General features: G+C 61.3%; 79 protein-coding genes and 3 pseudogenes. 28 read left to right on the top strand and 54 right to left on the bottom strand.

From position 1 onward, the window contains the following. Positions 1-155: 155 nt before the first annotated feature. On the top strand, positions 156-1,436 hold the full coding sequence (locus PMI26_RS12080) for an MFS transporter (protein ID WP_007975617.1): 1,281 nt from the start codon (positions 156-158) through the stop codon (positions 1,434-1,436). Here the strand turns inward: PMI26_RS12080 and gspM are convergent. The 23 genes from gspM to PMI26_RS12195 all read right to left on the bottom strand — a co-directional run bounded on the left by gspM (position 1,429) and on the right by PMI26_RS12195 (position 28,426). Further along, on the bottom strand, positions 1,429-1,860 hold the full coding sequence (gene gspM, locus PMI26_RS12085) for a type II secretion system protein GspM (protein ID WP_007975616.1): 432 nt from the start codon (positions 1,858-1,860) through the stop codon (positions 1,429-1,431). The genes PMI26_RS12080 and gspM overlap by 8 nt on opposite strands. Further along, positions 1,857-2,963, bottom strand: a complete 1,107-nt coding sequence (gene gspL, locus PMI26_RS12090; protein WP_007975615.1) for a type II secretion system protein GspL — start codon at positions 2,961-2,963, stop codon at positions 1,857-1,859. The genes gspM and gspL overlap by 4 nt, the downstream gene beginning before the upstream one ends. Further along, the gene (locus PMI26_RS12095) at positions 2,960-3,811 is read right to left on the bottom strand and encodes a type II secretion system protein GspK (protein WP_007975614.1); all 852 of its coding nucleotides are present in this window, start codon (positions 3,809-3,811) and stop codon (positions 2,960-2,962) included. The genes gspL and PMI26_RS12095 overlap by 4 nt, the downstream gene beginning before the upstream one ends. Further along, entirely contained in the window at positions 3,808-4,350 is a 543-nt protein-coding gene (locus tag PMI26_RS12100) for a type II secretion system protein GspJ (RefSeq protein ID WP_007975612.1), read from the bottom strand. The genes PMI26_RS12095 and PMI26_RS12100 overlap by 4 nt, the downstream gene beginning before the upstream one ends. Continuing rightward, positions 4,343-4,726: a type II secretion system minor pseudopilin GspI gene (gene gspI / locus PMI26_RS12105; protein ID WP_007975611.1), complete on the bottom strand. Its 384-nt coding sequence runs from the start codon at positions 4,724-4,726 to the stop codon at positions 4,343-4,345. Before gspI ends, PMI26_RS12100 begins: the two co-directional genes overlap by 8 nt. Beyond that, positions 4,719-5,147: a GspH/FimT family pseudopilin gene (locus PMI26_RS12110; protein ID WP_238540825.1), complete on the bottom strand. Its 429-nt coding sequence runs from the start codon at positions 5,145-5,147 to the stop codon at positions 4,719-4,721. Before PMI26_RS12110 ends, gspI begins: the two co-directional genes overlap by 8 nt. A gap of 42 nt (positions 5,148-5,189) precedes the next feature. Continuing rightward, positions 5,190-5,645, bottom strand: coding sequence for a type II secretion system major pseudopilin GspG (gene gspG / locus PMI26_RS12115; protein ID WP_007975609.1), 456 nt, complete (start codon positions 5,643-5,645; stop codon positions 5,190-5,192). A 3-nt stretch (positions 5,646-5,648) separates the two neighbouring features. Continuing rightward, on the bottom strand, positions 5,649-6,857 hold the full coding sequence (gene gspF, locus PMI26_RS12120; protein ID WP_007975608.1) for a type II secretion system inner membrane protein GspF: 1,209 nt from the start codon (positions 6,855-6,857) through the stop codon (positions 5,649-5,651). 3 nt (positions 6,858-6,860) lie between these two features. Next, positions 6,861-8,333 carry a type II secretion system ATPase GspE gene (gene gspE / locus PMI26_RS12125; RefSeq protein ID WP_007975607.1) on the bottom strand — a complete coding sequence of 491 codons (1,473 nt, stop codon included), beginning with the start codon at positions 8,331-8,333 and terminating at the stop codon, positions 6,861-6,863. Positions 8,334-8,336: 3 nt separating this feature from the next. Further along, a complete protein-coding gene (gene gspD, locus PMI26_RS12130; protein ID WP_033047973.1) occupies positions 8,337-10,256 on the bottom strand; it encodes a type II secretion system secretin GspD in 1,920 nt (639 codons plus the stop codon). A gap of 8 nt (positions 10,257-10,264) precedes the next feature. Further along, positions 10,265-10,798 (bottom strand): type II secretion system protein N, encoded by a 534-nt coding sequence (locus PMI26_RS12135; RefSeq protein WP_007975605.1) that lies wholly within the window; start codon positions 10,796-10,798, stop codon positions 10,265-10,267. A gap of 77 nt (positions 10,799-10,875) precedes the next feature. Then, entirely contained in the window at positions 10,876-12,342 is a 1,467-nt protein-coding gene (gene gbpA, locus PMI26_RS12140; protein ID WP_007975604.1) for an N-acetylglucosamine-binding protein GbpA, read from the bottom strand. 291 nt (positions 12,343-12,633) lie between these two features. Continuing rightward, positions 12,634-13,701, bottom strand: a complete 1,068-nt coding sequence (gene hemE, locus PMI26_RS12145) for a uroporphyrinogen decarboxylase (protein ID WP_007975603.1) — start codon at positions 13,699-13,701, stop codon at positions 12,634-12,636. Between the two features lie 255 nt (positions 13,702-13,956). Further along, positions 13,957-15,375: an FAD-dependent oxidoreductase gene (locus PMI26_RS12150; RefSeq protein WP_007975602.1), complete on the bottom strand. Its 1,419-nt coding sequence runs from the start codon at positions 15,373-15,375 to the stop codon at positions 13,957-13,959. Between the two features lie 30 nt (positions 15,376-15,405). Then, complete coding sequence (gene gltB, locus PMI26_RS12155; RefSeq protein ID WP_007975601.1) at positions 15,406-19,851, bottom strand: glutamate synthase large subunit; 4,446 nt, start codon at positions 19,849-19,851, stop codon at positions 15,406-15,408. Between the two features lie 349 nt (positions 19,852-20,200). Next, a complete protein-coding gene (locus tag PMI26_RS12160; protein WP_007975599.1) occupies positions 20,201-21,790 on the bottom strand; it encodes an AAA family ATPase in 1,590 nt (529 codons plus the stop codon). 10 nt (positions 21,791-21,800) lie between these two features. Then, positions 21,801-22,901, bottom strand: coding sequence for a 3-dehydroquinate synthase (aroB, locus tag PMI26_RS12165; protein ID WP_007975598.1), 1,101 nt, complete (start codon positions 22,899-22,901; stop codon positions 21,801-21,803). Positions 22,902-23,051: 150 nt separating this feature from the next. Continuing rightward, positions 23,052-23,570, bottom strand: coding sequence for a shikimate kinase AroK (gene aroK / locus PMI26_RS12170; protein WP_015093141.1), 519 nt, complete (start codon positions 23,568-23,570; stop codon positions 23,052-23,054). A gap of 4 nt (positions 23,571-23,574) precedes the next feature. Continuing rightward, positions 23,575-25,638 (bottom strand): type IV pilus secretin PilQ, encoded by a 2,064-nt coding sequence (pilQ, locus tag PMI26_RS12175; protein WP_007975595.1) that lies wholly within the window; start codon positions 25,636-25,638, stop codon positions 23,575-23,577. 13 nt (positions 25,639-25,651) lie between these two features. Beyond that, a complete protein-coding gene (locus tag PMI26_RS12180) occupies positions 25,652-26,179 on the bottom strand; it encodes a pilus assembly protein PilP (protein WP_007975594.1) in 528 nt (175 codons plus the stop codon). After that, positions 26,176-26,799 (bottom strand): type 4a pilus biogenesis protein PilO, encoded by a 624-nt coding sequence (locus PMI26_RS12185; protein WP_007975593.1) that lies wholly within the window; start codon positions 26,797-26,799, stop codon positions 26,176-26,178. The genes PMI26_RS12180 and PMI26_RS12185 overlap by 4 nt, the downstream gene beginning before the upstream one ends. Continuing rightward, on the bottom strand, positions 26,796-27,362 hold the full coding sequence (locus PMI26_RS12190; protein ID WP_007975592.1) for a PilN domain-containing protein: 567 nt from the start codon (positions 27,360-27,362) through the stop codon (positions 26,796-26,798). Before PMI26_RS12190 ends, PMI26_RS12185 begins: the two co-directional genes overlap by 4 nt. Then, the gene (locus PMI26_RS12195; RefSeq protein ID WP_007975591.1) at positions 27,362-28,426 is read right to left on the bottom strand and encodes a pilus assembly protein PilM; all 1,065 of its coding nucleotides are present in this window, start codon (positions 28,424-28,426) and stop codon (positions 27,362-27,364) included. The genes PMI26_RS12190 and PMI26_RS12195 overlap by 1 nt, the downstream gene beginning before the upstream one ends. Before the next feature lie 216 nt (positions 28,427-28,642). On the opposite strand from PMI26_RS12195, the gene PMI26_RS12200 reads away from it, so the two are divergent. Beyond that, entirely contained in the window at positions 28,643-31,084 is a 2,442-nt protein-coding gene (locus tag PMI26_RS12200) for a penicillin-binding protein 1A (protein WP_443200849.1), read from the top strand. A gap of 267 nt (positions 31,085-31,351) precedes the next feature. Here PMI26_RS12200 and PMI26_RS12205 read toward each other — a convergent pair whose 3' ends face one another. From PMI26_RS12205 to rpmE, 3 genes are all read right to left on the bottom strand, one after another. Further along, the gene (locus PMI26_RS12205; RefSeq protein WP_007975588.1) at positions 31,352-32,620 is read right to left on the bottom strand and encodes a malic enzyme-like NAD(P)-binding protein; all 1,269 of its coding nucleotides are present in this window, start codon (positions 32,618-32,620) and stop codon (positions 31,352-31,354) included. A 183-nt stretch (positions 32,621-32,803) separates the two neighbouring features. Further along, complete coding sequence (locus PMI26_RS12210) at positions 32,804-33,592, bottom strand: thermonuclease family protein (protein WP_007975587.1); 789 nt, start codon at positions 33,590-33,592, stop codon at positions 32,804-32,806. Between the two features lie 35 nt (positions 33,593-33,627). Further along, positions 33,628-33,846 (bottom strand): 50S ribosomal protein L31, encoded by a 219-nt coding sequence (rpmE, locus tag PMI26_RS12215; protein ID WP_007975586.1) that lies wholly within the window; start codon positions 33,844-33,846, stop codon positions 33,628-33,630. Positions 33,847-34,136: 290 nt separating this feature from the next. Here rpmE and PMI26_RS12220 point away from each other — a divergent pair, with 290 nt between their 5' ends. The 10 genes from PMI26_RS12220 (at position 34,137) to PMI26_RS12265 (ending at position 47,144) form a co-directional block, all read left to right on the top strand. Further along, a complete protein-coding gene (locus PMI26_RS12220; protein WP_033047971.1) occupies positions 34,137-36,356 on the top strand; it encodes a primosomal protein N' in 2,220 nt (739 codons plus the stop codon). A 236-nt stretch (positions 36,357-36,592) separates the two neighbouring features. Continuing rightward, positions 36,593-38,329 (top strand): arginine--tRNA ligase, encoded by a 1,737-nt coding sequence (gene argS, locus PMI26_RS12225; protein WP_007975584.1) that lies wholly within the window; start codon positions 36,593-36,595, stop codon positions 38,327-38,329. A 1-nt stretch (position 38,330) separates the two neighbouring features. Then, positions 38,331-39,044, top strand: coding sequence for an SPOR domain-containing protein (locus PMI26_RS12230; RefSeq protein ID WP_007975583.1), 714 nt, complete (start codon positions 38,331-38,333; stop codon positions 39,042-39,044). A 219-nt stretch (positions 39,045-39,263) separates the two neighbouring features. Continuing rightward, entirely contained in the window at positions 39,264-39,794 is a 531-nt protein-coding gene (gene hslV, locus PMI26_RS12235; RefSeq protein WP_007975582.1) for an ATP-dependent protease subunit HslV, read from the top strand. A gap of 54 nt (positions 39,795-39,848) precedes the next feature. After that, positions 39,849-41,186, top strand: a complete 1,338-nt coding sequence (gene hslU / locus PMI26_RS12240; RefSeq protein WP_007975581.1) for an HslU--HslV peptidase ATPase subunit — start codon at positions 39,849-39,851, stop codon at positions 41,184-41,186. A gap of 154 nt (positions 41,187-41,340) precedes the next feature. Beyond that, on the top strand, positions 41,341-41,718 hold the full coding sequence (locus PMI26_RS12245) for a gamma-butyrobetaine hydroxylase-like domain-containing protein (RefSeq protein ID WP_007975580.1): 378 nt from the start codon (positions 41,341-41,343) through the stop codon (positions 41,716-41,718). A gap of 258 nt (positions 41,719-41,976) precedes the next feature. Then, positions 41,977-43,656, top strand: coding sequence for a class II poly(R)-hydroxyalkanoic acid synthase (gene phaC, locus PMI26_RS12250; protein WP_007975578.1), 1,680 nt, complete (start codon positions 41,977-41,979; stop codon positions 43,654-43,656). A gap of 155 nt (positions 43,657-43,811) precedes the next feature. Next, positions 43,812-44,666, top strand: a complete 855-nt coding sequence (phaZ, locus tag PMI26_RS12255; protein WP_007975576.1) for a poly(3-hydroxyalkanoate) depolymerase — start codon at positions 43,812-43,814, stop codon at positions 44,664-44,666. A 115-nt stretch (positions 44,667-44,781) separates the two neighbouring features. Next, a complete protein-coding gene (phaC, locus tag PMI26_RS12260) occupies positions 44,782-46,464 on the top strand; it encodes a class II poly(R)-hydroxyalkanoic acid synthase (RefSeq protein ID WP_007975575.1) in 1,683 nt (560 codons plus the stop codon). A gap of 59 nt (positions 46,465-46,523) precedes the next feature. Then, complete coding sequence (locus tag PMI26_RS12265) at positions 46,524-47,144, top strand: TetR/AcrR family transcriptional regulator (RefSeq protein WP_007975574.1); 621 nt, start codon at positions 46,524-46,526, stop codon at positions 47,142-47,144. Between the two features lie 192 nt (positions 47,145-47,336). On the opposite strand, the gene PMI26_RS12270 is transcribed toward PMI26_RS12265, so the two are convergent. Both PMI26_RS12270 and PMI26_RS12275 read right to left on the bottom strand, forming a co-directional pair. Beyond that, positions 47,337-48,224 (bottom strand): phasin family protein, encoded by an 888-nt coding sequence (locus PMI26_RS12270; protein WP_007975573.1) that lies wholly within the window; start codon positions 48,222-48,224, stop codon positions 47,337-47,339. 10 nt (positions 48,225-48,234) lie between these two features. Further along, positions 48,235-48,657: a phasin family protein gene (locus PMI26_RS12275; RefSeq protein WP_007975571.1), complete on the bottom strand. Its 423-nt coding sequence runs from the start codon at positions 48,655-48,657 to the stop codon at positions 48,235-48,237. Positions 48,658-48,802: 145 nt separating this feature from the next. Between PMI26_RS12275 and PMI26_RS31435 the strand changes: the two are divergent. Then, a pseudogene (locus PMI26_RS31435) lies at positions 48,803-48,942 on the top strand (IS630 family transposase); the annotation flags it as partial. Between the two features lie 127 nt (positions 48,943-49,069). On the opposite strand, the gene PMI26_RS12280 reads toward PMI26_RS31435, so the two are convergent. Next, positions 49,070-49,354, bottom strand: a complete 285-nt coding sequence (locus PMI26_RS12280; protein ID WP_007975570.1) for a polyhydroxyalkanoic acid system family protein — start codon at positions 49,352-49,354, stop codon at positions 49,070-49,072. A gap of 222 nt (positions 49,355-49,576) precedes the next feature. Then, the gene (locus PMI26_RS12285) at positions 49,577-49,852 is read right to left on the bottom strand and encodes a polyhydroxyalkanoic acid system family protein (RefSeq protein WP_007975569.1); all 276 of its coding nucleotides are present in this window, start codon (positions 49,850-49,852) and stop codon (positions 49,577-49,579) included. Positions 49,853-50,007: 155 nt separating this feature from the next. Here PMI26_RS12285 and ubiE point away from each other — a divergent pair, with 155 nt between their 5' ends. The 11 genes and pseudogenes from ubiE to PMI26_RS32380 all read left to right on the top strand — a co-directional run bounded on the left by ubiE (position 50,008) and on the right by PMI26_RS32380 (position 58,175). Beyond that, positions 50,008-50,778 (top strand): bifunctional demethylmenaquinone methyltransferase/2-methoxy-6-polyprenyl-1,4-benzoquinol methylase UbiE, encoded by a 771-nt coding sequence (gene ubiE / locus PMI26_RS12290; RefSeq protein ID WP_007975568.1) that lies wholly within the window; start codon positions 50,008-50,010, stop codon positions 50,776-50,778. Beyond that, positions 50,778-51,401 carry a ubiquinone biosynthesis accessory factor UbiJ gene (locus PMI26_RS12295; RefSeq protein WP_007975567.1) on the top strand — a complete coding sequence of 208 codons (624 nt, stop codon included), beginning with the start codon at positions 50,778-50,780 and terminating at the stop codon, positions 51,399-51,401. Before ubiE ends, PMI26_RS12295 begins: the two co-directional genes overlap by 1 nt. After that, positions 51,398-53,002, top strand: coding sequence for a ubiquinone biosynthesis regulatory protein kinase UbiB (ubiB, locus tag PMI26_RS12300; protein ID WP_007975566.1), 1,605 nt, complete (start codon positions 51,398-51,400; stop codon positions 53,000-53,002). The genes PMI26_RS12295 and ubiB overlap by 4 nt, the downstream gene beginning before the upstream one ends. Positions 53,003-53,083: 81 nt before the next feature. Continuing rightward, positions 53,084-53,485, top strand: coding sequence for a phosphoribosyl-AMP cyclohydrolase (gene hisI, locus PMI26_RS12305; RefSeq protein ID WP_007975565.1), 402 nt, complete (start codon positions 53,084-53,086; stop codon positions 53,483-53,485). Beyond that, positions 53,478-53,810, top strand: a complete 333-nt coding sequence (locus PMI26_RS12310; protein WP_007975564.1) for a phosphoribosyl-ATP diphosphatase — start codon at positions 53,478-53,480, stop codon at positions 53,808-53,810. Before hisI ends, PMI26_RS12310 begins: the two co-directional genes overlap by 8 nt. A 25-nt stretch (positions 53,811-53,835) precedes the next feature. After that, positions 53,836-54,108: a twin-arginine translocase TatA/TatE family subunit gene (locus PMI26_RS12315; protein ID WP_007975562.1), complete on the top strand. Its 273-nt coding sequence runs from the start codon at positions 53,836-53,838 to the stop codon at positions 54,106-54,108. Positions 54,109-54,118: 10 nt separating this feature from the next. Beyond that, the gene (gene tatB, locus PMI26_RS30710) at positions 54,119-54,559 is read left to right on the top strand and encodes a Sec-independent protein translocase protein TatB (RefSeq protein WP_007975561.1); all 441 of its coding nucleotides are present in this window, start codon (positions 54,119-54,121) and stop codon (positions 54,557-54,559) included. Then, complete coding sequence (gene tatC / locus PMI26_RS12320) at positions 54,556-55,350, top strand: twin-arginine translocase subunit TatC (RefSeq protein WP_007975560.1); 795 nt, start codon at positions 54,556-54,558, stop codon at positions 55,348-55,350. Before tatB ends, tatC begins: the two co-directional genes overlap by 4 nt. After that, positions 55,347-56,054 (top strand): 16S rRNA (uracil(1498)-N(3))-methyltransferase, encoded by a 708-nt coding sequence (locus PMI26_RS12325; RefSeq protein WP_007975559.1) that lies wholly within the window; start codon positions 55,347-55,349, stop codon positions 56,052-56,054. Before tatC ends, PMI26_RS12325 begins: the two co-directional genes overlap by 4 nt. Positions 56,055-56,258: 204 nt before the next feature. Next, positions 56,259-57,320, top strand: a pseudogene (locus tag PMI26_RS32385) (methyl-accepting chemotaxis protein); the annotation flags it as partial. Next, a complete protein-coding gene (locus PMI26_RS32380; protein WP_443200848.1) occupies positions 57,303-58,175 on the top strand; it encodes a methyl-accepting chemotaxis protein in 873 nt (290 codons plus the stop codon). The pseudogene PMI26_RS32385 and the gene PMI26_RS32380, both read left to right, overlap by 18 nt. A gap of 200 nt (positions 58,176-58,375) precedes the next feature. Here PMI26_RS32380 and mdoH read toward each other — a convergent pair whose 3' ends face one another. The 16 genes from mdoH to hutU all read right to left on the bottom strand — a co-directional run bounded on the left by mdoH (position 58,376) and on the right by hutU (position 79,828). After that, positions 58,376-60,946 carry a glucans biosynthesis glucosyltransferase MdoH gene (gene mdoH / locus PMI26_RS12335; RefSeq protein WP_033047965.1) on the bottom strand — a complete coding sequence of 857 codons (2,571 nt, stop codon included), beginning with the start codon at positions 60,944-60,946 and terminating at the stop codon, positions 58,376-58,378. Continuing rightward, entirely contained in the window at positions 60,939-62,753 is a 1,815-nt protein-coding gene (locus PMI26_RS12340; RefSeq protein WP_007975556.1) for a glucan biosynthesis protein G, read from the bottom strand. Before PMI26_RS12340 ends, mdoH begins: the two co-directional genes overlap by 8 nt. A 321-nt stretch (positions 62,754-63,074) precedes the next feature. Next, positions 63,075-63,512 (bottom strand): D-aminoacyl-tRNA deacylase, encoded by a 438-nt coding sequence (gene dtd / locus PMI26_RS12345; RefSeq protein WP_007975554.1) that lies wholly within the window; start codon positions 63,510-63,512, stop codon positions 63,075-63,077. Then, complete coding sequence (gene pip, locus PMI26_RS12350) at positions 63,509-64,480, bottom strand: prolyl aminopeptidase (protein WP_007975553.1); 972 nt, start codon at positions 64,478-64,480, stop codon at positions 63,509-63,511. Before pip ends, dtd begins: the two co-directional genes overlap by 4 nt. Positions 64,481-64,584: 104 nt before the next feature. Continuing rightward, entirely contained in the window at positions 64,585-65,490 is a 906-nt protein-coding gene (locus PMI26_RS12355; RefSeq protein ID WP_007975552.1) for an alpha/beta hydrolase, read from the bottom strand. A 154-nt stretch (positions 65,491-65,644) separates the two neighbouring features. Then, positions 65,645-66,592 carry a choline ABC transporter substrate-binding protein gene (locus tag PMI26_RS12360; protein ID WP_007975551.1) on the bottom strand — a complete coding sequence of 316 codons (948 nt, stop codon included), beginning with the start codon at positions 66,590-66,592 and terminating at the stop codon, positions 65,645-65,647. Positions 66,593-66,857: 265 nt separating this feature from the next. Continuing rightward, entirely contained in the window at positions 66,858-67,661 is an 804-nt protein-coding gene (gene hutG, locus PMI26_RS12365; RefSeq protein WP_007975550.1) for an N-formylglutamate deformylase, read from the bottom strand. Positions 67,662-67,671: 10 nt separating this feature from the next. After that, on the bottom strand, positions 67,672-68,877 hold the full coding sequence (gene hutI, locus PMI26_RS12370; RefSeq protein ID WP_007975549.1) for an imidazolonepropionase: 1,206 nt from the start codon (positions 68,875-68,877) through the stop codon (positions 67,672-67,674). A gap of 17 nt (positions 68,878-68,894) precedes the next feature. Next, a complete protein-coding gene (locus PMI26_RS12375) occupies positions 68,895-70,304 on the bottom strand; it encodes an amino acid permease (RefSeq protein ID WP_007975548.1) in 1,410 nt (469 codons plus the stop codon). Between the two features lie 108 nt (positions 70,305-70,412). Next, positions 70,413-71,945 (bottom strand): histidine ammonia-lyase, encoded by a 1,533-nt coding sequence (gene hutH, locus PMI26_RS12380; RefSeq protein ID WP_007975546.1) that lies wholly within the window; start codon positions 71,943-71,945, stop codon positions 70,413-70,415. Between the two features lie 119 nt (positions 71,946-72,064). Continuing rightward, on the bottom strand, positions 72,065-73,588 hold the full coding sequence (gene hutH / locus PMI26_RS12385) for a histidine ammonia-lyase (protein ID WP_007975545.1): 1,524 nt from the start codon (positions 73,586-73,588) through the stop codon (positions 72,065-72,067). 152 nt (positions 73,589-73,740) lie between these two features. Beyond that, positions 73,741-74,571, bottom strand: a complete 831-nt coding sequence (locus tag PMI26_RS12390; RefSeq protein ID WP_007975542.1) for a quaternary amine ABC transporter ATP-binding protein — start codon at positions 74,569-74,571, stop codon at positions 73,741-73,743. Beyond that, the gene (locus PMI26_RS12395) at positions 74,568-75,419 is read right to left on the bottom strand and encodes an ABC transporter permease (protein WP_007975541.1); all 852 of its coding nucleotides are present in this window, start codon (positions 75,417-75,419) and stop codon (positions 74,568-74,570) included. Before PMI26_RS12395 ends, PMI26_RS12390 begins: the two co-directional genes overlap by 4 nt. Before the next feature lie 70 nt (positions 75,420-75,489). Continuing rightward, entirely contained in the window at positions 75,490-76,458 is a 969-nt protein-coding gene (locus PMI26_RS12400; protein ID WP_007975540.1) for an ABC transporter substrate-binding protein, read from the bottom strand. Between the two features lie 69 nt (positions 76,459-76,527). Further along, entirely contained in the window at positions 76,528-77,997 is a 1,470-nt protein-coding gene (locus tag PMI26_RS12405) for a purine-cytosine permease family protein (protein ID WP_007975539.1), read from the bottom strand. Positions 77,998-78,160: 163 nt separating this feature from the next. Then, a complete protein-coding gene (hutU, locus tag PMI26_RS12410) occupies positions 78,161-79,828 on the bottom strand; it encodes a urocanate hydratase (RefSeq protein WP_007975538.1) in 1,668 nt (555 codons plus the stop codon). A gap of 451 nt (positions 79,829-80,279) precedes the next feature. Between hutU and PMI26_RS12415 the strand changes: the two genes are divergently transcribed. Then, on the top strand, positions 80,280-81,917 hold the full coding sequence (locus tag PMI26_RS12415; protein WP_007975537.1) for a methyl-accepting chemotaxis protein: 1,638 nt from the start codon (positions 80,280-80,282) through the stop codon (positions 81,915-81,917). A gap of 6 nt (positions 81,918-81,923) precedes the next feature. Here the strand turns inward: PMI26_RS12415 and PMI26_RS12420 are convergent, their stop codons facing one another. Together PMI26_RS12420 and hutC are read right to left on the bottom strand one after the other, a co-directional pair. After that, entirely contained in the window at positions 81,924-82,496 is a 573-nt protein-coding gene (locus tag PMI26_RS12420) for a HutD/Ves family protein (protein WP_007975535.1), read from the bottom strand. Between the two features lie 10 nt (positions 82,497-82,506). Next, positions 82,507-83,217 carry a histidine utilization repressor gene (gene hutC / locus PMI26_RS12425; protein ID WP_161793960.1) on the bottom strand — a complete coding sequence of 237 codons (711 nt, stop codon included), beginning with the start codon at positions 83,215-83,217 and terminating at the stop codon, positions 82,507-82,509. Between the two features lie 146 nt (positions 83,218-83,363). Here hutC and PMI26_RS12430 point away from each other — a divergent pair, with 146 nt between their 5' ends. Beyond that, on the top strand, positions 83,364-84,728 hold the full coding sequence (locus PMI26_RS12430; RefSeq protein ID WP_007975533.1) for a formimidoylglutamate deiminase: 1,365 nt from the start codon (positions 83,364-83,366) through the stop codon (positions 84,726-84,728). A gap of 113 nt (positions 84,729-84,841) precedes the next feature. On the opposite strand, the gene PMI26_RS12435 is transcribed toward PMI26_RS12430, so the two are convergent. After that, the gene (locus tag PMI26_RS12435; RefSeq protein ID WP_007975532.1) at positions 84,842-85,411 is read right to left on the bottom strand and encodes a lipocalin family protein; all 570 of its coding nucleotides are present in this window, start codon (positions 85,409-85,411) and stop codon (positions 84,842-84,844) included. Positions 85,412-85,441: 30 nt separating this feature from the next. Next, the gene (locus tag PMI26_RS12440) at positions 85,442-85,696 is read right to left on the bottom strand and encodes a hypothetical protein (protein ID WP_007975531.1); all 255 of its coding nucleotides are present in this window, start codon (positions 85,694-85,696) and stop codon (positions 85,442-85,444) included. A gap of 284 nt (positions 85,697-85,980) precedes the next feature. On the opposite strand from PMI26_RS12440, the pseudogene PMI26_RS32375 reads away from it, so the two are divergent. Together PMI26_RS32375 and PMI26_RS32370 are read left to right on the top strand one after the other, a co-directional pair. Then, a pseudogene (locus PMI26_RS32375) lies at positions 85,981-87,015 on the top strand (HAMP domain-containing protein); the annotation flags it as partial. 93 nt (positions 87,016-87,108) lie between these two features. After that, a complete protein-coding gene (locus tag PMI26_RS32370; RefSeq protein WP_443200847.1) occupies positions 87,109-87,873 on the top strand; it encodes a methyl-accepting chemotaxis protein in 765 nt (254 codons plus the stop codon). A 116-nt stretch (positions 87,874-87,989) separates the two neighbouring features. On the opposite strand, the gene PMI26_RS12450 is transcribed toward PMI26_RS32370, so the two are convergent. The 4 genes from PMI26_RS12450 to PMI26_RS12465 all read right to left on the bottom strand — a co-directional run. Further along, complete coding sequence (locus tag PMI26_RS12450) at positions 87,990-88,592, bottom strand: DUF924 family protein (RefSeq protein ID WP_007975528.1); 603 nt, start codon at positions 88,590-88,592, stop codon at positions 87,990-87,992. Positions 88,593-88,595: 3 nt separating this feature from the next. After that, complete coding sequence (locus PMI26_RS12455; protein ID WP_007975526.1) at positions 88,596-89,606, bottom strand: class 1 fructose-bisphosphatase; 1,011 nt, start codon at positions 89,604-89,606, stop codon at positions 88,596-88,598. Positions 89,607-89,877: 271 nt separating this feature from the next. After that, positions 89,878-91,251 (bottom strand): DUF3999 domain-containing protein, encoded by a 1,374-nt coding sequence (locus PMI26_RS12460; protein WP_007975525.1) that lies wholly within the window; start codon positions 91,249-91,251, stop codon positions 89,878-89,880. Next, positions 91,248-93,236: DUF2339 domain-containing protein (locus PMI26_RS12465; protein WP_007975524.1), on the bottom strand; the 1,989-nt coding region annotated here is incomplete at its 5' end. The genes PMI26_RS12465 and PMI26_RS12460, both read right to left, overlap by 4 nt.

The raw sequence follows: 93,236 nt of genomic DNA, 5'->3' as shown, positions 1-93,236 counted from the left end.
CGACGGCGATGAAGTAGCGCAGATGACGCAATTCCATGAAAACCCCATTAGGTCGTAAAAGCTATCAAACAGGTCGAACAATATATTGGATTGAATCATTAGCCAGCTATATGCTTTTTTCATTGCCTGACCGGCTGCGTCCTCCGAGGTCCTCCGTGAAAACTGCTGTCGCCCCACTCGCCCATGAAGTGCCTCCCTTAGCGACGGACGCTATCGCCGTTGAGCGGGCAGAGATCTACATCGAAAAAGGCACGCCAGCGTTCATGCGCACGGTGCTGGCGCTGTTCTGCGGCGGCTTTGCGACCTTCGCCCTGCTGTACTGCGTGCAACCGATGATGCCGCTGCTGTCCCACGAATATTCCATCAACGCGGCGCAAAGCAGCCTGATCCTCTCTGTCGCCACCGGCATGCTCGCTTTCGGCTTGCTGATCACGGGGCCGATCTCCGACCGCGTCGGGCGCAAACCGGTGATGGTCGCCGCGCTGTTCGCCGCCGCCCTGTGCACCCTTGCCAGCGCGATGCTGCCGAGCTGGCACGCGGTGCTGGCGATGCGGGCGCTGGTGGGCCTGTCATTGAGCGGGCTGGCGGCGGTCGCCATGACCTACCTGAGCGAAGAGATCCATCCGCAGCACATCGGCCTGGCGATGGGGCTGTACATCGGCGGCAACGCGATTGGCGGGATGAGCGGGCGCTTGATCACCGGGGTACTGATCGACTTCGTCAGTTGGCACACGGCAATGCTGGTGATCGGCGGCCTGGCCCTGATTGCGGCGGCGGTGTTCTGGAAAATCCTCCCCGAATCGCGCAACTTCCGTTCCCGCTCGCTGCACCCGCGCAGCCTGCTCGACGGCTTCACCATGCACTTTCGCGATGCCGGCTTGCCGCTGCTGTTCCTCGAGGCCTTTGTGCTGATGGGGGCGTTCGTCACGCTGTTCAACTACATCGGCTATCGCCTGCTGGCCGAGCCGTATCACATGGAACAGGCGTTCGTCGGGATGCTCTCGGTGGTGTACCTGTCGGGTATCTACAGCTCGGCGAAAATCGGTGCCCTGGCCGACAAGCTCGGTCGACGCAAGATGCTCTGGAGCACCATTGCACTGATGATCGCCGGCCTGGCCCTGACGATGTTCACACCGCTGTCGCTGGTGATCATCGGCATGCTGGTGTTCACCTTCGGCTTCTTCGGTGCCCATTCGGTGGCCAGCAGCTGGATCGGCCGCCGCGCCACCAAGGCCAAGGGCCAGGCGTCGTCGCTCTACCTGTTCAGCTACTACGCCGGGTCGAGCATTGCCGGCACGGCGGGTGGCGTGTTCTGGCACCTGGGTGGCTGGAACGGGATCGGGCTGTTCATCGGCACGCTGCTGGTGATTGCGCTGCTGATCGCGTTGAAGCTGGCGAAGTTGCCGCTGTTGCCACAACACACCTCGGCTACCTGAGCACCAGCCGCGCCTCCAAAGCATCGTCACGTTTTTCCAGGGTCAGCGACTGCAACGCGACACCGTTGCGCTCCATAGCATCGAGCCACTGAATCAACGGCTGCGCGTTGCCATTGAGGGTCAGGCGCAGCAGGTCGCTGTCGCTCTCCATCTGACGGATTTCCAGCCCCACTGCCGCTGCGCTTTCACTGATGCGCAGCGATAGCGGTTGACCGGTGTCGGCGGGGACATGGTTGCGCGGTGACGCCCGTTGCAGTTGCGCGGCCAGACTCGCCTGCTGTTGATAGTGGCGCTCGACAGTTTCCAGGCGCTGCCGGTTCGGTTGCCAGATCAGGCTGAAAGCCACAACCGCCAACAGAAAAGCGCCCAACACCTGCAACAGCCGTTGTTCGCGCACAGAAAGGCGCCGCCATGCCTGGATCATGCCTCGTCCTCCACGGTGAGGGTGGCGTGCACCCGGTCTGCGGCTTTGTTCGCACTATCGAGCCGGATGGGCATGCCTTGTTGGCGTCCGCGCTCACGCAATTGCTCCAGCTCGGCAAAGCCGCTGGCGGTCAGCTGGATTTTCCAGCCTTCCCCGGCCCTGAATTCGATGCGCCGGACCTCGACCGGGCTGGCGCCGATCACCTGCTCAATCAATCGGACCAGCCCCGCAATGCGGGTGTTTTGCGATTCGACAGGCTGGCTTTGCAGGGCCTTGAGTTGCGCTGCCATGTCGACGATGCGGCCTTGGTCCGGGTAAAGCGCCTTGAATCGCAGTTCATTTTGGCTGGCGAGGCGGCGGGCTTCGCTGTCGATGAAGCGAATCCGCGTCTCGCTGGCCCCCCAGATCAACAGCGCCAGCATCACCATCACCCACCCGCCGGCACGCCAGGGCAGACGCTTGCCGCGTGGGGCGAATGCGCCTTGCAACAGGTTGATGGCCCGGATCGGGCGGTGGGTCAGGCATTGGTCGATGACAGCGGGGTCCTCACGTTCGTCCAGCCATTGCATGTCCTTGGGCAATAGCGGGGTGAGCAGCGCCAGGTGGTCTTGCGACAACGCCATGCGTGCCGAAAGGCTTCCACCCAACAGCCAACGACCGAACCACCATGCGCCGCACGGCTGATCACCTGACAACACATCGGCATCAACGAACACCCCGCGCACCTCGATACCCGTCTCGCGCAGCAAGGCGAGCACGGTGGCCAACCGTTCCCGGCCGATGACCATGACCGGGTAGCAGCCGTCGCGATCACGAGCGCCGACACCCAGATGCACAACGTCCAGCGCCTCGCTCAGTTGATCTTCCACGGCGAAGGCTATGGCCTGGGCCTCGGGTTTACGCCGTGCCGGCCATGGCTCGCTGCGTACCCAACTGCACATTTCCATGGGCAGCAGCACATCGACCGACTTTCCCTGCAATGCCGAGGCCGCCTGACTCAGTGGCATCGGCTGGCGTTGACCGGTGGGGGACCACAACACGCAAGGCCAGAGTGCGGATGGCGCATCCCGGCCCTCGGCGGTCAGGTAAAGCCAAGTGTTCATCGCGGTTTCTCGTGGCTACTGGTAGGAAGAAAACGTCGTTGCAGCACCGTCAGCCGCTGAGTCTTGGGGTCGTACCCGACATCCGTGGCCAGATGCAATCGGCGCCCGTCCCGGATCACCTGCACGCCGATCCGATACCACCGGCTATGGGTGCCAAGGCCGTGACTGCTCAAGCCCTGCCCGGAGAGCAAGGGGTCCTGGGTAAACGCCTGGACACTCGCCCAGGGCGCGGTTGCGGCCTGAAGCGCCAGCGCATCGGCCGTCGCGGCGTCCACCTCGCCGAGGGTTCTCAACACCAGCGCCGGTGCGGTGTTGATGTTCAAGGTGACGTCGGTGGGCAGCAGTGCCACCCAGGGTTCCAGTCGTTGCAGCAGGCGGGCGTCTATGCCGGGAAGCAAGCGCAGTTGGCTCAGTTCTAGCAGCGGCCCGACCTGGCTCAGTTGCACAGGAGGAAGCTCGAGCAGCTCGAGCAGGCGCGCCCAACGGTTGAGGGTGACCTGATCCACCTGGCCCTGGCGTAACAAAGCGTTGAGATTGAAACGCCCGGCGAGGTCATCGATATCGATGCGGATCTGCGCATCCTCAACCTCGAAACCCGGCGCCATGGCCCTCCAGCCCTGAATCCGCTCGACGGGTTTTTCCGTGTCCTGTAGCGCGTCGCGCAACAGCAGCAACGCCCAGCTTTCCCCACCCGATGCGAGTTGGCGCAGGTGTATCTGCTGCAACTGTTGCCCGCTGCTCTGCAGCGACAAGTGATGGCTGCGCAACAAGCCAGCGGTGATCAGCAGTGCCAGGCTCAGGACCAGCAAAACACTGATCAACGCCATGCCGCGTTGCTGCCCGTTCATGGCAATGCACCCGGCATCGGCAACACCCGACGAATCGATTCGAAGCGACCGACCGAGACCTGCACCTCCAGCGCCAGGGGCGCCTTCGTGTCCTGCCCGGGCGACCATTGAGCGACCCAACCGGACTGGCTGTCGAACAGGCGCCAGTTCAACCCGCGAACGTCCTCCAGCAGTTTTTGCCGCTGCACGAGCTCTGTGCCTTCGCCCTGGCTTTCGCGCCACAGCACGCCGTCGTCGAGTCGATAGGTCAGCACCTGAAGCTCACTGCGCGGCTGGTCCAGAGGATTGCGCCAGTGACTGCGCTGGAACTGCAAAAGCGGCGGTGCGAGCACCATCGGCTGCGCAGTGACATGCAGCAGATCCCGCTCGATCACCGCCACCGCGCGTTGCAGGCTCCTGAGTTCTCGCTCGTGGGCCGTCGTGCCCCGTTGCACCCGCACCACGCTATCGAACAAGCCCCAACTGGCCAGCCCCAGCACGGTGAAGATCGCCAGGGCGATGACCAGCTCCAGCAAGGTGAACCCGCGCTGCTTATTCATCAACCGCGAGTATCCAACCGCTGGCACGATGCAAGGCGTGTGTACTGTTTGCGGGGCTGACTTGAATGTCGACCTGGAGCAAACGTGGATCACCGGTGGCGCTGATGTGTTGCTGCAACACCCAGTCGCGCTGATCCATGGACACCCCCTGTTGTTGCTGCCCAACCGCCAACCCGGGTTGCAGGCGCAATTCGTTCAACCGGTTGTCCGCCAGCCACGCCGCGAACAGTCGCGCCTCAACGGCGCCACGCTGTTTGACCACGTATTGACTGGCCGACAGCACGGCAGCCGCCAGTGTCGCGAAGACCGCCAGGGCCACCATGATTTCCAGCAGTGTGAAACCGCCCATGGCGGGTCGGGATCGCGAGCTAGCCATCGATCTCCACCTCGCCAAGGCCATCGCCGGACAACCTCAGCCAGGTCCGGTTGCTGGACTCGAATGTCAGGGTGAAGACGCTGGTCTCATCGTTGCTGAATATCAACAACTGCGGCGGTCCTTCATCAGCGTCCAGGTCTACCGCATAGCTGTCATGCCGAAAATGCACCCGCATGCTCAGGGGCCAGTCAGTAAGCTCCGCCACCGATTCCCATCCGTGAACACCCTGGCGCATCGGCCGGTGGCCATCGGTACTCAGCCGCAAGCCATAGTCCTGCCCCTCGAATACCGCTCGCTCGCGCAACTGATGGATCACCTGCACCATCGCCTCAGCCTCCTGCCTGACCTGGCGCGCGGGACTGCCCCCACCGGCAAAGCTCACCATGCCCAGCAAAAAGCCGACCATGACAATCACGATCATCAACTCCAACAACGTAAATCCCCGGCAACGGTAGCCCACGGTTCAATGACCCCAATTGCCGATTTCCGCTGCAAACCCTTCACCGCCAGCTACGCCATCGGCACCCAGGGAATACAGGTCGTACGTGCCATCCGTCGATCTCACACCCGGATTGAGGTACTGATAAGGCGTGTTCCACGGATCGACCGGCATGCTCTTGAGGTAGCCCTGAGGGTTCCAGCCGCGCGGCGCGGGCAATCCCGAGGGACGTTTGACCAAGGCTTCCAGGCCTTGCTGGGTCGAGGGGTAATGGGCGTTGTCGAGGCGATACATTTCCAGGGCGGTGGCGATGGCCTGGATATCGATTCTGGCGGCGGTGACCTTGGCCTGATCGGGGCGGCTCATGAACTGCGGCACCACAATGGCCCCCAGCACGCCGATGATGACCACCACCACCATGATTTCGATCAGGGTAAAACCGCGTTGCACGCGGGAAAGGCTTTTGCGGGCAGGTTGCATGGATCAATTCACCAATTGGTTGAGGCTGAGAATCGGGAGCAGGATGGCCATGACGATCAGCAGCACAACGCCGCCCATCAGCACCAGCATGGCCGGCTCGAACAGGCTCACCACCAGCGCAATGCGCGCGGCGAGGCTGCTTTCCTGTTGTTCGGCGGCCCGGGCCAGCATGCGGTCGAGTTCGCCTGCACGTTCACCGCTGGCGATCATGTGCAGCATCATCGGCGGGATGTCGCCGCTCAGTTCCAGGCCGCGGGTGAGCGTTCCGCCTTCGCGCACGGAACGGGCGACATCGACCATCCGCGCGCGAATGGTCAGGTTGCCGATGACCGAGGCAGAAATTTCCAGTGCGTCCACCAAGGGCACGGCACTTTTACCGAGGATCGCCAGGGTGCTGGCAAACCGCGCGGCTTCCATGGCCCGCAGCACTTCGCCGATGACGGGCGCACTCAAGAGCCAACGATGCCAGCGCAGACGCCATTGCGGCTGCTGCCAGCTCCAGCGCCACAGGCCGAACAGCGTCATCAGCACGCCTGTCAGCAACAGGAAATGGTTGCGCAGGCCGTTGCTCACGCCGATCAGTGCCTGGGTCAGCCAGGGCAACGGCTGGCCGCTGTCGACGAAGATCTTCACCACATCAGGCACCACGTAGCCGAGCAGAAAACCGACGATTGCCGCGCTGGCCAGCATCAGGATCAAGGGGTACACCAGGGCCATCTGGATCTTTTGCCGCGAGGCCTGGCGAGCCTGCGTGTAGGCCGCCAGTTGCTCCAGCACATGGCCCAGATGCCCCGAGCGCTCGCCGGCGGCCACGGTGGCGCGGAACAACTCGGGGAAGGCCCTGGGAAACTGTCCCAGGGCCGAGGCCAGGGCGTGGCCCTCCATCACCCGGCTCCTGACCGCCGAGAGCAGGCCCGCGACCTTGCGCTTCGAGCTCTGTTTCGCCACCGCCTCGAGTGCTTCTTCCAGAGGCAGCCCGGCCTGAACCAGCGTTGCCAGCTGCAAGGTCAACAACGCCAGATCAGCCGCGCTCAGGCCTGCGCCGCGAGTTTGTCTGCCTGTATCGCTGCCGACCCGGACCTCGATCAACACACGCGGCCACACGCCACGCTCGCGCAACAGCTGTCGTGCATGACGGGGTCCATCGGCCTCCAGCCGTCCCTTGCAGGATCGGCCCTGGGCATCAAGGGCGCGGTAGTCGAAAGTGGGCATCCGTCAGTGCTCCTGGGTCACGCGCAGCAACTCATCGAGGCTGGTCAAGCCTTCCAGCACCCGCTGACGCCCGTCCTGGAACAGGCTGCGCGATACCTTGCGCGTTGCGTCGACGAGGATTTGCTCGCTGGCGCCCTGATGGATCAGCGCCGAGACAGCGGGCGTTACGCTGATCAGTTCGTAGATGCCGATGCGCCCGCGATAGCCGTGCTGGCACTGCGCGCAGCCCGAGGCTTTGCACAGGGTGTGCGACGTGGCCGTGTCGAGCCCCAGGCGCTCACAGGCCGCCGCATCGGCGGTGTACGAAACCTTGCAATGGGGGCACAGGGTGCGCAGCAGGCGCTGGGCCACAATGCCCACCAGCGAGGACGCCAGCAGGTAGGCATCGACGCCCATGTCGACCAGCCGCGTGACGGCGCCAACCGCACTGTTGGTGTGCAAGGTCGACAGCACCAGATGCCCGGTCAAAGACGCCTGCACGGCGATCTCGGCGGTTTCGCGGTCGCGGATTTCGCCGACCATCACCACGTCCGGGTCCTGGCGCAGAATCGCCCGCAGGCCGCGGGCAAAGGTCATGTCGACTTTCGGATTGACCGGCATCTGGCCCACACCCGGCAGGTGATACTCGATCGGATCTTCGACCGTGAGGATGTTGCGGGTCTGGTCATTCAGGCTGCTCAACGCTGCGTACAGGCTGGTGGTCTTGCCGGAGCCGGTCGGCCCGGTCACCAAGAGGATGCCGTGGGGTTTGCCCAATAGCTGGCGCAGGGCCGCGAGGGTATCGTCCGGCATGCCCAGCCGATGCAGGTCCAGGCGCCCGGCCTGCTTGTCGAGCAGGCGCAGCACCACCCGCTCGCCGTGGGCCGAAGGCAGCGTCGAGACCCGCACATCGACTTCATGCCCGGCCAGACGCAAGGCCATTCGCCCATCCTGGGGCACGCGTTTTTCCGCGATGTCCAGGCGCGCCATGACCTTGATCCGCGACACCAGCAGCGTTGCCAGTTCGCGCTTGGGCCTGAGCATTTCACGCAGTTGGCCATCCACCCGCATGCGCACCGACAGGTACTGCTCGAAGGTTTCCAGGTGCACGTCCGAGGCGTGCTCGCGAACGGCTTCACCGAGCAGTGCGTTGATCAGGCGAATGATCGGCGCATCGCCCTGTTGCTCCAGCAGGTCGGCGGTCTGCGGCACCTGATCGACCAGGCTGAGCAAGTCCAGTTCTTCGTCCAGCCCTTGGGCTACCTGCTCCATCGCGCTTTGTCCCTCGCGATAGGCTGCCGCCAGGCGGGAGGCGTATTCTTCGGCGTCGACGATGACGAACGGCAGCGTCGACCCGCACACCCGGCGCGCCTCTGACAGTGCGCTGAGCGGTGCATCGCTGCGCAGGGCAAGGCGCAGATCGTCGCCGTCACGCTCCAGCAACACACCAAAACGCCGGGCGAAGCCGAAGGGCAATTGCTCGCTGAATTCGCCCATGGGTTACTGCGCCTTGCCGCGCAAGTCGAACACTGGCGCGTCGCTGGCCGGTTCAAACAACCCGCGTGCCTCGGATGGCAGCAACAACGAGTTGTTTTCCCCCGCTCCTGACTTGCTCAGGTCACGCAGCGCGTTGTAACGCTGCTGGCTGACCTGGGACAGGTCCTCCTTGCTGCGCACGATGGTCGGGCGCAAGAACACCATCAGATTGCTTTTGGTCTGGGTGTCGCGGCTCCAGCGGAACAACGCGCCAAGGTAGGGAATGTCACGCAGCAGCGGCACGCCGCTTTTCTGCGTGCGCACGCTGTCGCGGATCAGGCCGCCGATCACGATGATTTCGCCATCGTCGGCGAGGATGGTGCTTTTGAGCGCTCGCTTGTTGGTGATCAGGTCCGAGGAGTCGATGCCCGACACCGAGGGGGCGATGTCCGACACCTCCTGCTCGACCTCCAGGCGCAACGTCGAGCCTTCGTTGATGTAAGGCTTGATCTTCAGGCTGATGCCGACGTCCTTGCGCTCGACGGTGGTGAACGGATTCTCCGCGCCGTTGCTGTTGGTGGCGTAGGAACCGGTCTTGAACGGCACGTTCTGGCCGACGATGATTTCCGCTTCCTGATTGTCCAGGGTCAACAGGCTCGGGGTGGACAGCAAGTTGCTGTGGGTGTTGCTGGCCAGGGCCGAAATCAGCGCCCCGAAGCGGTCGCTGCCCAGTTGCAGGATCGCCCCTTCCGGGGCCGATCGTTTCTCGTCGAACTTCAGCCCGCCGACAATCGGAATGTCGGTGCCGGGAAAGTTGATGAAGCCCTTGGCGTCGCCGGTGTTGAGGTTCCACTGCACTCCGACGGCCTCGGCGATGTCGCCGGAGATTTCGACGATGGCGGCATGGATCAACACCTGGGCCCGCGGCTGGTCCAGCTGGCGCACGATGCTTTCGATGGTCCGCACCTGTGCCGGCTCGGCAATCACCACCAGCGCGTTCTGGCTTTCGTCGGCCTTGATCATGAAGGTTGCGCCGCCCGACATGTCCTTGGCGTTGCCGACGGCGGACGCCTGTTTTCTGCCCTGCCCCATCGATTCCAGTATCTCGGCCAACTGCTTGGCATCACTGTGGCGCAGGCGAATCACCCGGGCGTTGTCGAGGGTCGTGGTGGCCGGTGTATCGAGCCCGCGGGCCAGTTCGATCAAACGCTGGCGAACGACCGGCGGGCCTATGAAAATCAGGCGATTGGTCCGGGTGTCTGCCAGTACCTGTATCGCCGACTCGGCATTGCGCTTGCCCATGGAGGCCTCGATCACCGGCACGACATCCCCCGCCTGGGCATGCTTGAGCTGAAGCACCGCGTGCAGGTTGTTCTGCCCCGAGTCCAGTTCACGGATCACCCGGGCGATGCGCTTCACATTGGCGGCCGTATCGGTCAGCACCAACGCGTTGGCCGACACCGATGGGCCGACATAACCGTTGGCAGAAACCAACGGCCGCACCAGCCCGGCGATATCGGTGGCGCTACCGGTGTTCAAGCCGATGACTTCGGTCACGAACTGCGACGCCGTGGTGGTTTTTACCGTGCCCTGACCGGCCCGGGTCCTGGCCTCGGCAACCGGGGTGATGAGAATCCGGTCGCCCTCATCGATCACCGTAAAATTGTGGGCGTCGAGCACTGAATAGAACAACCGGCGCACCCCTTCACGATCGAGGGCCTGCCGGGACATGACGGTGATACGACCGGAGACCTTGGGGTCCAGCACTACCGTGGTCCCGAGAATGCTGGAGATCTCCTCGACGATGTCGCGCAGCTCTGCGTTGTTCATCGCCAGTTGCCATTTTTCTTCGGCGCCTCGAAGCGTGCCCGGGAAGGCTGCAACCGCCAAAACGGCAAGCAAAAGCATGGAACGCAACCAATGCGCGCCGACGAAGCTGTTCATGAAATTCATCACTCTGGTTGCCCGGAGAGCGGGCGTAAAAAATGCGTGGTGGTGACCGGTTGAGCATCGACGGATGATTCGAGTCCCGTCAGGAACCGTGCGCCAGAGGGGACGAGCGTTAGCAGCTCTTCCCGGCCCTTGTTCCACAGCACAACCTGGTGGGTCTCGATACGACGCAGGACACTGCCGCCGGGCAAACGCTCGCCCACCTGATAGAGACGAGAACCTTGAGCATTGGCCAGCAGCGCCTTGGATAGTCCGCTGCTGACAAAGCTCGCTTGCAAGGTCAGCGGTTCGGCGCTGGGCCGCGGTGTGGCCTCCGTGGTCAGGCCGAACACAATGGCAATCGATGTTGTTTCGAGTGGTTCACGTGCCGGCACCGTCTCCAGAGCTGCGATGTCGGGCAACGGTGAAACCAGATGCTCGCGAAACGTCCGTTCCTGCCACGCCAGAAACACCGCCGCGCCCGCTGGCAACGCGAGCCAACAAATGCTGCTCAGGCATGCCCGAAAGCGTTGTCCGGAAAAATTCGAAACCTTCATTTTCAACTCAGTACTCAGCAGAAGTGCCTGGCTTCAGGCGACCTTTTTTGAGGTCGCCTGAAGCCAGTTGCGGGGACTTACAACTTGTCCCACGCCATGTGCGAGTGAGCACCGACACCTGGCTCGAAGCCGTTGGCGGTAGGGGTGTACTGCTTGCAATAACCCGACGCAGGGAACGGCTTGCACTCGAAGACTTCGTCGGTCTTCGGTTGCAGCACCTTGGTGCCGGCGGTGTAGTCGCTGAGGCCTTCAGGGAATACGAAGTCGTATTCGATGACCGCGCCTTCACCGGTCAGTTGGGTGGTCTTGGTGTCCTGACGGGTGGTGCGGCCATCCAGGGTGGTGCCGACCAGGGTCAGCGTGTGCGCACCAGGATTGCTGCGCACATCCAGGGACAACGAGGTGGAGCCGGTGGCCACTTGTGCCGATGTGGTGCCGACCGGTTTGTTGTTCTGATCGAACAAGGTCGCTTCGACGTCCATCGCGCGGTTCGCAGTCATGCTGAATTCGACTTTGGCCCGGCCTTTATCCAGGACGTATTCGGCTTGCTGAGAGGTCACCGCCATGTGCGCAGCGGCGTCTTCCTTCATGGCCAACTGCACTTCATAGCGGACTACGCCGCTTTCTTTTTGCACGTAGAGGCGATTGGTGCCTTTGACCGGGGCAACATTGCCGCTCTCGTCACGGATACCGGCGCGAACCAGGGTGTGGGTCTGGTTGATTTTTTCCGCCAGCTTGTACGACCAGTTTTGCGGTGTGCCTTCTTCAGCGTCATCGATGCTGATTTCCACGCTGTATTGCGCACTCTCGCCCTTGGCGGTAAACGCGCGGGCCTTGACCTTGTCACCCACCAGCAACGGGGTCGATGATGCAATGCTGCCTACCGGCGACCAGCCGCCCGGCAAGTCGGGTTCGGCAAGGATGTTCACGTCTGCGACGTTGTAAAACGCGGCGTCGGTGTCACCGACGGTCCAGATGGCCAGGATGACGTGGTGGCCGGATTTGTCAGACGGGAGGGTGCAGCTGTGCCTGGCACCCGACACAGGCAACTGGTTGCCGCCATCGATGGTGCAGAACGGCGTGCTTTCGAAGGTGGCGCGCTTGAGCGACTCGTTCGGGTTCCAACCGTCGCTGGAGATGAAATACTCGTGCTTGGTGGCCGGGTGGACGGCGGTGTAACGCCATTGGAAATCGATGTTGCGATCCTTGATTTCCGTCAGGTGCCAGCGGGTGGCGGACTGTGCGTCCAGTGCGGAGAACAGCGCGTGACCGCCGCTGGCGATCTTGCCATCGACCGGCCCCTGCAAGGGGGCACCGCCGACACCTGCCGGAAAGCCCTTGAAGGTTTCACCGACGCTCTGCGGCTCGTACTGCGCGCCGCCACAATTGGTGTTCAAACCTTTCTGGCAGGCCAGTGCGCGTGACGGCGGCACATCCAGATAGCCATGGGCAGAAACGGTTTGAGAGGCCAGCATTGCCGATAACAGGATCATCGAAGAGGTGCAGGCCGTTAATGCACTTCTTTTATCAAATGTAATTTTCATGATGTGTTCCAGACTGCTTATCGAAAACAAGGCGCCTTGCAGGCGGCGATGTTTGCTTCGTTACCGTTCAGCGTTGTGCTGAACAGGGGTCTGGAACCTTACGGAGATGACGAGGAATTCTATGTAGGAGTAATCATCGAGCCGGGCAGGAATGGTCTGCGCGTCCGATGTTCACTCAGGAAAAAAACACCCTTACCGACAGAAAGGCTTCATCCGGACAGCATTTCTGCAGGGCATAAAAAACCTGTCCGGCACGAGGCGGGACAGGCTTCTGGAAAACGGCGCTGGCCGTTACTCGTGATATTGCGCCGACAATTCATGCACGGCGCGCAGGAATGCACCGGCGTGTTCCGGATCGACTTCCGGCGTAATGCCATGACCGAGGTTGAACACGTGGCCGCTGCCCTTGCCGTAGCTGGCGAGAATGCGCCCGACTTCAGCGCGAATGGCTTCCGGTTTGGCGTAGAGCACGGTCGGGTCCATGTTGCCTTGCAGTGCGACCTTGTCGCCAACACGGGCACGGGCGTTACCGATGTCGCAGGTCCAGTCCAGGCCCAATGCATCAGCACCGGCATCGGCGATGCTTTCCAGCCACAGGCCGCCGTTCTTGGTGAACAGGATGACCGGCACCTTGCGGCCTTCGTGCTCGCGGATCAGGCCGCTGACGATTTTGCGCATGTAGGCCAGGGAGAACTCCTGGTACGCCGCTGCCGACAGGTTGCCGCCCCAGGTGTCGAAGATCTGCACCGCTTGCGCACCGGCCAAGATCTGGCCATTGAGGTAGCTGGTGACCGACTGCGCAAGCTTGTCCAGCAACAGGTGCATGGCTTGCGGGTTGTCATAGAGCATGGCCTTGGTCTTGCGGAAGTCTTTCGACGAGCCGCCTTCGACCATGTAGGTCGCCAGGGTCCATGGGCTGCCGGAGAAGCCGATCAACGGCACGCGGCCGTTCAGTTCGCGGCGGATGGTGCTGACCGCGTCCATCACGTAGCCCAGGTCTTTCTGCGGGTCGGGAATCGGCAGGGCTTCGATGTCGGCCAGGGTGCTGACGACTTTCTTGAAGCGCGGGCCTTCGCCGGTTTCGAAGTACAGGCCCTGGCCCATGGCATCGGGGATGGTCAGGATGTCGGAAAAGAGGATCGCCGCATCCAGTTGCGGATAACGATCGAGCGGCTGCATCGTGACTTCGCAAGCGAACGCCGGGTTCATGCACAGGCTCATGAAATCGCCGGCCTTGGCGCGGCTGGCGCGGTATTCAGGCAGGTAGCGACCGGCCTGACGCATCATCCACACGGGGGTGACGTCTACGGGTTGCTTGAGCAGGGCGCGCAGGAAACGGTCGTTCTTCAGGGCAGTCATGTCGGCATCCGGAAAAAAAGTGAGGTCATTTTCTCAGAGCCGGACGCAAAAGGCACGGCAAGAGCGGAGGCTTTTGTCTATCGGGTCAATTTGTCGCAATGAAATACAGAGTTTAGCAACACCGAGAAACAACTGTGGGAGCGGGCTTGCTCGCGAATGCGGTTTGTCAGGCAACAAAACTGTCGACTGACACTCCCTCTTCGCGAGCAAGCCCGCTCCCACATTTTTACTGCATTTCAAGTCTGGCTCGGGGGCTTAGACGCCCAGGTAATCCAGGATCCCTTCAGCCGCATTACGGCCTTCGAAGATCGCCGTCACCACCAGGTCCGAACCGCGCACCATGTCGCCACCGGCGAAGATTTTCGGGTTGCTGGTCTGGTGCTTGTACTGGCCTTGTTCCGGTGCCACAACGCGGCCCTGGCTGTCGGTCTGGATCTCGAACTGCTCGAACCACGGCGCCGGGCTAGGACGGAAACCGAACGCGATGACCACGGCGTCGGCCGGGATGATCTCTTCGGAACCCGGGATCGGCTCGGGGCTGCGACGGCCACGGGCGTCCGGTTCGCCGAGACGGGTCTCGACCACCTTCACGCCTTCGACCTTGTCTTCACCAACAATCGCAATCGGCTGGCGGTTGTAGAGGAACTTCACGCCTTCTTCCTTGGCGTTCTTCACCTCTTTGCGCGAGCCCGGCATGTTCGCTTCGTCACGACGATAGGCGCAGGTCACCGACTTGGCGCCCTGGCGGATCGAGGTACGGTTGCAGTCCATCGCCGTGTCGCCACCACCCAGGACCACGACCTTCTTGCCTTTCATGTCGACGAAATCTTCCGGCGACTTTTCAAAGCCCAGGTTGCGGTTGACGTTGGCGATCAGGAAGTCCAGCGCGTCATACACGCCCGGCAGGTCTTCACCGGCAAAACCGCCCTTCATGTAGGTGTAGGTGCCCATGCCCATGAATACGGCATCGTATTCTTCGAGCAGTTGCTCCATGGTCACGTCCTTGCCCACCTCGGTGTTGAGGCGGAACTCGATGCCCATGCCGGTGAATACTTCGCGGCGATTGCTCAGCACGGTCTTTTCCAGCTTGAACTCGGGAATGCCGAAGGTCAGCAGACCGCCGATTTCCGGGTTCTTGTCGAACACCACCGGGGTCACACCGCCGCGCACCAGCACGTCGGCACAGCCCAGGCCCGCAGGCCCGGCACCGATGATCGCGACACGCTTGCCGGTTGGCTTGACCTTGGACATGTCCGGGCGCCAGCCCATGGCGAACGCGGTGTCGGTGATGTACTTCTCAACCGAACCGATGGTCACCGCGCCGAAGCCGTCGTTGAGGGTGCAGGCACCCTCGCACAGACGGTCCTGCGGGCACACCCGGCCGCAGACTTCCGGCAGGGTGTTGGTCTGGTGCGACAACTCGGCGGCCTGGAGGATGTTGCCCTCGGCCACTAGCTTGAGCCAGTTGGGAATGAAGTTGTGCACCGGGCACTTCCATTCGCAATACGGGTTACCGCAACCCAGGCAGCGATGGGCCTGGTCGGCCGACTGCTGGGGTTTGAAGGGTTCGTAGATCTCCACGAACTCTTTCTTGCGTTGACGCAACAGTTTCTTCTTCGGATCCTTGCGCCCGACCTCGATGAACTGGAAGTCATTATTCAGACGTTCAGCCATTTTAAAACCTCATCAAACTCTTCAGGCGCATCACTGCGGGTTGGCACGGGTGCTGGAAAGCAACGATTTCAGGTTGGCAGCCTTGGGCTTGACCAACCAGAAACGACGCACGTAATCATCGAGGTTCTCGGCGAGTTCACGACCCCACTCGCTGTCGGTTTCCTCGACGTACTCGTTCAGCACACGTTGCAGGTGGCTACGGTAGGCTTCCATCGCCTCGCCGCTGATCCGCTGGATTTCCACCAGTTCGTGGTTGACCCGGTCAACGAAGGTGTTGTCCTGGTCGAGCACGTAGGCGAAACCGCCGGTCATGCCAGAGCCGAAGTTGTAACCGGTCTTGCCCAATACGCAGACGAAACCACCGGTCATGTACTCGCAGCAGTGATCGCCAGTGCCTTCCACCACGGTGTGGGCACCGGAGTTACGCACGGCGAAACGCTCGCCCGCGGTGCCGGCGGCGAACAGCTTGCCGCCCGTGGCGCCGTACAGGCAGGTGTTGCCGATGATGGCACTGTCCTGGGTGCGGTAGACGCTGCCTTTCGGCGGAACGATCACCAGCTTGCCGCCGGTCATGCCCTTGCCGACGTAGTCGTTGGCGTCGCCTTCCAGGTACATGTTCAGGCCGCCGGCGTTCCACACACCAAAGCTCTGGCCCGCTGTGCCCTTGAAGCGGAAGGTGATCGGTGCGTTGGCCATGCCCTGGTTGCCGTGCTTGCGCGCGATTTCGCCGGAGATCCGTGCACCGATGGAACGGTCGCAGTTGCAGATATCCAGGGCGAATTCAGCGCCGCTCAGGTCGTTGATCGCCGAGGTGGCCATGTCGACCATCTTCTCGGCCAGCAGGCCCTTGTCGAACGGCGGGTTGCGGTCCACGCCACAGAACTGCGGTTTGTCCGCCGGCACGTGGTCGCTGCCCAGCAACGGAGTCAGGTCCAGGTGATGCTGCTTGGCGGTCTGGCCTTCGAGGACCTCCAGCAGATCGGTACGGCCGATCAGCTCCTCGAGGGAACGCACGCCCAGCTTGGCCAGCCACTCACGGGTTTCTTCGGCGACGTAGGTGAAGAAGTTCACCACCATGTCGACGGTGCCGATGTAGTGGTCCTTGCGCAGCTTCTCGTTCTGGGTCGCAACACCGGTGGCGCAGTTGTTCAGGTGGCAGATGCGCAGGTATTTGCAGCCCAGGGCGATCATCGGCGCGGTGCCGAAGCCAAAGCTTTCAGCCCCGAGGATCGCAGCCTTGATCACGTCGAGGCCGGTTTTCAGGCCGCCGTCGGTCTGTACCCGGACTTTGCCGCGCAGGTCGTTGCCGCGCAGGGTCTGGTGGGTTTCGGCCAGGCCGAGTTCCCACGGAGCGCCCGCGTACTTGATCGAGGTCAGCGGCGATGCACCGGTGCCGCCGTCGTAGCCGGAGATGGTGATCAAGTCCGCGTAGGCCTTGGCCACACCGGCGGCAATGGTGCCGACGCCGGCTTCCGCTACCAGCTTCACCGAAACCAGCGCTTTCGGGTTGACTTGTTTCAGGTCGAAAATCAGCTGCGACAAGTCTTCGATCGAGTAGATGTCGTGGTGCGGCGGTGGCGAAATCAGCGTCACGCCTGGCACTGCGTAACGCAGCTTGGCGATCAGACCGTTCACTTTACCACCCGGCAGTTGACCACCCTCGCCCGGCTTGGCGCCTTGGGCGACCTTGATCTGCAGCACCTCGGCGTTGACCAGGTATTCCGGGGTCACACCGAAGCGGCCAGTCGCAACCTGCTTGATTTTCGAGCTCTTGATGGTGCCGTAGCGTGCCGGGTCTTCACCGCCTTCGCCGGAGTTGGAACGCGCACCGAGGCGGTTCATGGCTTCGGCCAGGGCTTCGTGAGCTTCCGGCGACAGGGCGCCCAGGGATATACCGGCGGAGTCGAAGCGCTTGAGCACCGATTCCAGCGGTTCGATCTCGCTCATATCCAATGGAGTGTCGAGGGTTTTGACTTTCAGCAGGTCGCGGATCATCGACACCGGGCGGTTATCCACCAGCGACGTGTATTCCTTGAACTTGCTGTAGTCGCCCTGCTGCACAGCGGCTTGCAGGGTGTTGACCACATCCGGGTTGTAAGCGTGATACTCGCCACCGTGGACGAACTTCAGCAGGCCGCCTTGCTGGATCGGCTTGCGCGGACTCCAGGCTTCGGTCGCCAGGGCTTTCTGCTCGGCTTCGATGTCGACGAAACGCGCACCCTTGATGCGGCTCGGCACGCCACGGAAGCTCAGGTTGCAGACTTCCTCGGACAGGCCGATGGCCTCGAACAACTGCGCACCGCGGTACGAAGTGATGGTCGAGATGCCCATCTTCGACAGGATCTTGAGCAGGCCCTTGGTGATGCCTTTGCGGTAGTTCTTGAACACCTCGTAGAGGTCGCCCAGCACTTCACCGGTACGGATCAGGTCACCCAGCACTTCGTAAGCCAGGAACGGATAAACGGCAGAGGCACCGAAACCGATCAACACGGCGAAGTGATGCGGATCGCGGGCGGTCGCAGTTTCCACCAGGATGTTGGAGTCGCAACGCAGGCCTTTTTCGGTCAGGCGGTGGTGCACCGCGCCGGTAGCCAGGGACGCGTGGATCGGCAACTTGCCCGGGGCAATGTGACGGTCGCTCAGTACGACCTGGGTACGACCGGCGCGCACGGCTTCTTCAGCCTGATCGGCGACGTTGCGGATGGCCGCTTCGAGGCCGACGCTTTCGTCGTAGTTCAGGTCGATGATCGCGCGCTCGAAGCCCGGACGATCGAGGTTCATCAGCGAGCGCCACTTGGCCGGGGAAATGACCGGCGAGCTGAGGATCACGCGCGAGGCGTGTTCCGGCGACTCCTGGAAAATGTTGCGCTCGGCACCGAGGCAGATTTCCAGCGACATGACGATGGCTTCGCGCAGCGGGTCGATCGGCGGGTTGGTGACCTGCGCGAACTGCTGGCGGAAATAGTCGTACGGCGTGCGCACGCGCTGGGACAGCACGGCCATCGGCGTATCGTCGCCCATCGAGCCCACGGCTTCGTAGCCCTGTTCGCCGAGCGGACGCAGCACCTGATCGCGCTCTTCGAACGTGACCTGGTACATCTTCATGTATTGCTTGAGCTGGTCGACGTCGTAGAACGCCGAACCGTGGTCGTTGTCTTCCATGGTCGCCTGGATGCGCAGGGCATTCTTGCGCAGCCATTGCTTGTACGGATGACGGGACTTCAGGCGGTTGTCGATCGCATCGGTGTCGAGGATCTGGCCGGTTTCGGTGTCCACGGCAAAGATCTGGCCAGGTCCCACACGCCCCTTGGCGATCACATCTTCAGGCTGGTAGTTCCAGACACCGATTTCCGAGGCCAGGGTGATGAAACCGTTCTTGGTGGTGACCCAACGCGCCGGACGCAGACCGTTACGGTCGAGCAGGCACACCGCGTAGCGACCGTCGGTCATTACCACGCCAGCCGGGCCGTCCCACGGTTCCATGTGCATCGAGTTGTATTCGTAGAACGCACGCAGATCCGGGTCCATGGTCTCGACGTTCTGCCACGCTGGCGGAATGATCATCCGCACGCCACGGAACAGGTCGATGCCACCGGTGACCATCAGCTCCAGCATGTTGTCCATGCTCGAGGAGTCCGAACCCACGCGGTTGACCAGCGGGCCGAGCTCTTCCAGGTCCATCAGGTCGTTGGTGAACTTGGTGCGACGGGCCACGGCCCAGTTGCGGTTGCCGGTGATGGTGTTGATCTCGCCGTTGTGCGCCAGGAAGCGGAACGGTTGAGCCAGCGGCCATTTCGGCAGGGTGTTGGTGGAAAAGCGCTGGTGGAACACGCAAATCGAAGTTTGCAGGCGCTCATCGCTCAGGTCCGGATAGAAGGCGGTCAAGTCCGCCGGCATCATCAGGCCTTTGTAAATGATGGTCTTGTGCGAAAAGCTGCAGACGTAGTGGTCGGTGTCGGCGGCGTTGGCCACGGACGAGCGACGACGGGAGGTGAACAGCTTGACGGCCATGTCCTGGTCGCTCAGGCCTTCACCACCGATGAACACTTGCTCGATCTGCGGCAGGCGCTCAAGGGCCAGGCGGCCGAGGACGCTGGTGTCGATCGGCACTTTGCGCCAGCCGACCAGTTGCAGGCCAGCGGCCAGAATCTCGCGGTTCATGTTCTCGCGAGCGGCTTCGGCTTTGACCGGGTCCTGATTGAAGAAAACCATGCCCACCGCATATTGCTTGGGCATCTCGACGCCGAAGGTTTCCTGGGCGATGGCTCGCAGGAACACGTCCGGCTTTTGAATCAGCAGACCGCAACCGTCACCGGTCTTGCCGTCGGCATTAATCCCACCGCGGTGGGTCATGCAGGTCAGGGCCTCGATGGCCGTTTGCAAAAGGGTATGACTGGGCTCGCCCTGCATATGGGCTATCAGGCCGAAACCACAGTTATCCTTGAATTCATCTGGTTGGTACAGACCTGCTTTCATAGACACTTTCTCACCAGGCTGCCTCTGTACGAGGCAAATTTCTTTTCAATTCAACCACTTGCCATCCGCGCCGAACGTACGCCAGCTTTGCGGGGACAAAAGGGAGGTCATTGTACACACCGACACTTGGCCTCACAAATTTGACGACGAAATGTCGCAAATCCATGTCGCATTTGTGAAAGGTTTAAAGCGATCTGCTGTGCTAGTCAAAACTTTTTTAATTTTGACCGCAACGACTCAAAGACTACTGTGACGCAGACACCACAAGGCACGCAGCCCGGAAGGCGGCGCGCACTTGTAGAAATTTTGAGGTGCTTGGAGAGGCGGCCTGGGTAAGGCCGCCGAATCTTCAGCGAGTTGTTGCCAGTTCCTGTTGGACGCTGGCGACAGTGCGAGGCCAAGGTTTACCAGCCTGAACCTTCGCTGGCAAGGCCTTGATGGCGGAAACGGCTGCATCACGATTGGCGAAGTTGCCGTAGGTGATCACGTAGAGCGGCTTGCCATTGAGGACTTTCTTGAAATAACGGTACTCGCCGCCCTGCTCTTTGACGAAGCTTTGTGCGGCAGTCTCGGAGCTGGTGCCGAGGATTTGCACCACGTAGTTGCCCGGTGCCTGACCGGCGTACCAGGTGCCACCCGCCGCCTTGGCTGCCGGAGCCGGTTTCTCGGCAGGCTTGGTCGCCGCAGCAACGGCTGGCTTGGCTGGCGCTGGAGCAGGCTTGGCCACTGGAGCTGGCGCTGGCTTGGCCGTGGCGACCTGAGTCGGCGCAGGTGCCGGCTTGGCCGCTGGTGTCGGCGCAGGGCCGGCAGGAACGCCCACAGGCGGCGCCGTAGTGGTCACCGTCGGCGGTGTGGCGCTGGAGCCTTCAACCGGAACGCCGTCGTCGCCTTCGGTGATGCCGCCTGCGGCCTCAGCCAGCGGGGCGCGCATGACCGGTTGCGAGTTGCCGACCAACGGCAATGGCATCGGCTGCGTGTTGCCGGCGAATTCGACGGCCGGAGCACCGCCATTCGCGGTCGGCTGGCCCTGGCCAAGCGGCAGTTGCGCCTGTTCATTGGCCGGCGCACCGGTTGTCGGCGCCTTGTTGCGACCCGGCATCATCCAGGCGGCAGCTACCGCAACCACGACAACGGCGGAAATCGCCAATACGTGTTTCTTCGGCATATTGAACCCCATTTTTGGACGCTTGACCGCAGAGCGGCTGGCGATCATGGCTTCGATCATTGCATCGCGAGCGACCTGATTGATGCTGCCAGGCCAGCCTTCGGAGCTTTCGTGAATATCAGAGATCTGATTCGCGGTGAAAAGTTCGATGCCGCGGCCAGCACCCTCGAGCCGCTGCTCCAGATACTCGCGGGTTTCGTCCTCGGTATAGGGCTGCAGTTCGATGACGTGGAATCGCTCTTCCTCGAGATGCAAGGCCTCAAGCTGAGCGATCAGCGAGGTTTCGCCGAACAGGAACACATGCGGGCGCCCTTCAGGCGCACCGGCCGCCAGCACCATCAGAACCTCAAGGCCGGACTCATCGAGCTGTTCGGCGTCATCGACCAGCAAATAGACTTCCTGGCCGGTGAGCGCAAGCTGCACCACCTGGGCGAGGATAGCGTCGGCATCCGCCTGGGCGACATTCAGCGCCTGGGCCACTTGACGCAGCACACCGGCCGCATCGCCGGCGCCACGGGCGGACACCACCACGCTTTGTACCGACTGCTTGTTGGTGCTGGCGACCAGGGCCTGACGCAACAGGGTCTTGCCGCTGCCCTCGGGACCGGTGACGACCAGCAGCAACTGACTGTAGCGGGCCAGGTGATGCAACTGTCCCAGCACGGGTTTGCGCTGGGCCGGGAAAAATTTGAAGCCAGGCACCCGTGGAGCAAAAGGGTCATGACTCAACTGGTAATGGCCGAGGAAAGCCTCGTCGGCATGCAAACTAGTCATCGTGTTCTTATTAACCTTTAAGCTGAGCCAGGGCGCGGTAGTCTGCCCCCAGCGTGGCCTGTAGAACCTCTTTCGGATAATCGTCGGTCACCACCGCTTCACCCATGTGGCGCAGCAGCACCAGGCGCAAACGACCGTCGATCACTTTTTTATCAATGGACATATGTTCGAGGAAATCGGCTTCTGTCATCTCTTCTGGCGGAATGACCGGCAGCCCTGCGCGCTGGAACAGACGAATGCCGCGATCACGCTCCTGCTCGCTGATCCAGCCCAGTCGCGCGGACATTTCCAGCGCCATCACGGTGCCAGCAGCCACTGCTTCTCCATGTAGCCAGACACCATAGCCCATGTGGGTTTCGATGGCGTGGCCAAAAGTGTGGCCCAGGTTCAACGTGGCACGAACGCCCGTCTCTTTCTCATCGGCACCGACCACCGCGGCCTTGGCCGCGCAGGAGCGCTCGATGGCATAGGTCAGGGCTTGCTGGTCCAGGTTGCGCAGGCGGTCGACATTGTCTTCGAGCCAGGTCAGGAACGGCTCATCACAGATCAGCCCGTACTTGATGACTTCGGCCAGACCGGCGGACAGTTCACGCGCCGGCAGGGTATTGAGGCTGGCGGTATCGATCAGCACCACGTTCGGCTGATAGAAGGCGCCGACCATGTTCTTGCCCAGCGGATGGTTGATCCCGGTCTTGCCGCCCACCGAGGAGTCGACTTGCGACAGCAGCGTGGTCGGAACCTGGATGAAATCGACGCCGCGCTGGTAGCAGGCGGCGGCAAAGCCGGCCATGTCACCGATCACTCCGCCACCGAGAGCGATCACCGTGGTGCGGCGGTCATGCCGCGCGGTCAGCAGACCGTCGAAAATCAGTTGCAGGGTTTCCCAGGTCTTGAAGGCTTCACCGTCGGGCAGCACCACGGAAATCACCGAGAACTGCGCCAGGCTGCGGGTCAGACGCTCGAGATAGAGCGGTGCAACAGTCTCGTTGGAGATGATCGCTACTTGCCGTCCGCGAATGTGCGGGGCCAGCAGCTCAGGCTGATCCAACAAACCTTCGCCAATATGAATCGGGTAGCTGCGCTCGCCTAGATCGACCTTGAGTGTCTGCATGTGTCCCCACAGTGAAGATGAATCAGGCGTCCTGCCCTGAGTTAACGAATATCCACGGCATCTGCTGGTGTGACGCCGTTCGGTAGCCATCCGCCACAACCTTGAGCGGTCATGGCGAGACGCCGAGGATAGCGCATTTCGCGCGGCGCTTTAACGGGGTGGCAACTGCTGCAGGCGCTCTAGAATGTCGAGTACGACCATTCGCGGTGGTCGCTCATCGGTTTCGACCACCAGGTCGGCAATTTCCCGATAAAGCGGATCGCGGATCGCCAACAGGTCCCGAAGGGTCTTGGCCGGATCGGCGGTACGCAACAATGGCCGATTGCGGTCACGGGCCGTGCGGCCAACCTGCTGCTCGACCGACGCATGCAGATAAACCACCCGCCCACCGGCATGCAGTGCCCGACGATTGGCTTCGCGCATGACCGCGCCCCCACCTGTCGCCAGCACCACACCGTCGTAGTCGCACAGCTCGGCAATCATTGCCTGCTCGCGATCACGAAAGCCCGGTTCGCCTTCTTTATCGAAGATCCAAGGGATATTGGCGCCCGTGCGCAATTCAATTTCCTTATCGGAATCTTTGAATGGCAGGCGCAGCTCTTTGGCCAGCAACCGGCCGATGGTGCTTTTTCCAGCACCCATCGGTCCTACAAGAATCAAATTTCGCACAGAATCAATGACTCACAGCAATCGCCTGATTATTCATGATACGCGGAGTGAGGAATACCAACAGCTCGGATTTTTTCTCCGAAACCACATCACGCCGGAAAAGGCGGCCAAGATACGGCACATCGCCAAGAAATGGCACCTTATCTACGACCTTGCTCTGAGTATTTGAGAAAACGCCGCCAATGACGATGGTCTCGCCATCATTGACCAGGACCTTGGCGTTGACCTCGTTTTTCTTGATGGGCGGTACATCCTGGACCTTGTTCAGGTAGTCCGGCTCGTCCTTGGTCACCTTGACCTCCATGATGATCCGGTTGTCGGGCGTGATCTGCGGCGTCACTTCCAGCGACAGCGAAGCCTCCTTGAACGACACCGAAGTCGCGCCACTGGAACTGGCCTCCTGATAGGGAATCTCGGTGCCCTTGAGGATCTTGGCGGTTTCCTTGTCGGACGTGACCACCTTGGGTTGCGAGACGATTTCCCCGTTGCCGGTTTTCTCCATGGCCGTCAGTTCCAGGTCCAGCAAGACGTTATCGGTGATGAACGCGATGCCGATTCCCGAGGTGTTATTGGCTACGCCCATGTCAACGAACGGTGAGTTTGTGCTGGTACTGCCGGGCGTGCCGATGGTCGATGACCCGTTGAGTCCATTGCTGACACCGGAGGTGTTCCAGTTGCCCCGGTTCTGTATCGATCCGCCCCAGCGCACCCCGAGGCTTTTGTCATAGTCGACGTTGGCTTCGACAATGCGCGCCTCGATCATGACCTGACGCACAGGGATATCCAGCTGCGTGACGATCCTGCGCAGCTCATCAAGCCGGTCCTGGGTCTGGTAGGCAATGATGTTGTTGGTGCGCTCGTCGACGGTGATCGACCCCCGTTCGTCGGGTTTCGCTTCGGCACTGGTCACCGACTGGAAGAGCTTGGCAATGTCCGCCGCCTTGGCGTAATTCACCTGCAACAGCTCCCGGCGCAACGGCGCCAGATCGGCAATCTGCTTTTGTGATTCCAGTTCCTGACGCTCACGGGCAGCAATTTCATCGGCCGGCGCAACAAGCAGGACATTACCGACCTTGCGCTTGTCCAGCCCCTTGGTTTTCAGCACCAGATCCAGCGCCTGATCCCACGGCACGTTCTGCAGGCGCAACGTGATGCCACCCTGCACCGTATCGCTGGCCACCAGATTGAGGTTGGTGAAATCGGCGATCAATTGCAGCACCGACCGCACATCGATGTCCTGGAAGTTCAGCGAAAGCTTCTCGCCGCTGTAAGCCTGTGGCCCGACATTGCGCTTTTGCAGGTCGTCGACCGTCGCCGGGCGAACGCTGACCGTGAGCTTGCTGTCGGTCTGATAGGTCGAGTAATCGAACGCACCACCGGGCTCGATGCTGATGATGGCTCGATCGCCGCTCGCGCTGGCCTTGACGAACTGCACGGGCGTGGCGAAATCCTTTACATCCAGACGCACGCGCAACGGCTCGGGCAATCGGGTTTTGGCAAACCCGACAATAATCTTGCCCTCGCGCTGTTGTATGTCGGGCGCAATCGATGGGTCCGACAAGTCGATCACCACGTTGCCCTCGCCCTGTGTGCCTCGCTGAAAATCCACACCCCGAATGGCCTTGCCTGGCGTCGCAGCGGCGCGTGCCGGCATTGCCGGGGCCGCCGGCCTGGGTGTCGACGGTTTGACACCCTGCCCGACAACCACCAGCAAATTGTTGCCTTCAATTCGCGAGTCGTACGGGGCCGACTGAGCCAGGTTGATGATCAATCGCATACGCCCCCCGGCCTCCACCACCGTTGCACTACGGGCATTTCCACTGCCGAGATCGCGAGTCTTGCTGGCCAACTGACTGACGACACCCGGCAAATCCAGCGCAATCCGGGCCGGCGACTCAGTCATGTAGCCCTGAGGCAACGGGGGCGGCGCATCGAACGACAACTTCAACTCGACCCGGTCTCCCGGCAGCGCAGCGACATCCAGCGCCTTGAGATTGGCCGCTTGTACCATCGGCGACAACATCGCTATCCATAGCGAAAGGCCGAAGGCGGAGAAAATCCTGTTCATTATTCGGGTTCCACTATGAGTGCTCTTTCAAAGGGATGGTCCGGGGACGCTCCAGCCACGCACCCTGACCATCAGGGACAATTTCAACCACATCGACTTGCGAACCACTGATCGCAACGATTCGTCCGTCGTTACGCCCCAGGTAATCACCGACCTTCAGGCGGTGCACGCCACCCGCCCCGCGCAACAGGGCAAAGGAGCCTGTCGCATTGGAAAGGGTGCCGACCATTTCAAACTGCTCGATGTTGAAACATTCGAGGTATTGCCTGACCCGGTCAGGGTCGGGTTTGACATTGCGCGAACCCCGCCGATGGGCCGCCAGATCAGTGCTGAGCTGTGGTGAAAACGGACTGCGCAGGTTCGCTGCGTCGTAGATGAATGTCGGGTAAGACCGGAATACCGGCGTTGGTTCAATACTGCCCGGGCCGCGCAGGCGTATTTCGCTCAGGTAGGCGTCCAGATCGCTGTAGTCATCGCCAGCGCCACAGCCGGACAGAACAGACAGCAACAGCGCCATCGGAAAACAACGCGCCAGGGTCATTGATGTCGCCCCGTTTCGCTGTAGCGGTAGGTCTTGGCGAGGATGCGCAAGCGCAGTTTCGAAGCACCCTGGGGACTGACGGGGGCAAGGTCGAAATCGTGCAAGGTGACGATTCGCGGCAACCCGGCCACACCACTGACGAAGGTGGCCAGGTCGTGGTAACCCCCGGTGACCGTGATCTGGATCGGCAACTCGATGTAGAACGGCTGGGCGACTTCCGGCAACAGCTTGATCTCCTCGAACTCCAGGCCACTGCCCAGACCAGTACGCGTGATGTCTTCCAGCAAGCCGGGCACTTCGGTGTCGCCGGGTAGTTGCCGCAACAGCACGCCGAAAGCGCTCTCCAACTCTTTCAACTGCTGGGTATAGAGATCCAGATTCGCCGCCATGCGGGATTTGTCGGCGAACTGCTCCTTGAGCGCCGACTCTTCCTCACGCTTCAGATCGAGCTGGCTCTCGAGGTCGCGAGTGGAAAAGTTGTAGCCCAAGACCAGCACCACAAGCATGAGCAAACCGGCCACCAGACACTTGATCGCCGGCGGCCAGGCCCCCATGTTTCCGGTGTCCAGATCGTTGAAGTCGATCTTGCGCAGCCCTTCAAACCATTCGGACAGGCTCATTTGCCACCCTCCGGTGCTGCGGGTTGAGTCTGGCGAACGGTCAACTGGAAGACGTTGGCCTGCTCCACCTGACCGGCAGCCGCGGCCTTGACCTCAGTCAGGCTCGGCGCATCGAACCAGTCTGATGCCTCGAGGTTGCGCATCAAGTCTGAAACACGGCTATTGGATTGCGCGGCACCGGTGATGGACAAGGTCTTTGCGGCCATTCTCACTTCTGTGAAATACACGCCGTCAGGCAGTGCCCGCGCCAGCTGGTCAAATATTCGCCCGCTGATTTGGCGGTTGTCTTGCAGGTCCTGGATGATGCGCATGCGCTCGACCAGTTGCTGGCGGCGCTCCTTGAGATCATTGATCTGCGTGATTCGCTCATCGACCACGGCGATTTGCCTGCCGATGTAATCGTTACGGGCGATTTGCCGGTCGATGGCACGGCTGATGGCCTGGTTGGCAACCAGCACCGCACCCATCGTGCCCACCATAGCGGCCACCAGGACCAGCAGAAAGCGTTTGCGGCGGACTTCACGCCGCTCCTCGCGCCAGGGTAAAAGGTTGATCCGCGCCATCAGTCGAAGCTCCTGAGGGCCAGACCACAGGCGATCATCAACGCCGGGGCATCACTCGCCAGGGCAGCACCATTGACCTTGCTGCCCAGCGTCATTGCGGAAAAAGGGTTCGCGATCAGGGTCGGCGTACCCAATTGCCGCTCGACCAAACGGCCCAGCCCCGGGACCGACGCGGTACCGCCGGCCAGCAGGATATGGTCGACGGCGCTGTACTGGCCGGCGGCAAAGAAGAATTGCAACGAGCGCGACACCTGCTGCACCAGTGCCTGTTGAAAGGGCTGCAAGACCTCACCGGCATAGTCATCCGGCAGGCCGCCCTTCCTTTGCGCCAGACTCGCCTGTTCCAGCGTCAGGCCATAGCGACGCTGGATTTCCCCGGTCAACTGCCGACCGCCGAACAGTTGCTCACGGGTGTAGATAATCCGCCCGTTGTGCAGCACGCTCAGGGTGGTCATGGTGGCGCCGATATCCACCACTGCAACCGTCAACGGCTCCCCGGAAGCCGCAAGCCGACTGGCCAGCAACGCGAAGGAGCGCTCCAGTGCGTAGGCCTCAACATCGACTACGCGGGCGGTCAGCCCCGCCAGGGCCAGGGCGGCCTCGCGGACCTCGAGGTTTTCCTTGCGGCAAGCCGCGAGCAGCACGTTGACGCGCTCCGGGTTGCGCGCGGAAGAACCCTGGACTTCAAAGTCGATCGCGACTTCATCCAGGGGATAAGGGACGTATTGATCCGCCTCGATCTTCAGCTGGCTTTCCATTTCGTCTTCGGAAAGAGCGGCATCCATCTCGATGATCTTGGTGATCACCGCCGAGCCTGCCACAGCCACGGCCACACCCTTGAGGCCGGTTCTGGCCCTGGTCAGCGCGCGCGCGAGGGCCAGCCCCACGCCTTCGAGGTCAGCAATGTTCTTTTCGATCACCGCGCCGACCGGCAACGGCTCGACCGCATAAGCCTCGACCCGGTAGCGTTCGCCCTGACGGCTCAATTCCAGAAGCTTTACCGAGGTAGAGCTGATATCGATTCCCAGGAGCGTACTGGATTTTTTGTTAAAGAGTCCTGGCACTACCAATTCCCTATGACTTTCCGTGAGTTACGGACTCTGCAATGTCCATTGCGTTCAATCCGCCCGTCTTGACAGCAGCACCAACCGCGCTCCTGATCAGAAAAATGCTTATAATGCCCAGCGTTTTTTTCCGCATTTGCTCAAGCGCGGGTCGTTCTCATTTAGCCTGAACCCTGTTGCCCAATTCATTTTTGCCCTGGATATCCAAAAGTCTTGATTCGTCTGCTGAAATTTTTCGGTTGGTCCATCGTCGCGGTTTTCTGCGGACTCCTTCTGGGTCTGAGCGGGGCGTACCTCTACCTTAGTCCCGGGCTGCCGTCCGTGGAGGCGCTGAGAAGCATCCAGTTGCAGATTCCTTTGCGGGTCTACAGCAGCGATAACAAGTTGATTGCAGAGTTCGGCGAAATGCGCCGTACACCGATCCGCTTCGCCGACATTCCCCCCAATTTCATTAATGCGTTACTAAGTGCTGAAGACGACAATTTCGCCAACCACTATGGCGTCGATCCCAGCAGCCTGATGCGTGCCGCGACCCAACTGATCAAAAGCGGTCACATCCAGTCCGGTGGCAGCACGATCACCATGCAAGTGGCGAAGAACTTCTTCCTGACCAGCGAACGCAGCTTTTCGCGCAAGACCACCGAGATCCTGCTGGCCTTGCAGATCGAACGCCAGCTGACCAAGGACGAGATCCTCGAGCTGTACGTCAACAAGATCTACCTGGGCAACCGTGCCTACGGCATCGAGGCGGCGGCGCAGGTCTATTACGGCAAATCGATCCGCGATGTCAGCCTGGCGCAGATGGCCATGATTGCCGGCCTGCCCAAGGCGCCGTCGCGCTTCAACCCGCTGGCCAACCCGGCGCGCAGCAAGGAACGTCGCGACTGGATCCTGGGGCGCATGTACAAGCTCGGCAAAATCAGCGAGGCCGACTACACCGCCGCGATCAACGAGCCGCTGAACGCCAGCTATCACGTACCGACTCCGGAGGTGAACGCACCGTACATCGCCGAAATGGCCCGCGCCGAAATGGTCGGGCGATATGGCAGCGACGCGTATACCGAAGGTTTCCGCGTCACCACCACGGTGCCGAGCGACCTCCAGGAACTGGCCAACACCGCAGTTCACGAAGGCCTGATGACCTACGATCAGCGCCACGGCTATCGCGGCCCCGAGTCGCGGCTTCCGGGCAAGACGCGTGAAGCCTGGGTAACCGAGCTGACCAAGCAACGCACCATCAGCGGCCTGGAACCGGCGATCGTGACCCAGGTCGACAAGAGCGGCCTGCAGGTGCTGACCCGCACCGGCCAGGAACACGTCAACTGGGACACCATGAAGTGGGCCCGTCCGTTCCTGAACACCAACAGCATGGGCGCCAACCCGAAGCAGCCTTCGGACGTGGCCCAGGTCGGTGACCTGATTCGCGTGCAGCGTCAGGCGGACAACTCGCTGAAGTTCAGCCAGATCCCGCTGGCCCAGGGCGCGCTGGTGTCCCTGGACCCACAGAACGGTGCCATTCGCGCCCTGGTCGGCGGCTTCGCTTTCGAACAGAGCAACTACAACCGCGCACTGCAGGCCAAGCGCCAGCCAGGCTCGAGCTTCAAACCGTTCGTCTACGCCGCCGCACTGGATAACGGCTACACCGCCTCCAGTCTGGTCAACGATGCCCCGATCGTGTTCGTCGACGAGTACCTGGACAAGGTCTGGCGGCCGAAAAACGACACCAACACGTTCCTCGGCCCGATCCGCCTGCGTGAAGCGCTGTACAAGTCGCGCAACCTGGTGTCGATCCGCTTGCTGCAGGCGATGGGTGTTGGCAAGACCATCGACTACATCGCTCGCTTCGGCTTCAACAAACAGGACCTGCCACCCAACCTGTCCCTGGCGCTGGGCACCGCAACCCTGACGCCAATGGAGATCGCCACCGGCTGGAGCACCTTCGCCAACGGCGGCTACAAGATCACCCCGTACATCATCGACAGGATTGAAAGCCGCAATGGCGACACGCTGTTCGTCGCCAACCCGCCGAGCGTGCCTCAGGGCGGCGCTGCCAGCGATGGCATTGCCGCACCCGCCCCTCAAGCCTTCACGGTCAATGCAACGCCGGGCGAAGTCCCTGGCGCTGCTGCGCCGACACCACAAGCACCCGCCGTGGCCGAACGCATCGTTGACGGGCGCACCACGTACATCCTCAACAGCATGCTTGAGGACGTGATCAAGCTCGGCACCGGTCGTCGCGCACTGGCCTTGGGCCGCCCGGACATTGCCGGCAAGACCGGTACGACCAACGAATCCAAGGACGCCTGGTTCTCCGGCTACAACGCCGATTACGTGACCACCGTATGGACCGGTTTCGACCAGCCGGAAAGCCTGGGCCGCAAGGAATTCGGCGGCACCGTCGCGCTGCCGATCTGGATGAACTACATGGGCGCCGCACTCAAAGGCAAGCCGCCGCATACGCAGCCGGAGCCGGAAGGCCTCCTCAGCCTGCGAGTCGATCCGGTCAGTGGCCGCGCGGCCAGCCCGGGTACGCCAGGCGCTTACTTCGAGCTGTTCAAAGCCGAAGATACGCCGCCGTCGGTCAACGAACTCGGCAATGGCAATGCGCCAGGCAGTCCGTTGCCAGCGGATGAAGCTGCGCCGATCGATTTGTTCTGATCACACTGGCAACACCCAAAAGCCCTGCCTTCGAGAGAAGTGCAGGGCTTTTTTTGCCTGCAAGTTTTGCATTGATTTGCCCGACCTCTTCGCGGGCAAGCCCGCCCCCACAGGGTCGTAGGTGTACATAAAACCTGTGTTCACCATCGCCCACTGTGGGAGCGGGCTTGCCCGCGAAGAGGCCCTGACAGGCAACACAAAACCTTCAGGAATAAAAAAGCCCCGACTCTCGCAAGTCGGGGCTTTTCGTTGAAGCACTACAACGGCTTAGCCGTTGAACACATCATCCACGCTTTTCAGCGGGTAGTTCTTCGGATACGGCAGGGTCGCCACGCCGGTCTCGATGGCGGCTTTGGCCACGGCATCGGAGATCAGGGTGATCAGACGGGCATCCATTGGCTTCGGAATGATGTACTCACGGCCGAATTCCAGCTTGATGCCGCCATAGGCGTCGCACACTTCCTGAGGCACTGGCAGCTTGGCCAGTTCACGCAGGGCGTTGGCCGCGGCTACTTTCATCTCTTCGTTGATGCGCTTGGCGCGAACGTCCAGGGCACCACGGAAGATGAACGGGAAACCCAGTACGTTGTTGACCTGGTTCGGGTAGTCGGAACGACCGGTGGCCATGATCACGTCGCTACGGGTGGCGTGTGCCAGTTCCGGGGAGATTTCCGGATCAGGGTTGGAGCACGCGAACACGATCGGGTTGGCCGCCATGGACAGCAGGCCTTCAGGGCTCAGCAGGTTCGGGCCGGACAGGCCTACGAACACGTCAGCGCCTTGCAGGGCGTCAGCCAAGGTGCGCTTGTCGGTCGCGTGAGCGAACACAGCCTTGTACTGGTTCAAGTCGTCACGGCCGGAGTGGATCACGCCGGTACGGTCGACCATGTAGATGTTTTCGATGTTGGCACCCATGCTCACCAGCAACTTCATGCAGGAGATGGCGGCAGCGCCAGCACCCAGGCAGACGATCTTGGCTTCCGGCAGGGTTTTGCCAGCGATTTCCAGGGCGTTGATCATGCCGGCCGCGGTCACGATAGCGGTGCCGTGCTGGTCATCGTGGAATACCGGAATATCGCACTGCTCGATCAGAGCGCGTTCGATTTCAAAGCACTCGGGTGCCTTGATGTCTTCCAGGTTGATGCCACCGAAGGTGATGGAGATGCGCTTGACGGTGTCGATGAAGGCCTGCGGGCTTTCGGAGTCGACTTCGATGTCGAAAACGTCGATGCCGGCGAAGCGCTTGAACAGTACGCCTTTACCTTCCATCACTGGCTTGGAAGCCAATGGGCCGAGGTTACCCAGGCCGAGAATCGCGGTGCCATCGGAAATGACTGCAACCAGGTTGCCTTTGCCGGTGTACTTGTAGGCCAGCTCTTTATCGCGGGCGATCTCGCGTACTGGCTCGGCTACGCCCGGGCTGTAGGCCAGCGACAGGTCGCGAGCGGTAGCAGTGGCCTTGGTGAGCTCGACACTCAGCTTCCCTGGACGAGGATTGGCGTGATATTCGAGAGCGGCAGTTTTCAGATCAGACATTTTGGCATTCCGCTTTTTACTGTTGGACAGACTGGTGAGCGAGGATACGCGCCTCGCAAAGTCCCCACAAGACTGACTGGTCACCCCTGTCAAGCGCCCGCCCCTACGACTTTGGGCCAAGAGCCACGGCTCACAAGGGCTGGACTGTTCACAATCGACAGAAAAAATGTCTACAATTTTTTATCACTGTACCGCTTGAAGCATCGCCGGGTCGGTCAAGGGCAACATCCAGCGTGCCTGCCCTTCTTTCAATCCGCCACGTCGCGAACGATCCAGCACCCAGCCGCGCGCCTCGATCTGCTTGCCCTTGAGGCTTTCCAGCGAATTCACATCGAAACGCGCCAGCAGATTGGGTGCAACGCGCAATACAACCGAGTCCTGCAACTCGATCCAAACCCCACCTCGATTGCGCTGCACCTTGCTCACACGACCACTGAGCACGGCAAAACCGGAAGTGCTGATCTGTTCCGCTTTCAGTACAGGCGACTGGCGCCACACACCGAGCCCGGCCTGTCGAGCGTTGCGCTCTGCGGCTTGCTGACAGGCGACCAGATCGACGTTCGGCGCCACGGCCACCTGGAAACCCAGGCCTTCGGCGAGCATTTGCGCTTCGAGGTTGGCGCCATCTGCACCGTAGACATGGGCCAGTGTGCGGCCGTAATGGTCCTTGCTTTCTTTGCCAGGCACCAACCCGACCCACCCGTCACTCGCCGCCACCAACGCCTCGAGGCGCTTGCGCGCGACTACGGCGAAGGGTTCGTCGGAACGGCCCTGCTTGCCCAGCTCCGGCGTGTTCAAGCCGATCATGCGCACATTGCGGCCATCGCTCAGGCGCAGGGTGTCGCCATCCACCACCCGCTGCACCGCGACAGGTGTCAGGCCGCTTGGTGTCGGACAAAAAGCCTGCGCGCCAGACAGCCAAATCGCGGACACAAAAAAGGCGCCCGCGAGGGACGCCTTTTTCATCAGCATGGAAAAACCGCAGCGGCTTCCCAAGTTGATCGGCCTTAGGCCTTTTTCGCGCCGAAAGCACCGAAACGGTCGGCGAACTTCTGTACGCGACCACCGGTGTCCAGAGTCTTCTGCTTACCGGTGTAGAACGGGTGGCATTCGTTGCAAACGTCGATCGCCAGGGCTTTGCCGAAGGTCGAACGGGTTTCGAACTTGTTGCCGCAGCTGCAGGTAACAGCAACTGCCGGGTATTCTGGATGGATATCAGCTTTCATGGTGTTTTCCTCGGGCTAGCGTGCCGCCACCCAACACTATTGTTGAATACCGCACGTAATTAGGCCGCGGATTCTACCAGACAATCCCGTTCACGCAAGCTGTCGCTTCTACCGACCGTCTGCTAGGCTCCCGGCCCAAAGCACATTCCCCTGTGGGAGCGAGCTTGCTCGCGATAGCGTCGTGTCAGGCAACATAAATGCTGACTGACAGGGCCTCATCGCGAGCAAGCTCGCTCCCACAGGTTATGGGTCCAGCCTTTCATTTACTGCCCGCAAAGAGAATCCCCCGCGTGCCCGACGCCATTCTGCGCCTCGCCCTGCCTTCGCCGCTGCGCCGCCTGTTCGACTACCGCGCTCCGGCCGGTGTCCTGCGTGCCCAACTGCACCCTGGCATGCGCCTGCGGGTACCGTTCGGCCGGCGCGAGATGATCGGGATTCTGGTGGAAGTCACCGACACCAGCGAAGTGCCGGCCGAGAAACTCAAGCCGGCCCTGGCCCTGCTCGACGCTACGCCACCCCTGCCGCCCGCGCTGTTCAAGCTGTGCCTGTGGACCTCTCAGTACTATCAGCACAGCCTCGGCGACACCTTGAGCTGGGCATTGCCGGTGCTGCTGCGCCAGGGTGAGCTGGCAGAAGCGCGCCAGGAACGCTTCTGGTCTGCCGCGCCAGGCGCCAGTCTCGATGATCCGCGCATCGCCCGCGCCCCGCGCCAGCGTGAAGCCCTGGCCACGCTGGCCCAGCATCCCCACGGCGTCGCCCATCAGTTGTTGAGCAAACTGATGCTGAGCAAGGACAGCCTGGACTTGCTGCTGGCCAAGGAGCTGGTGCAGGTCGAGATCCGTCGCCACGCCCCCGGCGCACGCCACGAACACTGGCTGGCGCAACCGGAACTGCCACTGAACCCGGAGCAGCGCGCCGCCTATGAGGCCATTCGCGCCGGTTTCGACAGTTACCACGCGTTCCTGCTGGCCGGCGTCACCGGCAGCGGCAAGACCGAAGTCTATCTGCAGTTGATCCGTGAAACCCTGGAGGCCGGCAAGCAGGCACTGGTGCTGATCCCGGAAATCAACCTCGGCCCGCAGACCCTGGCGCGCTTCGAACAGCGCTTCAATGCCCGCATCGCGCTGATCCATTCGGCGGTCAATGACCGCGAACGCCTCGATGCCTGGCTAGCCGCCCGTGACGGTGAGGCCGACATCATTATCGGCACCCGTTCGGCCCTGTTCACGCCGATGAAGAACCCCGGCCTGATCATCATCGACGAAGAGCACGACGGTTCCTATAAACAGCAGGAAGGCTTGCGCTACCACGCCCGTGACTTGGCGCTGGTGCGGGCGAGACAGGAAAACATCCCGATCGTCCTCGGCTCCGCCACGCCCTCGCTGGAAAGCCTGCACAACGCCTACACCGGCCGCTACGGGCTGCTGCGCCTGAATGAGCGCGCCGGCGGGGCCAAACAGCCACGTTTCCTGCGCCTGGACGTAAAAAGCCGCCCGCTGGACAGCGGCATTTCCGGGCCGATGCAGCAGGCCATCGGCCAGACCCTGGCCGCCGGGCAGCAGGTACTGGTGTTCCTCAACCGCCGCGGCTTCGCCCCGACCCTGCTGTGTCACGATTGCGGCTGGATGTCCGAGTGCCAACGCTGCGATGCGCGAATGACCGTGCATCAGCGTTACGGCGAGCTGCGCTGCCACCACTGCGGCTACGTCGAACGCGTGCCGCGCCAGTGCCCGAAATGCAACAAGGTCGATCTGCGCCCCGTCGGCGCCGGCACCGAGCGGGCCGAGGAGCGCCTGGCGATTCTGTTCCCGGACTATCCGGTGCTGCGGGTCGACCGCGACAGCACATCACGCAAGGACGCGATGAACCAGCTGTTCGCGACTATTCAGAAAGGCCAGCCGTGCATCCTGATCGGCACGCAAATGCTTGCCAAAGGCCACCACTTCCCACGGGTGACGCTGGTGTCGATCCTCGACGCCGACGGCGGCCTGTTCTCCGGCGACTTCCGCGCCAGCGAACGCATGGCGCAGTTGATCGTCCAGGTCGCCGGCCGCGCAGGCCGCGCCGAAGAGCCGGGCAAGGTGATTATCCAGACGCACCTGGCCGACCACCCGCTGCTGGTGCAACTGACCGAGCAAGGCTATTTCGCTTTCGCCGAACAGGCCCTGAGCGAACGCCGCGCGGCTGGTTTGCCGCCGTTTGCGCATTTGGCGTTGTTGCGGGCCGAAGCGCATAAACCGGGCCAGGCCGAAGGTTTTCTCGATGAGGCGTGCAGCGAGGCCGAGCGCTTGTTGGCTGAACAGGGTTTGACCGGGATCGAACTGTTGGGGCCGGTGCCGGCGCCAATGGAGCGACGGGCGGGGCGTTATCGTGCGCAGTTGTTGTTGCAGGCTACGGCCCGGGCGCCGTTGCATCGGTTGTTGGCCAGTTGGCTGTTGGTGCTGGAGCAGATGCCGAGTGGGCGGGCGGTGCGCTGGTCGCTGGATGTTGATCCTGTGGATTTGTATTGATTTCAAACCCGTAATCGCGAGCAAGCTCGCTCCCACAATGGTATTTCAATGGGCATACAATTTGTATCCACCACAAAACCTGTGGGAGCGAGCTTGCTCGCGATTGCGGTCGAATTGTCACCACACATCCACAACCTGCCTGCTAAGGTTGGCAAGCCCGTCTTCGCAACGGATAATGCCCAGTTTTTCCACCAGCGCATGATGCGCCGCCGCGCCTGCGGTCGAAAGAGAAGACCATGAAAGACACCATTCGCCAGCTGATCCAACAAGCCATCACCCAACTCGTCAACGAAGGTGTGTTGCCTGAAGGCCTGTCGCCGGCGATCCAGGTGGAAAACTCCCGCGACAAGAAGAACGGCGACTTCGCCAGCAACATCGCCATGATGCTGGCCAAGCCGGCCGGCATGAAGCCCCGCGATCTGGCGGAAAAAATCATCGCCGCGCTGCCGGCTGACGAAAACGTTTCCAAGACCGAAATCGCAGGTCCCGGCTTCCTGAACTTCTTCCAGAACACCGACGCCCTGGCGACCCGCCTGGACGCCGCCCTGGCCGATGACCACATCGGCGTGCGCAAGGCCGGCCCGGTACAGCGCACCGTGGTCGACCTGTCGGCACCGAACCTGGCCAAGGAGATGCACGTCGGCCACCTGCGCTCGACCATCATCGGCGACGGCGTGGCCCGCGTTCTCGAATTCCTCGGCGATACCGTGATCCGTCAGAACCACGTCGGCGACTGGGGCACCCAGTTCGGCATGCTGATGGCTTACCTGCAGGAAAACCCGATCACCAGCGACGAGCTGTCGGATCTGGAAAATTTCTACCGCGCCGCCAAGCAGCGCTTCGACGAATCCGAAGAGTTCGCCGACCGCGCCCGTGGCCTGGTGGTCAAGCTGCAGGCCGGCGATGCCGACTGCCTGGCCCTGTGGACCAAGTTCAAGGACATCTCCCTGTCCCACTGCCAGAAGATCTACGAACTGCTCAACGTCAAACTGACCATGGCCGACGTGATGGGCGAAAGCGCCTACAACGACGACCTGATCAACGTGGTCAACGATTTGAAAGCCGCTGGCATGCTGGTCGAGAGCAATGGCGCCCAGTGCGTGTTCCTCGACGAATTCAAGAACGCCGACGGCGACCCGCTGCCGGTGATCATCGTCAAGGCTGACGGCGGTTACCTCTACGCCACCACCGACCTGGCGGCCGTGCGCTACCGCAGTGGCAAGCTCAAGGCCGATCGCGCGCTGTACTTCGTCGACCAGCGTCAGGCCCTGCACTTCCAGCAAGTGTTTGCCGTGGCGCGCAAGGCCGGTTTCGTGACCCATCCGATGGAAATGGAACACATGGGCTTCGGCACCATGAACGGCGCTGACGGCCGTCCGTTCAAGACCCGTGATGGCGGCACCGTGAAGCTGATCGACCTGCTGACCGAAGCCCAGGAACGTGCCTACACCCTGGTCAAGGACAAGAACCCGGAGCTGGCCGAGGCCGAGTTGCGCAACATCGCCAAGGTGGTGGGCATCGGCGCAGTGAAATACGCCGACCTGTCCAAGCACCGCACCAGCGACTACAGCTTCAACTTCGACCTGATGCTCAACTTCGAAGGCAACACCGCACCCTACCTGCTGTACGCCTACACCCGCGTAGCCGGCGTGTTCCGCAAACTCGGCAAGGACTTCAGCGAAGTCGACGGCCAGATTGTCCTCGAAGCGACGCACGAACTCGAACTGGCAGCGAAGCTCGCGCAGTTTGGCGAGATCCTGAACAACGTGTCCGAAAAAGGCACCCCGCACATCCTCTGCACCTACCTGTACGACGTCGCCGGCCTGTTCTCCAGCTTCTACGAGAACTGCCCGATCCTCGCCGCCGACACCCCGGCACAAATGCAGAGCCGCCTGCGCCTCGCCGCGTTGACCGGTCGCACTCTCAAGCAAGGCCTGGAACTCTTGGGCCTGGAAACTCTGGAGCGTATGTAAGTTGGCTGCCAAGAAAAAACCTGCACCCAAGCGTGGCGCCAGCCGTTACCAAGCTCCTGCAAAGCAACCGATCCCGGGCTGGCTGTGGATGGCCATCGGCCTGACGGTCGGCGCGTTCATCGTGTTCCTGATGAAGCTGGAACCGGGCAAGGGCAGCGACACAGTCAAGCGTGAAAAGGTCGAGCAACAGCAACAGCAGAAAGCCAGCAAGATCGCCGAGGCCAACAAGACCCCGCCGAGCCCGACGCAACCGGTGAAGCCGAAGTACGACTTCTACACCTTGCTGCCGGAATCGGAAGTCATCGTGCCGCCGGATGCCGTGCCGGAAAAAACCCTGCCGACGCCGCAAGTGCCGGCCATCCCGACAACGCCGGTCACCCCGGCCGAAGCGGCGAAGATCGACACGGCTCGCGCCCAGGCTGCATTGGCCGGGATCACGCCGCCGCCAGCGCCGCCGGTCAAGGCTGCGCCGGTGACGAAGTTTTTCCTGCAGGCTGGCTCGTTCCGCAAGGAGACCGATGCGGACAAGGTTCGGGCGCAGATCATTCTGCTGGGCCAGGCTGTGGCGGTTGAGTCCGGGACGGTGAAGGACGAAACCTGGTATCGGGTGCTGGTCGGACCGTTCAGCAACCGCGAACAACTGACGACCGCCCAGAAACAACTGGCCGGCGCCGGCTTCAGCAATCTGTTGTTACAACAACGCCAGAGCCGCTGATTACCTGCCCGCCCGGAAGTCACCGCCCCCTGTAGGAGCTGCCGCAGGCTGCGATCTTTTGATCCTGAAAAAACAAAATCAAAAGATCGCAGCCTGCGGCAGCTCCTACGCGCCTCGCACCACTCGTCCCCTCTCCCGTCCTACAGTTGAAATCCACTCCAGCACCCCCATATGAATGGGCATAAGGCATTTTCGCCCCGCTGCGTGGAGACTCTTCCCTTGACCACCATCGTTTCAGTTCGCCGCCACGGCAAAGTCGTCATGGGCGGCGACGGCCAGGTTTCCCTTGGTAATACCGTGATGAAAGGCAACGCGAAAAAAGTTCGCCGCCTGTACCACGGCCAGGTCATTGCCGGTTTTGCCGGTGCCACCGCCGACGCCTTTACCCTCTTCGAACGTTTCGAAGGCCAGCTTGAAAAACACCAGGGCCACCTGGTGCGCGCCGCCGTCGAACTCGCCAAAGAATGGCGCACCGACCGCTCCCTGAGCCGCCTTGAAGCCATGCTCGCGGTCGCCAACAAAGACGCCTCCCTGATTATTACCGGCAACGGTGACGTGGTCGAACCCGAAGACGGCCTGATCGCCATGGGTTCCGGTGGCGCCTACGCCCAGGCCGCGGCCAGCGCGCTGCTGAAAAAGACCGACCTGTCAGCCCGGGAAATCGTCGAAACCGCCCTCGGCATCGCCGGCGACATCTGTGTATTCACCAACCACACCCAGACCATTGAGGAGCAGGACTGCGCCGAGTAAGCCCGTGCAGCCACCGCACCACGGCTCATTCTTGCTTGAGGTCCACTGAATATTATGTCCATGACTCCCCGTGAAATCGTCCACGAACTCAACCGCCACATCATCGGCCAGGACGATGCCAAGCGCGCCGTCGCCATTGCCCTGCGCAACCGCTGGCGTCGCATGCAGCTGCCTGAAGAGCTGCGCGTTGAAGTCACACCAAAGAACATCCTGATGATCGGCCCGACCGGCGTCGGTAAAACCGAGATCGCCCGTCGCCTGGCGAAACTGGCCAATGCGCCGTTCATCAAGGTCGAAGCGACCAAGTTCACCGAAGTCGGCTATGTCGGCCGCGACGTCGAATCGATCATTCGTGACCTGGCCGATGCCGCGATCAAGCTGCTGCGCGAGCAGGAAATCGTCAAGGTTCGCCACCGCGCCGAAGACGCCGCCGAAGAGCGCATCCTCGACGCCCTGCTGCCACCGGCGCGCATGGGCTTCAGCAACGACGACGCCCCGACTGCCGATTCCAACACCCGCCAGCTGTTCCGCAAGCGCCTGCGCGAAGGTCAGCTGGACGACAAGGAGATCGAAATCGAAGTCGCCGAGATGGCCGGCGTCGACATCTCCGCGCCACCGGGCATGGAAGAAATGACCAACCAGCTGCAAAGCCTGTTTGCCAACATGGGCAAGGGCAAGAAAAAAGCCCGCAAGCTCAAGGTCAAAGAAGCGCTGAAGATGGTGCGCGACGAAGAAGCCAGCCGCCTGGTCAACGATGAAGAGTTGAAGGCCAAGGCCCTGGAAGCCGTCGAGCAGCACGGCATCGTGTTCATCGACGAAATCGACAAGGTCGCCAAGCGTGGTAACTCCGGTGGCGTCGATGTGTCCCGCGAAGGCGTGCAGCGCGACTTGCTGCCGCTGATCGAAGGCTGCACCGTCAACACCAAGCTGGGCATGGTCAAGACCGACCACATCCTGTTCATTGCATCCGGCGCGTTCCACCTGAGCAAGCCAAGCGATCTGGTGCCCGAATTGCAAGGCCGTCTGCCGATCCGTGTCGAACTCAAGGCCCTGAGCCCGGAAGACTTCGAACGCATCCTCAGCGAACCGCACGCCTCGCTCACCGAGCAATACTGCGCGCTGCTGAAAACCGAGGGCCTGGGCATCGAGTTCCAGCCGAGCGGCATCAAGCGCATCGCGGAGATCGCCTGGCAGGTCAACGAAAAAACCGAAAACATCGGTGCCCGTCGCCTGCACACCCTGCTCGAGCGCCTGCTCGAAGAGGTGTCGTTCAGCGCCGGCGACCTGGCCAGCACCCATGACGGCAAGGTGATCCAGATCGACGCCGACTACGTCAACAGCCACCTGGGCGAATTGGCGCAGAACGAAGACCTGTCCCGTTATATCCTGTAAACCATACTTACAGCGATGACGGACCCTGTGGGAGCGGGCTTGCTCGCGAAAGCGGTCTGACAATCAACATCACTGTTGAATGTTAAGGCCCCTTCGCGAGCAAGCCCGCTCCCACATTTGAATCGGGGTCCCACACACAAACGGACATCCACTCATGACCCAACTCCCCACCGACATCAAGCTGCACAAAGCCTCGAAAACCCTGTCGCTGAAATACGCGTCCGGCGAGGAATACACCCTGCCCGCCGAGTTCCTGCGCGTGCACTCTCCTTCCGCCGAGGTCCAGGGCCACGGCAAACCCATCCTGCAATTTGGCAAGATCAACGTAGGCCTGACCAAGATAGAACCGGCCGGTCAATACGCACTGAAACTGACCTTCGATGACGGTCACGACAGCGGCCTGTTCACCTGGGAATACCTCTACGAACTGGCGCGACGTTATGACGCACTGTGGGAAGATTATCTGGCCGAACTCAAAGCGGCCGGAAAAACCCGCGACCCGAACGAATCCGTCGTCAAGCTGATGCTCTAATTCGAGCCTCTTGCTCTTTAGAGGGCATTTTCTAATTTCATCTGTTTGAATGCTCCGCTCCAGGGCCGTCGATTGGCCTGCTTGCGAAAAAAATTAAACTCGGGTAACCAATGGAACTGGCAAGTTCCCTGCAGTGCTCACTGCGAACAAAAGCAGCGATGCAGTATTAACGGTCACCCGAGCAGCAGTACCTGGAATTGGTTGTGTGACTGCACATCAGGCCCCGGGTACTCGTCTCAGGACATTGGAGCGTCGTAGATGAGTAACAAGAATAACGATGACTTGAAGCAGCAAGCCTCCGAAAACACCTTGGGGCTGAATCCTGTCGTTGGATTGCGTGGAAAAGATCTACTGGCTTCTGCTCGCATGGTGCTCAGGCAGGCCATCAAACAACCGATTCACAGCGCCAAGCATGTCGCCCATTTCGGCCTTGAACTCAAGAATGTACTGCTAGGCAAATCCGAGCTTCTTCCGAATGGCGATGACCGTCGCTTCGCCGATCCGGCCTGGAGCCAGAACCCGCTCTACAAACGTTATTTGCAAACCTACCTGGCGTGGCGCAAGGAACTCCACGACTGGATCGATGACAGCAACCTGCCGGCCAAGGATGTCAGCCGCGGGCACTTCGTGATCAACCTCATGACCGAGGCCTTGGCTCCGACCAACACGGCGGCCAACCCGGCGGCGGTCAAGCGTTTCTTCGAGACCGGCGGTAAAAGCCTGCTCGACGGCCTCTCGCATCTGGCCAAGGACCTGGTACACAACGGTGGCATGCCGAGCCAGGTCAACATGGGGGCATTCGAGGTCGGCAAGACCCTGGCCGTGACCGAAGGTGCAGTGGTATTTCGCAACGACGTGCTGGAGCTGATCCAGTACAAGCCCACCACCGAGCAGGTGCACGAGCGCCCCTTGCTGGTGGTGCCACCGCAAATCAACAAATTCTACGTTTTCGACCTCAGCCCGGAGAAAAGCCTGGCGCGGTTCTGCCTGCGCAGCAACGTGCAGACCTTCATCGTCAGCTGGCGCAACCCGACCAAGGAGCAGCGTGAGTGGGGCCTGTCGACTTACATCGAGGCGCTCAAGGAAGCGGTCGACGTGGTGACCGCGATCACCGGCAGCAAGGACGTGAACATGCTCGGCGCCTGCTCCGGCGGCATCACCTGCACCGCGCTGCTGGGCCATTACGCAGCGATTGGCGAGAACAAGGTCAACGCCCTCACCCTGCTGGTCAGCGTGCTCGACACCACCCTGGACAGCGATGTGGCGCTGTTCGTCGATGAACAAACCCTCGAAAGCGCCAAGCGCCATTCCTATCAGGCTGGCGTACTGGAAGGCCGCGACATGGCGAAGGTCTTTGCCTGGATGCGCCCCAACGACCTGATCTGGAACTACTGGGTCAACAACTACCTGCTGGGCAACGAACCACCGGTGTTCGACATCCTGTTCTGGAACAACGACACCACTCGGTTACCGGCTGCGTTCCACGGCGACCTGATTGAAATGTTCAAAAGCAATCCATTGATTCGTCCGAATGCACTGGAAGTGTGCGGCACACCGATCGACCTGAAGCAGGTCACTGCCGATATCTTTTCCCTGGCCGGGACCAGCGACCACATCACCCCGTGGCGCTCCTGCTACAAGTCGGCGCAACTGTTCGGCGGCAATGTTGAATTCGTGCTGTCCAGCAGCGGGCATATCCAGAGCATTCTGAACCCGCCGGGCAATCCGAAATCGCGCTACATGACCAGCACTGAAATGCCCGCCAATGCCGATGACTGGCAGGAAGAGTCGACCAAGCACGCCGATTCGTGGTGGCTGCATTGGCAGGCCTGGCAGGCACAGCGCTCGGGCAACCTGAAAAAAGCTCCGCTGAAACTGGGCAACAAGGCGTACCCGGCGGGCGAAGCCGCACCGGGCACTTATGTGCATGAGCGGTAACTGACACACCTCGACTTCCCTGTGGGAGCGAGCTTGCTCGCGATGACGGTGGCAGGTTTGGCATATGCGCTGACTGACACTCCGCTATCGCGAGCAAGCTCGCTCCCACAGGGGGCGGGGATGAACTGGAAAAAGCGACCCACAGGGCCTGAAGCATGCCGCAACCCTTCATATTCCGTACCGTCGACCTGGATGGCCAGACGCTCCGCACGGCGGTACGCCCCGGCAAGCCTCACTTGACGCCCCTGCTGATTTTCAACGGTATCGGCGCCAACCTGGAGCTGGTGTTCCCGTTCATTGCGGCGCTGGACCCGGACCTGGAAGTCATCGCCTTCGACGTCCCCGGTGTCGGCGGTTCGTCGACGCCAAACCGGCCGTATCGTTTTCCGGGGTTGGCCAAGCTCACGGCGAGGATGCTCGACTATCTCGACTACGGGCAGGTCAACGTCATCGGCGTGTCCTGGGGTGGCGCCCTGGCCCAGCAGTTCGCCTATGACTATCCGGAGCGTTGCAAGAAACTCGTGCTGGCCGCCACGGCGGCGGGTGCGGTGATGGTGCCGGGCAAGCCAAAAGTGTTGTGGATGATGGCCAGCCCGCGACGCTACATACAGCCGTCCCACGTGATCCGCATTGCGCCGATGATCTACGGTGGTGCGTTTCGTCGCGACCCGACGCTGGCCGCCAGCCATGCGGCCAAGGTGCGCTCGGCGGGCAAGCTCGGTTACTACTGGCAGCTATTCGCCGGCCTCGGCTGGACCAGCATCCACTGGTTGCACAAGATCCGTCAGCCAACCCTGGTGCTGGCCGGCGACGATGACCCGTTGATCCCGTTGGTCAACATGCGCTTGCTGGCCTGGCGGATTCCCAACGCCCAGTTGCACATCATCGATGACGGTCATCTGTTCCTGATTACCCGGGCCGAAGCGGTAGCCCCGATCATCATGAAATTCCTCGAGGAGGAGCGCCAGCGCGCGGTGATGCATCCGCGTCCGGCGCCACTGGGCAGTTAAAGCGCTGCCTCAGCGGTCGGCAGGACGCCACGCCGCGCAACAACCCGTTACAGCGTCTATGGTGTTCTGGTTCAGTGTGTTTGTTTTTGGCCTGAAGACGAAGGAGTGTTGAATCATGCGCGAGAAACCAGCGAGGGAGTCCTTAGCGACTCCCGCCGCGTTCATCAATGCACAGAGTGCGATTACCGGCCTGCGCGGCCGGGATCTGCTGTCGACCCTGCGCAGTGTGGCCGCCCATGGCTTGCGCAACCCACTGCACAGCGCCCGACATGCCCTCAAACTCGGCGGTCAACTTGGCCGCGTGCTGCTGGGTGAGACCCTGCACCCGACCAACCCGCAGGACGCTCGCTTCGCCGACCCGGCGTGGAGCCTCAACCCGTTTTATCGCCGTAGCCTGCAGGCCTATCTGAGCTGGCAGAAGCAGGTCAAAAGCTGGATCGACGAGAGCAACATGAGCCCGGACGACCGCGCCCGCGCCCACTTCGCCTTCACCTTGCTCAACGACGCCGTATCACCCTCAAACACCCTGCTCAACCCACTGGCGGTCAAGGAGCTGTTCAATTCCGGCGGTAACAGCCTGGTGCGAGGCATCAGCCATCTGGTGGACGATCTGCTGCATAACGACGGCCTGCCCCGGCAAGTCACCAAGCAAGCGTTCGAGGTCGGCAGGACGGTCGCCACCACCACCGGAGCCGTGGTGTTCCGCAACGAGCTGCTGGAGTTGATCCAGTACAAGCCAATGAGCGAAAAGCAGTATTCCAAGCCCCTGTTGGTGGTGCCGCCGCAAATCAACAAGTACTACATTTTCGACCTGAGCCCGCACAACAGTTTCGTCCAGTACGCCCTGAAAAACGGCCTGCAAGCCTTCATGATCAGCTGGCGCAACCCGGATGTGCGTCACCGCGAATGGGGGCTCTCGACCTACGTCGAAGCCGTGGAAGAAGCGATGAATGTCTGCCGGGCGATCACCGGCGCACGCGAGGTCAACCTGATGGGCGCCTGCGCCGGCGGGCTGACCATTGCCGCGCTGCAAGGTCATTTGCAGGCCAAACGGCAGCTGCGCAGGGTGTCCAGCGCGACGTATCTGGTGAGCCTGCTCGACAGTCAGCTGGACAGCCCCGCTACGCTGTTCGCCGACGAGCAGACGCTGGAGGCTGCCAAGCGCCGCTCCTATCAGAAAGGTGTGCTGGACGGCCGTGACATGGCCAAGGTCTTCGCCTGGATGCGCCCCAACGACTTGATCTGGAGTTACTTCGTCAACAACTACCTGTTGGGCAAGGAGCCACCGGCGTTCGATATCCTCTACTGGAACAACGACAACACGCGCCTGCCGGCCGCCCTGCATGGCGACCTGCTGGACTTCTTCAAGCACAACCCGCTGACCCACCCGGGCGGACTGGAAGTGTGTGGCACGCCGATCGATTTGCAGAAGGTCACCGTCGACAGCTTCAGCGTCGCCGGCATCAACGATCACATCACGCCGTGGGATGCGGTGTATCGCTCGACGCTGTTGCTCGGTGGCGAACGGCGCTTCGTGCTGTCCAACAGCGGCCATGTGCAGAGCATCCTCAACCCGCCGAGCAACCCGAAAGCCAACTACATCGAGAACGGCAAACTGAGCAGTGATCCCCGTGCCTGGTACTACGACGCCAAGCATGTCGACGGCAGTTGGTGGACCCAATGGCTGAGCTGGATTCAGGAACGCTCCGGCGCGCAGAAGGAAACCCACATGGCGCTCGGCAACCAGAACTACCCACCGATGGAGGCAGCACCCGGTACTTACGTGCGCGTGCGCTGACGTTCAACGCGCCACGGCCGCTGCCGGCCGTGGCAAGACCCGATCATTAAGAAGACTGGATGAAAACCCGCGACCGGATCCTCGAATGTGCCCTGCAGTTGTTCAATCAGAAGGGCGAACCGAATGTCTCCACCATGGAAGTTGCCAATGAAATGGGCATCAGCCCGGGCAACCTCTACTACCACTTTCACGGCAAAGAACCGCTGATACTCGGGCTGTTCGAGCGCTTTCAATGTGAACTGCAACCGCTGCTCGACCCACCGTCCGACGTCGAATTGGGCCCCGAAGATTACTGGTTGTTCCTGCATTTGATCGTCGAGCGCCTGTCCCACTACCGGTTTCTGTTCCAGGACCTGTCGAACCTCGCCGGACGCCTGCCGAAACTGGCCAAGGGTATTCGCAACCTGCTCAATGCACTCAAGCGCACACTGGCGTCGTTGCTCGCACGATTGAAGGCTCAAGGGCAATTGGTCAGCGACACCCAGGCGTTAGGGCAACTGGTGGAACAGATCACCATGACCCTGCTGTTTTCACTGGATTACCAGCGGATTCTCGATCGCGAAGGCGAGGTGCGGCTGGTGGTTTACCAGATCATGATGCTGGTGGCGCCGCATCTGTTGCCACCGATCAAAGTGGCGACGGAGCAAATGGCGATGCAGTACCTGGAAGCACACGAGTAAGCCTGACACCCGCCAACCCTGTGGGAGCGAGCTTGCTCGCGATGGCGTCTGTTCAGCCAACATGGATGTCGACTGATACACCGCTATCGCGAGCAAGCTCGCTCCCACAGTGGGCTTGTGTCACTCAGAAATCCGCGCACAAACAAAAACGCCCGACCTTGGCAGGCCGGGCGTTTTTTTGAGCCCTGAAAATCAGGACTGACTGGTTGGCGTCGATGGCGCTGGCGCGGCAGTCGGGGTGACAGCAGGGGTCGGTGCGGTCGCAGAGTTCGAGGCACTGACCGGAGCGGCTGCCGGGGTTGCCGGGGTTGCCGGCTTGGCAGCTGCTACTGCTGGTTTTGGCGCGGCGGCTTTTGGAGCTGCCGGCTTCTTCACTGCAGGTTTTTTCGCAGCAGCAGGTTTGGCTGCCGGCTTGGCTGCGGGTTTTGCTGCAGCTGTTTTAGCCGCAGGCTTGGCCGCTGCTGGCTTGGCCGCCGGTTTGGCGACAGCTTTCGCCGCAGCCGGTTTGGCCGCTGGCTTGGCCGCTGCAGTTTTAGCGGCAGGCTTGGCAGCAGGTTTAGCCGCTGCTTTTGCCAGTGGCTTGGCAGCCGTTTTCGCGGCTGGCTTTGCGGCGGCAGTCTTGGCAGCAGTCTTGGCTGCCGCGGTTTTCGCCGCAACAGGCGCAACCTTGGCACCGGTCAGTTTTTCGATTTGCTTGGTCAGGGTCTCGACCTTGCTGTGCAGTGCCTTGACTTCGTTGCGGCTCGGTACGCCCAGACGCGAGATGGCACTGTTCAGACGCTTGTCGAAAGCACCTTCGAGCTCATCCCACTTGCCCAGTGCACGATCTTTCACGCCGCTGATGCGCGATTTGGCCGAAGAAGCGGAGTCCTTGGCGGCGTCGACTGTCTTGCCAACAGCGCTCTTGGTGAGCTTCTCGGCTTTCTCGCCGTCCTTAACCAATGCATCGAAGAGCTTGCTGCCGTCAGTGTCGATCTTCGAGTACACGCCTAAACCAGCCAGCCAGATTTTTCGGGAGTAATCTTCAACCTTCCCGATCCACGAGCTGCCTTCTTTTTCGGTTTTCTTTTTAACAGCCATCCCGTTCTCCTTAAGATTTACGCGCGACACGTTCGAGCAATGCCGTCAGCTCATCGAGCTTAGCAGAGAGTGTCTCAACGTCATGTTTAGACGGAATGCCGATACGATTCAAGGCACTTGCGACACGCGTGTCGAACGCCTTCTCGACCTTGTCGAGTTGAACTTCGACACGGCCTTTGAAAGTGCTGACTTCACTCTTGACGTCATCGATCTCGGCATTGGCCGCTTCGAGCTTCTCAGCGACTACTTTTTTGCCTTTCTTTTCAACAACCTGACCAGCCTTGATCAGCTCTTGAAAGTATTCGCTGCCCTCTTGGCCGACCTTGGCGTAGGCGCCCAGGCCTGCCAGCCAGATCTTGCGGGCATAGGATTTGACGTCGCCCAGCGTGCTGGTCGATGCGTCGATTTTTTTCTTCAAAATAACTTTGGCCATGGTGCACCTCACGCGCAGAAGGTTTGAGGAACTGCCCGCAAAATTCGGGCGCAGGCACAAAGTAATGATAAAAATTAGAAACAGCACCCTAGCTTGCTGTTTCCGAAATAACTTTTCGCGGTCTTGGCTACACGCCCTCTGTCATTCAGCGGTTCGCGAATTGGAGAGCTCGATTACCACGTTCCTGGCACTGCGAAATGCACAGCCGACTTGCCATGCCTGGAATTCAAAGGGAGAAGCAACTTTGCACAAAAACAGCGAACCCGTGAGGCGATGGCCTCACGGGTTCGCGGGCAAATCATTTCTAAAACAGCACACCAGGTTCATTTCGCCCCCAGAGTGCAGCCATCAAACAGGGCACGATGCTGGAAAACAGCCCCACGCCACTGTTAAAAGCACTCATCTGAAGGGATCAAGCGAGGGCACTGTCGAGGACTTTGTTGATTTCCGATACGATCACTCCCTTGAGCACCCGCTGGAAAAAATTAAGGTCAACATAGACCTTGATATCATTTTCCGATACGAACGCTTGCCCAGTGATGCCGGTAATCCCGTGCCGAACAGAGACTTCATTGTCAGTCCAGCGGTAATCGCAACCGTACTGCGTTGCCAACTCCGAAAGCAGGACCCTGGCTTTCTCCATCGCGGCGTCGAGACCGAGCTTATGGGGGCGCGTGATACTTATTTCCTTGGCCATTTTTGACTTCCTTTTCTGTGGGGTGAATCTCCATACCCTCAAGGTTACCCCACTTAAAAAGTCACTCAAATCCCTGCATGAATGGCGCACCAGTTCAGGTAAATGACAAGAAGGCTCTGGCATAAGGCGTCCAGTCCATCGGTTAAACTTTCGCCCACCTCGAAGCGAAATCCCTCACATCTCCCGCCACCAAACCTTATGGAAAATGAGGAAAAATCCGACTCACGCCAACGCTTTATCCAGCGCCTTTTCGATTTCCGCTTTGATCATGCCGCTCATGGCCGACATCATCAGGCCCAACTCCACGTCGACGCGGATCGAATCCTCGGTGACATGCACCGCACCCTTCACACCCGAACGCTTGAGGTTCAGGGTGTCGCCGGACCACTGCGGCTCCAGGCCATACTGATCGGAAAGTTTCTGCGCCAGCTTGTCGGCCTTCTCGCGAGCCGCTTCCTTGCCCAGGCCGTGGGCACGTTCAACACTAATACGGGCCATTGAATGACTCCTGCTTTATGGATGCTTTCCCGGGGCATCTTGACCTCTGCTGCGTCAAAACGTCCCGATGGTTGCCCATCTTACCTTCAGCCTTGCCAAGACAAAGCATGCCTTGGGGATTAGAATGTCGCGCATTCTCTTTTGGTGACAGCGATATGACTGATCAGCGCAAAGGCAGCGATGCCGAACCCACCACTCACTTCGGCTTCAAAAACGTTCCGGAAAGCCAGAAAGCGGAAAAAGTCGCTGAGGTTTTCCACTCGGTAGCCGCCAAGTACGACCTGATGAACGACCTTCTGTCGGGCGGCATGCACCGTCTGTGGAAGCGTTTCGCGATCGAGCTGTCGGGCGTTCGTGCCGGCAATCGCGTGCTCGACATCGCCGGTGGCACCGGCGACCTGACCAGGAAGTTCTCGCACCTGGTAGGCCCGACCGGTCAGGTCGTACTGGCCGACATCAACGAGTCCATGCTCAAGGTCGGCCGTGACCGCCTGCTGGACCTGGGTGTGGCCGGCAACGTCGAATTCGTCCAGGCCGATGCGGAAAAACTGCCGTTCCCGGACAACCATTTCGACTGCGTGACCATCGCCTTCGGCCTGCGCAACGTGACCCACAAGGAAGACGCCCTGCGCTCGATGCTGCGCGTGCTCAAACCGGGTGGCCGTTTGCTGGTGCTGGAGTTCTCCAAGCCGACCAACGCGCTGATGTCCAAGGCCTATGACGCCTACTCGTTCGCCTTCATGCCATTGATGGGCAAGCTGATCACCAACGACTCGGAAAGCTATCGCTACCTGGCCGAATCGATCCGCATGCACCCGAACCAGGAAACCCTGAAGTCGATGATGGTCGAGGCCGGTTTCGACCGCGTGACCTATCACAACATGACCGCAGGCATCGTTGCCCTGCACCGCGGCATCAAGCCCTGATGCTGCTCGCCGGCCTGCTCGCCAGCGTTGAACTCGGCCTGAACCGGGTGCTGCGCCTCGACAGCACGGCGCTGCCGCGGCTGGCGCATTTGACTGGCAAAGTGATTGCCGTCGATTGCCGCAGCCCGGCGCTGCACCTGTTCATCCTGCCCAGCGACGAAGGCCTGATGCTCGCCTCCCAGTGGGAAACCGGCGCCGACTGCACCTTGCGTGCACCGGCTTCAAGCCTGTTGAAACTGGCCATGAGCAAGGACAAGACCTCGATCCTGCACAGCCCTGAAGTCGAACTCGACGGCGACAGCGGCGTGCTGCTGGAGCTGGCGGCGATCCTCCAGGACCTGGAGCTGGACTGGGAGTACGAGCTCTCGCGCTGGCTCGGCCCGGTCGCCACACAACTGGTCGGCGGCCACCTGCGCAGTCGCGCCCGCTGGTACCAGCAAGGCTTTGCCAGCCTGGGCCAGAACCTGGGCGAATACCTGGCCGAAGAATCGCGCACCCTTGTCGGTCAGCGCGAAGCCGAAGCCCGATTCAGTGAACTGGACCAGATCAAGCTCGATCTGGAACGTCTCGAGGCGCGTTTCGAGCGCCTTTCCCGATCCCTCGACCCAAGCGATAACGCATGAAGCTGCTTGCCGTCCGCCGTTTGTTGCGCATCCAGCGCGTCGTGATCCGCTACCGCCTCGATGACCTGCTGTTCGCCCTGCCACTGCCGTGGTTTCTGCGGGCGCTGCGTTACGCGTTGCCGTGGCGCTGGTTCCCGCGCAAGACCCTGGACCTGAGCCGTGGCGCGCGACTGCGCCTGGCGTTGCAGGACCTGGGGCCGATCTTCATCAAGTTCGGGCAGATACTGTCCACTCGCCGCGACCTGCTGCCAGAAGACATCGCCGATGAGCTGATGAAACTGCAGGACCGCGTGCCGCCGTTCGACTCGCAGGTGTCGATCAAGCTGATCGAAGAACAGCTGGGCAAGAAAATCAGCGACGTGTTCAGCCGTTTCGATGTCGAACCGCTGGCCTCGGCTTCGGTGGCGCAGGTGCATGCCGCGCAACTGAAAACCGGCGAAGAAGTGGTGGTCAAGGTGATCCGCCCGGGTCTCAAACCGGTGATCGCCCAGGACCTGGCGTGGCTGTTCATCCTCGCCCGCGCCGCCGAAAAACTCTCGGCCGATGCGCGCCTGCTGCACCCGGTGGACGTGGTCAGCGATTATGAAAAAACCATTTACGACGAACTCGACCTGCTGCGCGAGGCGGCCAATGCCAGCCAGTTGAAGCGCAACTTCGATGGCTCGCCGCTGCTGTACGTGCCGCAAGTCTATTGGGACTGGTGCCGGCCGAAAGTACTGGTGATGGAGCGCATCTACGGCATTCAGGTCACCGATCTGGCGACCCTGGCCGACCAGCGCACCGACATGAAAATGCTCGCCGAGCGAGGCGTGGAGATTTTCTTCACCCAGGTGTTCCGCGACAGCTTCTTCCACGCCGACATGCACCCCGGCAACATCTTCGTCAGCACCGTGAATCCGTGGAGCCCGCAGTACATTGCGATCGACTGCGGCATCGTCGGCAGCCTGACCCCGGAAGACCAGGATTACCTGGCGCGTAACCTGTTCGCCTTCTTCAAGCGCGATTACCGGCGCGTGGCGCAGTTACACATCGATTCGGGCTGGGTGCCGGCGGAAACCAAACTCAACGAATTCGAAGCGGCGATCCGTACCGTGTGCGAGCCGATCTTCGAAAAACCGTTAAAAGATATTTCCTTCGGTCAGGTGCTGATGCGCCTGTTCCAGACCGCTCGGCGCTTCAACATGGAGGTTCAGCCGCAGTTGGTTCTGCTGCAAAAAACCTTGTTGAACATCGAAGGCCTGGGCCGTCAGCTGTACCCGGACCTCGACCTGTGGAACACCGCGCAGCCGTTCCTCGAGCGCTGGATGCGCGAACGGGTCAGCCCCAAAGCCCTGCTCGGCAACGTGCAGAGCCAGTTCGAACAGATCCCGCACCTGGCCAACATGGCCCGCGACCTGCTCGAACGCATGTCCCAGCCCCACGCCTACGACCCGCCGCCAGCGTGGCATCGACGCCGGGACGACTGGTTCCTGCGCCTGCTCGGTACGGCCCATCTGGCCGGTGGCGCCATCCTTGCCGCTGGCGGGCCATTGAATCAGTTGGACTATTGGCCAGCTGGCATCATGATGGCGGTCGGTTTGTATCTGGTCGTGCGCCGATAGCCAGTTGTGCTGCGCACTGGCACACTGTTTCAACGCCTGAGCTCGACTATTGAAGTGTCGAGCCCGCTGTCGGAGTCGAAGATGAAAAACTGGCTGGACGAGATCAAGTGGGACGCCGATGGCCTCGTGCCGGCGATTGCCCAGGATCACAAGACCGGGCGCGTCCTGATGATGGCCTGGATGAACCGCGAAGCACTGGAACTGACCGCTGCCGAGAACCGCGCCATTTACTGGTCGCGCTCCCGTGGCAAGCTGTGGCGCAAGGGCGAAGAGTCCGGCCACGTGCAAACCCTGCACGAGATGCGCCTGGACTGTGACGCCGACGTCATCATCCTGATGGTCGAGCAGATCGGCGACATCGCTTGCCATACCGGACGCCAGAGCTGCTTCTATCGCGTCTACGAGAACGGCGACTGGACAACGGTCGACCCGGTCCTGAAAGATCCGCATGCCATCTATTGCGCAGGGCACAAACATGAGTGACACGCTGACCCGTCTGGCCGAGGTACTGGAGGAGCGCAAGGGCGCTGCCGCCGACAGCTCGTATGTCGCCAGCCTGTACCACAAGGGCTTGAACAAGATTCTGGAAAAAGTCGGCGAAGAGTCGGTCGAGACCATCATTGCCGCCAAGGACGCCGCCGTCAGCGGCGACTGCAGCGATGTGATCTACGAAACCGCCGATTTGTGGTTCCACAGCATGGTCATGCTCGCCCAATTGGGGCAGCATCCACAGGCTGTACTCGATGAACTGGACCGTCGTTTCGGTCTCTCCGGACACGCCGAGAAAGCCTCGCGCCCGTCCGCCTGAATAACTATTAGAGAGGAGCAGCAGCATGGGCATTTTTGACTGGAAACACTGGATCGTCATCCTGGTTGTCGTGGTACTGGTATTCGGCACCAAGAAACTGAAAAACCTCGGCACTGACGTCGGCGAATCGATCAAGGGCTTCAAGAAAGCCATGAACGACGACGAAAAACCGGCCGACCCGAATGCGACCCCGGCCCAACCGGTTCCGCCGGTACAGACCCAGGCCTCTGTGAACCAGCCGCACACCATCGACGTGCAGGCGCAGAAAGTCGAAGAGCCGATCCGCAAAGACGTGTGAGCGCAGACTAATGTTTGGTATCAGCTTCTCTGAACTGCTGCTCGTCGGCCTCGTTGCCCTGCTGGTGCTGGGCCCCGAGCGCTTGCCGGGCGCTGCGCGCACCGCTGGCCTGTGGGTCGGGCGCCTGAAGCGCAGCTTCAACGCGATCAAACAGGAAGTTGAACGTGAAATCGGTGCCGACGAGATTCGTCGGCAACTGCACAACGAACACATCCTGTCGCTTGAGCAGGAGGCGCGGAAAATCTTCACGCCGACCCAGCAGGAGCCGACGCCGGTCGAGCATGTGGGGGCGCAGACGATTCAAGCGCCTGCCGCCACTGTCGACTCGACACCTGCTCCCGTTGTAGCGCCTGTCGAACCTGCGCCCGTTGTTGCAGCCGCTCCGGTTGAACCCGCTGCGCCTGTTGCGCCAGCCCCTCATGACCCAACACTGCCGCCGCGAGCCCCATGAGCGATCTCCCAGAAAACGACCAGCACATGCCGCTGGTTTCGCACCTCACCGAGTTGCGTACCCGACTGCTGCGCTGCGTAGCGGCGATTTTCATCATCTTCGCCGGCCTGTTTGCCTTTACCCAGCAGATCTACACCTTCGTCTCCACGCCGCTGCGTGCGTACCTGCCCGCCGGCGCGACGATGATTGCCACCGACGTGTCGTCGCCGTTCCTGACGCCGCTGAAGCTGACGATGATGGTCTCGCTGTTCCTGGCGATTCCGGTGATCCTGCACCAGATCTGGGGTTTCATCGCCCCCGGCCTGTACAAGCATGAAAAGCGTATTGCCGTGCCCTTGCTGGTCTCCAGCATCTTTCTGTTCTACGCCGGCATGGCCTTCGCCTACTTCCTGGTGTTCCCGCTGATCTTCAAGTTCTTCGCCGCCGCCACCCCGGCCGGCGTGGAAATGATGACCGACATCACCAGCTACCTCGATTTCGTCATGACGCTGTTCTTCGCCTTTGGCGTGGCGTTCGAAATTCCGGTGGCCGTGGTGCTGCTGGTGTGGATCGGCGTGGTCGACGTCAAATACCTGAAGAAGATCCGCCCGTACGTGATCATCGGCTGCTTCGTGGTCGGTATGATCCTGACGCCGCCGGACATCTTCTCGCAGACCCTGCTGGCCGTGCCGATGTGGCTGTTGTTTGAAATCGGCATCCTGTTCGGCAGCCTGATCAGCAAGCGTGGCGACCATCCGGAAAACCAACCGGCTGACGATCACAACGACCAGCCGCCAGCGACCCAAGCGTGAATCTGCTGCTCCTTGAGGAGGCCGATTTCATTGCGGCCGACCGGGCGATCCTGCGTGATCGCCGGCTGACCCACATGCAGGAAGTCCACCGCTGCGAAGTGGGTGACAGCATGCGCGTCGGGCGGATCGGCGGCTTGATGGGCTCGGCTGAAGTGCTGCGCCTGAACGCCGACGAAGCGGAATTGCGCGTCACCCTGGACCAGCCGCCACCAGCCAAGCTGCCATTGACCCTGGTATTGGCCCTGCCACGCCCCAAGATGCTGCGCAGGGTGTTCCAGACTGTGGCGGCCATGGGTGTGCCACGTATCGTGCTGGTCAACAGCTATCGCGTCGAGAAGAGCTTCTGGCAGACCCCCTTCCTGGAGCCCGAAGCCATTCGCGAGCAATTGATCCTCGGCCTCGAACAGGCCCGGGACAGCGTGCTGCCGGAAGTCGTCATCGAGAAGCGCTTCAAGCCGTTCGTCGAGGACCGTTTGCCGGCGATCACCGATGGCACCCTCGGCCTGGTGGGGCATCCCGGCAATTACCCGCCCTGCCCTCGCGCACTCAGCGAACCGGTGACCCTGGCCATCGGCCCCGAGGGTGGCTGGATTCCCTATGAGATCGAACTGCTGGGCAAATCCGGCCTGCAACCGGTGCAACTGGGCGAGCGCATCCTGCGCGTCGAAACCGCCGTGACCGCGCTGCTGGCCCGCCTCTTCTAATCCCGGCACAACCCCCTGTGGGAGCGGGCTTGCTCGCGAAGGCGGTGTATCAGTCGGCATTGACGTGACTGACACTCCGCTTTCGCGAGCAAGCCCGCTCCCACAAGTCATCATCCGTCCGTACATCGGGTAGCGCCTACAGATTCAGGTTCCCCTGCCGATACAGCCCCCATAAAACCAAATTGCGGTCCGGGGAGATTCAGCATGTACCAATGGCTAGCCGAGAATCTGGGAAACGTCAGCGTCAAACGCAAACTGGGGATCGGTTTCGGTCTGGTGCTGTTACTGACCCTGCTGATCACCTTCACCGGCTGGAGCGGCCTGAGCGGCGTTACCAGCCGTGGCGATAAACTGGGGTTCATTGCCAGTCTCAACGACCTGACCAAGGACCTGCGCATTGCACGCCTGGATTACGAGATGCGTCGCGGTGAACAAGGCCCCGGCGCCGTCAACGATCTGCTGGGCAAGCTCGAAAGCGGTCTGCAGACCGCCCGCGGCCTGATCGAACAACCGGCTGACACGGCCATGGTCGATCAACAACTGGCCGCTGTCGCCGAATACCGTCGTGCCTTCAACGACATGACCCAAGCGGGTGCCCAGCGTGAAGATGCCCGCAGCAAACTCGGCGCCACCGCCGACAACGCCGTGGCCCGCGTCGCCGAAGTGGAAAAATCCATGCTGCAAGGTGACAGCGTTGCAGCATTCAATAGCGTGATCGACCTGAGCAAACTGATCCAGCAGGCGCGCTTCCAGGTTCGCGGCTACACCTACAGCGGCAAGAGCGAAGCCGAACAACCAGCCCTCGACGCGATCGACAACGCCCTGAAGAATCTCGAGAGCCTGCCGGCCAAACTGCCTGGAGAACACATCACCAACCTGCAACAGGCGACTGACTCACTGAAGGCCTACCGCGCCGCCGTCAGCCAGTTCCGCGACTCCCAGGTGGCCAGCGCCAAGGCCCTGGTACGCATGTCCGCCCAAGGCGACATCCTGTTGGACATGAGCCAGAAACTCACCGTCTCGCAAACCGTCGTGCGTGACAACGATGCCGCCCACGCCAAGAACATGCTGACCCTCGCCACCGTTCTGGCCATCGCCTTCGGCCTGCTGGCCGCCTGGGCGATCACCCGGCAGATCATCATTCCGTTGAACCAGACCCTGGCTGTCGCCGAGCGCGTTGCCAGCGGCGACCTGACCCACAACCTGACGTCCCAGCGTCGCGACGAACTCGGCCAGTTGCAGCGCGCCATGCAGAGCATGACCCAAGGCTTGCGCGAACTGATCGGCGGCATCAGCGATGGCGTCACACAGATCGCCAGCGCCGCTGAAGAGCTGTCCGCGGTCACCGAGCAGACCAGCGCCGGGGTCAACAGCCAGAAAGTCGAGACCGATCAGGTCGCCACCGCCATGAATGAAATGGCCGCCACCGTGCAGGAAGTGGCGCGCAACGCCGAAGAGGCCTCCGAAGCGGCCGTCGCCGCCGACCAGCAGGCCCGTGAGGGCGACAAAGTGGTGGCTGAAGCCATTGCCCAGATCGAGCGCCTGGCCGCGGAAGTCGGCCACTCCACCGAGGCCATGGGCGAGCTCAAGCGCGAAAGCGACAAGATCGGCAGCGTGCTCGACGTGATCAAGTCCGTGGCCCAGCAAACCAACCTGCTGGCGCTCAACGCCGCGATTGAAGCCGCCCGGGCCGGTGAAGCCGGACGTGGGTTTGCCGTGGTCGCAGACGAAGTCCGCAGCCTGGCCCAGCGCACCCAGAAATCCACCGAAGAGATCGAAGAGCTGATCGTCGGCCTGCAAAGCGGCACGCAGCAAGTGGCGACCATCATGGACAACAGCCGCACCCTGACCGACAGCAGTGTCGAACTGACCCGCCGCGCCGGTGGCTCACTGGAAAGCATCACCCGCACCGTCTCAGCGATTCAGGCGATGAACCAGCAGATCGCCGCTGCCGCCGAACAGCAAAGCGCCGTGGCCGAAGAGATCAACCGCAGCGTGCTGAATGTGCGGGATGTGTCGGATCAGACCTCGGCAGCCAGTGAAGAGACCGCAGCCTCCAGCGTTGAGCTGGCACGACTGGGGACGCATCTGCAGATGCTGGTGGGCAAGTTCAGGGTTTGAGGTGATCTGCGTACCTCGGTTCACTCAGGACCGAGGTGATACCTTCGCGGGCAAGCCCGCTCCCACACTGGAATGCGGCCCCCTGTGGGAGCGGGCTTGCCCGCGAAAGCGATCGACCAGACACTGCTGTTACAACGTCGGGTGCAAGCTCAAGAACCAACTTCAAACCATAAAAAAACCCGCTTTCGCGGGTTTTTTTATCATGCCAACTGAGGCTGTTCGCTCATCGGCTTGAGCGGCAGCAACGGAGCATGGGGGTCGGCCTTCACCGACTTGCGCCAGGCGCCCAGCCACTCTGGGTGACCTTCGTTCCAGACCTGCTCGTGCAAGCGAGCCAATGCCACCGGGTCGCTCAACAGTTGCACACGCTCGTTGTTGGTCAGGCCTTCAGGACCCACCTTCATCGCGTGCCGCACCCGCTCGATCCGCAACCACTCGATCGGCTCAGCCTGATTGTGCCGCGAGGTCGCCAGCGAGCACGCCAGGGCGTTCTGCTGTGGATCGACCACCGAACGGACAAAGCCGTCGTTCAGCGCGTGCCAGCGGTTCTCATGGGTGTACTGGTCGGTGGCCAGCAAGGCCTGCGGCGGATTGTATTCCTCAGGGATCAGGAACAGGCTCTCGTCACGGGACTTCAGGCCCAGGCCGACGCGGCTGGAGATCACCGACACCGGGATCGACAGCATCAACGAACCGACGATCGGCACCAGCCACCACAGGAAGCTCGGGTTCAGCCAGATCACCAGCATGGCCCAGAAGAAGCCCAGCAGGGTTTGCGGACCATGGCGCTTGATCGCTTCGCTCCACGGCGTGGAGTCGTCGTCACGCTGCGGCGAGTTCCAGGTCGCGGCCCAGCCAAGGAACGCGGCGAGGACGAAACGGGTGTGGAAGATCATCCGCACCGGCGCCAGCAGCATGGAGAACAGCATCTCCAGCAGCATCGACAGGGTCACCTTGAACTTGCCACCAAACTCTTTCGCACCCTTGGCCCAGATCAGGATGATGCTCAGCAGCTTCGGCAGGAACAGCAGCACGATGGTGGTCGAGAACAGCGCAATCGCCTTGTCCGGGTGCCATTGTGGCCACAGCGGATAGAGTTGGCGCGGCTCGAGGAAGTACTGCGGCTCCATCAGCGTGTTGACCGCCAGCAGCGCGGTCGACAGCACCAGGAAGAAGAACCACAACGGCGCCGACAGGTAGGACATCACGCCGGTCAGGAACACCGCGCGATGCACCGGGTGCATGCCTTTTACCAGGAACAGGCGGAAGTTCATCAGGTTGCCGTGGCACCAGCGACGGTCACGCTTGAGTTCGTCCAGCAGGTTCGGCGGCAGTTCTTCATAGCTGCCCGGCAAGTCGTAGGCAATCCACACGCCCCAACCGGCACGGCGCATCAGCGCGGCTTCAACGAAGTCGTGGGACAGGATCGAGCCGGAGAACGCGCCTTTACCGGGCAACGGCGCCAGGGCGCAGTGATCGATAAACGGCTTCATGCGGATGATCGCGTTGTGACCCCAGTAGTGCGACTCGCCCAGTTGCCAGAAGTGCAGGCCGGCGGTGAACAGCGGGCCATACACGCGGGTGGCGAACTGCTGCATGCGTGCATACAGGGTGTCCATGCCCGACGCCCGTGGCGCGGTCTGGATGATCCCGGCATCCGGCGTGGCTTCCATCAGGCGCACCAGACTGGTCAGGCACTCACCGCTCATCACCGAGTCGGCGTCGAGTACGACCATGTACTTGTAGTCACCGCCCCAACGACGGCAGAAGTCGTCGAGGTTGCCGCTCTTGCGTTTTACGCGACGACGGCGGCGGCGATAGAAGATCTTGCCGAAGCCACCGGCTTCGCGGCAGACGTCCAGCCAGGCCTGTTGCTCGGCCACACAGATATCGGCGTCGTTACTGTCGCTGAGGACGAAGAAATCGAAGCGGTCCAGGTCACCCGTGGCCGCAACCGACTCGAAGGTCGCCCGCAGACCGGCGAATACCCGAGGCACGTCTTCGTTGCAGATCGGCATCACCAGTGCGGTGCGCGCATCCTTTGGAATCGGCTCGTTACCGGCACTTTTACCGGAGATACGGTATTTATCGTGGCCGGTCAGCAATTCGAGGAAGCCCATCAGCGCGGTCCAGAAACCGGCCGATACCCAGCAGAACAGAATCCCGAACAGGATCAGGATGCTGGTCTGCAAGGCGTACGGCAGCACTTGCGTGGCGGTTTGCAGCAGCGGTTGGTGCAGCACTTCGTTGAGGTCGACGAACGACCAGCCCTGGTACGGCATGATGCCTTTCATGTACCAGCCGGCGACGATGGTCTGACCGAGCATCAGCAGCAACAGAATGTAGCGACGGATCGAACCGACGGTCCGCCAGCGCGCAGCCGGCAGCACACGCTCGTCCTTCGGCGGCTTCGGCGGGTTGGTACGACCGGTCATCCGCCGCCAGCCACGCACCAGAATATTGGTGCGCCACGGCTCCGGCACGACCTTGGTCCGCCGGATCGGCGGGGTCGCCTTGAGGCAGACCCGGCCGTTGGCGTCGAGCACCAGCATTTCCGCGTCCTGCAGCTCTTCGGCAGTGCTCAGGGTCAGGCGTTTGCCGACCGAAGCCTGGGCGGCTTCGGTCGGGGCGTCGAACGTCGAAGACGACAGGCGTTCGTGCAATTCGCTGAAAGACTGGCAGCCCGCGAGTTCCGCGCGCTGCTCGTCGGTCATCGGCAGATGCGCCAGATACTCGGAAAGAGTTTCTGGCCGTACTTGAGAGTTACTCATCGGCAGGCAACTGATAGCTCCAGGTCTCGGTCAGGACTTCTTCAGTCGGCGCCGATTCCGGTGTGGCTGGGGCCGCGTCGGCAGCAACAGGCTGCTTGGCGTCTTTATTGGCCTTGTCCTTGGCATCTGCAACAGGCTTCGCTTCAGCCTGCTTGGCCTCCGCTTGCTTGGCTTCCTTGTCGGCTTTCTCTTGTTGCTTGGCGGCAACCTTGTCGGCCTTGGCAACCGACGAGTTGGACGACGGAATGGAGGTCTTGGCCAGGTCCGCCGGCACGATGTTCTGCACCAGCGCTGCACGCATCTCGGTGGCCTTGCCCGGGTCCTTGATCTTCATCCGCAGGGTCAGGCGCCAGCCCTTGGTTTCAGGGTTGTAGCGCACGCTGTTTTCCACCAGCTCGGCGTTGTCGCCGACGCTGACCTGGCTGCGAACCTCGGCATCGACCGGCAATGCCGCCAGGGACGGGCCTTCGAAGTCTACCAGGTAGGCAACGCTGCCATCGGGCTGACGAATCAGGTTGGATTGCTTGACGTCACCGGTCGAACGCAGGGTCTGCTTGACCCAGGCGCTGTCCGGCGCGTGAATCGCCGCTTCGTCCATGGTCCAGTGCATACGATAAGCGACATCGAGCGGCTGGCCAGGTTCCGGCAATTTTTCCGGGTTCCAGAAGGCCACGATGTTGTCGTTGGTTTCGTCGGCGGTCGGAATCTCGACCAGGTCGACGGTACCCTTGCCCCAGTCACCCTTCGGCTCGATCCAGGCGCTTGGACGTTTGTCGTAGCGGTCGTCGAGGTCTTCGTAGTGACTGAAGTCGCGGCCACGTTGCAACAGACCGAAGCCACGCGGGTTTTCCACGCTGAAGTTGCTCACGGCAAGGTGTTTCGGGTTGTTCAGCGGACGCCAGATCCACTCGCCGTTGCCGGCATGGATCGCCAGGCCGCTGGAATCATGCAATTCACGACGATAGTTCAGCACTTTCGACGGCTGGTTGGCGCCGAACAGGTACATGCTGGTCAACGGGGCAATACCCAGTTTGCCGACCTTGTCGCGCAGGAACATCTGCGCCTTGACGTCGACGATGGTGTCGCTGCCCGGACGCAGGGTCAGGCGATAGGCGCCGGTCGCACGCGGAGAGTCCAGCAGGGCGAAGATCACCAGGTGCTTGTCGCCCGGCTTGGGCTGTTGAATCCAGAACTCGCGAAAACGCGGGAATTCTTCACCGGACGGCAAGGCGGTATCGATGGCCATGCCGCGAGCGGACAAGCCATAGACGTGACCCTTACCGACGACGCGGAAGTAGCTCGCGCCAAGCATGGTCATGATTTCGTCTTGCTTGTCGGCCTTGTTGATCGGGTACAGCACACGGAAACCGGCATAACCCAGCTGTTCGGTGGCCTTCGGATCGAACTGCATGTCGCCGAAGTCGAAACGACTCGGGTCGTATTTGATCTCTTCGACGGTGTTCGCGGTGATTTCGTTGATTTTCACCGGCGTATCGAAATGCATGCCCTGGTGATAGAAGGACAGCTTGAATGGCGTCTTCTGATCGGCCCATTCGGCTTTTTCCGTCAGAAAACGAATTTTCTGATAGTCCGCGAACTTCATGTCACGGAACTCGTTCGGCAGGTTACTGCGCGGCGCTTCGTATTTCTGCGCGGCCAGCTCTTTTGCCTTGGCCGATACATCGTCCAGACTGAATGCCCAAAGCTGGCCGGCGCTGAGCAGGCAGAGCAGTGCAGAGCCCGCTACCAGGGCGCTGCGTAACCGTTTGGCAGACAATTTTGGTGCGTTACAGGGACTAACAATCACGAGCAACCCTCGCCGAAAACAGATCAAAAAACCAACGGCCAGTTAAAGGGTCTGCACGGTGTACGGTATGAAAAAACCGCCCTTGCAAACCACTCTTGCCAAGTTGGCGAGCATTGTTCCGACTCCGCTGGGGCGAAATGATTCCCCAATCGGATCCAGACAAGTCTCTACCTAAGTCAAAATGGACCAACGAACGCTGATCCCCGTAGCGCGCGATTATCTAGTAGGCCGCGTTACAACGCATCAGGGGTAACAAAGTATTTATCGCGATAAAGCCCTGTTTTCAGTCGAAATGAGCTTAAAAACTTGTTTCAAGCGCTTTCAGGTCTGTAACAGGAAGGTTACCGGGCCATCATTGACCAGGTGCACCTGCATATCCGCGCCGAATCTACCTGATGCCACAGTGCCATGCACCTGTTTCGCTTTGCTTAATAGATAGTCGAACAATTCCTCTCCCAACGCCGGAGGGGCCGCAGTCGAGAAACCCGGACGCAGCCCGCTTCTGGTATCGGCAGCCAGGGTGAACTGAGAGACCAGCAGCAGCCCGCCGCCCACATCCGCCAAGGACAGGTTCATCTTGCCCTCAGCGTCACTGAACACCCGATAGTTAAGCAGCTTATTAAGAAGTTTGTCGGCGCTGGCCCGCGTATCGTCTGGCTCAATGGCCACCAGGACCAGCAATCCCTGATCGACGGCACCCACGACTTCGCCGGCAACCTCGACTCGTGCGCCACGCACCCGTTGCAGCAGGCCCTTCATGCCTCGTCAGGCGCCAGGTCGAGCAGACGCCGGGCCATCTGATCGGCAGCACGGACCAGCGCGTCGGTGATGCCCGGTTCGGAAGCGGCATGACCGGCATCGCGGATGACCTGCAGTTCGCTGTTCGGCCAGGCTTGATGCAATTCCCAGGCGTTATCCAGCGGGCAGATCACGTCATAGCGGCCATGGATGATCACGCCAGGCAAATGGGCGATCTTGCCCATGTCGCGGATCAACTGGTTCGGTTCCAGGAACGCATGGTTGCTGAAGTAGTGGCATTCGATGCGGGCAATCGACAATGCACGCTGTGGCTCGGAGAAGCGATCGACCACCAGCGGGTTCGGACGCAGGGTCGCAGTACGGCCCTCCCAGGTGGACCAGGCCTTGGCCGCGTGCATCTGGGCAATCTGGTCGTTGCCGACCAGACGCTTGTGGAACGCGGTGAGCAAATCGCCGCGCTCGTCCAGCGGGATCGGCGCGATGTAGTCCTGCCAGTAATCGGGGAACAGACGGCTGGCGCCGGCCTGGTAGAACCATTCGATTTCCTGCGGGCGGCACAGAAAAATCCCGCGCAGGATCAGACCGTGTACGCGCTCAGGATGGGTTTGCGCATAGGCCAGCGCCAGGGTCGAACCCCAGGAGCCGCCAAACAGCACCCATTTGTCGATGCCCAGGTGCTGGCGAATCCGCTCCAGGTCGGCGACCAAATCCCAGGTGGTGTTGTTTTCCAGGCTGGCGTGGGGGGTGGAGCGACCACAGCCGCGCTGGTCGAAGGTAACAATGCGGTACAGATTGGGATCGAAGAAGCAACGACTCTGGGCATCACATCCGGCACCAGGGCCGCCGTGGATGAACACCACCGGCAAACCTTCCGGTGAACCGCTTTCGTCGACATACAGCTTGTGGGTCTCGTCGACGGCCAGATCGTGCCGGGCGTAGGGTTTGATCTGCGGGTACAAAGTCTGCATTGCGCACTCCGTAAGGGGTCGAGGTCATCCCTGGGGGGACTTCTATTATTCTGCCGTCCGGCATCATAAACCCGAATTACGTCAATGAGCATGCCCGTGCGGAGTCAGAGTTTTGCCGCCAGGTATCCGAACAGGGCCTGGTACAGCTCATCGACCTCGGCCACCTGCCCGCGGGCCCGCAAACAGCCATGAACCAGGCCCTCGCCGACATACAGCGTGGCAGCCCCGCCCGCAGCGTTCAGTCGCTCGGCATACCGCACGCCGTCATCACGCAACGGGTCGAACTGCGCCACGGCGATCCAGGCCGGTGGCAATCCCCTGAAATCCGTGGCGAGCAATGGCATGGCGTAGGCACTCGGCTGGCGGGTGCCCCGCAGGTAAAGGGCGTGATAGCAATCGACGTCACTGCTGCTGAGTAACGGGGCGTCGACGCACTCACTGCGCGATGGCAGCCGGTGATCGCCGCCCAACCCCGGATAGATCAGAACCTGCGCGCACGGTAACGGCTCGCCGGCATCGCGCAGTGCCAGGCACAACGCTGCTGCGAGATTGCCGCCGGCACTGTCACCGACCACCAGCATGCGCTCCGGATCGAGTTGAAACGGTCCGGTGCGCAGCGCTCGCCAGACCTTCAGGCAATCATCGAACGCAGCGGGAAACGGATGCTCCGGTGCCCGGCGATAATCGACGGCGATCACCAGCACACCGAGGGTCGATGCCAGTTCGGCGCAGATGAAATCGTGGGAATCCAGGTCCCCCACCACCCAGCCGCCGCCATGCAGATAAACGATGCACGACGCACCGCTGGCCGCTGGCTGATAGGAACGGACAGCAACGCCGGACAACTCGAAGTCGACCACATACAACCCGGCGGGACGTACTGGGGTAAACGCCCGGCACATCTCGCTGTAGGCCTGGCGCAATCCGGCGAGGCTGCTGTCGGTGCTGTTGAAACTGACGGTTTTCTCGACGAAGGCCGTCATCTCTTTGGAAAGCGGGTAAGAAGCCATGAGCCGGGTGCCCGTTCAGGGAAATGTGTGGGACCCACCCTGTGGGAGCGAGCCTGCTCGCGAAGAGGCCGGCACATCCAACATCAATGTTGACTGTCAGACCGCCTTCGCGAGCAGGCTCGCTCCCACAGGTCTTGCACAAATCAGACGGGGGTCAGTTCTTCAGGCTGGCCTGAACCGCCGCCACGCCGTCCTTGCCATCGAAACTGCTGACCCCCGCCAGCCAGCGCTGCAGGTCTTCGGGATGCTCGCGCAGCCATTTTCTGGCGACATCCTGAGCCGTTTGGCGCTCCATGATCGGTACCATCAGCTGACTTTCCTGAGCAGCGGTGAACGTCAGGTTCTCCAGCAACCGATTGACGTTCGGGCAGCGCTCGGCGTAATCCGGGGCGGTGACGGTGGATACGGTCGCCGCACCTTCGTTCGGCCCGTAGACGTCTTCGCTGCCGGTCAGGTAGGCGATCTTCATGTTGATGTTCATCGGGTGCGGGGTCCAGCCGACGAATACCACGAACTCCTTGCGATTCACCGCCCGCTGCACGGCCGCCAGCATCCCGGCCTCACCGGACTCGATCAGTTTGAAGTCCTTGAGGCCGAAGTGATTGGTCTCGATCATCGTCTTGATCGTGGTGTTGGCACCGCTGCCCGGCTCGATGCCGTAGATCTTGCCGCCGAGCTGGTCTTTGAACCTGGCGATGTCGGCGAAGGTTTTCAGGCCCGCCGCTGCCACATAGTCAGGGACCGCGAGGGTGGCCTGGGCATCGGCCAGGCTTGGCTTGTCCATGACCTTGACCTGATTGGCAGCGACGAAGGGTGCGATGTTCTTGTCCATCGCCGGTTTCCAGTAACCGAGGAAGATATCGAGGCGCTTGTCACGGATGCCGGCGAAAATAATTTGCTGCACGGCGCTGGTTTGCTTGCTTTCGTAGCCGAGTCCATTGAGCAGCACATCGGCCATGCCACTGGTGGCGATCACATCGGTCCAGTTGACCACGCCCATGCGCACGGTCTTGCAGGAGGGATCGTCAGCGGCCAGGACGCTGGTGCTCAGGAAAGCGGTGCCGCAGAGGATTGAGAGACAGCGGGCGAACAGTCTTTTCATCAGGATGATCTCGTGCGGCAGCGGATTGTTATCGGGCCGGTGTCTTTGTGCACCGTGGCCAGAACAATACGCAGCAGACGAGCGGTAAAAGCGACCTGTGGCGACCGTGTTTTGCACGGTGGCGACTGTTCCGACGCGCTTTCAAGATAAACACATACCTGTGGGAGCGAGCTTGCTCGCGATGGCGGTGGATCAGTCGACATAGATGTAACTGACAGACAGCTATCGCGAGCAAGCTCGCTCCCACAGGGTTATATACCAAGCATTATGCGTTGTAGTGCTTCTCACCCCAGGCCAGCAGCCCTTGCAGCAACTCCTTGAGCACCACCCGCGTAGGCTCCGCCAGATCCGCCCGATAACGGAACGGCTCGAACTCTTCCATATAGGTGCACTGCCCGAGTTCCAGTTGCACAGCGTGGATGTTCTCGCCCGGGTTGCCGTAATGACGGGTGATGTGGCCGCCCTTGAAGCGTCCGTTCAACACATGGGTGTAGTTGTCGTGACGCGCGCAGATCGCTTCCAGCTGACTGGCCAACTGTGGATCGCAACTGGCGCCATTGAAGGTGCCGAGGTTGAAGTCCGGCAGCTTGCCGTCGAACAGGTGCGGGATGATCGAGCGGATCGAGTGTGCATCGAACAGCAGCGCGTAGCCGAACTCGGCCTTCAGTCGTGCCAGCTCCTGCTGCAGGGTGCTGTGGTACGGCGTCCAGATCTTTTCCAGATAGGTCGCACGCTCTTCTTTCGAAGGCTCCAGACCTTCACGGAACAACGGCACGCCGTCGAACAGCGTGGCCGGATACAGGCCGGTGGTCGCGCCCACATACAGCGGCTTGTCGTCGGACGGACGGTTCAGGTCGATGACGAACCGCGAGTATTCGGCCGCCAGGGTACTGGCGCCCAGTTCAGCGGCGAAGTCATACAACTGCGGAATGTGCCAGTCGGTGTCCGGCAGGCTTTTCGCGTCGGGGATCAATCCAGCCTCGACCGCAGGCGTCAGACGTACGCCAGCGTGAGGCATGCTGATCAGCAGCGGTACGCGGCCCTGTTTGAAGTTAAGTACCTTATCCACAACGGCTCTCCTACAGATGTGTCTCGACGCCGTGGCGCACGACGCGTTTTTCCAGGTCGCCGCCCAGCCAGTACGACAGGTCGGCCGGACGATCGATTTGCCAGGCGACGAAATCCGCGACCTTGCCGGCTTCCAGCGAGCCGTGGGTATCGGCCATGCCCAGCGCGGTAGCGGCGTGAATCGTGGCACCCGCCAAGGCTTCTTCCGGGGTCATGCGGAAGCAGGTGCAGGCCATGTTCAGCATCAGGCGCAACGACAGTCCCGGTGAGGTGCCCGGGTTGAGGTCGCTGGCGATGGCGATTTTCACGCCGTGCTTGCGCAGGGCATCCATCGGCGGCAATTGGGTTTCGCGCAGGAAGTAAAAGGCCCCGGGCAACAACACCGCGACGGTACCGGACTCGGCCATGGCGATGGCGTCGTCTTCGGTCATGAACTCCAGGTGATCGGCGGACAACGCGTGGTAACGCGCCGCCAGGCTCGAGCCGTGCAGCGAGGACAATTGCTCGGCATGCAGCTTCACCGGCAAGCCCAGTTCCCGGGCGGTGATGAATACGCGCTCGACCTGCGCCGGCGAGAACGCCAGGTATTCACAGAATGCATCCACCGCGTCGACCAGCCCTTCGGCCGCCAGGGCCGGGAGCATGTCAGCGCAGATGTGATCGATGTAGTCGTCGGCGCGATCGGTGTATTCCGGCGGCAAGGCGTGAGCGGCCAGACAAGTGCTGCGCACGCTGACGGGCAATTCGGCACCGAGGCGACGGGCCACGCGCAGCATCTTGCGCTCGTTGGCCAGGTCCAGGCCGTAGCCGGACTTGATTTCGATGCTGGTGACGCCATCGCGCATCAGGCTTTTCAGGCGCTTGGCGGCACTGACGAACAGTTCGTCTTCACTGGCCGCGCGGGTGGCGCGCACGGTGCTGGCGATGCCACCACCGCTGGCGGCAATTTCCGCGTAGCTGACGCCTTGCAGGCGCTTTTCGAATTCACCGCTGCGATTACCGCCGAACACCGTGTGGGTGTGGCAGTCGATCAGTCCCGGGGTGACCCAGGCGCCTTCAAGATCGTTGACGGCCGGGTAATCCCCCGCCGGCAGTTCAGCGCGCGGGCCGATCCACTCAATGAGCGCGCCTGACGTCACGATGGCCGCATCCTCGATGATCGAGTAGACGCCTTGCGCCATGGTTGCGACGTGACAGTGTTGCCAGAGCGTTTTCATCCTTGGCCTCCGTTAGGTTATCGATGAGAAAAAGTCGGGTCCGGCGTCACCAGGGCAGCCTGGCCTGCCGCCGGTTTCACCCAGGTCAGGTAGGCCAGCACCAGCAGCACGATCCACACCACGCCGACTATCAAGGCGGCCTGGGTGTCCGGGAAGTAGCCCAACACGCCGAAGACGAACAGCATGAAGGCAATCGCCGCTATCGGTGCATAAGGCCAGAACGGTACCGGGAATTTCAATTGTGCGACCTGCTCGGCGCTCATGGAACGACGCATGGCCACCTGGGTAAACAGAATCATCAGCCAGACCCAAACCGTGGCAAAGGTCGCGATGGAGGCGATCAGCAGAAACACGTTTTCCGGAATCAGGTAGTTCAGCAACACGCCCAGCAACAGCGCGGCGCTCATCACCACAACGGTCATCCATGGCACGCCGTTGCTCGACAACCGCGCGAAGCCCTTGGGTGCGTGGCCCTGCTGAGCCAGGCCGTACATCATGCGGCCAGCACCGAAGATGTCACTGTTGATGGCCGAGATCGCCGCCGAGATCACCACGATATTGAGGATGGTCGCCGCCGAGCCGATGCCCAGATTGTCGAAAATCTGCACGAACGGGCTGCCCTGGCTGCCGATCTGCTGCCATGGAAAGATCGACATCAGCACCAGCATCGTCAGGACGTAGAACAACAGGATGCGCAACGGCACGGCATTGATCGCCCGGGGCAGCACATGCTGCGGGTCTTTGGCTTCACCGGCGGTCACACCGATGATTTCAATCCCGCCGAACGCGAACATCACCACCGCGAAAGAGGCGATCAGACCGCCCACGCCATTGGGCATGAAGCCGCCATGGCTCCAGAGATTGCTGATGTCGGTCGCCTGGGCGCCGGGCGCCGTGCTGATACCGAACAACATGATGCCGAAGCCACCCAGGATCATCGCGACAATGGCCCCGACCTTGAGCAGCGACAGCCAGAACTCCATTTCACCGAAGACCTTGACGTTGCACAGGTTCAGGCCGCCTACCACCGAGACGATGCCCAGCACCCAGATCCAGCGGGAAACCTCCGGGAACCAGAAGCCCATGTAGATACCGAATGCAGTGACGTCGGCCATGCCGACGATGACCATTTCGAATGCGTAGGTCCAACCGAGGATGAAGCCGGCCATCGGCCCGAGATAGGTGCTGGCGTACTGGCCGAAAGAGCCGGCCACCGGATTGTGCACCGCCATCTCACCGAGGGCGCGCATGACCATGAACACCGCCGCGCCACCAATCAGGTACGCGAGCAGCACCGCAGGCCCGGCCATTTGAATGGCCGAGGCAGAACCGTAAAACAGCCCGGTGCCGATTGCCGACCCCAGCGCCATGAAGCGAATATGTCGGGCAGAGAGCCCGCGTTTCAAACCTTTTTCTGGCTGTTGCATTTCTCGTCCCTAATTATTGTTATTCGACGCTAAATCGAATCGCGAGCAAGCTCGCTCCCACAGGAGTATGCATTCCAATGTGGGAGCGAGCTCGCTCGCGAGGGGCCATTACAGGCTAGGCAGCAACTTCGCCGAAACCAGCTCGTTCAGGCAACGCGAAGCCAACAGCTCGGTCGCGGCGTTGATGTCCGGCGCGAAGAAGCGGTCCTTTTCATAGAACGGCACTTCGTTGCGCAGGATGGCGCGGGCCTTTTCCAGCTTTGGCGAAGTCTTCAGGCCATTGCGCAGGTCCAGGCCCTGGACTGCCGCGAGCCATTCCACCGCGAGAATCCCACGGGTGTTTTCAGCCATTTCCCACAGACGCTTGCCAGCCGCCGGCGCCATCGACACGTGGTCTTCCTGGTTGGCGGAGGTCGGCAGGCTGTCTACCGAATGCGGATGGGACAGCGCCTTGTTTTCGCTGGCCAGTGCCGCGGCGGTCACCTGGGCGATCATGAAGCCGGAGTTCACGCCGCCGTTGGCCACCAGGAACGGCGGCAGTTGCGACATGTGCTTGTCCATCATCAGCGAGATGCGGCGCTCGCTCAGGGAGCCGATTTCGGCGATGGCCAGGGCCATGTTGTCGGCGGCCATGGCCACCGGCTCGGCGTGGAAGTTACCACCGGAGATCACGTCGCCTTCCGCAGCGAACACCAGCGGGTTGTCGGAGACGGCGTTGGCTTCGATCGCCAGCACTTCGGCGGCCTGACGGAACTGGGTCAGGCAGGCGCCCATGACTTGCGGCTGGCAACGCAGGGAGTACGGATCCTGGACCTTCTCGCAGTTCTCGTGGGAGTCGGAGACTTCACTGCGCTCGCCGAGCAGATCGCGATAAGCGGCGGCCGCGTCGATCTGGCCTTTCTGGCCGCGGGCCGCGTGGATGCGGGCGTCGAACGGCGAACGCGAGCCCAGTACCGCTTCCACGGTCAGGCCGCCCAGTGCCAGGGCACCAGCGAACAGGTCTTCACCTTCGAACAGGCCGCGCAGGGCAAAAGCGGTGGACACCTGGGTGCCGTTGAGCAGCGCCAGGCCTTCTTTCGCGGCCAGGGTCAGCGGGGTCAGGCCGGCGACTTTCAGCGCTTCGGTGGCTTCCATCCACTCACCCTTGTAGCGCGCCTTGCCTTCGCCCAGCAGCACCAGCGACATGTGGGCCAGAGGCGCGAGGTCACCGGAAGCACCGACCGAACCTTTCAGTGGAATGTGCGGGTACACCTCGGCGTTGATCAGGGCGATCAGCGCGTCGATCACCACGCGGCGGATGCCGGAAAAACCACGGCTCAGGCTGTTGACCTTGAGCACCATGATCAGACGCACCAGTTCGTCGCTGATCGGCTGGCCGACACCGGCGGCGTGGGACAGCACCAGCGAGCGCTGCAGGTTTTCCAGGTCTTCACTAGCGATACGGGTCGAGGCCAGCAGGCCGAAACCGGTGTTGATGCCGTAGGCGGTGCGGTTCTCGGCGAGGATCTGCTCCACGCAGGCCACGCTGGCTTCGATCTGCGCTGCAGCGCTGTGATCGAGGGTGATTTTGACCGGTTGCTGATAGACATCACGCAGTTGGGCAAGGCTCAGTTGGCCGGGAATCAAATTAAGCGCAGTCATGTTCATTCTCCTTTTGAGAGTTTGTTGTTAACTACCAGACGCTCCGGAAATATCCGTTGTCCGTCGCTTCCCCCTTCTTGAGGGGGCTGGCGCCTTGGCACGCTGGTCTTGTTTGGAAATCAGTTCAAGTTCGGTAAGGTTTTTTGCAGCAAAGCAGGGTCTTTCAGAACGCCGGCAGCAGCAGCAATGTCCGGCGCCAGCCAGCGATCCTGGTCATAGGCAGGAACGTACTCACGCAGCAGACGCCAAGCGGCATCGGTGCCCGCGCCGAAGCGTTGTTCTTTCAAGAATTCGAACGCCTGGGCCGCCAACAGGTACTCGATGGCGAGGATCTGCGTGCAGTTTTCCAGTGCACGATGCAGCTTCAGCGCAGCGTTGGTGCCCAGGCTCAGGTGGTCTTCCTGCAAGCCCGACGTCACGTAGTTATCCAGCACCGCCGGTTGCGCCAGCTGACGGTTTTCCGCACACAGGGAAGCGGCCACGTATTGCACGATCATCATCCCGGAGTTCACCCCCGGGTTGGCCACCAGGAACGCCGGCAAGCCGCTGACGTGCGGGTTGATCAAGCGGTCCAGGCGACGTTCGGCAATGGAGCCGATTTCCGCCATGGCAATCGCCAGCAGGTCCGCGGCCATGGCCACGGACTGGCCGTGGGGGTTGGCCTGGGATACCACGCGATAGTTGTCTGCAGTGCCCAGCACCAGCGGGTTGTCGGTGGCGCCGTTGAGTTCGGTTTCGATCTGTTTGGTTGCGTGTACCAGTTGATCGCGCGCAGCGCCGTGGACTTGCGGGATCGAGCGAATGCTCAGGGCGTCTTGCGTGCGAATGCCTTTGCTCTGGGCAATCACTTCGCTGCCGTCGAGCAAGGCGCGCAGGTTGATCCCGACCTGTTGCATGCCAGGGTGCGGCTTGAGCGCGATGATCTCGGCATCGAACGCGTCGATCTGCCCGCGCTGGGCTTCGAAGCTCATGGCGCCGATCACGTCGGCCCATTCCAGCAGGCGCGTAGCGTCGGCAATGGCCAGGCAGCTCAGCCCGGTCATGCACGGCGTGCCGTTGACCAGGCACAAACCGTCCTTGGCGCCAAGCTTGACCGGCTGCAGGCCTTCTTCGGCCAGCGCCTGTTGCGCGGCAACGATCTGCCCGCGATAGCTGACATTGCCCACGCCCAGCAGCGCGATGCCGATGTGGGCCATGTGGGTCAGGTAGCCCACGGACCCCTGCGACGGCACCTGCGGGGTGATGCCGCGGTTGAGCAGCGCCAGCAGCGCTTCGACGACCTGACGGTGCAGGCCGGATTTGCCGTGGCTGTAGTTGACGATGGCGGCACACATGATCGAACGGGTCTGCTCGTCGGCCAGTGGTGCACCCACGCCGCAGGCGTGGCTGAGCAAGGTATTGCGCGACAATTGGCTGAGTTGCTCGTCCTGCAGCGAGACGTTGCACAGCGCGCCCAGGCCGGTATTGATGCCGTAGGCACGTTCGCCGCTGGTGACGATGCGCTGGACGATGGCCTGGGCGTTTTCGATGCGCGCCCAGATCGACGCCGACAGCTCAAGCTGCGCGCCATGACGAGCGACGGCGACCACATCCTGCCAGATGACCTGCGCTTCGGTGATAACGATTTTTTCAGCCTGGGACATCTTCAACCTCGTGCTTACAACCTGAATATTGATGCAGCTTCACCGGCCTCATCGCGAGCAAGCTCGCTCCCACAATGGATCTCCGGTGTTCACAAAATCCCTGTGGGAGCGAGCTTGCTCGCGATGAGGCCAGCACAGCCGGCACAAACCTCTTAAACCACCGCCGCCCGACGCTGCACAAAGCGGTCGACATACTCATCCGCCGGCGAGTGCAGGATCTCTCTCGGCGTGCCGACCTGGATCAGGCGGCCGTCCTTGAGGATCGCGATGCGGTTGCCGATGCGCACGGCCTCGTCGAGGTCGTGGGTGATGAAGACGATGGTCTTGTGCAGGGTCTTTTGCAGTTCCAGCAACTGGTCCTGCATCTCCGCACGAATCAGCGGATCAAGGGCACTGAACGCTTCGTCCATCAGGATGATGTCGGTGTCCGCCGCCAAGGCGCGGGCCAGGCCCACACGCTGGCGCATGCCGCCAGAAAGCTGATGCGGGTATTTGTTTTCGTAACCCTTGAGGCCCACGGTGTTGATCCAGTGCAGCGCACGCTCGGCACACATGGCTTTGCTTTCGCCACGGATTTTCAGGCCGTAGGCGACGTTGTCCAGCACGCTCTTGTGCGGCAACAGGCCGAAGCTCTGGAACACCATGCTGATCTTGCGCCGGCGAAACTCGCGCAGGGCTTCCATGTCGTATTGCAGGATGTCCACGCCGTCCACCAGGATCGCGCCGCTGGTCGGATCGATCAGGCGGTTGAAGTGGCGTACCAGGGTCGACTTGCCGGAGCCCGACAGGCCCATGATCACGAAAATCTCGCCACTGCCAATGCTCAGCGACAGGTCGTTCACGCCGACCACGCAGCCGGTTTCGGCCAGCACTTGATCCTTGGTCTTGCCCTGGCCGACCATGGCCAGCGCATCCTTGGCACGGTTGCCGAAAATCTTGAAGACGTTTTTGACTTCGATCTTGCTCACGGTTGCGTTGTTCATTTGCTCACCTCATGCCGTGCACGACCGTACGCCTGTGTAATGCGGTCGATCACCACAGCCAGAATCACGATCGCCAGACCGGCTTCGAGGCCACGTCCGACGTTCAGGGTCTGAATCCCCACCAGCACGTCTTCACCCAGGCCACGGGCACCGATCATCGAGGCGATCACGACCATCGACAGGGCCATCATGGTGGTCTGGTTGATGCCCGCCATGATGCTCGGCAGGGCCAGCGGCAGTTGCACGCCGAACAGTTGCTGCCAGCGGTTGGCACCGAAGGCGTTGATCGCTTCCATCACTTCGCCGTCGACCTGGCGAATACCCAGATCGGTCAGACGGATCAGCGGTGGCGCAGCGTAGATCACGGTGGCGAAAATCGCCGGGACCTTGCCCAGGCCGAACAGCATCAGCACCGGGATCAGGTACACGAAGCTCGGCATGGTCTGCATGATGTCCAGCAACGGCATCAGCACCGAACGCAGGCGATTGCTGCGCGCCGAGAGAATGCCCAGCGGAATGCCGATCAACACCGAAATGATCGTCGCCACCATCATCAGCGCCAGGGTCTGCATCAGCTTGTCCCAGAGGCCGACCGCACCCACCAGGAACAGCAGGCCGACGATCACTGACGTGGTCACGACTTTACGGGTCGCGTGCCAGGCCACGCCCGCCACGATCGCCAGCATCAGCCACCAGGGCGCTGCACGCAGCAGGCTTTCAAGATTGACGATGGCCCACAGCAGCGTATCGGAGATGTGCCGGAACACGTCGCCATAGTTGGTGACCAGCGAATCGACCCAACCGTTGACCCAGTCGGCGATGGAAAAGGTAAAGCTTTCGGGAAACATAAGAGACTCTCAATCAAGGGGTTGCGATCAAGCGTCCGACTGCCGTTGCCGGCAGTCGGAAAAGCTCAACCTACAAGGCCGCGTCGATTTTCTTGGCTGCGTCTTCGCTCACCCACGCGTGCCAGACTTCAGGATGTTCCTTCAAGAAGATCTTGGCCAGTTTTGGCGACTCGATCCGCTCTTTGGTCATGCGTCCCAGGTTCTGGTTCAGCAGGTCGATCGGCACGTTGACCTTTTCCAGTACGGACACCAGTTCCGGCGCTTCGTCGTGGAAAGTCTTGGACAGGCCGACCTTGATGGTCACCGTCTTGTTCACGCCTGGTTTCTCTTCGAGTTTCACCACGTCGACCTGGCCCATCAGCGGGGTTGGCGACCAGTAGTAGAACAGGATCGGCTCGCCACGCTTGTAGCTCGACAGCACGGCGGCATCCAGCGCCGGGCCGGTGCCTGGACGGAAGTTGGTGTAGGTGCTTTCCAGGCCGTAGCTCTTCAGCATTTCGCTGTTGTCGAGTTCACAGGTCCAACCGGCCGGGCAGTTGTAGAAACGGCCCTTGGACGGCTCTTCGGCGTCCTTGAAGATCGCCGAGTATTTGCCCAGGTCAGCAATGTTCTTCAGATCCGGCGCCTTGGCTTCCAGCTTGCGCTTGGCGTCGCCTTCGATCACGTAGCGCGGCACGTACCACCCTTCGATCGCACCCACCACCGGCGCGCCGACACCGACGACCTTGCCGGCCTTCTCAGCCTTGTTCCAGACTTCGCTGCGGCCGACCCACTCTTCGGCAAACACTTGAATATCGTTGCTGCTCAGGGCGTTTTCCATGGTGATGGAGTTGCCCGGCAGGCTGTCGGTCTTGCAGTCGTAGCCTTTCTCCAACACGACTTGCATCACGTCGGTGAGGAGCATGGCGCTTTCCCAGTTCAAACCGGCGAATTTCACCGGCTTGCCCGACTCGCACCAACCTGCCGCCTGAGTGGCGCCAGCGCTGGCCAGCAGGCCCATGGAAAGCAATGTGGTCAGCAGGGTCTTGTTCGATTTCATTGTTGTGACGCTCCTAATCATGAATTGGCTTACGGCAGTCAAGAGGCATCCAGCCCTGTCCACGTCCAATCAGGCCTGCGCCGCAGCGCGACCGACATTCAGCTTTTGTTCGGTGACCGCGTCCTGCTCGACCGGCAGGATCAAACGATCAGGCACTGTGCCGTGCCATTTTTTCGCACACAGGTAATACAGGGCTGCGGGAATCACCAGACCGATGATCCAGGAAATATCCACGTCACCCAGGGCCGCCACCAGCGGACCGGTATAGAACTTGGTGGAGATGAACGGCAGCTGCACCAACACGCCGAACACATAGACGCTGATACCGAGAAGGTTCCAACGACCATAGCGACCTTTCGGATCGGCCAGCGCCGGCACGTCATAGCGCTCGCGAGTGATGCAGTAGTAGTCCACCAGGTTGATCGCACTCCATGGCGTGAAGAATGCCAGCAGGAACAGGATGAAGGACTTGAACGCACCGAGGAACGAGTGCTGGCCGAGCAACGCCATCAGGGTCGCAGCACCGACGATGACCAGCACGAAAACCAGACGCTGCAAGCGCGTGACTTTCAGGTCTCCACGGAAACCGCTGATGATGGTCGCGATGCACATGAAGCTGCCGTAGGAGTTCAGCGTGGAAATGGTGACCTTGCCGAACGCGATGCTGAAGTACAGCAGCGCGGCGGTGGCACCGGTCCCGCCCAGACCCACGATGTACGCCACTTCGTGGCCGGCGAATTGCCCGTTGGCCGAAGCGGCAGCGAACACACCAAGGACCATCGCCACCTGTGCACCAATGACCGAACCTGCGCCTGCGGCGAAAAAGGTTTTCACCGAGGAAATCTTGCTCGGCAGGTAGCGAGAATAGTCAGCCACATAAGGGCCGAAGGCGATCTGCCAAGACGCCGCGAGCGACACCGCGAGCAAGAAACTGCTCCAGCTGAAGTGGCGGATTTGCAACAGAGCGCCAACGTCAACCTGGCTCATCAGACGGCTGAACAGATAAACAAAGGCAATCACGCCAATGACGCTGGCCACACGGCCGATCCAATGGATCACCCGATAACCGAGCACCGTGACCAGCACGATGACACTGGCGAAAAGGAGGATACCGACGGTGTCGCTGACGCCAAACAACTGGCCCAGCGCCTGGCCGGATAACACGGTTCCCGTAGCGGTGAAGCCCAGGTACATCAAGCAGACCAGCACGATCGGGATGGCCGCGCCGTACACGCCGAACTGTACCCGGCTGGAAATCATCTGCGGCAGGCCAAGCTTGGGGCCTTGCGCCGCATGCAGCGCCATCACGCCGCCACCGAGCAATTGCCCGATCAGCAGGCCGATCAGCGACCAGAACACGTCACCGCCCAGCACCACGGCGAGCGCCCCGGTGACAATCGCGGTGATTTGCAGGTTGGCACCCATCCACAGGGTGAATTGGCTAAACAGACGACCGTGTCTTTCCGCTTCCGGGATGTAGTCGATCGAGCGTTTCTCGATCAACGGTTTGTTGCCTGCACGTTCGTCAGTGACAGCCATGGTTCAACCTCTGTGGATTGTTCTGATTATTCATTGAGTTGATGTGTGGCTGCTCTTCTGTGGGAGCGAGCTTGCTCGCGATAGCGGTTTGTCAGTCAACAAAGATGTTGAATGTGCCGGCCTCATCGCGAGCAAGCTCGCTCCCACATAAAGCAGTACAGCGTTACTTGCCGGTAATCATCGGCAGGTTCAGCCCTTGTTCCTTGGCGCAGTCGATGGCGATCTGGTAACCGGCATCGGCATGACGCATAACGCCAGTGGCCGGGTCGTTGTGCAGCACGCGAGCGATACGCTCGGCCGCTTCGTCAGTACCGTCGCAGACGATCACCATGCCCGAGTGCTGGGAGAAGCCCATGCCGACGCCGCCGCCGTGGTGCAGGGACACCCAGGTCGCGCCGCTCGCGGTGTTGAGCAGGGCGTTGAGCAGTGGCCAGTCGGACACGGCGTCGGAACCGTCTTGCATCGATTCGGTTTCGCGGTTCGGGCTCGACACCGAACCGGAGTCCAGGTGGTCACGACCGATCACGATCGGCGCGGACAGCTCACCGCTGCGCACCATTTCGTTGAACGCCAAGCCCAGCTTGGCGCGCAGGCCCAGGCCAACCCAGCAGATACGTGCCGGCAGGCCCTGGAAGCTGATGCGCTCGCGCGCCATGTCCAGCCAGTTGTGCAGGTGGGCGTCGTCCGGGATCAGCTCTTTGACTTTAGCGTCGGTCTTGTAGATGTCTTCTGCATTGCCCGACAGCGCAGCCCAACGGAACGGGCCGATACCGCGGCAGAACAGCGGACGGATGTAGGCCGGTACGAAGCCTGGGAAGTCGAATGCGTTTTCCACGCCTTCTTCCTGGGCCATCTGACGGATGTTGTTGCCGTAGTCGAAGGTCGGCACGCCCATTTTCTGGAAGTCCAGCATCGCCTTGACGTGCACGGCCATCGATTGCTTGGCGGCCTTGATCACAGCAGCAGGTTCAGTCTTGGCACGAGCGCGGTACTGGTCCCAGGTCCAGCCGGCCGGCAGGTAACCGTTGAGCGGGTCGTGGGCGCTGGTCTGGTCGGTGACCATGTCCGGGCGCACGCCGCGCTTGACCAGTTCCGGCAGGATTTCAGCCGCGTTACCCAGCAGCGCGATGGAGATCGCCTTGCCTTCTTTGGTGTACTTGTCGATACGCGCCAGCGCGTCGTCGAGGTCTTTGGCTTGCTCATCGACATAGCGGCTTTTCAGACGGAAATCGATGCTGACCTGCTGGCATTCGATGTTCAGCGAGCAGGCACCAGCCAGTGTCGCAGCCAGAGGCTGGGCACCGCCCATGCCGCCGAGACCTGCGGTCAGGACCCACTTGCCCTTGAGGTTGTCGTTGTAGTGCTGGCGACCGGCTTCGACGAAGGTTTCGTAGGTGCCCTGGACGATGCCCTGGCTGCCGATGTAGATCCAGCTGCCGGCGGTCATCTGGCCGTACATCGCCAGGCCTTTGGCGTCCAGTTCGTTGAAGTGTTCCCAGCTCGCCCAGTGCGGCACCAGGTTGGAGTTGGCGATCAGCACGCGCGGAGCGTTGGCGTGGGTCTTGAACACGCCGACCGGCTTGCCGGATTGCACCAGCAGGGTCTCATCGTCGTTGAGGTTGGTCAGGCTTTCGACGATCTTGTCGTAGCATTCCCAGTTACGGGCAGCGCGACCGATACCACCGTAAACCACCAGTTCCTTAGGGTTCTCGGCGACTTCCGGGTCGAGGTTGTTCATCAGCATGCGCAGCGGCGCTTCGGTCAGCCAGCTCTTGGCGGTCAGCTTGTTACCGCGGGCAGCGCGGATTTCAACGTCACGAAATTTAGTCACGAAAAGAACTCCTCAGCAATCAATCCAAAACCAACCCAGGCAGTGGGCGAGCAAGCCAATGGGCATCAGTGCACACCGGCGAATCAGTGGACGATGGTTGAGTCCTCGTGACTCATACGCATACGTCTTTACTTGTACATACAAGCATATGCAATCAAGCGGCCAACTTGTTGGACAAGCATTCAAGAAAAATTCTGAAACGGCTGGAGAGCGCCTGGAATAAGGGCTCAGGCGAAGATGAAATATTTTCCGGGGATTTTTTGTGGCGAGGGACTTTGTTACTTGAGCGCGGTTTTGCGCCACGCTGGGGCGTTCGGTAACACCTGATACCCAAATGAGCGCATTCCAGAAACACCCTACAACATCATCAGAAACATCTGACTCCACCTCCATCAATCCTCGCCGACTTCACGAGCAAGCCCCCTGATGTCACTTCTGCGAGGAACCCGTAATGAAACACTGGAAAGTCCAAACCCACCTGCTCCTGCTTGCCGGCATTCTCCTGAGCAGCCTGACCGGCATCGGCGCACTCGGCCTGTACGGCATGCGCGCTACGGTCCAGGGACTGGAGACGGTTTACCTGGACCGGGTCATTCCGCAACAGGACCTGAAGAAAATCTCCGAGCTGTATTCAGTCCGGATCGTCGACGCTATCCACAAGGCCCGCGATGGCATCCTCAGTGGCGTCGACGCAGCGCAGCAGATACGGCAAGCGATGCTTGAAATCGAACCGCTCTGGCGCACCTACCTGTCGACTCGCCTGGTCGATGAAGAGGAACGACTGATCAGCGAAATCACACCGCTGATGCAGGCGACCGAAGTACCGCTCCAGCGTTTGCAGGCGGTCTTGAACCGCAACAACGCCGCCAGTCAGAGCCTGGAGCAGTTCGCAACACACCAGCTTTACCCCTTGATCGACCCGCTGACCTCACTGTTCTCGCAGCTGACGGATGCTCAATTGAAAGAAGCCCGCCATCAGTTCGAGCACAGCCAGGCACTCTATGAGATCAATATGAGGCTGATGGCCGTGGTCCTGGCCCTGGCACTGTTGTTTGGTAGTCTTTATGCCCTGCTGTTCAGCGCCAGGCTGGCGCGATACCTGGGCGCCGAGCCTCACGAGCTGGCCAGCATCAGCACAAGGATTGCCCAAGGCAGGCTCGGCGATCCGGTGAACAGTAACGCGAAGTCAACGGGTGTCATGCAATCGGTCGAGGCCATGCGGCGCAGCCTGGCCAGCATGATCGGCAAGGTGCGCGAGGCCTCGCAGCATATCGAGTCCTCGACCCTGAACCTGAGCATCTCGTCTGAACAAGGCCTGAAACAGGCTGCCGAGCAAAATGGCGCGGCCTCCTCCATTGCCGCCGCCGCGGAACAGATGTCAGCCAACATTACGCACATCGCCGAGAACGCTACGCAGGCGCACGACACCACACAAAAGGCCGAACAGATCACCGTTTTCGGCATTGCCACCATGGAGCGCTCTATCCTCGAGATGCAGCAGATCGCCCAACTGGTGACCCAGACGTCGGATGAAATCGACCAATTGACCCTGCACTCCAACGCCATCGGGAAAATTGTCGGCATGATCCACAGCATTGCCGAACAGACCAATCTGCTCGCACTCAATGCCACCATCGAGGCGGCGCGGGCCGGTGAACAAGGACGCGGTTTTGCCGTGGTGGCTGACGAAGTGCGGGAACTGGCAACCCGCACGACCCGCTCTACCGCCGAGATTGTGGTGCTGGTGAGCACCATTCAAAGCGGCATGAGAAAGGCCAACAGCAGCATGAACACTGGCCGCGAGCGCGTACTTCAGGGCCAACAATTGATCGACAGCGCCGGCGCGTCGATGAGTGACGTCAAGACCGCGCTCAGCGCGTCACTCAATGCAGTCAGCCAGATCTCCAATGCCTTGCAGGAACAGCGTGACGCCAGCGAAGACGTGGCGCGCAATGTGGAAAGTGTGGCGCAGCGGGTCGAGGAGAATGTCGCGGCGCAACAAGAGGCGGTGCAAACCATCCAGGCACTCAAGCGGATGTCGAGTGAGCTGGAGGCGACCGTTCGAGGTTTTACCCTCGAACGGGAATGACCGGGATCAGTCGCGCGAGGTCAGCTCGATCACGCAGCACAACCCTTTGATGGCGACGTCCAGTAATCCGGCATCAGCCTCCAATTGCAGGCAATCATGACGACCCAATTGCTGGTCGTTGTTATCGACCGACACCTCAACCTGCTCACTCATGCTGAACACCAACACCGTGCCCGCCGAACTGAAAAACCGCTGCTCGCCCGACAACCACTGCAACCGCGCGCTATAACGCAGCGGCGCGTAAATCAGGTTGAAATCGCGGATCGGCCCACCGAGCAATGTGCAGGACACCTTGCTTTCACCACTGAAGGCAAACGGGTCCAGCGGTAACAGTGGCCGTGTGTTCTGACCATCCACCGTCAGGGTCATGCCGTCGCCCTGCAACACGGTGATGATCCGCTCGTAACCGGCAAAAGTGGAAAACCCGCCCGACTCACCGATATCGGCAATCGACAGGCGCCAGCCGAAGCCATCCAGGCCGGTGCCGGCATCGCGGGTGATTTCTTCGGTGCTGCCGCCGCCGTTTTTCCACGGCATGCGCGGGTAATCCTTGGCGCGTAAAACCTTTGCGTTACTCATTTATGGCTCTCTATTTATGAAACCGACCTTCCAGGCGATGACGGGAACCGGGGTGGATCAAGCGAGCGGCGGTCACCGGCTGGCGGCCGGACCAGGTGCGGCGACGGATCAGCAGGCACGGCTCGCCTTTTTCAATCTGTAGCAATTTGCATTCGGACGGCTCGGCCAGGATCGCCTCGACCACGTGCTCGCCTTCGGTCAGCGGCGCGACCTGGTTCAGGTAGGCGTAGGGCGTTTGCAGGGTGAAGTCCTGCTTGAGGTAATCCGGCGCCACCAGCGCGTTGACGAAACGGTCTTCGATCTGCACCGGAATATCGTTTTCGAAATGCACAATCAGCGAATGGAACACCTTCTGCCCTTCGCGCATGTCCAGGGCCAGGGCGCGCTCGGAGCCGGCGGCCTCTTCTTCAAGAGTGATGACCTTGCAGGTGTGGCGATGACCGCGGGAAGCGATTTCGTCAGCGATGTTGTGCACCTCGAACAGCGCGGACTGGCTTTTCGGCTCGGCGACGAAGGTGCCGACGCCTTGCATGCGCACCAGCAGACCGTCGGCAGTCATCTCGCGCAGTGCGCGGTTGATGGTCATGCGGCTGAAGCCCAACTGGTTGACCAGCTCGCTTTCCGACGGAACGCGGTAGTGCGGCGGCCAGTTTCCACTGTCGATTTGCTGGGTGATCATTTGTTTGACGCGGGCGTACAAGGGCGCCGGACTGTCGCCCATGTTCGCGGCCAACGGAGAGACTGGAGGCGGAGTCGGCACGGTTAATCCTTGGTCGTTTAGTTGATGTCGCTAGCTTGCCGGAGTTTACCGGGCAGGCAAACGTCTGTATATGTATATACAAATAACACACGATGGGGTGCTGAACCATGTCCGCCTTCTTTGCCGAACGCGCGCTGCTGCCTAGTGGATGGGCCAACAATGTACGTCTTGAGGTCAGCGCCGATGGCGTATTGACCCATATCCAGGCCGATTCTCATGCAGATGGCGCCGAGCGGTTGAGCGGTCCGCTGCTGCCTGGCATGCCGAACCTGCACTCCCACGCCTTCCAGCGGGCCATGGCCGGGCTGGCGGAAGTGGCGGGCAATCCGAACGACAGTTTCTGGACCTGGCGCGATCTGATGTATCGCCTCGTCGGAAAAATCAGCCCGGAGCAACTCGGCGTCATCGCCCGTCAGCTGTACATCGAAATGCTCAAGGCCGGTTACACCTCGGTGGCGGAGTTTCATTACGTACACCATGACATCAGCGGCCAGCCTTATGCCGACCCGGCTGAACTGGCCCTGCGTATCAGCCAGGCAGCAGGTTCCGCGGGCATCGGCTTGACCCTGTTGCCAGTGCTCTACAGCCACTCCGGTTTCGGTGGCCAGACCCCGAACGAAGGTCAGCGCCGCTTCATCAACAGCACCGAAAACTACCTCAAGCTACAATCGCGCCTGCAACCGGTCCTGGCACAGCAACCGGCTCAGTCCCTGGGATTGTGTTTCCACTCATTGCGCGCGGTCACGCCGCAGCAGATCAATGAAGTGCTGGCAGCCAGCGACAAGCAGTGCCCGGTGCACATCCACATCGCCGAGCAGCAGAAAGAAGTCGACGACTGCCTGACCTGGAGTGGTCGTCGTCCGCTGCAATGGCTGTACGAGAACGTCGACGTCGATCAACGCTGGTGCCTGGTCCACGCGACCCACGCCAACCCGGAAGAAGTCACGTCGATGGCCAAGAGTCGCGCCATCGCCGGCCTGTGCCTGACCACCGAAGCCAACCTCGGCGACGGGATCTTCCCGGCGGTGGACTTCCTCGCCCAAGGCGGCCGCATGGGCATTGGTTCCGACAGCCATGTATCGTTGAGCGTGGTGGAAGAATTACGCTGGCTGGAATACGGCCAGCGACTGCGTGACCAACGGCGTAATCGTTTGTATGGCGCGGAGCAGCCGATGGTCGGGCGCACGCTGTTTGATGCCGCGCTGGATGGCGGCGCTCAGGCACTGGGTCAGCCGATTGGCGCGCTGGAAGTGGGCAAGCGCGCTGACTGGCTGGTACTGGACGGCAGCGATCCGTACCTGGCAACGGCCAGCGGCGACGGGATTCTCAACCGCTGGCTGTTTGCCGGTGGCGATCGTCAGGTGCGGGATGTGCTGGTGAACGGCCAGTGGGTAGTGCGTGACGGGCGCCATGCCGGCGAAGAGGAAAGCAGCCGCGCCTTCACCCAAGTCCTGCGCGAACTCTTGGGCTGACACCAAAAAACTGTGGGAGCGAGCTTGCTCGCGATAGGGCCATCAGCTTCAACAATGATGTTGACTGACAGGCCGCCATCGCGAGCAAGCTCGCTCCCACAGGGGTATATGTATCAGCTGGACGTCTCGGCCATCTGCTGTTCCGACGCCCGCCAGATCAACCGGGTGGTGTCATAACCCTGCTGACGCGCCTTGCTCAGCAACTCCTCACGCACCACTCCGTTCACGGTCGGCGTGCGCGACAACAGCCACAAATATTTCCGGCTCGGATCACCGACGATGGCGGTCTTGTAGTCATCGCTGACATACAGCACCCAGTACTCGCCCTTCGCCGTACCCGGGATCAGCCTGGAAAACCAGGTATCGAACTCGACTTTCAGCTTGTCGTTCTTGCCCGGCACCTCCGGATAAGCCGTGCCCTTGACCTCTTCCCATTGCCACTGCGCTGTCAGGCAGCGGTTCAATACCGCGACGTTGCCATCGGGTTTTAGCGTGTAATGGGCCTCGGATTGCGCGCAGTCACGCTGGAAGTACATGGGCAAACGGGCCAACTCGTACCAGGTGCCCTGGTAGCGCTTGAGGTTGACGTTTTTGGCCGTCTTGGGCGCCAAAGGGTCCTGGCTAGACGTGGCACAGCCAGCCAACACCAGGCCGGCAAAAAGGATGATCAATAACCGCTTCATTATTTTTCTCCCGTGGGCGATCGCCCCGGTTTACTTCAGGCCTTGGCCGGAAAACATCAGCACTTTGTCACCGGCGAACTGCACGCTGATAAAGCTGTTCTTGTCGCCCCAGGTGCAACTGGACATGCCGAGCGCGCCTGAACAATCGGCGGGTTTGCCCAACAGGGTTTCCACATCGGCCTTGGCCATGCCGGCCGAGAGCTTCGAGTAGTTTTCCTGATTGACCTTGCTGCAGGCAGCGAGCAATACGCAGAACGAAAGCAGGGCGATGGAACGCAGCGACATGGTGAAACTCCGGGGGGCGTAGGGGATTGGCATGGCTGCCAAGCTGAAGCTTAGAAGAGAAAACCCCTGTCTGGTTCCCTGCCCGGCAGGCTATTTATCGGGCCACTCGTCTGCCTTTTGCCGAAAATCAACCACTTTCCTCGTTCACCAGGCATTTCGTCGTTTTTCAGAATAATCCGCCTAATCTTTGGCGCCGTTCAGTCGACATAAATGCAACGCAATGCCACGTCGGTGGCATTTGCTTCCCCATTTTGTAGAACAGCCCCTCTGCGGTAGCTCATCCCATGACCAGAAACATGAAGTTCAGCCACAAGATCTTGCTGGCTGCCGCCCTCGTGGTGGCCGTCGCATTCGCTTGTTTCATCCTGTTCAACGACTATCGCCAGCGCGAAACCCTGCGCAACAATACCGAAGCCTCGATGCAGGAACTCGGCAGCCTGACCACCAGCAACATCCAGACCTGGCTGGAAAGCCGCATGCAGTTGCTGCAATCGATGGCCCAACAGGTCAGCGCCGATGGCAATGCCCCCGCCAGCCTGAAACGGATCATCGACCTGCCCGCCTACACCGGCAACTTCCAGCTGAGCTACTTCGGTGGCGCCGACGGCGTGATGTTCTCGGTCCCGGCCGGCAACCGCGCGGCGGACTACGATCCGCGTGCCCGCGGCTGGTACAAAGCGGCCAATAGCGCACAACAGACCATCGTCACCGAACCCTACATCGCCGCCTCCTCCGGCAAACTGGTGATCACCGTGGCCACCCCGGTAAAGCACCAGGGCCAGATGATCGGTGTCGCCGGCGCCGACATCGATCTGTCCAGCGTCAGCGCGATCATCAACTCGCTGAACTTCGGTGGCCACGGTCATGCGTTCATCGTCGGCGCCGACGGCAAGATCCTGATTCACCCGGACAGCAAGCTGGTGCTCAAGAGCCTGGCCGAGGCCTATCCGAGCGACACGCCGAAAGTCAGCCCGGGCCTGAAAGAAGTCGAGATCGACGGCAAGCGCCAGTTCATCTCCTTCACCCACGTCAACGGCGTGCCATCGGCGGACTGGTACGTGGCACTGGTGCTCGACCAGGAAACGGCGTTCTCGATGCTCAGCGAATTCCGCACCTCGGCGATCATCGCCATGGTGATCGCCGTAGTGATCATCATCGCCCTGCTGGGCATGCTGATCAGCCTGCTGATGCAGCCGCTGCTGACCATGGGCCGCGCCATGCATGACATCGCCGAAGGCGAAGGTGACCTGACCAAACGCCTGACCATTCACGGCCACGACGAATTCGGCGCGCTGGGGCTGTCGTTCAACCGCTTCGTCGAACGCATTCACACCTCGATCATCGAAGTGGCCTCGGCTACTGGGCAGGTCAACGAAGTAGCGCTACGGGTAGTGGCCGCGTCGAACTCGTCGATGTACAACTCCGACCAGCAAGCCTCGCGCACCAGCAGCGTGGCCGCGGCGATCAACCAGCTCGGCGCCGCCGCCCAGGAAATCGCGCAGAACGCCGCCCTCGCCTCGCAACATTCCAGCGACGCCCGCAGCCTGGCCGAAGACGGCCAGCAGGTGGTGGATAAAACCATCGCGGCGATGCAGCAGTTGTCGGTGAAGATCAGCGACTCGTGCGGCAACATCGAAACCCTCAACAGCAACACGGTCAACATCGGGCAGATCCTGGAAGTGATCACCAGCATCTCCCAGCAGACCAACCTGCTGGCGCTCAACGCCGCCATCGAAGCGGCCCGCGCCGGTGAGGCCGGTCGCGGTTTTGCCGTGGTGGCCGATGAGGTACGCAACCTCGCTCATCGCACCCAGGACTCGGCGCAGCAAGTGCAGACGATGATCGAAGAGCTGCAGGTCGGCGCCCGCGCAGCGGTGGGCATCATGACCGACAGCCAGCGCCAGAGCGAAAGCAGCGTCGGCATCGCCAACCAGGCCGGCGAACGCCTGGGCAGCGTGACCCAGCGCATTGGTGAGATCGATGGGATGAACCAGTCGGTCGCCACCGCCACGGAAGAACAGACGGCTGTGGTGGAGTCGATCAACGTCGACATCACCGAAATCAACACGCTGAACCAGGAAGGCGTGGAGAACCTGCAGGCGACCTTGCGTGCGTGTGCCGATCTTGAGCAGCAGGCGGCGCGGTTGAAGCAGCTGGTGGGTAGCTTCAGGATCTAATTGTTCTCTCGGGCCCCTTCGCGAGCAAGCCCGCTCCCACAGTGGATCTCCAGTGCGACAAAGATCCCTGTGGGAGCGAGCCTGCTCGCGAAGACGGAATCAGCAACAACGAAAAGTTAGAACCGTGAACCCGGCTTCGACAGAAACGCCAGCTCCTCAGCCGTAGACGCCCTTCCCAACACCGCATTGCGATGCGGAAACCGCCCAAACTGCGCAATCACTTGCTGATGCCGCTCGGCATAGTCCAGGTAGTCGCTGAACAGTGCCCGATCGCTTTCCGGCTGCTGCGCCACCAATTCGATATAACGCGAGACGCCTTCGTTCTGCACCGCCAGGTTCTCGCTGTGCTCGAACACCAGGTAGATGAACACCCGCTGAATCGGCTGCAACTGCCGGTCGAAATCCGCGGCAATGCCTTGCGCCACCAGTGCCTGAGCCCTGATGTCACCGGAAAAAGCCTTGGGAGAATCGCGAAAGATCATTCGCGGGAGTTGATCGAGCAACAGCACCAGGGCCAGCCAACCTTCAGGACGTTGCATCCACTCGGTCAATCCGCCGGCCAGTGCCTGCTCAACCCAGTCCCCGAAACGCTCACGCGCTTCGAGGTCCTGGCTGTCGCGCTTGCCGAACCATAACCTGCCCTTCTGCGCCGCCACTTCGCTCGCCGATCCGGAACTTCCGAACCACCAATCAAGCAACGGCTGCCAGGGCGCGGTCATGGATTATTCCTTGTGGTAAGCCGTGACGCGGGCCACTTCTTCTTTCGAACCGAGGAACACCGCCACACGCTGGTGCAGGCCTTCCGGCTGGATGTCGAGGATGCGCTGATGGCCGTCGGTGGACGCGCCGCCCGCCTGCTCCACCAGGAACGACATCGGGTTGGCTTCGTACATCAGGCGCAGCTTGCCCGGCTTGGACGGCTCGCGGCTGTCACGTGGGTACATGAACAGACCGCCGCGGGTCAGGATGCGGTGCACGTCGGCTACCATCGCGGCGACCCAGCGCATGTTGTAGTTCTTTTTCAGCGGGCCTTCATCGCCGGCCAGCAATTCGCTGACGTAGCGCTGTACCGGGGCTTCCCAGTGACGCTGGTTGGATGCGTTGATGGCAAATTCCTGGGTGGCTTCAGGAATGGTGATGTTCTCGTGGGTCAGCACGAAGCTGCCCATTTCACGGTCCAGGGTGAAGCCTTTCACGCCGTCGCCCAGGGTCAGGATCAGCATGGTCTGCGGACCGTAGATCGCGTAACCGGCGGCCACTTGCTGGGTGCCTGGCTGCAGGAAGGCCTTTTCATTCAAAGGCTCGTTCTGGCTCAGGTATTCGTTCGGGCAGCGCAGCACCGAGAAGATGGTGCCGACCGGGGCGTTGATGTCGATGTTCGACGAACCGTCCAGCGGGTCGAATACCAGCAGGTACGCGCCTTTCGGGTATTTGCCCGGGATCTGGTAGGCGTTGTCCATTTCTTCGGACGCCATGCCGGCCAGGTGACCGCCCCATTCGTTGGCTTCGAGCAGGATTTCGTTGGAGATCACGTCGAGCTTCTTCTGCACTTCGCCCTGGACGTTTTCAGTGCCCATGCTGCCCAGTACACCACCCAGGGCGCCTTTGGACACGGCGTGGTTGATCTCCTTGCAGGCACGCGCCACCACTTCGATCAGGAAGCGCAGATCGGCAGGAGTGTTGTTGCTGCGGGTCTGCTCAATCAAATAGCGACTCAAGGTAACGCGGGACATGGAAGGCTCCGGTGGAATGGGGGGCTAAAAACCCGCGCAGTTTAACGCGAGTCGGGGCGCATTTCCTCCTATCAGACGTGATCCGCCGAAGAGAGTTCATGCGCGGGGTTGAGCGTAGATGGAAATGGGCGAGTGTGAGCTTGCGAACAGAGGTCATTTCGGCACTTTTATTGACTGAGCGAACGCTTTCGCGAGCAGGCTCGCTCCCACAAGGACTGCGCTGTACCTGTGGGAGCGAGCCTGCTCGGGATTGGGTGCGCAGCACCCACAGTCAGGATTTGGCAGAAGGCTTGCGCAGCAGACTGAACGCCATCGCCACCAGGAACACCACGCAGAGCAGCAACACCGCCCATAACCCGAATTTCTTCCAGCTGGTGTCGATCGGCGCCGACGTGGTGCCTGCCGACGGCTGTGCAGCCACCGTCCCGACATCCACCATGGCCCGGCCCAGGGTCGCCAGCTTTTGCGGGCTGTAATCCGGAATCAGCGTCGACAGCGGCAAGTTCGCCGCCTTCGCCGTCGAGCTCCCCACCGCCAGCGTGTAAGGCCCCGGCCCACGTGCCAGAAACACCAGTTGCGTGGCGCGCATGGCAAACTTCAGCGTCGGCGCCTGATCACCCAGACCGCCGCCGCGTTCGTCCACGGTCAGTTTCAATTGCTGGACGATTTGCCCGGACAACTGCAATTGGTTTTGCACCACGTCCTCACCATTCTGCGTCAGGCGATAGAGCAAACCACTGCCCAACGGCTGCCATGGCAGGCTGCTGTCGCGCCGACCGGCCAGGCTCACCGGCGCCAGGCTGTTGGGTTGGCTCAACGCGACCTGCACCCGCTCGACATTCAGCCCCATCGGCAACTGCCAGGTGTATACACCCACCTTCTCGGTGCTGCCGTTCAACGCCTGGGACCAGACCAACGGCAGCGGCAGGCTGCGGGTATTGGCGCTTTGCAGTTGCGCCGAAGTCAGTGTCGGCGCCGAATGCGGGGTGATCCACAGCAACCGCAGATAGCGCGCCGACTGTCCCGGCAGGTTGACCTCGTGCTGTTCGACCCGCTCGTCGGAAAAAGTCAGGCGCGCCACCTGCCCTTCGCCCCAGGACTGCCAATGCTGCAAATCATCGCTGGCTTCGACGGTGAAACGCTGGAAGCCGTCGCGTTCGCTGGTCCAGTCGAGAATCAATTGCTGCAATGGCGCCTTGATCGAGGAAGCGTCGAGCAACCAGCCGCGCAGCTCCTCCTCACCCGGCTCCAGCTGACTGGAGGGCTGCACCTCGACCAAAGTGCCATTGGCGCTCGATTGCACCCGCACGCTCGGTGCGGTTTCAGTGGCGTCCTCCGAGTTGTACAGCGCAAACCGCTTCACCTCGGTCAGGGTGCGCGTTTCACGGCTCTGCGCAGACTCCCGGGCCAGGGCGTACGCCTGAACATCACCGACGGCATTGAACACCCGCAGGTCGCTCAGGTCGGCCTGCCGCGCATTCAGTTGTACGCTCAGGGGCAGTTCAAGGCGATACCAAGGTCCTTCGCCCGCTACCGACAAAGGCACTTGGGTGGTGAAGTCCGCCGGTTTTTCCTGGGCGATCGCCGACAACACCACACCCATGGCAACAATGCCCAGCCAACCCAGGTTCAGCTTCTGACTCAAGACGACACTCCTTGTGATTCCGGGACTGGTTTGCCGGTATCCGGCACAGCTTCAGCGCGTTTGGGCGGTAGCGGAGCGAAATACCCCACCACCAGCAGCAGCACGCCGACACCGATAAACGAAACGATCCGCGCCAGCCCGCCGCGATTGCTCAATTCGACAAAAAACAGCTTGGCCACAACCACGCCAATCAAGGCCGCACCGATCAGCCAGACTTCGCGACGGCGACGCAAATGGCCGCCGATCATCAGGCTCAGGGCCATCAAGGTCCAGACAATGGACAGACCGGCTTGCACCCGCATCGACTCCAGCAACGGATCCAGTTCGAACGGCACCCCGCTCCAATGGTGCGCCGTGCGCATCACCAAGGCCGTAAAGAACACGAACAGCGAGGCACCTGCGACCCCTTGAGTGGCGATGGCGGCGTATTCCTTGCGGACAGCCAGTTGGGGCATGGCGCTGCGGGACCAGACATAGACGCCGAACAACGCAAACAACAGGCCCAGCTCCAGCGGGTTGATCAATGGCACGTAAGGCAGCGGCTCGGCGTTGCCCTCACTGGCGACATTCGCCAGCCAGAACCAGCCGAGCATCAGCAAGGCCAGTGGCGCAGCGGCGTACACACGGTATTCCCGCGGATAGGCCGACACCGGCCAAGGCCATGCGCGAGGTGCTGCCATCAACACCAGATACAGGCTTGGCAGAATCGCCCAGCCCAACCAGCGCCAGGCGTTGTATTGCTCGGACAACACCAGCAAGGCGTAACGCAGTTCCAGCGCCAGCACGCCCATCAACAGCCAGCAGCCGAGCACATGGGCGACGCTCAGCACGGGCGCTGGCAGCATGGGCGTCAGGCGCCGCAGGGAGATGAAATGCACCACGAACACCGCGGCCCACGCCAGCCAGCCGAAGTTGGCCGCCGGGTGATAACGCGAGTGCCAGGCCGCGAGCAGTACCAGCGCCGCAGCGGGAATCAACACCGTGCCGAGTCCCGCCAGTGACGGCCATTTCAGGCGCAGCGCCAATACCGTCCACAGCGCAACACTCACGGCAGCGATGCCCAACAACAACGTCGCCTGCATCGACTGCGGCGCAAAATGCAGCACTTCGATGACCCAGGCCAGCGCCCACCAACCTGCGCCCCACACCAGCAACGCCTGGGACAATCGCAACAGACTCAGCCCATTGAACGCGGTGAATGAATGACCGATCTGCATACGCCAGGCCCCGACCATCGCGGCCAACCCCAACACCAGCGGCGCCCAGAACCCGCCATGGGCCAGTGGCTGCAGACCGTCACTGAACTGCGGCCCAGCCGTCAGGAACAGTGCACCACCCAACAGTTGCACAGCGAGTGCGGTGAATACGAACGTGCGCGATTGCAGGTGCAAGCCAGCCAACAACGTGAGCACCCCGGCCAAGGCCCAACTGATCACCGTGCCGTGGCTGAAGAAAAACAAGGGTGCCAGCAAATAGAGAAACGCCAACCCGAGACAAGCCAATACCGGCAGGCCTTTGAGCTCCCACGGCCTGATCTGCTCCGGCAAGGCTTTGCGCAATTGGTAGAAGCTGAACAGCAACGCAACGCCCAGTAACAGCGCCCCTAGCGGTACACCACCGAGCAGGCTGCTCTCGCTGTCGTGCAGCTCGCTGAGAAACGCCAGCGCCGCCCCCAATTGCAGCAGCAAGGCAAAGGCCCGGCCCAGGGGCCTTTGTTGGCGCAGACCGAGCCAGAAGATCCCCGCGCCTTCAACCGCCCATGCCGCCGTCGTCCAGCGTGCATCGAGCCCCAGCGGTATCGCCAGGCTGGCGAAGATCACACCCAGGGCCAGGCAGGTTTCTCCCAACAACAGCGTGCGCCCGGCCATCAGCCAACGGGCAAGCCCCATGTAAATCATGCCCATTGCCAAGGCACTGAATGCAGCAGCGAATTCCAGATGCTGCACCAGCGCGAACTGCAAGCCGAAACCCGCCAGTGGCGGGGC

Origin of the sequence: Pseudomonas sp. GM33 (genome assembly GCF_000282295.1) — a bacterium.
GTDB lineage: Bacteria > Pseudomonadota > Gammaproteobacteria > Pseudomonadales > Pseudomonadaceae > Aquipseudomonas > Aquipseudomonas laurylsulfatiphila.
Note: the sequence above shows the minus strand (reverse complement) of the source record. Positions and strands in the feature narration are given on the sequence as shown.

Bases quoted from the DNA above. Each gene is read 5' to 3' on its own strand.
- PMI26_RS12135 (WP_007975605.1), bottom strand. From the start codon at position 10,798: ATGAAGGTTTCGAATTTTTCCGGACAACGCTTTCGGGCATGCCTGAGC.
- hutC (WP_161793960.1), bottom strand. From the start codon at position 83,217: ATGGGCGACAGTCCGGCGCCCTTGTACGCCCGCGTCAAACAAATGATC.
- PMI26_RS12095 (WP_007975614.1), bottom strand. From the start codon at position 3,811: ATGAACGGGCAGCAACGCGGCATGGCGTTGATCAGTGTTTTGCTGGTC.
- PMI26_RS12395 (WP_007975541.1), bottom strand. From the start codon at position 75,419: ATGTTTCCCGAAAGCTTTACCTTTTCCATCGCCGACTGGGTCAACGGT.
- PMI26_RS12295 (WP_007975567.1), top strand. From the start codon at position 50,778: ATGCTGCTCGCCGGCCTGCTCGCCAGCGTTGAACTCGGCCTGAACCGG.
- PMI26_RS12440 (WP_007975531.1), bottom strand. From the start codon at position 85,696: ATGTCGCTGCGTTCCATCGCCCTGCTTTCGTTCTGCGTATTGCTCGCT.
- rpmE (WP_007975586.1), bottom strand. From the start codon at position 33,846: ATGAAAGCTGATATCCATCCAGAATACCCGGCAGTTGCTGTTACCTGC.
- mdoH (WP_033047965.1), bottom strand. From the start codon at position 60,946: ATGAGTAACTCTCAAGTACGGCCAGAAACTCTTTCCGAGTATCTGGCG.
- ubiE (WP_007975568.1), top strand. From the start codon at position 50,008: ATGACTGATCAGCGCAAAGGCAGCGATGCCGAACCCACCACTCACTTC.
- PMI26_RS32380 (WP_443200848.1), top strand. From the start codon at position 57,303: ATGCAGAGCATGACCCAAGGCTTGCGCGAACTGATCGGCGGCATCAGC.
- gspM (WP_007975616.1), bottom strand. From the start codon at position 1,860: ATGATCCAGGCATGGCGGCGCCTTTCTGTGCGCGAACAACGGCTGTTG.
- tatB (WP_007975561.1), top strand. From the start codon at position 54,119: ATGTTTGGTATCAGCTTCTCTGAACTGCTGCTCGTCGGCCTCGTTGCC.
- tatC (WP_007975560.1), top strand. From the start codon at position 54,556: ATGAGCGATCTCCCAGAAAACGACCAGCACATGCCGCTGGTTTCGCAC.
- pilQ (WP_007975595.1), bottom strand. From the start codon at position 25,638: ATGAACAGGATTTTCTCCGCCTTCGGCCTTTCGCTATGGATAGCGATG.
- hutH (WP_007975546.1), bottom strand. From the start codon at position 71,945: ATGACTGCGCTTAATTTGATTCCCGGCCAACTGAGCCTTGCCCAACTG.
- gspG (WP_007975609.1), bottom strand. From the start codon at position 5,645: ATGCAACCTGCCCGCAAAAGCCTTTCCCGCGTGCAACGCGGTTTTACC.
- phaC (WP_007975575.1), top strand. From the start codon at position 44,782: ATGCGCGAGAAACCAGCGAGGGAGTCCTTAGCGACTCCCGCCGCGTTC.
- PMI26_RS12420 (WP_007975535.1), bottom strand. From the start codon at position 82,496: ATGAGTAACGCAAAGGTTTTACGCGCCAAGGATTACCCGCGCATGCCG.
- dtd (WP_007975554.1), bottom strand. From the start codon at position 63,512: ATGAAGGGCCTGCTGCAACGGGTGCGTGGCGCACGAGTCGAGGTTGCC.
- gspD (WP_033047973.1), bottom strand. From the start codon at position 10,256: ATGAACAGCTTCGTCGGCGCGCATTGGTTGCGTTCCATGCTTTTGCTT.
- PMI26_RS12245 (WP_007975580.1), top strand. From the start codon at position 41,341: ATGACCCAACTCCCCACCGACATCAAGCTGCACAAAGCCTCGAAAACC.
- PMI26_RS32370 (WP_443200847.1), top strand. From the start codon at position 87,109: ATGTACAACTCCGACCAGCAAGCCTCGCGCACCAGCAGCGTGGCCGCG.
- PMI26_RS12400 (WP_007975540.1), bottom strand. From the start codon at position 76,458: ATGAAATCGAACAAGACCCTGCTGACCACATTGCTTTCCATGGGCCTG.
- hutH (WP_007975545.1), bottom strand. From the start codon at position 73,588: ATGTCCCAGGCTGAAAAAATCGTTATCACCGAAGCGCAGGTCATCTGG.
- PMI26_RS12375 (WP_007975548.1), bottom strand. From the start codon at position 70,304: ATGCAACAGCCAGAAAAAGGTTTGAAACGCGGGCTCTCTGCCCGACAT.
- PMI26_RS12110 (WP_238540825.1), bottom strand. From the start codon at position 5,147: ATGATCGTGATTGTCATGGTCGGCTTTTTGCTGGGCATGGTGAGCTTT.
- PMI26_RS12205 (WP_007975588.1), bottom strand. From the start codon at position 32,620: ATGTCTGATCTGAAAACTGCCGCTCTCGAATATCACGCCAATCCTCGT.
- gspI (WP_007975611.1), bottom strand. From the start codon at position 4,726: ATGGCTAGCTCGCGATCCCGACCCGCCATGGGCGGTTTCACACTGCTG.
- PMI26_RS12430 (WP_007975533.1), top strand. From the start codon at position 83,364: ATGTCCGCCTTCTTTGCCGAACGCGCGCTGCTGCCTAGTGGATGGGCC.
- gspF (WP_007975608.1), bottom strand. From the start codon at position 6,857: ATGCCCACTTTCGACTACCGCGCCCTTGATGCCCAGGGCCGATCCTGC.
- PMI26_RS12185 (WP_007975593.1), bottom strand. From the start codon at position 26,799: ATGAGCCTGTCCGAATGGTTTGAAGGGCTGCGCAAGATCGACTTCAAC.
- PMI26_RS12280 (WP_007975570.1), bottom strand. From the start codon at position 49,354: ATGGCCAAGGAAATAAGTATCACGCGCCCCCATAAGCTCGGTCTCGAC.
- pip (WP_007975553.1), bottom strand. From the start codon at position 64,480: ATGCAGACTTTGTACCCGCAGATCAAACCCTACGCCCGGCACGATCTG.
- PMI26_RS12100 (WP_007975612.1), bottom strand. From the start codon at position 4,350: ATGAATAAGCAGCGCGGGTTCACCTTGCTGGAGCTGGTCATCGCCCTG.
- phaC (WP_007975578.1), top strand. From the start codon at position 41,977: ATGAGTAACAAGAATAACGATGACTTGAAGCAGCAAGCCTCCGAAAAC.
- gspL (WP_007975615.1), bottom strand. From the start codon at position 2,963: ATGAACACTTGGCTTTACCTGACCGCCGAGGGCCGGGATGCGCCATCC.
- PMI26_RS12450 (WP_007975528.1), bottom strand. From the start codon at position 88,592: ATGACCGCGCCCTGGCAGCCGTTGCTTGATTGGTGGTTCGGAAGTTCC.
- gbpA (WP_007975604.1), bottom strand. From the start codon at position 12,342: ATGAAAATTACATTTGATAAAAGAAGTGCATTAACGGCCTGCACCTCT.
- phaZ (WP_007975576.1), top strand. From the start codon at position 43,812: ATGCCGCAACCCTTCATATTCCGTACCGTCGACCTGGATGGCCAGACG.
- PMI26_RS12355 (WP_007975552.1), bottom strand. From the start codon at position 65,490: ATGGCTTCTTACCCGCTTTCCAAAGAGATGACGGCCTTCGTCGAGAAA.
- gltB (WP_007975601.1), bottom strand. From the start codon at position 19,851: ATGAAAGCAGGTCTGTACCAACCAGATGAATTCAAGGATAACTGTGGT.
- ubiB (WP_007975566.1), top strand. From the start codon at position 51,398: ATGAAGCTGCTTGCCGTCCGCCGTTTGTTGCGCATCCAGCGCGTCGTG.
- PMI26_RS12405 (WP_007975539.1), bottom strand. From the start codon at position 77,997: ATGGCTGTCACTGACGAACGTGCAGGCAACAAACCGTTGATCGAGAAA.
- PMI26_RS12435 (WP_007975532.1), bottom strand. From the start codon at position 85,411: ATGAAGCGGTTATTGATCATCCTTTTTGCCGGCCTGGTGTTGGCTGGC.
- PMI26_RS12455 (WP_007975526.1), bottom strand. From the start codon at position 89,606: ATGTCCCGCGTTACCTTGAGTCGCTATTTGATTGAGCAGACCCGCAGC.
- PMI26_RS12180 (WP_007975594.1), bottom strand. From the start codon at position 26,179: ATGACCCTGGCGCGTTGTTTTCCGATGGCGCTGTTGCTGTCTGTTCTG.
- hutI (WP_007975549.1), bottom strand. From the start codon at position 68,877: ATGAAAACGCTCTGGCAACACTGTCACGTCGCAACCATGGCGCAAGGC.
- gspE (WP_007975607.1), bottom strand. From the start codon at position 8,333: ATGGGCGAATTCAGCGAGCAATTGCCCTTCGGCTTCGCCCGGCGTTTT.
- PMI26_RS12360 (WP_007975551.1), bottom strand. From the start codon at position 66,592: ATGAAAAGACTGTTCGCCCGCTGTCTCTCAATCCTCTGCGGCACCGCT.
- PMI26_RS12310 (WP_007975564.1), top strand. From the start codon at position 53,478: ATGAGTGACACGCTGACCCGTCTGGCCGAGGTACTGGAGGAGCGCAAG.
- hslU (WP_007975581.1), top strand. From the start codon at position 39,849: ATGTCCATGACTCCCCGTGAAATCGTCCACGAACTCAACCGCCACATC.
- PMI26_RS12315 (WP_007975562.1), top strand. From the start codon at position 53,836: ATGGGCATTTTTGACTGGAAACACTGGATCGTCATCCTGGTTGTCGTG.
- PMI26_RS12270 (WP_007975573.1), bottom strand. From the start codon at position 48,224: ATGGCTGTTAAAAAGAAAACCGAAAAAGAAGGCAGCTCGTGGATCGGG.
- PMI26_RS12265 (WP_007975574.1), top strand. From the start codon at position 46,524: ATGAAAACCCGCGACCGGATCCTCGAATGTGCCCTGCAGTTGTTCAAT.
- PMI26_RS12160 (WP_007975599.1), bottom strand. From the start codon at position 21,790: ATGACTAGTTTGCATGCCGACGAGGCTTTCCTCGGCCATTACCAGTTG.
- hisI (WP_007975565.1), top strand. From the start codon at position 53,084: ATGAAAAACTGGCTGGACGAGATCAAGTGGGACGCCGATGGCCTCGTG.
- aroB (WP_007975598.1), bottom strand. From the start codon at position 22,901: ATGCAGACACTCAAGGTCGATCTAGGCGAGCGCAGCTACCCGATTCAT.
- PMI26_RS12390 (WP_007975542.1), bottom strand. From the start codon at position 74,571: ATGAACAACGCAACCGTGAGCAAGATCGAAGTCAAAAACGTCTTCAAG.
- PMI26_RS12285 (WP_007975569.1), bottom strand. From the start codon at position 49,852: ATGGCCCGTATTAGTGTTGAACGTGCCCACGGCCTGGGCAAGGAAGCG.
- argS (WP_007975584.1), top strand. From the start codon at position 36,593: ATGAAAGACACCATTCGCCAGCTGATCCAACAAGCCATCACCCAACTC.
- hemE (WP_007975603.1), bottom strand. From the start codon at position 13,701: ATGACTGCCCTGAAGAACGACCGTTTCCTGCGCGCCCTGCTCAAGCAA.
- PMI26_RS12210 (WP_007975587.1), bottom strand. From the start codon at position 33,592: ATGCTGATGAAAAAGGCGTCCCTCGCGGGCGCCTTTTTTGTGTCCGCG.
- PMI26_RS12190 (WP_007975592.1), bottom strand. From the start codon at position 27,362: ATGGCGCGGATCAACCTTTTACCCTGGCGCGAGGAGCGGCGTGAAGTC.
- PMI26_RS12150 (WP_007975602.1), bottom strand. From the start codon at position 15,375: ATGGCTGAACGTCTGAATAATGACTTCCAGTTCATCGAGGTCGGGCGC.
- PMI26_RS12415 (WP_007975537.1), top strand. From the start codon at position 80,280: ATGAAACACTGGAAAGTCCAAACCCACCTGCTCCTGCTTGCCGGCATT.
- PMI26_RS12275 (WP_007975571.1), bottom strand. From the start codon at position 48,657: ATGGCCAAAGTTATTTTGAAGAAAAAAATCGACGCATCGACCAGCACG.